Raw genomic sequence first — 115,343 nt, 5'->3', positions numbered from 1 at the left:
CTATCATTGGGCCGCAGGTCTCTTCGGCGGCATCGCGGCGGGTCTTGCCGTCGGAGCATTGAACGGTTTCACCGTGACCGTCATGCGCATCCAGCCTTTTATCGCGACGCTCGCAACAATGCTGGCGGCCTATGGCACCGGCTTGCTGCTTGCGGGAAACCAGTCCGTCTCCGTTTCCTACGACAGCGGCTTCACGGCGATAGGCCAGGACGACTTCCTTGGCTTTCCGATTCCCGCCTGGATCGCCCTTCTCGTCTATGTTGCCGGCTGGCTGGTGCTCGAACGCCTGCCCGTCGGCCGCCATGTGCTGGCGATCGGCGACGGCGAAGCGACGGCCGCATTGATGGGCCTCAAGGTGAGGCGGACGCTCGCCGCCGTCTATGTCGGCTCCGGCGCGCTGGCGGGGCTCGCAGGCGTCATCCTCGCCTCGCAGTTCGGTGCCGGCCAACCGACCGAGGGAGTCGGCTGGGAACTCTTCGCGATCGCCTCCGTAGTCGTCGGGGGTACGCTTCTGACAGGCGGTTCGGGCTCTGTCGGGGCGACCCTTGCGGGCGCCCTTCTGCTCGCGATGGTGTTCAATATCCTGAATTTCGAGAACGGCCTCGGGTGGATTTCCCTTTCGGCCTATTGGCAATCCGTCATCCGCGGCGGCTTCCTGCTGATCGTCGTCGTCCTTCAGGCGCGATTGATGTCACGCCGAACAGGCGAGGAACGCGTCTGACATGCGGCCATGGCGAAGCCCGCGACAATGCGAAGCAAGAGGAGATGTGATGACTACGACAGCAACACATGAAAACCGGTCGTGCTACGACTTCAGCGCGTCCGTCGAAGCCTTGCAACGGGAGGGCATTACCGGACTGAAGAGTGCCTTCTCGCGCGAGTGGGCCGAAACCATGCGTGAGGACATGATGACGGCCTTCTGGTCGGCCATTCAGCGGCCGGGTGGCGCCGTCGGCCGTGGCCCGCGCCGCTGGTACGTCGAGATCCATCCGCAGGATTTTTCCGGCTTCGTCGACCTCGTCACCCATCCGTGGGTGGCCGGCATGTGCGAGGCGGTGCTCGGTCCCGACTACCAGATCGTCGAGATCGGCTTCGACGTGCCGTTCCAGGGGGCGAAGTACCAGCCCTGGCACCGCGACTTTCCCTCGCCGCCCGAAACCTATGTCGAGCGCCGCATCACCTCGCTTGCCTTCAATCTCACCGGCGTGGACGTGACGGAGGACATGGGCCCGTTCGAGATCGCCCCCGGCACCCAGTGGCTCGACGGCAGGGAGTGGAAGCATGAAATGTTCCCGCCCAAGGAGAGGTGGCCTGAGTTTCAGGAGCTCGCGACGCGCAAGTATCCGAAGCTGGGGGATGTTTCGTGCCGCTCCGCGCTCACCATCCATCGGGGTACGGAACATGCTTCGCCGATCGCCCGTCCGGTCATGGTCCTCGGCGTCGACGCGCCCGGCGCCGGCCACGCCGAACTGCACGAGATGATGGTGACACAGGATTACTTTGATGCCCTGCCCGTTCTGGTGAAGCAGCACCTCGTCTGCAGAGTCGTCGAGGAACTGATTCCCGTCACGCAGAAGCACGACATCGAAGGTCTGGTGATGGGCTCGACACCGACCTGAAGGTCCCACAGCTCGCTTTCGCCGGAATTCAAAGCGCAACCGTCGCCAGGCCCGGCAGGACTTTGTCCAGGGTCAGCGGGAACTCGCGAACCCTTACTCCGGTGGCGTTATAGACCGCGTTGGCGATCGCCGCGCCGGCCCCGCAAACGCCGAGCTCTCCGAGGCCCTTTGCGCCGAAAGGGTTGGCCTTGTCATCGTTCTCCTCCATGAACACGACATCGAGGTCGGGAACGTCGCTATTGACCGGAACGTGGTACTCGGCAAGGTCATGATTGACGAAACATCCGTGGCGGTGGTCAAGGACGGATTCCTCCATCAAGGCTGCGCCGAGACCCCAGATCATACCTCCGAGTATCTGTGAACGCGCCGTCTTCGTGTTGAGAATACGGCCTGCGCCGATCACGGCGAGCAAGCGCCTCGCACGAACCTCTCCCGTGTCGCAGTCGACGCTCACCTCGGCGAAATGCGCGCCATACGAATGCTGCGAGAATGCGCGGTAGCTCTCGGTGCTCGCACCGGCCTCGACCGAGCCCGTGGCGTCGAGCCCTTCGGGTGCGACGCGTCGCATGAATTCCGGCAACGCTTCCGTCCGTTCGCCGAAGCGGATCGCTCCTGCGACCATCCTGACGTCGTCAGTCCCGGAATTCTGGTCGGATGCACCATCTTGCGCGCGCAGCGCGGCCACGATCTTGCGTTTCAGCGCCTCGCACGCACGCAAGAGGGCCGTCCCGGCACTTGCCGCTCCCCAGGAACCGCCGGAACCTGCGGTCAAGGGAAAGCGGCTATCCCCAAGCTCGATCGTGACTGCCGCAATCGGAACGCCGAGAGCATCGGCGGCTATCTGCGTGAGGATGGTGTAGGTCCCCGTACCGATATCGGTCATGTCGAGGCGAGCGGTCACTCGCCCCTCCGCATCGATCCGAACCGAAGCCGCCGCGGCCCCGATGTAGTTCGGCCGGATCGCGGCCGCCATGCCGAGGCCAACCAACTTCCGGCCTTCGCGCAGGCTGCCCGGTTCCGACCTGCGCCGCTCCCAACTGAAGCGCCGCGCGCCCTCCTGCATGCATGCCACGAGGTTACGCGTGGAAAACGGCACCCCGCGCTCGGGATCGAGATCGGGCTCGTTGCGGATCCTGAGCTCGATCGGGTCAAGACCCAGCCGCTCGGCCAACTCGTCCATGGCGCATTCCAGCGCGAGCATGCCTGGCGCCTCGCCGGGAGATCGCATCCACTCGCCTCTGTTGAGGTCGACTGGAACGAGCCGGTGGCGGGTCAGGCGACTGGGTGCGGCATAGAGCGAACGGGCGAAGACCGCCGTCTGCTCGCAGAATTCCTCGACGCGAGAGGTTGCCGACCAGACATCGTGTCCGAGAGCAAGCAGTTTTCCGTCGGGGCTCGCGCCCAATCGAACGTTCTGGAGCATTTCCGCACGGTGCCCGGCATTGGCGAACATCTGCTGGCGCGTCAGGGCGACCTTGACGGGTCTTCCGAGAATGCGCGCGGCCAGAGCCGCGAGCACCGAATCGGCATGGACAATGAGTTTGGAGCCGAAACCACCGCCGATGTAACGGCTGATCACGCGCACGCGCTCGAGAGGAATGCCGAGCGTGGCGGCGAGACCGGCACGAAAGTTCGAGAGGGTCTGGGCCGAGGTATGGATCGTCACGTCGTCGCCCTGCCAGATCGCCAACGTCGCATGGGGCTCCATCGGATTGTGGTGCTGATAGGGCGTACGGTAGGTCATGTCGATCCGCACCGCCGCCTCGGCAAAGGCCGCATCGAAATCGCCCACTGCACTATCCGTATCAAAGCCTGCATTGGTCCGCTGCGGTGCGTAGGCCGCTCCGCGGCGCTCTTCGAGGCCGAAGTCGCCGGCTGCTTCTTCGTAGCGCACCTTGATGAGGGCCGCAGCGGCGCGTGCGGCCTCGAAGGTCTCGCCGACCACAAGAGCGATGGGCTCGTCATAGTGGCGAACGCGGTCGTCGCGGAGCACGGGTCGCGCACGGGTGAAAACATCGCGCACGGCCGGCGTGACGGCTGGACCAAATTCCGGTTGGGGCGGTGCATTCAGATGCGTCATCACGTGAAGGACGCCCGGCGTTCGTTCGGCCTGGCCGGTTTCGATTTCCAGAATGCGGCCTTTGGCGATGCCCGCACCCAGCACAAAACCGAAAGCCGGAGGCGGTCCCTCCGCAACTTCGTAGGCATAGGTGGCGGTGCCGGTAACCTTGACCGGTCCATCGACGCGGTCGATGTGTTTGCCTATGAAGCTGCCGCCACCGCTTGTGGTATTTCGCTGCGCCTTATCCGTCATAGTTTCCACCAGTTTGCTCGGATCATGCTTGTTCGGCCAGGGAGGCGAGCGTGTAACGCACCGTCCGCTTGCCCAAGGGAATCTTGAAGTCGTTGCCGCCATACCCGGCGGCTCCCGCCAGGGCGGCCTCCGCGGCGTCCGTCAGCACATGGTCCGATAGTGCCGCACCCGCGAGCCTGCTCTCGGTTTCCAGGGCCCGCCAGGGTTTCGGCGCAACGCCGCCCAAGGCGACACGAGCGGTTCGCACCCGATTGCCGGAAACCTCGATGATCGCTGCAACGGAAACGAGGGCGAACGCGTAGGAGGCGCGGTCGCGCACCTTACGATACGCCTGCCGGCCCGCCGGTGGTGGCGGCAGTGTGATGCCGGTGATCATTTCGCCGTGGGCAAGCATGGTCTCCTGGTGCGGCGTCGTGCCAGGCAGCCGGTAGAGATCTCCGATCGGGATCGAACGCGTTTCACCTCCCGGTGAGACGGTTTCGACTGCAGCGTCGAGCACCGCCATGGCGACCGCCATGTCTGAGGGATGCACGGCAATGCACGCCTGGCTCGTTCCGATGACCGCATGCATCCGGTTGAAGCCCTCGAGTGCGGCGCAACCGGTGCCCGGTTCTCGTTTGTTGCAAGGCATGTTGCGGTCGTAAAAATAGGGGCATCGCGTACGCTGGAGAAGGTTGCCGGCTGTCGAAGCCTTGTTTCGTATCTGGGCGGAGGCGCCCGCCAGCAGCGCCTGAGACAGAACGGGGTAGCGTGCCCTGACGATCGGATCGGCGGCGAGATCGCTGTTGCGGACCTGAGCGCCGATATGCAATCCGCCCTTCTCGGTCGGCTCGATACGGTCGAGTTCCAAACGGCCGATGTCGACGAGATGATCCGGGCGCTCGATACCCAGCTTCATCAGATCCAGGAGATTGGTGCCGCCGGCGATGAAACGTGCCGCCGGCCGACCCGCCACAGCCGCAACGGCTGTCTCCACTGTGTTGGCCCGCTGATAGGAGAAGGGCTGCATGCTTCAAGACCTCTCTGCCGCATCGCGAATGGCGGCTACGATGTTGGGGTAAGCGGCGCAACGGCAGAGATTGCCGCTCATGCGCTCGCGAATTTCGGCATCGGTGAGATTGTGGGAGGCGGCCGCAACATCGGCGGTTGCGTGGCTCGGCCAACCTTCGCTGGCCTCACGCAGCATTCCGACTGCGGAGCATATCTGTCCGGGTGTGCAATAGCCGCACTGAAAACCATCGTGTTCGATGAATGCCGCTTGCATCGGGTGAAGTTCGTCCTCACCTGCAAGCCCCTCGATCGTGGTGATCTCATCGCCCTCATGCATCGCGGCGAGCGTCAGACAGGCATTGATCCGGCGTCCGTTCACAAGAACGGTGCAGGCTCCGCATTGACCATGGTCGCAACCCTTTTTCGAACCGGTGAGATCGAGATGGTTGCGCAAGGTGTCGAGCAGCGTGGTCCGCGGATCCACTTCCACCGCGACGTCATTGGAATTGATGTTGAGCAGCACCGGCAGCGTGGACGCCGGGCCTGCTGACGGTGCGCCAGCAGCACCGGTTGCAGCGGCGCGCCCGGCGGGCAGGCCGGCGATGAGGAGCAGGGTCGTGGCTGCACCGCCCTCGAGCACCGCCCTTCGCGTCGGTCCATTGTCCTTTTGCGTTTCGTCCATGAGTCATCTCCGGATTCGACTGCGAGGTGGATTCCCGCCGCCTGGAACGCGCCGAGCGGCGCGCATCGACAGGAGACAACATGGCCTCCCGCGCCTGCCATTTCTTTCAGGAAATCGGCGGGGTTATCAGGATTCCGGAATAACTTTCGACCGATAGGCGTGCGGGGTGACACCTCGCAGGCGCTTGAATGTCGTGGTGAAGTGGCTCTGGCTCGAGAAACCGCAGCTCAACGCGATCGCGCTCAGCGTCGTGCCGGTCTCGCACAGGAGCACTTCCGAGCGCCGGATGCGTTCCTCGAGCACATAGGCGTAAGGCGCGAAGCCGGTCGTGACTTTGAAGCGACGCGCAAAAGAATCCGAGGCAACACCGGCGACATCGGCCAAATCGCCGAGGGAAATGTCGCCGTCCAAGTGTGCGTCTATATAGTCACGGACCCGTTTGACGACGCGGCTGCCGAGGGAGCCATGGCGGGGAACCGGTACGGGCTCATCAGCGAAGCCACGTATCCGCAAAGTGACGAGTGCAATCAGATGTTCCATATAGGCCGAGTCGGGGATATGGCCGCTGGATATCTCGCTGCTCAACGATTGCAACAGCGCGCTGATCACATTGTCGCTCTTGTTTATCAGGACTGGCAAATCCTGCAGGTGATCGCTGGCGGGAGAGATAGACCGGGGTTTGATCCACAGGGCGGAATAGGTAAGGTCGACGTCGCGATAGGCACCGAGGCGTTCCACCCCCGCGGGCACGAACGTTATCGCACCAGATCGGTCCCGCCCCTCATAAACCATCTTTCCATCGGATCGGATGGAGGTCTGCGATGTGGCGCCTTCCTCCGTCAGGACGAGTACGTGATGCGGCGCCGTCCAGCGAAGTTCGGCTTCCCGGCACGCCCACCGCCGACGATCGAAAACGACCGAGGAACCGGCCCAGCAAGCTGTCGTGGGCTGCGCCGGCTGCTCTCCGGCAGTCCGAATTCGCCCACTACCGAAAAGCGGCCTGAAAGACATATCTATCGTCCTGTGTTCCACCGAACCAAAACCGCGCCGGCGCCCCATGCGCCAGGGTCCTCACCTTCTCGCCCGCACGAACTCTCCAGCATCCACGCCGGTTGCGCTACCAAACCATGTTCAAAGTGTCGTGTAGTGGCTCCCACCAGCCAGGACCAACGGGAACTGCCGGGACATTCCTCGCTTGGTGCGCCCGTTTGCATCTGGCTGTCGCAACGTCTTTCGGTGAGATGCGTTATCTTTTGGCAAGTCTGTCCGACTGGACCCGAACTGCCCGCAAACGAGCGAAGAAAACGCGATGGCGAAGAGTGTTTCCGTAGCTGAGGAAAAGGATGCTCCAGAACGCCTACTGACGCCGCGGCGGTCGCGGACATTGGCAATCCTTGTCGCGCTCGCCGTGGGATTGGTCGTCTGCTACTTCCTCGCCGTGCCCTTCCTGCCCGCTCTGACATGGGCGCTCGTGCTCACTGTGATGTTCCAGCCGCTGCATCGTCGGATCGAAAAACGTTTCCGCTACCCGGAAGCCGCCGCCGCGGCGACCGTGGCGATCGCCGTCTTCGTCGTCGCGGTTCCGCTCACCTTCATGGCGGAACGGCTGGTGAACGAGGCTGCCAAGGGGGCACAGATCGTCGAGGAAGCGGTGAGGTCGGGTACCTGGAGCGATGCGCTCGCCAACCATCCACGCCTTGCGCCGATCGTCGTCTGGATCGAAACGCAGCTCGATCTGGCCGGGATCGCAGGCAGCGCGACCACTTGGCTTACCAACTTCAGCGCCTCATTCGTGCGTGGGTCCGTTGCCCAGATCGTCGACGCGATCCTGACATTCTATTTTCTGTTCTATTTCCTGCGTGACGGCCAGCAGGCACTGGGCGCGCTGAAGGAATATTCCCCTCTCAGCTCGCAGGAGATGAACCGGCTGTTCACGCGGGTAAACGAAACGGTGCAGGCCGTCGTCTTCGGCACGGTGGCCGTTGCTGCCGTACAGGGCGCGATGGGCGGCCTGATGTTCTGGTTGCTCGGTCTGCCCGCGCCCGTAGTCTGGGGCCTCGCCATGGGCTTGCTCGCCGTCGTGCCGGTGCTCGGCGCCTTCATCGTCTGGCTTCCGGCCGCGCTGTCGCTGGCCCTGGGCGGCGAGTGGGGAAAGGCGCTTATACTCGTCGCCTGGGGCGCCGGAGTGGTCGCGACCATCGACAATCTCCTCTACCCCATTTTCGTGGGAGATCGCCTGAAGCTCCACACGCTGACGGCCTTCATGAGCATGATCGGAGGCATAATCGTATTCGGGTCAGCTGGGCTGGTGATCGGCCCGGTAGCCTTCACGGTAACGCTGCTGCTCATGGATATCTGGCGCCGGCACAATTCGAACCCCGAGGTTTGAGGCGCCGCCGGACAGGATCCAAACCCCACGGCACACGACCGTGGGACGACGATAATGACCCGCCTGAAGAATCAGGCGGGCAGCTTCATCAGGCAAGCTGTCAGGCGAGGATCACCACGATTTCCAGCGACGAGGGTTCGACGATGACGATCCGACCGTCGGCGAGGATGAAGAACAGATAACCTTCATATCTCGGCACGATCTTCACGATGCGGGTCGGAAGCGGCTTCAGCTTGACCTTGACGGTTTCCGGTACTGCCACTCCGACGGATACATCGAAGTCGACGTCGATCGGCTCGACGTTCTCTTCCTTGATGATCTGCGTAATTTCGGTTTTCTGCTCTACCGTTACGTCGACATCTCCAGAAGAGCCGGAGGTCTGACCCTGCTCGGTCGACTGGGACTGGCCTTGAGCGGGCTCCTCGGTTTCGCCCTGCGCGGGCTGCTGTTCGGAGTCCTGCTGCTCGGTCTGCGTGTCGGTCCCCGTCTCCCCGCTTTGCGAGCCGCCTTGATCCTGCTGCGTGCCTGTTTCGCGCTGCTGGTCCTGCTGCTGGTCAGGCTGCTTCTGTTGATCTTGCTGATCCTGCTGCTGGCCCTGGTCGGCCGGTTGCTGCTGATCGGCCGGCTGCTGCTGCTGATCGGCGGGCTGTTGCTGATCTGCCGGCTGCTGCTGCTGATCGGCGGGCTGTTGCTGATCTGCCGGCTGTTGCTGGTCCTGGCCCGTCTGCCCGTCCTGCTGTGTCGCACCCCCTTGAGCATCAGGCTGCTGATCCTGTTGCGCGCCGCCCTGCGGACATTCCGTCCCGGCTGGGCAATCGGTGGACTGCCCCTGTGCCGGCTGTTCCGTCTGTGCAAAGACCGGGGTGGACGCAACCCCGAGGCTCAAAGCGAGCGCACTCTTGATAAGGATACCCTTCATCGGATGTTCTCCATTCGAACGTCCCTTCGAGTAGCCAACCGCGGATTGACAGGATTGTTCCCTGGCAACCCGCCTGTGCGTAGAAGTGGGATGACGAAAGGGTGTGCGCACTTCCCGACGGAAAGACGCTACACACTTTGCCTTGAAAGCACTCTAAGCCTGGATACCGCCCGCCCCGGCCCCACCGGATCGGACCGGTCCTTCGAACAGTCCCAAATCGTCGCGGCTGAACGCAGCAAGCGTCCATTCCACAGGATCGGCTGCGTCTCGCGGGTGATAAACCAGCCGGTCCGGACTTTCGATCCGGCGCATCGCCTCATGGTCGATCACCCCGGATCTTGCTGCCTCAGCCGCCCGTTCACGGTCACCTTCGAACGCGTCGTCGACGAGTTCGTGCGTGAGCATTATCCCTTTGCGGGGGAGACCAAGGCCACGCTCGCGGGTCAACATGACCACGGCGACGCCGAGCTCTTCGGCCACTTCCTGCTCGACGATTACTTCGAACACTGACATTGGACCCTCCATCGATGTCCGGCGGCGGCGCCGCAACCGCAAAGGCGTCGTCGCTACCCGTCGTCAGGCATGTGGGAATCGACGCCAAGGGTTTGAAGATTGTTGCGAACCTCCAGGACCCCGGGCACGGCCTCCACCGCTGCCACGAGCCGGCGCGCCATCGCCAAGGTTTCGACAGCACCCTCCAGGGTTACGATGCCTTTGTCGGCGCGCACGTCGATACTGTTGGGCTCGGCTTCACCGCTTTGGCTAAGCAGATCCGTGATCACCGCTTCCAGTTCGTCGCTGTCGATGCGGTCAGGCGGCAGAGGACGACCATTGTTCGCGGAATTTTCCTCAAGACCGTCAGCGCCGGCCTCATCCACGATGAAGCCCTTCCCGCGGTCCTCATCGAAATTCGCGCCGGTAGCGCCATAGCTTCTGTTTTCGGGGCTGCTCGATGTACTGCCGCTGCCATCCGCGTAGGGCCATCCTTCGCGAAGATCGCGCTCCTCATAGTCGCGATAGTCCTCGTCGCGCGAGAGCGCCTTATCCTTACGGGGCACTTTCATTGCGATCTCCTTTCATTTTGCAGAGGTCAAACAAAACCGGCAGGCTTTTGTTCAATCCGGCTTGCGGTGACATGACCCATTGGCGGGTGCGATCACTGGTAACCAACCCCGGTTCTCGTTGTTCCGCTCCGGGTCAGACGCCACGACAGACCGACCGTGATGGCACGGTCGACGAGCCGAGGCCTGAACAGAATTAGGAAGGAGAGCTGAACTCGATCTGATTGGCTACGCGCAGGCGCCGTTGCAGGGCCGTCGGGGACACGCAGCCTCAGGCTCCCGTGCCATTCCCCAGCTGCACCGAAGCCTTCTTTATGGTTTCTTCGCCGTGCCCCGCCGCGGGCCGGCGCCGCCGGGCGGAGCCTTGACCTTATCGGGCCCTTTTCTTCCAATGCTCGCGACGCCCCCGGCCGGTCCACCGACGGGCTGCATTCCACCGGGCTGCAGGTCCGAGGCAACACCCGAATGACCCTCCGCGTCGATTTCCCGAGCGGCTTCGTGCCAGTACCGCTCATGGTCTCCGTCACGTCTTCCGTCATTTTCCCACAGCTCATAGGCCCGTGCGCGGATGCGCTTGTCCCGTTCATTGTCGGTGGTCATTGGCTGAGCCTCCTGAGCGAAATGCAGGTTAGTGCCGATCCACCGGCTTCGCACTCCCGTCGCGAGCATAGGCGCGTACCTCCGGCGGCGGAAGCCAAGATCGACCATCCGTGGTTTGTCGGCAAATATATTCGCCTTCATCAAGGGGAACAATCGATGGGCGTCGATTGAGACCCGTCGAGGCGGGTCTCGATCGACGTTTGCTGATCACCAATTCCACGTCTGGCGGCCGTACCAATCGTCTATGTCGCGCCTTACACGGTCCTTCTCGATTCCGTAACGCTCCTGGATCTTTCCTTCGAGCTGCTCGCGGCTGCCGGAGATCTGGTCCAGGTCGTCGTCGGTGAGCTTGCCCCACTGCTCCTTGACCTTGCCTTTGACCTGCTTCCAGTTACCTTCCACACGATTCCAGTCCATGAGTAATCCTCCTGGTTCAATTGTATCGAAGATGGAACTCATGAGAACGCATTTGGTTCATCGAGCCGGCGGCGATCGTGCTTTCCGGGAGACCGGCCGTCGGCCGTGACGTTACAGACACAAAGTTGTGTTACCCAGGGAACTCGACCTTGCGAGGCTTCTCTGCTTCTATCATGCGAGGACTGTTTCCAATCTATCCAAAGCGGGGCGGACGATGGTTTACGATCGGGATAAGAAGCGCATGCGTCGCCGTCACGTGCTCCGGTTTTTCGCAGCACTGGCTCTGCCCGCCTTCCTGCTCGGCTCTGCCATCGCGGCGGTGGAATGGGCTGCGCCCGATCCGCCCGCGCGTGCCGACGCCCAAAAGGCGGCAGCCCGGCAGTAAAGGCGCAGGAGGGAACATCTACCCGCCTCGTGTGTTGAGCGCTCCGAACAGGAGCGAACATGAAGAAGCACATCAAGGCGATCGCTTCAGCGCTGAAGGACCGGCACGCGGTCCTGTTTGTGGGGGCGGGCGTGTCGATGAGCGTCGGATTGCCGTCCTGGAAAACGCTGGTCGATCATATTCTGTGCGAGCTGCGCCTGGACAATTCCGTCATGCACGCTCCCGACATCTCCTATCATACGATCGCCGAATGCTATCGCCTTGAATACGGAAACATTACCTCGCTGTGCGAATGGATGCGGCAAAATTGGCGCGTCTCGCGGGAGCGCATCGAACGCTCGGAGCTGCATCGGTTGATCGTCGAGCTCGACTTTCCGGTGATCTACACGACTAACTACGACAGCAATCTGGAGATCGCCTACGACGTCCACGGGAAATGCTATGCTAAGATCAGCCACGTGCGCGACATCGCCTCCGCGCCCGCGGGAGTTACGCGGATCATCAAGTATCATGGCGACTTCGACGATGAAGACACGCTCATCTTGACCGAAACCGACTATTTCAACCGGCTGTCCTTCGATTCTCCGCTGGACGTCCGCTTTCGCAGCGATGCACTTGAGGCGACCGTGCTGTTCATCGGCTACAGCATGTCGGACCCGAACATCCGCCTGCTTCTCCACCGCATCTGGAGCACCTGGCGGAGATCCGGAGACGAAAAGGACCGGCCGCCTTCCTACGTTTTCATGTACCGGCCGAATCCCGTGCAGGAAGCGGTGCTCAGAAACTGGGGCGTAACCGTTATCGCCGGCGAGGGCGCCGATCCGCAGCAGGCTCTTCTGGCTTTCATCCAAGGCCTTCGCGCCGAACTCGGCGCCTAGAGCAACTGTGTGCGGTTTACCGTCCGCGTCCCACTCTAACTGGTTTCACTCGAAATGCGCTCCACAAGCCGCCTTACGATTCGCTCCACGGAATCCTGCCAGGCAGGCATGGCCCGGCCGAAGGCTGCGGTAAATTTGGCGCTTGACAGCGAGGAGTTAAGAGGGCGGCTTGCAGGTGTCGGAAACGCCCCCGTCGTGATCTCCCGAACATGCGCCCAGGGGCCGCCTTCGGCACGGCTCGCCGAAAGAGCATGCCGCGCGAAATCGGCGCGGTTTACGGCGCCCGTGCCAGCGAGGTGATAGAGGCCAAAGGCGGCGTCCTCATCGGATTTCGTCAGCCGCGCGGAAATGTCGAGGATGGCATCCGCAAGGTCGATGGCCGACGAGGGATTTCCCCGTTGATCCGCTACGACCGCGATATCCTCGCGGTCCTCCGCGAGCCGCAGGATGGTCTTGACGAAGTTCTTCCCGAAGGAGCTGTAGACCCAGCCCGTGCGAAGGATGAGATGGCGGGGGGTTGCCTCGGCAACGGCGGTTTCTCCGGCAAGCTTGGATGCGCCGTAGACGCTGAGCGGAGCCGGTGTGTCGCTCTCTGCGTAGCTCCCCTGTTTGCTCCCGTCGAAGACATAGTCCGTCGAGATATGGATGATCGGCACTTCGAGGCATGCGGCCGCCTCAGCGACCGCGCCAGCCCCGAACGCGTTGGTCGCGAAGGCCGTCTCCGGCTCGCTTTCGGCCTGGTCGACGGCCGTATAGGCTGCCGCCGAGACGACGAGGTCCGGCCGGCACCGCTCGATCGCCGGCAGGATCGTTGCCGGCTCCGTGAGATCGAGATGCGGCCGCCCGATCGTAAGGACTTCCACGCCCGGCCAACGACCAGACCGTTCCACCAGGCTGAGGGCCAACTGCCCCTCGCAGCCGGTCACGGCAATCCTCACGCGACGCTCCGATGCTGCTCGCCGATGCGGGCGCCGGAATAGCGCTCGCGCCGGATCGGCTCCCACCACCACCTGTTTGCGAGGAACCAGTCGACAGTCTCGCTCAGTCCGCCCTCGAAGCTCCGCTTCGGCCTCCAGCCAAGCTCACGCTCGGCCTTCGAGGGGTCGATCGCATAGCGCCGGTCGTGACCGGGCCGGTCCGGAACAAGGGTGATGAGGTCCCGATAGCTATGACCGCCTTTTCGCGGCGACCGGACGTCGAGCAGATCGCAGATGCTTTCCATGACCGACAGATTGTTGCGCTCGGCACGGGCGCCGATATTGTAGCTCTCCCCCGGCCTGCCCCGGCTGACGACCAGTTCCAGCGCAGTCGCATGATCGTCGACGTGGAGCCAGTCGCGCACATTCGCTCCCGAGCCGTAGAGCGGCAACGGCTTCTCCTCGATCGCGTTGATGATCGTCAGGGGGATCAGCTTCTCGGGAAAATGGAACGGGCCGTAATTGTTGGAGCAGTTCGAAACGACCACCGGAAGGCCGTAGGTGTGGTGCCACGCACGTGCGAAATGATCAGCTGCCGCTTTCGAGGCCGCGTAGGGGGACGAAGGTGCGTAGCGCGTCTCCTCGGAAAAAATCCCGCGGTTGAACGGAAGGTCGCCGAAGACTTCGTCGGTCGAGACATGGTGAAACCGGAAGCGCTCTCGCTCCTCGGTGCCGAGCCCCGACCAGTAGGCCAGTGCGGCGTTGAGCAATCGCACCGTGCCGAGGACATTCGTCTCCATAAACGGGTCGGGGCTCTCGATCGAGCGATCGACATGGCTCTCGGCAGCAAGATGCATGATCGCATCGATCCGCTCCCGGCGCATGATCTGCAGCAGAACCTGTTCGTCGCGGATATCGGCCCGGTAGAAGGCATAGTGCGGATCGCTTTCCACCGCCCGTAACGACGCAAGGCTGCCGGCATAGGTCAGCTTATCGACATTGACGACGCGCTCGGCCCCGCTTCGGACCAGATGCCGGCAAACCGCCGATCCAATGAAACCCGCGCCACCCGTTACCAAAACTCGCATGGTTTCTCCCCTCATGCGGTGAACTCGAAAACAATGGATTCGTGGAGCAATGGTGCGTTCCTGTCCTTCGCGGACAGTTGCAGACGGTCGGTAGCGGCAGGCCAGCCTATGCCGATCTCGGGATCGTCGTAGCGGATCGACCGCTCATGCTCGGCGCTGTAATGCTCGCTCACCTTGTAGAGGACTTCCGTTTCCGGCTCGAGCGTGACGAGGCCGTGGGCGAAGCCGACAGGCACCAGAACCTGGTTCCATTTCTCGGCCGAGAGTTCGAGACCGACCCATTTCGCGAAGGTCGGCGAACCTTTGCGAATGTCGACCACGACATCGAACACCCTGCCTCGAACAACGCGAACGAGCTTTGCTTGCGCCTTGGGCGGAAGCTGATAGTGCAGGCCGCGCAGCGTGCCCGCAGCCGCGGAATAGGAATGGTTGTCCTGTACGAAGGTGTCCGTGACGCCGTTGGCGGCGAGGGTCTCGGCATTGTAGGTCTCCGAAAAGAAGCCCCGCTCGTCGCCGAGCCTGTGCGGGACGATCTCCAGAACCCCGTCGAGGCCCAGGGGCCTTACATCAAGCATCCGAGAGCTCCCTGACCCGTCTCCGGAGATAGATCGCATAGTCGTTTTTGCCGAGCAGGTCGGCACGCTCGAGCACCTGATCCGCCGAAACGTAGCCGAGCTCGAAGGCGATTTCTTCCGGGCACATGATCTTGACGCCCTGCCGGTGCTCGATCGTGCGTACGAAGGAAGCGGCATCGTGCAGGCTGTCGTGCGTTCCCGTATCGAGCCAGGCATAGCCCCGCCCGAGGCGGCAGACGTGAAGGTCGCCGCGCTCCAGATAGGCCCGGTTCACATCGGTGATTTCCAGTTCGCCACGTGCTGAAGGTTTGATTGAAGAAGCGATGTCAAGCACACTGTTTTCATAGAAATAAAGGCCTGTCACCGCCCAGCTGGATTTCGCCCGCTCCGGTTTCTCCTCGATCGTCACGGCCCGTCCGGTCTCTCCGTCGAAACTGACGACGCCGTAGCGCTCGGGATCATCCACACGATAGGCGAAGATCGTGGCACCGCTCGACCGGGCCGCGGCATCGCCGCAAAGCTCGGGCAGGCCGGCACCGTAGAAAATATTGTCTCCGAGGATAAGCGCCACCGAGCTGTTGGCGACGAAATCCCGGCCGATGATGAAGGCTTCGGCGAGCCCGTTCGGCTCCGGCTGCTCGGCATAGGAGATCGCGAGGCCGAACTGGCTGCCGTCCCCCAGCAGCTCCTCGAACAGCGGCCGGTCCCTGGGCATGGTGATCACCAGTATCTCGCGAATACCGGCCAGCATCAGCATGCCGAGCGGGTAATAGATCATCGGCTTGTCATGGACAGGGAGCAGTTGCTTCGAAACCGAGATCGTCACCGGGTACAGCCTGGTTCCCCGGCCGCCCGCAAGGATGATGCCCTTCATGCGCCCACTCCGGTCGAGGCCATCATCTTGCTTGCGCTCCTGCGCCCTCGCCTGGTCCGATCGCCGCGGCGCCAACGGGACTGAGCTTGCCGCAGCGCCATAGGCTATAGGAAGGCTCGGTGTCCCAGTCGTAATAGTATGCAGCCGTCAGCCGGCCTGCCTCGGTCAGTTCGCCGAAGGTCGCGCGCATGACATGGATCGCCTCCCCTCGCGATCGATCGTCCACCGGGCAGGAGCGCGCCTTGTTTGCGATCCCCCATTCGGTGACCCAGCAGGACTTGCCGGTTCCCGCGGTCCGGCAGAAATTGAGAATGCTTCTGACTCGCGCTGCAATAGCTGGCGCGGCTTTCCTTCCGGGGTAGATGTGGATGCCATAGGCATCGACCAGAGTGTCGATGCCGCGTTGACGAAGGAGCGCGACGAATTCGCCGGGATCGAGCCTTTCCATTCCGCGCCTGTCGGCTTCTGCGGCGCTCATATCCGACAGACCGGCGGAAATGACGGCCGCGTCGCGGCTGTGTACGGTTTTGCGCAGCTCCGATCGGCTGATCTCCAGCGCCTTGACGTAGTTGTCGAGGCCGCGTTCAAACCTTGTCCGCTCCCGTAGCTCGGCGATGCTGCGCGGTGACCGGGCGCCCGGCTCTCGATAGACGGCAAGATCGCCGTTGTAGCCGGCATAGTTGATTTCATTTCCCGGCTCGATCGCTACAAGACGCACGCCGAGGGCATCGATGCGTTGAAGCGCTTGCCGCAACTCCCTGCGATACCGAACAAGATCCAAATCCGACAGTCGATAGACGTCCCAGATACGGCCATGGCCCGTTCTCGGTCTTAGGTTCTGGGGATAGTAACTTTTGTTTCCCAGCTGAATCTCGAGAAGGATGCGCAGCCCCAGGCGATGGGCGATTGCCAGCGCCTCTATGCTCTTGTCCACCGGACGCGAAAGCGAAAGACGGACATCCGTCGCGCCGCTGGCGGCGATGTCCGTCAGTATTCTCTCCTGGTCGCCCCGGGGCAGCCAGGCGAGATTCATCCGATTGACGCCAATGCGAGCCGCCGAAGTTTCATCGGCATGCGCGGGTGCGGAAAGCGTCAGCAAGGCGCCGAGGAGCAATGCTGCTGCTCCTCGCTTCGCTGAAGTCCCGGGCCGCAAACCGCTGCGCACTTTCCCCGGAATTGCTCTAGAGCCCGACATGCGCCAGAGCATTGCGGAAATTGGTCTCACAGGCCGAGTACCGGTCGATGACAGCCTGCGAATCGATCTTGGAAAGGAAGCTGGCAAGATAGGCCTTCCTGTCCGGCTCCCGGTTCCAGACTGCCGCCTCCATGTAGGGGAAGCCGATGAATTCCAGCATTTCCCGCATGCGATCGTCGACCGCGATCATGAGCGACGGCACGCCCGCCTGCATGCCAATGATGCAGCCGTGAAAACGGCGCCCGAAGCAGAGATCGCGCGCGGAGACCCAGCTTCGCCATTGATTGGTGTCGAAGAACACCAGAAGCTCGTGTTTGCGCTGCCATTTCTCCGAATGCTTGTAGGCGGTCTGGCCGGTGATGCGCCCGCTTGCTCGGTCGTAAACGGGCAAGTCGTCGTCCACGGGAAGGGAAAGATTGTAGGCGACCACCTCGTCCTGGACGACGTAGCTCGCGACGCTTTCCGGTTTCAGCAGCGCGTGGGCGTCGACGATCGTATCGGCCACGCTTCCGAGATAGCCTCCGAAGGCGATCTTCTGGGAGGAAGCGAGATCCGGATTGGCGAGCGCGGCGAGCGAACGCTTCATCTCGGCCGGCGCGAAGAAGAGCGAGGGGCAACCCGTCGGCTTGACGAACTTCATCCCCTGCTCTCTCAGGAACTCGGCCGTGAAATAACCGCGCGTGAGGAAGAAGCTCTCTTTGTTTCTCAGCACTTCCAGGAACTTGAGCGTGCCGGCAGGCAGGTTTTCCTTGAGCCCTTCCCTCCGCTGGATACCGATCCCCATGATCGCCACCGGCATCTTCAGTTTCTCGAATACTTCCGCTTCGAGATCCGCCGAGTAGCCCGGGCGCAGGAGGTTGGCCGAAGCGAAGACGCAGATGTCGAATTCCTCGTTGAGGCTTTCATAAGCCTCGTCGGAATTCCTGTTGTTGACGAGATGCCAGAAAGGCAAATAGGTGACGTCATGCCCGCGCAGGGCATGGGCCGCGCCCTCGCCGATCAGATAGTTGCCGGTATTGGCGATCTTCTTGACCTGATCGATCAGTTCCTTCTTGGTTCTGACCTCGTCGAAATAGGGCCTGTGCCGAACCTCCGCGCCGGACACGCCCGAGACGGTTCGCTGCAGATAGGACGGGATTCCCGTAAGCAAGATACGCATCGATTACACCTGAGATTAGAGCCTGCAAACGCTCGCGTAAATTTATTGTCCGATCCCGATCTCCCGGAGAGCCGAGCGGAACGTGCGCTCGCGATCGGAATATCTGTCGACCAGTTCGGAAGCATTGAGCCCGGCCAGGTGGTCGGCGACGAATTCGGCCCGGTTTTCCGCCTTGTCGACCTCGACTGCGTCGATCGCCGGCAGGCCCGTGTAGCCGAGCATTTCCCGCATCCGGTCGTCCACCGCCACCATCAGGCTCGGCACGGCCGCCTGCATCGCGATGATCGAGCCGTGAAAACGCCGGCCGAAATTGAAATCCATGGAAGACGCCCAGGCACGCCACTGGTTCGTATCGAAGAAGGTCCGCACGTCGAAGGGCGTTTTCAGCCTTTCGGTGCCCGGATAGCTCAGTTCCCCGAGCATCGTGCCGGAGGCGGAGTCGTAGACGCGGCCGTCGCCGTTCGCTTCGACGTTCATGTCGAAATGCAGGAACTCGTCCTGGATGACGTATTGGGGTCGCGAACCCTCCGGCGCCAGCGCCGCGGCGTCGACGATGCAATCGTGGTTGGCACCCAGATAGCCGGAGAAGATGGTCCGCGCCTTGCCGACCGGTACATTGGGCAGCTTCTTCAGCGAGGCGCGCATGTTGTGCGGCATCAGATAGATGGAAGGGCAGCCCGTCGGCTGCACATAGGAGAAGCCCTGGTCCTTCAGGAAGCCGGCGGTTTCGAACCCGCGCGTCAGGAAATAGTGCTCACGCTCCTTGAGAACGTCCAGAAGCCGCTTCGTACCTTCCGGCAGGCTGTTTTCAAGGTCTCGGCGGTTCTGCAGGCCGATACCGAGCATGACGATCGGCATCTTGAGCTTGCCAAGCACTTCCGCTTCTGCATCCGCAGACAGGCCCTTGCGGAGAAGGTTCGCGCAGGTGAAGACGCAGATGTCGAAATTGGCGTTGAACTCGTCGAGTCCGACGCCGTTCTGGCTGCAATTATAGAGGTGCCAGAACGGGACCTGCTTCGCATGCGGGGCAATCGCGCGCAGCGCCCCCTCGCCGATCAGGTAATTTCCCGTATTGCTGATATTGCGAAGCTCCTGGAGAAACTCCTCCTTCGTCTCGGGCTGTTTCTGTCGCTCCGAATAGGAGACGGACAATCCCTGGGCGCCGTTGGCGAGGCGTGTGTAATGACCAGGAATTCCCGTCACGAGGATCCGTGGACGCATGCAATCGACCCTTCTTCTTGAAACCGGCGGGGCCTCAGCCCACGGCCGCAACTCCGGGATTGGATGCTTCGCGCCCACGGATAACCGTTGCGCGCGAAAGCGACGAATTGTTCACGGAACGGTCGCACCAGCCGAGGAACTCGGAGAAGGAGGACGTCCATGAGCGCCGAGCCGCCGTTCTCAGGCACCCCTCCATGAGGGGCGCGAGCATCTGACGGTTGTGGGCCACCTCCTCGATGGCCTTTGCCATGTCCCGGACCACCTGCGGATCGGCGGCGGCCTCGATGAGGATGCCGTCCTCGCCGTCGGTTATGAGTTCGTCGACGGCACCGACCGACGTCGCGATCGGGACGCAGCCGAGCTGCTGCGCCTCGGCGATCATCAAGGGAGCGCCCTCCCAGCGCGACGGCATCAGAAGGACATCCGCCCAACCGAGTGCCTTGATCAGATCCTTGCTTGCGAAGACCGGCGGGCGCACCTCGACGCCGAGGTCCTTCAGGCGATCCGTCCACGACAAGGTGGCATCCGCGAGGATTTCCCCGCCGATCGCCCGGGCATCGAAGGGCACGCGCGAAGCCCGCAATTCGGCGAACGCCGCAGCGAGGCGGTCGATCCCCTTCTGCTGATCGAGCCGGCCCATATAGAGGACCCGAAGCCGATCGTCCTTGCGTTCGATGCGCCTGACCGACAGCACCTCCGCGAGCACCTTGGGCGGCACGGAGAAGCTCGCGCCGTTGGGGACGGCGAAGATCTTTTCATAGGGAACGCCGAAGCTGTGCAGATAGATCTTGAGTTGCTCCGAGCAGGTCAGGAAGGCATCGTAGCAATGCTCGTGGGCTATCGCCGCGAAGGGCTGGCCGGCGGGCCTTTTGAAGCCGGTATCGTCGACCACGTGAAGGTAGCAGGCCGTGCGCGTTCCCTCCGAGCGCAACCGTGCGATAAGCGGATGCACCGCCATGACGTGATTGTTGATCACGAGGTCGAAGCCGGAAAGCTGACCCTTGAGCGCGGCCCAATCGACGTCGTGGCCCTCGGCGATGAAGTCCTGCCCCAGGAAAGAGCCGGAGCCGCCCCAGGCGGGAATGCCCTGGTCCCAGAAGTGAATATAGTCGAAGCTCTGATCGAACTCGTCGATCACATCCATCCTGGATGTGCCGAGCACGAAGAGATGGGTCTCGTAGCCGGCGGCCTTCAGCTCGCGCGAGGCCGCATATACGACCTTCTCGGCGCCGCCGAAGGATGCATTCGGAACAAGCAGGGCTGCGGTCTTCCTGCCCCCCTCGCTATGACCGAGCGGCAACACGGGCGAGCCACCGATCTCGTGGCGAAGAGCCTTGTGGAGGTCGGAATAGGGAACGAGCCGTGCCGGACGCCAGGTCCAGCGTTTGCCGGCAGTCCGCCGCAACGGACTGGTCGCGATGGCATTGACGCAGTTGATCATCACCTGCTGGGGCGTGATGAGCGAACGGCGCGGCAGGCTTCTCGGGAAAGGGAAGCGGACTTTCAGAACTGCCGATGTCGGCCATACCTGCTGGTTGCCGATGGAGGCAAACCAGTCCAGCGCTTTGTTATGAATGACGTCGCGCACGAGCGAAGTGGACAGGAAGATGAGGTCGGCCGGCGCGTTGTGCTGGGCGCCCGCCTCCAGCAAGACCGGCTCGATCTTGCGCTGCGCCGCATCGTTGCCAAGCTGGACGAAGACCACGTTCGCCTTCTCGCTCAGGCGCTCCAGGTGCGAGAGCACGTTTGGCAGCATCCGGGAGCGCAGCAGCAGGTCGAGCGTGGCGCCGCTTCCGGCGATCAGGAAGGGCGGGAAATGAACGTTGTCCGGTTCGCCGATGCTCGCCCAGAATGCTGGAATGATATCGTCGAGACGAAGCCGCTTGGCCGTTTTGGTCGGATCCGTGAAGAACGAAATGGCGGCATCTTCCGTCCGTGCGAAAAGATAGCGCGGGCATTCCTCGTGCTCGAAATCGACCAGCATTGGCCGCTGGAATAGCGCACGGTGGCGCTTTCTGAGGAAGCTCACCGAGGCGGCGCGATCGCGATTCGCCTCCTTGAAGCGGCTTTCCGCCCTCAGCCGGTATTCGAAGGTCGTGTCGTGGCACGGCGCCCCCACGAAGCCCTGCTCGATGCAGGACAGCCAGAATTCCCAATCCTCGAAACCGTTTTGCCTGTCGTCGTCGAAGCGTACACCCGCCCGGAACACGTCAATCGAGATCATCGAGCCGGTGTCGCAAATATTGTCCGTGACGCAGTGCAGGAGCCGCGAGTAGCGATTGCCGTAATGAGCGCGCCAGCTCACCGAGAACGTGTCGATATTGGTATAGATCCAGCCGCAGCCGCTGGCGTGCAATTGCCGGTAGAGAGTCTCGATGGTCCCGGGCAAGACGCGATTGTCGGCGTCGAGAAAATAGACGGCCTCGGCTTCCGGCAGATTCGCGAGCACGTAGTCGATCGCGCGATTGCGCGCCCCGCCCGGCCCGGCATTGGCCCCGAAAAGCACATGAACCGCAGGATGGGCCGCCGCATAGAGCAGCAATTGATCGAATGTCTCCTGCCGCGGATCACCATCGACGGACACCACGACTGCCACCCTGCACCCGGCAAGCTTCGAAGCGAGCACGGACTCGATCGCCTCCAGGACGAGGGCCGCATGGCCGTAAAGCGGCATTGCCACCACGATCAGGTCCGAGTTTTCCCTATTTCCGGACATTGGACGCCCCTGCGGACTGCTTTACCAATCGGAAGCCGGAGACCTTGAGCCAGGAGAAATCCACCGTATCCGTCACCGCTCGGCTGAGGATCATGAGGTCCATCGGCTCACGCACGGGCTTGTCCAATTGAAAGTTCACGTTGACCGCCTGCTCGGCGGTGACCTCGCGCCAGCCGCTGAAGAAAGCCGACGGCTTGGCAGCTCCCTTGCGTGCGAGCTCCGCCACTTCCGAGCGCGCATTGGAGTTCGCCGGAGCGAGCAGGAAGCTCACGGCCGCGGGTGCGCCCTTCGGGTGATCGATGATCGCGCTTGCGGAGAAGGAGATGGTGCCGGGTTCCACGGCGCGGCCGATCGTGCCGGCGGAGATTCCGCTCGGCAGCGGGTGGCAAACGACCGCATTCTCGTGTTCGAGGAAGCGGACGGTCTGGAACTCGGGAACGACCGGCGTGACCGATACGTCGACGATCTGGCTCAGCAATTCGACCGCCAGGCGATAGTCCTCGATGAAATGGCCCTCGAGCAAGGCGGTCGGAGCGATCATGTTCGGCATGCGCGTCGGTTTGACGCCGGGCAGTCCCGTAAAGACGCGGAACGCCAGGGGCCGGAGATCGAGATCCGGATGCGGGGTTTCCGATCTGGCCGTGTACCGCTCGCTCGCGATCGGATAGCCGAGTGAAAGCCCTACAGTCTCCGTGCCTGTCGTGGAGATTCTGAGCCGCAGCGTTCTCGCTGCGCCGCCGCAAGCGCGTGGCAGGGCGAGGAAATTCCAGTTTGCCGCGAGCTGCGCATAGGGGACGGTCCATTCGGCCACGCCCTCGCCGTTCTCGACATAGCCCAGCATGACGACCAGCTCGCCGCCGTCCTTGGGCACGGAATGAAGGTGCAGCGCGATCCCCGCCACGCCAAGACTGGAGACCGGAAGAAGCTGCTCGACACATCCGGTCGCAAGGAGCTGCCCGATGCCCTCGTCCTTCGGGTCGGCATAAGGATCATGGGCGAATATCTCCGCGACCGGCTCCCAGTTGCGGACCTGGAAGGCATCCTCCAGCGCGCGGTAATTTTCGAGCAGCGTTTCCCGCTCACGCCGGAGAATGGCGAGCTCGGCGGTTACCGACGACGTGAAGCGGGAGAGCCGACCCACTCCACCCTCCACCAGCGACTGCACGAGCGCCAGGCTCTCCGCCTTACCGCCCACGTCGATCCGCTGAAGCGGTATTTCGGGAATGGTGCCGAGGGCATTGATCGACGCGAGCCCCTCCCGCAGATCGGCTTCACCCTTATCCGAGAAGGCAAGCGCGATCAGAGGAAAGGCGTTCTGCAGGGGGGATCGTGAAGCTGCATCCGGGTCGAGAAAATGCACCAGATGCTCGATGTCGCTCCCTTCGAAATTTTCCCGGTCCAGACCGGACGCCACAACGAGCCTTCGCTTCGCCGGCGACTGCCTCAAGTTAGAAGACATCAACTCTTGCACGCAGCGACCCCAGAATAAATCGATTTATCCAGAAGATGAAATTGATGGCCTGGAAATATTCTTGCCCCAGAACCTCACGGAGAAAACCATATCCGTGGATTCCGCAGTGCACAACAATAGATTCTTGGGGTTTTACCCGGTATTTATACTTCAAAAATTGAAGCAATATTCAGACAAACTGCGTTTCTTTCGCTCGCGCAGCATCTCGACCGGTGAGGTTGCCGATCAGCGTCAACTGACGTGCGAGGCAGTCGTCCAACCGGAACCTCTGCTCGACCGTTCTGCGCGCGGCGCCGCGCAGTTCGCGAAAGTTGTCCGGGCGGTTCAATGCCCCGACGATCGTCTCGGCGAGCGCATCCGTATCGAAGAACGGAACGAGAAGACCGTTGCGGCCGGAGCGGATGACTTCCTGAACCGGCGCCGTATCGGAACCGATGACAAGAGCGCCGCAGGCCATTGCCTCCAGCACCGACCAGGAAAGCACGAATGGATAGGTGAGGTAGAGATGCGCCGCCGATATCTGAAAGAGCTGACGCAGCACGGAGTGCGGCACGACACCGGGGAAGATCAGCCTTTCGCGCGGCATATCCAGAGACGCAAGCAGATGCTCCTTCCACGATCCCCCGCCAGGGGGCGGCGCGCCGTAACTTACCCCATCGCCGCCGACGAAGACGAACAGCGCGTCCGGATGCCGCCGGACGACCTTCGCCGCCGCCTCCAGCGCCTGGGGAAAGCCCCGGTAGGGCTCGAGGTCCCGTGCCACGAAAGTGACGACGGGATCGCCGGCCTTGAGGACGCGCCCGTCCGGCAGCTTCAGCGAAGCCGCCGGGTCGGGGCGGAAACGGCGCGTGTCCACCCCCTCATGGCAGACGGCGATTCGTTGCCGAGCGTCGGCCGGATAGAGGCTCTTCTGCCAATTGGTCGGGCTGATACCGCCATCCATCGCCTCCAGCGACAGCAGCTGCGCGATGTTGCGGAGGCGCAAGCGTTTGCGCGTCTCCGGGTCGGGGCGGTCGTCCGGCGCGAAGCCGACATCCGCCCCATCCGACCGATAGAAAAACTCGCAATAGCCGAGTGCCGGCACGCGCGGCAGGACATCCTTCACGAACATCATGCTGCCCCAGCCTATATGGCCGAGAACGACGTCGGGGGTCTGTCCAAGGCGGCCCATCGCCTCGAAGGTTTCCGCTACCCTGTGCCCGATCCGCACATGATGGTCGGGAACGGCAAGATGGCGCGCTATGTGGGGATTCGGTTGCGGACCGGGTTCCGCCCGATGCCGGACGACCCGGACGGAAGGTATCCGCTGGTCCACGGTCTCCGTCACGAGCGTCACCTCGTTCCCCGCCTCAGCCATATGTCTTGCCAGGGCGGCGAACTGGCCGAACCCACGGCGGTGTACGAATGCTACATGCATCTTCATAAGCCACTTGTCAGTGATCGATCACACCTGCAGCGCCGCGCGTCCGAGCGGACGCGCAAAGCTCGTTGCAACACTTGGATTTCCTGCATGTTACCGCCCTTGCTCGGTTGCGCTTTGAGGAACATGCAGTGATGGAGCGTCAGATGCCGTAGCGTGCGGCATTCCCCCAGACGAGTTCGAGGCGGTGCAGTGTCTGGAAAGCGGTCTCCAGATTCCGCCGGTCCTGATCGCCATGGCTGAGGGCGCGTTCGTAGCCCTTGGCGGCCTGTCGCAGGCCGGTGCAAAGCTGCCTGCCTTTCTCTGAAAGCCGGATGCGGGCCGAACGCTTGTCACGCTGCGATGCGATCCGGTCGATGTAGTCGCCGTCGGCAAGCTGCTTCAGATAATAGGAAATGTTCGAACCCACATAGTGGCCCCGGTCCAGAAGCTCTCCCACCGAGAGCTCCGCCTCGCCTATGGCCAGAAGAACCATCGCCTGCGCGGGACCGATATCTTCGACCCCGAGTTTCGTCAGTTCCGCACGCAACAGGCCGGAAAACCGGCGGCTTGCGCGCTCCATCACCCGAGCCAGCTCGAAATAGGTGACGAGCGAATCATCTCCGTCACGATCGTCTACAGAGGTATCGAGGCCTTTCCGCTGCGTTTCATTCGCGGGAAGGATTGCAACAGTGTCTCCAAAGTCTGCGAACGGATAGAGTATCCTGTGGTTCATCCCTCTCTCCATTGGGAACGTACTTCCAATTCCGGAATTTACTTCAAAACTTGAAGTAAATTTCACAGCACCCCTGCCCCGAAATTGCGTGCTCTTGAGCTGACGATGTTTATTGTGTCACACTTATCGCAACAATACTGTGATTTGAGTGAATCTGGACCAGCTCGCCCCATGAAACCCGCGAATGCGCTAATTAGAAGATCGCCACATGCGTGATACTGTTCGAAATCCTTTGATTAGCAAGGGCCCCAATCGGCCAACACCGGCGCAAAACGGAACAATCGCGCCGAAGCTCCTGGTTCTGCGGGCCCGGCGTGTGTTCGTGGTGACGCTTCTTTATGCAGCCCTGCTCAGCGCCTGCATCAACCTCCTCCAGCTCACAATGCCCCTCTATATGATGCAGGTGCATGACAGGGTGTTGAACAGCCAGAGCATGGATACGCTCGTCATGCTGACGATTCTCGCCATGGGTGCGCTGATCGTTCTGGGCGTGCTCGACTACATTCGCGCCCTCACCTTTCAGGCCATGGGCAGCGCCGTGGTCCGCTGGCTGAACCTGCCGGTCCTGACCGCCGCCGTCCAGGCCTCGGCCGATCAGGGACTTGCGCGCGCAACGCAGTCCCTGCGCGACCTTACCGAGCTGCGTGGCTTCCTCACCTCTTCGGCGGTGAGCGCCCCCCTCGACGCCGCCTGGTCGCCCATCTTTCTGGGCGTTCTATTCCTGCTGCACCCCCTCTTCGGGCTGATCGGTGCGATCTCCGTCGTCGTACTCGTCTGTTGCGGCCTTCTCAACGACCTTCTGACGCGCCAGCTCATGAAAGAGGCAAGCCAGGCTAATATTGAGGCAGTGTCAAAAATCGGTGCGACATTACGTCACGCCGAGGCCATCGAAGCCATGGGAATGCTGCCGGCGCTCGCCCACAAATGGCGCGCCGCGCAACTGCACGCGCTCAGCGTGCTGGAGGCCAGCGGGATCAGAAGCAGGGCGATGGCCTCGATCACCCGCTCGCTGCGCTTCGCCATCCAGGTGGCGTCGCTGGGCACGGGTGCCCTGCTGGTGATGAGGCAGGAGATCTCGCCGGGCGCAATGATGGCGACCACCATTCTCGTGGGCCGCCTTCTGCTGCCGTTCGATTCCGTCATCGAGAACTGGCGCCAATGGGTGTTGGCGATCGCAAGCTGGCGTCGCGTCGAAACGGCACTGAAGGAAGACCTGGCCGTTCGCCAGACCATGCCGACGCCGCGCTCCGAAGGCGACCTCGTCGTCGACAAGCTGGTCTACGCGGTACCGGGCATCGACGTACCGATCATCAAGGGCATCAACTTCTCGCTCTCACCCGGCGAGGTGCTTGGAATCGTCGGCCCTTCCGCGGCGGGCAAGTCCACGCTGGCGCGGCTTCTGGTCGGCATTCTGAAGCCCACTGCCGGCGGCGTCTTCCTCGACGGCAACAACGTCTACCTCTGGGAACGGAGCTCTTTCGGACAGATCGCGGGTTATCTGCCGCAATCGGTTTCCCTTCTCGAAGGAACCATCCGTGAAAATATCGCCCGGATGGCGGAGAGCGACCCCTACAAGGTGCTCGAGGCGGCGCGACTCGCCGACGTCCACGACATGATCGGACGACTGCCGCTCGGATATGATACGCCGGTGGGCGATGGTCATCTGACGCTTTCCGGCGGGCAAAGGCAGCGCATCGCGCTGGCGCGCTGCCTTTACGGCCGACCACGCCTGCTCGTCCTCGACGAGCCCAACGCCAATCTCGATGCCCTCGGCGAGCGCGCCCTCATCCGCGCGATCGACGAGGCGCGCAGCGACGGCGCCATTATCATCCTGATTGCCCACCGGCCGGCCATCATGCAGGTGGCCGATAAGCTGCTCGTGCTGGAAGGCGGCCGCATCAGCCAGTTCGGCCCGCGAACGGATGTCGTGGCGACCATGATGCCCGGCGAAACAAGACGCGAAGGTACCGCTTCATGAACAAGGAAAAGATCCTGCCGGTTCGCCTGGACCTGCAGCCGCCCGTGAAGGCTGAGAGCCCGGAACGCCGCCTGCCGATGGCCGCGCCGGCTCGTCTCTCCGCGCCAATGCCGGCGCCGGACCTTTCGGAAGACAACACGCATTCGCCGATTCGACGCCTCGTCATCGCCGGGTTGACGACGATCCTCGTCGCTTTCGGCGGTTTCTTCGGCTGGGCGTTCTCGACGGAGCTCAGCAGTGCTTCGGTCACCAGCGGAACGATCGTCGTCGATTCGAAGCGCAAGACGGTCAGCCATTTCGAGGGCGGCGTGCTCGGCCGGATCCTGGTTCAGGAGGGAGATCATGTGGCGCCCGGCCAGCCGCTGATGAAGCTCGAGGATACGCGCGCCCGCTCCGACCTGGAGGCGCTGCAAAGCCGCCGTGTCGGCCTGATCGCAAAACTGGCGCGGCTGCGGGCCGAGCGGGCGGGATTGCAGGCGGTGAGCTTCCCGGCCGATCTTGTCTCCAAGGGCGAGGCTGCCGCTGATGCGGTAACGGCGGAAAACGCGTTTTTCGAGAAGCGGAGCGAGGCCAAGCAGGGCCGTCTGGCAATCCAGCGAAAGACGATCGAGGAATATTCGGAGAAGGCGAAGTCTCTCGCGGCCCAGCTTCAGGCGACCGACAGGCAGATCGAGCTGATGAACGAGCAGCGGACCGCCATAGCGACCCTTGTCGAAAAAGCCTTCGCCCAGCGCTCGAAACTCATCGAGATCGACGCACGGCTCAGCGAACTCGCCGCGACCCGCGGCGAACTCGCCGGCGACAAGGCCCAGGCGGAAAAGGCGATGGCGGGGGCCGAGCTTGCGCTCATCGGGATCGAATCCGATTTCCAGTCGGAGATCGCCGGAGAGATCACCACGGCGCGCCTCGAACTTGCGGAAGTCGAGCAGCGCATCACCGCCGCCGAGGACGTGCTTCGCCGCCTGGAAATCCGTGCCCCCCAGGCCGGTATCGTCGCCAACATTCAGCTGCGGACGCCGGGCAGTGCCGTCACGCCCGGTCAGCCGCTTCTCGACATCGTCCCCGCGGACGAACCGCTGCTTGTCGAGATGCATGTCAGCACACGTGACATCGACAGCATAACGATCGGCTCCAGTACGCAAATCCGCCTGACGGCCTATAACCAGCGCTCGCACCTGCCCCTGGCGGGCAAGGTAACCTATATCGCGGCGGACCAATCGGTGGATGAGAAGTCCAACGTCGCCTATTTCGTCGCACGGGCAGAGGTGGCGCCTGAATCGCTCGCCGCCAACCCGGACATCCGCCTCTATCCCGGCATGCCCGCGGAAGTGCTGATCGTGCACAAATCGCGTTCGGCAATCGACTACCTCGTCGCCCCGGTCTCCGACAGTTTCAACCGGGCGTTTCGGGAGGACTGATCTGTCTAACGCTTGATATCTCCTGCCGTCGCAAATTACTTTAAATTTTGAAGTGCTTTGTCTGCATTCTCGTCAGAATTACTCCTAAAATTATATTGTGCCAATATTGGCACATGGCCGAGTTATGTTTACGACGCCGTCTTTCCTCCGAATTATCGTCGTTTTAATTTACACATCTGTGTTGTGTTCGTAATTATTGCAGTGCACACTCCGGCACGCAATCCTCGGCTCCGTGCCGATGACGCATGCATCAAACCACGAAGAGGAGAAGCAGATGGCCACTTTGGAAGGCGGCGCATACGACGACGCCCTTTTTGGCTCCCGCTTTGACGATTTCATTCGCGCCCATGGCGGTGATGATTTCGTCAACGGAGGCAATGGGGACGACATCATCTTCGGCGACGACGGTGACGACTTGCTGTTCGGCGGCAACGGAAACGACACCGTGTTCGGCGGCGAAGGCACCGACGTTCTCTATGGCGAAAATGGCAATGACATCCTGGTCGGCGGATCGGGTGACGATCTGATCTACGGCGATAACGGCAACGACATTCTCCTTGGGGGCGCCGGCAGCGACTTCCTCCTCGGAGGCAGAGGCGACGACGTGCTGCTCGGCGGCGCCGGCAACGACGTCATCGACGGCGGTGCAGGGTCCGACCTTCTTGCCGGCGGTCAGGGCAGCGATATCTTCGTTTTCGACGGCGGCGGCGGCAACGACGTCATCCTCGACTTTACGCCCGGCGAAGACGTCCTGCAGATATCCAAGGGCATCAACGGCCTCGACGTCACCGCGCCCGAGGATCTCGCTTCGCGTATCACTCAGGTCGGCGGCAATGTCGTCATCGACCTCGGCCATGGCGACACGCTGACCCTGGTCAATGCCGACGCCGAAGACATTCAGGCCCACCCCGAGAACTATTTCACTGTCCACTGATAGTTTGAGACGCGGGACGCGGCTGGAAAACCGCAGGCGGCTTTTCATCATCCCGCATTGGCTTCGAACGGTGCGCCCTGCCCTCCTCCCGTGGGGCGCACCATCCAAGAATTAGTCAGAGGAGTGGCGTGTGACGTTTGACGACCGTACGCGGAGCGCCAGCGGCATTTTCGAGGACGCGAAGGCCTTTCGGCTCGGTTCCGACGTGGCTGTATTGATCTCCGACGTTCGCGCCAGGTTGCCGGCCGCAGCCAAACACACGCTCGTCATGCCGGAGCAACCCGTCCCGCTCGTCAGCACGATGCTTCCTCTTGCGGAGGGTGGACAGCGCGTGCTTTGGGCCATGCGCCCGGGCGACGAAGCGCGCCGCGGACAGATTTACATCGAAAGCGACTTCGTTCAGACGATCGTGCTCCGGCCCGTCGGTGAACTTCCGCCCCTCGACGTGGAGGACCTGTTCTCCGCACTCACGCCGGAGGGCTGCGTCAAGTTCCTGAACAATCTGCTCACCGTTTGGCGAAGCGCGTTCCGTCTGTCCCGGGACCCGTTCTTCATCGGCCTCGTCGAGGATGCGCTTCAGGCGCTGACATCGCGGCCGGCCCCCGCCAAGATTGCATGCCCGATCAACCAGGGGCGATACCTGATCGAAACCGCGATAAGCCCCGACTTCGGCGAGATCAGCGCTATCTATGCCCTTGGGGCCAACGCCATCCTGCCACTGGCGTCGCCGGCGCTGATCGGCGCCCAACGCGAGCATAATCTTCGTCCTTGCCATTTCATCGTCGAGTCTCCCCGATACCCCCAGTCTTTCGTGCTTGTCGGCAAAAGGGGCGTTGCCGTGCGCGAGCTCTCCTCCGGCAACCCTCATTGCGCCAACCTCCAGGCCTGGTGGGCAGAACGAGGCGATACACCGGAGCTGCGCGAATACGTCGTCCGCTGGCTCTCGACGACACCCGAGGGTGGACTTGCGACAGCCGTCGACCTCCAGCTGCGGTCACCGCTCCCTGAAAGGCGGATCGGCAGATCTGCAATGCATCCTTCAGCGGAGGTGGACCTCGCATTGACGCTTTCCGGCGGTCTGCTTGCCGGGGGGTGGACCCATGATCCGACAGCCACTCTTGCCGGCATCGACTACGTCAAGGAGGACGGCACGACGATACCGCTCGACGGCAACTGGTACGAGTTTGCCGCCTGGGCACGCGGAGCGGACGAAAAATCGCGAGCCGACGTGACCGGCTTCGTCGCCTGGCTGCCGTCGAACGATCCGCCGGGCGCCCTGCTCCAGCCGCGGTTCCAGATGCGGCTGGCATCCGGTGCTGTGAAACCGCTCGTGCCGAAGCCGCAACCCTTCGACGCTTCGGCACAGCGCAACCGCATACTGCGCGCAGTCCCGCCGCAGCACGCGATCGACCAGGCGTTCCGGACGATCCTTGCCCCCGCCCTGCAGGACGTGGAACAGAGGTTGGGAAGAGCTTCCAAGGTCGACTACACCAAGGATTACGACCTGCCCGAGAAGACGCCGTTGGTCTCGATCGTCGTGCCGCTTTACCGTGTTCTCGACTTCCTGCGGTTCCAGCTCTCCGGCATGGCGACCGATCGCTGGCTCGCAAGCAATGCGGAGATCATCTACGTTCTGGATTCTCCGGAGATTCAGGACGAGACGGAGCATCTGCTTGGCGGACTGCATCTCCTCCACGGGTTGCCGATGAAGCTTGTTGTGATGAACCGCAACAGCGGCTACGCGCGGGCGTGCAATGCCGGCGCGCGCTTTGCCCGCGGCTCGGTCGTCGTCATGCTGAACTCGGACGTCGTTCCGTCCGTACCCGGCTGGCTGCAGAAGCTCATCCGGCCGCTCATGGAACAGAGGAGCCTCGGCGCGATCGGCCCGAAGCTGATCTTCGAGGACGGGTCGCTCCAGCACGCGGGCCTCTACTTCGCTCGCGACCAGCGCGGCATATGGCTCAACCATCATTTCCACAAGGGCATGCCCGGCGACTACGGGGCGGCTCAACTTGCCCGCAGCGTGCCCGGCATTACCGGTGCGTGCCTGGTGACGCGCCGGGAAATCTACGAGCTCGTGGATGGATACACGGAGGATTATGTGATCGGCGATTATGAGGACAGCGATTTGTGCTTGAAAATCCGCCGGTGCGGCTATGACATCGCCTACGAGCCGTCGGCGTGTCTCTATCATTTCGAGCGCCGCTCGATCCGCCGCAGCGAAGACTATATGCGCGGGGTCGCCAGCCAGTACAATTCCTGGCTGCACACCGAACGCTGGAACGACGACATCACCGAATTGATGAAAACCGATCTCGGCGGCCGCGACCAGATGCCGGCTCTCTTCGGCATCGGCGCGGCAACGAGGACCGCCGCATGAGCGAGACTGCGCTGCGCCAGGAAAACACAGCTGCCACGGAACTGCCCGCCCGCGACGAACGCGTGGAGGCCCTGCTCGGGAGCATTCTTCGAAACCGCTTCCTTCCCGAACCTGATCCCAACAGCGTCTTCGTCGGCGACGGTTCCTTCAGGGCGGTGGGCGTCGAATTCCTCGGCCACTTCATCCGGCTGGGGGGACTGCGTCCGGAAAGCCGCGTTCTCGATATCGGCTGCGGCATCGGCCGCATGGCTGTCCCGCTCACCCAGTATCTGGATTTCGAGAAGGGGCGCTACAGCGGGATAGATCCGGTCGACGGCGGCATCGGCTGGTGCCGCCGTTTCATCACCTCGGTCTATCCGAATTTCGCCTTCCAGCGTGTCGATATTGCCCATGAGCTTTATAATCGGAGCGGAAAAATCAGCGGCAATGCGCTGAAACTGCCCTATGCCGACGGTCACTTCGATTTTGTGATCATGACGTCGATCGTGACGCATCTGCCGCCGGACGAAGTCCTCGTCTATCTGCGAGAGGTCGGAAGGCTTCTGAAACCCGGCGGCCGCCTCTTCATGACCGCATTCGTGGTCGATCACGTCGCAGCGGCCAACGAAAACGGCCGGCGCGACGCGCGGCTTTCCTTCGCCCGCGACGGCGACGGGCCATGCTGGTACGTCCCCGACATGCCACGCCTTGCCGCCGTCGGTTTCGACGACGGCTTTCTTGACGCCGCCCTCGACCGGGCCGGTCTCGCAATCACCCTGAAGGCGCTCGGCGCCTGGCGCGGTAAGGAGGCGGAGCACTACCAGGACATCTTCGTCGCCGAACGTCGAGGAGGCGGCGCGTGAGCATGCGCGTGCTCGTAGCGGCTCACAACCATCCGGCCCTCCATCCGGGAGGCACGGAGATTTTCGCACACGACCTGTTCGGCGCCTACAAGCGCGCAGGCTGCGAAGCGCTCTTTCTCGGAGCCACGAACCAAATCCACCGCCAGGCGCGGCCAGGCACGAGCTTTCAAGGCATCGGGCCTGCAGGGGACGAGTTGCTGTTGTGGTCCGGACATTTCGATCGCTTCTTCATGAGCCAGATCGATCTCTACGGCGTCGTTCCCGATATTGCGGAGCTGCTGCGCGACTTCAGGCCGGACGTCGTCCATATCCACCATCTGCTCCTGCTCGGCGCGGAGTTTCCGCATATCGTTCGTCGAACGCTGCCGCAGTGCCGGATCGTCATGACGCTGCACGACTATTATCCCATCTGTCACCATGACGGGCTGATGGTGAAAACGAGCGGCAAGGAACTTTGCCACGGGGCGAGCCCCGACGGATGCCATGCCTGCTTCAAGGACATCGCGCTCGACCGTTTCACCTTGCGCGAACGCCATCTGAAATCCCTCTTGAGCGACGTGGACCGGTTCGTATCACCGAGCCGGTTCCTCAAGCAGCGCTTCGTCGAGTGGGGGCTGGCGGAGGACAGGATCAGCGTCATTCCCAACGGACTGCCACCCCGCGGCGCGCCGGCAGCGGCCCGCCGGATCGGTTCGGATCGTCCGGTCTTCGGCTATTTCGGCAATCTCAACCCCTGGAAAGGCGTGGCGGTACTGCTCCAGGCGGCACGGCAGCTCATTTCCGAGGGGCTGGAGTTCGAGTTGCGCGTCCACGGCGGCGCACCCTTCCAGAGCGAGAGTTTCGTCGACGAGATCACGCGCCTGTTCCGGGAAACGGCACCGACCGTGCAGCAGCGCGGGCCCTACCGGCGTGAGGACGTCGCCGACCTCGTCGCAGCGGTGGATTGCACGATCGTACCCTCGATCTGGTGGGAAAATGCGCCGCTGGTCATCCAGGAGGCGCAGGCCCTCGGACGGCCGGTCATAGCCGGCAATATCGGCGGCATGGCCGAGATGATCGAGGACGGGGCAAACGGCCTCACCGTTGCGCCCAACGATCCCCGGGCGCTCGCCTCTGCCATGCGCCGCCTCGCGCAAGACGGCGCCTTGGCGCGTCGGCTTTCCGCGCATGCGCGGGAACCGGAGAACATCGACACCACCGCACGACGCTATCTCGAATTGATCGAAGCGATCGAACCGTCACGTATCGAAGCGGCATAAAGGGGAAATCGATGGCTGCTGTTGCCGAGAAATCAAATGCCGCACCGGATCAGGACAATACGATGCCGATGACCGGTCGGGTCGACGCGATCGACCAGGGGCGCATCTTCGGCTGGGCGTTCGATCCGGCAGCACCCGACAAGCGCCTCACCATCCGCGTCTATCTGGAGGGCAACGTCATTGCCCAGGCGGTCGCCGACCGCAATCGCCCCGATCTCAAGCGCAACGGCATCGGCGACGGCGGCTATGCCTTCGAAATCGCGCTTCCCGAGGCGGCAGCCTCGCGCACCACCGATCTCAAGGTGACGGCCCTGGACGCACGCGGCACCGAACAGCAGCTGCGCGTTCCGCGGCCCGACGAACAGGCGGCCGAAGCCCTCATCGCCGCGCCGCTCGCCAAGGTTCTCGACAAGCTCGACGTCCTCATGGCGGCTCAGCGGCAATTGCAGGTCTCGCAGCGATCTCTCCAGCGCACGCATAATGACGAGGGCGGCGAAGGCGGGGCCTTGGGGCCTGCCGCCGCCGCCGAGATCGGGCAGCGCCTGAACGATCTCGATGTTCATTTGATGCGGCTCGATGGCGTGGTTGCAGCGATGGAGAAGAACCTCGGAGCCTTGCAGAAGCGGTCGAATGGAGAGTTGAAACCGCTGCTGCTCCTGCTGTTCGTTCTCGCGGGCTTTGCCGCCGGCGCTGCCCTCTCGGTTTTCGCCGGGGCATGAGGAGTACCATGGCCGGAGCAGAACAGGCGCTTCCTCAAACGTCTCAAACAGCCGCGAGGATCATGCGCGGTGGGAGGGTTGTCGCCTGCCCGATCGACGATACGCTGCTGCTCGTCATAGGCGCGGGCGCGCCCGTCGCCGGCCAGGTGCCGGCGCAGATCAACGACGACCCCGCCACCGCGACGAGTGCCTCCATCATCGGTTGGCGCCTGGCTTCGCAGTCGCCAACCGCCACGCACGGGTTCGCGGCGCTCCTGCCCATCAATGACGCCGGCCGTCCGCTTACCACGCTCCGCCTGGGTCAGGAGGGCAGCCCCAGGCGCTATATCTTCGGCCCCCGCACGCTTGCTGTTCGCGAAAGCGTGATGGTCCTCGCGGAGCTTGCCGGCGCCCAACTGGCCGAGGTGCTGGACCCGCTTGTGGATGCGATGATGCAGATGTCCACCGGTCGGCGTAGGCTTGCGGCAATAGTTGCCCTGATACAGGCCCGAAAGGGTAGCGACGGCTTCCTCGAATTCGTCGGCGAGACCCACGAGGGAGCGATCTTCCTCAGAGGCTGGGCCCGCGCCGCCCATCCGGACAACGCTCGCGTGATCGTGTGCGGCGAAAATCCTGTCGTTGCCGACTGTGGCATCGCGACCTTCTCCCGGCAGGATATTCCGCAAGGCGGCGCAGGCTTCATCGGTCTGCTGGCGGCAAGCGAACCGCTTCGCGCACGAGACATCGAGGGGCTCGCCTATCGCGGGCGCGGGGGCTGGCGCTATGCTTCGGTTCATGAGCACCGGCTGATCGGCGGTCCCACGGAGACGCCCGGGCATATCCGCTCCGTGCTGCTTCAGACGCACAGCACCCCTGCCGTTCTGCTCCGGCTGCGTTCGGCCGCCAACAGCTTCGAGGGGCGCGAGACGATCTCCACTCTTCCCGTTCCCGTGCGTCTGGGAGTGGACAATATCTTTCAGGCGAACAGCGGCGCCTTTCTGATCTCCGGCTGGCTGCTCGACCCTGATGAGCATGTCCAGAGCGTCCGGTTGCGCCGTGGACAAAGCGAGATGCGGCTCGACGATCGCTGGACGCGGCTCGAGCGCTCGGATGTGACGGATGCCTTTACCGAAGAGCCGTTGTTCAAAAGCATGCTCGACCGAGAAACCCACCCGCATGGTTTCATCGTGTTTGCCGGCGGACTGGGGACAGATGGTGTGGCCCCGCTGCACCTGGAGTTGACGCTCAAGGATTCCCGCCGGGCTTTTCTGCCGCTGACACCCGCGCGGCTTCCGCCGCGTCAGGCGGCGCTCCGCCAGATCAAGTCCATCGATCCCGAAAACTGGGGCCTGACGGAAATCGTCGATCGACAGATCGTGCCCTTCCTGTGCGCGTCGGAGAGCCCCTCGCCCGGCATCAAGGCTATCCTCGATGCCGGTGCGTTCGACGAGGCTCCGGGGCCGCCGATCATCGTCGCTGCCGGCCAAGCAGAAGAAAAGGAGCTTGCCCCTTTTCTCGGCCTTCTGGCGCTCGATCCCGAAACACGGCATGCGCCGATCGCGCTCGTGCTGCACTCCGAATGCTTTCGCCGTCAGGCCGGCCGGATCAGGCAGCTCGCGCAGTTCTATCGGCTTCCGCTCAGGCTGATGTCGGCGGAAACGGACGATGTCTACGATCTCCTGGAAGCCGGCATTCGCGCGCTTTCGAGCGAGACGGTGGTTCTGCTCGCCGGCTCGCTACTGCCCCGCAGGAGCGGCTGGTACGGCAGGCTGGTTTCCGCCTTCGAGGAAAGTGGCGGGATCATTTCGCCCACGCTCGCCTATGAGGACCATTCCGTTCGATGGGCTGGCTCCTGGGCCGACGCGCAGTCCGAAAATTCGCTTTCGGGCCGTTATGCCGGTTATCCGTTGAGCGCGGTGACGGGTCTCAAGCTCACCCGGATCGCGGCGGCCTCTTTCGAATGCTGCATCATGCCGCGCGAGGCTTTCCTCGTCGCCGGAGGCTTTGCCGGCAGCTATCTCGGATCCCGGCAAAAGGGGCAGGATCTCGGCTTGAGGCTCAGCCGTTCGGGGATCGAATCCTGGTGGCTGCCCTCGGTGCAGATGCTGGGCTCGGACGAGCCGTTCTCCACCGGCAGCGCCTCCGCGGCTCCTCTCGTCGAGCGGATCGACGAAAGACTGTTTTCGGCCCGATGGGCTCCGCAGCCGCAGGGCGAAGGCAATCGCATCAAGGAGGCTTCCGCATGAGCGAGCGGCTCCGTGTTCTCGTCGTTTCGCATGGACATCCGGCGATGTCGCTAGGCGGGGCGGAGATAGCGTCCCACAGCCTGCACAAGGGCCTGAACACGCTGCCGGGCGTCGAGTCGATCTATCTCGCCCGCGTCGGCCATCCGGTCCCTCGCCACGGCGCCTCAGCACTGATGAGTCTGCGTCTTGCAGTGGACGAAGTGCTCTTCCATGCGGATGATTACGATCACTTCTTCCTGTCCAACGGGGATACGGAGGCGATCCGCCGCGACCTCCTGCGCTTCGTCGGCGATCTGTCGCCTCATGTCGTTCACTTTCATCACCTGATCGGCCTCGGAATGGAGGCGCTTTACGCTCTACGCGAAGCGCTGCCGGAGGCGGTAATCATCGTCACCTTCCATGAGTATCTGTCGCTCTGCCACAATCACGGGCAGATGGTGAAGCGACCATCCGCCCAGCTCTGCAACAGTTCGTCGCCGATCAGTTGCCATGGCTGCTTTCCCGATATCCCGGTTTCCCGTTTCCTGAGGCGCGAGGAGTTTCTGCGCGGCATGCTCGGCCTTGCCGATGCCTTCATCTCCCCGAGCATGTTCCTGGCAAACCGCTATGTCGAATGGGGCATCGACGCGGAAAAGCTCTCCGTGATCGACAACGGCATCGTCATGGGCGAGGCCGCACCGGTACGTGATCTGCCGGTCCCGTCCGCCCGACGGAACCGTTTCGCCTATTTCGGGCAGATGACACCCTTCAAGGGCATCGACGTGCTGGTCGACGCGGTCTCGCGCGTGCCGGAAGAAATCTGGGGCGAGGACTCCTGCCTGATGATCTTCGGCGGTAATCTCGAGCGCCAGCCGACCGAGTTCCAGGAGCGCCTGAAGAAGCTCATCGACGACGCCGGGCGCCGGGTGCGTTTTTATGGCGCCTATCAGAATGCCGATATGCCGAGGCTGATGCGCTCGGTCGACTGGGTCGTGCTGCCTTCGATCTGGTGGGAAAACTCGCCCGTCGTCATCCAGGAGGCCCTGCACCACCGCAGGCCCATCATCTGTTCCGACATCGGCGGCATGGCCGAGAAAGTGCAGGACGGAAGGGACGGGCTCCACTTCCGTACCGGCAGCGTCCAGGATCTCGCCGACCGGCTGTCGGAAGTGCTGGGCAACCCCGACGCATGGGACCGGCTGCACGCAACGCTGCGGCGTCCGACCGGCCACGGGGAATCGGCCCGCGCGCATGCCGATCTCTATCGTCGGCTGCTGGAGGACAGGCGGAGCTCTCTTGGTGCCGGGCAATATGAAGCGGCGGCACAGGCCTTGGTCTAGCCGCTTGCGGCTCCACTCAAATTGACAGCTGCTCGGGAATTCCCATGCTCGTTTACGCCGACGAAAACCTGGAAGTGATCCATCTGCGAGGATCGTCGCCCTATCTTCTCGTCACCTTCAACGAGATGGAGATGCAGGCGAACGGCAGCCGCTTCTGGGGTCAGCGGTTCTGCGAGAAAGCCGGCATCGCCGCACTCGGCTTCATCAGCCGGCGGCCGAACTGGTTTCCGGCGGCAAGCGTGGTCGCGGCGGTCGATGCTGCTGCGCCGATCCTTGCTGAAGCGCCGGAACGGATTCTCTACGGCCATTCGCAAGGCGGCTATGCGGCGCTGCGCTATCGCCGGCGTTTTGGCGCAAGCGTCGCCGTTGCTTTTTGCCCGCAGATCTCGATCGATCCGAAGACAGTACCATTCGACAACCGCTTCGTCCGCCACTTCGCTCCGGGGCTCCACACGAACATGGCAATCGCCCCCGACCAGGCGGCCGGGCGCGCCTATCTGTTCTACGACCCCTTTCATGCCGTCGATCGCCGGCACGCGGAGCGGATCGCGGCGATACAGAGCCAGACGCATCTCATCCCCGTGCATATGACCGGTCACGGCACCGTTCGGGCCTTCACCGGGACGGCGCGCGCGCTTTCGCTCATCGAGGCTTGCCGCGCGGACGACCGCGCCGGTTTGCGCGCACTCGCCCGCTCGGCGCGGATCGGCGCCCCGATGCGCCCCTATCAGATCGCCATTGCGGCGATTGCTCGCCACCCTGCCTGGGCCGACCTGTGTCTTCGACGCTTCGGAGAAGGCTTTTCACCTGTGGAGCGTGTAAACTTTCTTTACCATCGGGCCAACCGCCACATCCGCGACGGCGCACTCGAGATCGCTCGCGACATGCTCGCCGAGGCTGTGGCGCTCCAGCCAGGCAATCTCGGCTTTGCCCGCCGCCTCGAGGAACTCGAAGGCCGCATCGCCCGCACGCGCGCCTCAACACGGGATAAGGAAACCTCAGCACCTCTCTTCTCCCGCGCCGTGACATAGCTGGGCTTGTCTCGCCTCGTTGCGACATTCTTCGCCGCCAATAGACAGCCTTCGCCATATAGATCCATTGCAACCTGAGCGTGGTGCCGGTTAACCGGTACGCACGTTTCAATGGAGGAGAGGAAATCGATGGCGGGAGAACTGGAATTCATGAGCCGGGAGGTCGTTTCGGGCCGCCTGTCGAGGCGCGATTTTCTCGGGCGCGCGGCAGCGCTCGGCGTAACGCTCGCCTCGGCCCAGGTGCTGCTCGGCAATGCCGCGCGGGCGAGCGGCCCGGCCAAGGGCGGCATATTGCGGGCCGGGCTCGTCGGCGGCGAATCCACGAACAGCCTCGATCCGGCGACCTGGGCGAGCCAGGTGCCCTACACATTTGGCCGCTGCTGGGGAGAGCAGTTGCTCGAAGTTTCGCCAGCAGGCGAGATTGAGTATCGGCTGGCTGAAGCCTACGAAGCGTCGAAGGACGCGAAGACCTGGGCGTTCACGATCCGCAAGGGCGTGACCTTCCATAACGGCAAGGAACTGACGCCTGCCGATGTCGTCGCAACGTTCGAGCGTCATGCCGACAAGAACTCGAAATCGGCTGCCCTGCCCTTCGTCCAGGAATTCGAGACCATCAAGGCAGATGGCGACAAGGTCGTCATTACGCTGCGCCAGCCGAACGCCGATATGCCGTTCATCGTCAGCGATTATCATCTGATGATCCAGCCGAACGGCGGCAAGGACGACCCGACTGCCGGCATCGGTACCGGGCCCTACAAAGTCGTCGTCAACGAACCGGGCGTAAAGCATGTCGGCGAGCTGCAGGACGGTTACTGGGGAGCGGCCGAGCGCGGTCATGCCGACCAGATCGAAATCACCGTCATCAATGACGCAACGGCGCGCACCGCCTCGCTCCAGTCCGGCGGCGTGCACATCATCAATCGCATCGAACCGAAGATCGTCGCGCTCGTCAAACGCATTCCAGGGGTCACGATCCGCAACGTTCCCGGGAAGGGCCACTATGTCCTGATCGCCCACTGCAACACGGCGCCCTTCGACAACAACGACCTGCGGCTTGCGCTGAAATACGCGGTGGACCGCGAGGAAATGGTCGCAAAGATACTCGCCGGCTACGGCACGGTCGGCAACGATACGCCGATGATCAAGGGCTACCCGCTGTTCGACGACGATATCGAGCAGCGCGTCTTCGATCCGGACAAGGCGAAGTTCCACTTCAAGAAGTCGGGCCATGACGGTTCGATCCTGCTGCGTACCTCCGACGTCGCCTTCCCCGGGGCAGTCGACGCCGCGCAGCTTTTCCAGGCAAGCGCCGCGAAGTGCGGCATCGATGTCGAGCTGAAGCGCGAGCCCGGAGACGGCTACTGGTCCGACGTCTGGAACAAGCAGCCCTTCAGCATGTCCTACTGGACCGGCCGGCCGACGCAGGACCAGGTCTATTCGATCGCCTATCTTTCAAAGGCGGAATGGAACGACACCCGCTTCTTCCGCGAGGATTTCGACAAGCTGATCTTTGCGGCGCGCGGCGAGCTGGACGAGGCGAAGCGCAAGGTTCTCTATCGCGAGGCGGCAATGATCCTGCGCGATGAGGGTGGTGTGATCGCGCCGATGTTCAACAACTATATCGATGCCACCAGCGACAAGGTCGGCGGCTGGGTCGACGATCCGAACGGCGAACTCATGGGCGGACATGCGCTGACCAAGTGCTGGCTCGCCGCCTGAACGTGATCCTTGAAGCAGCCGGCGGCCGATGGCCGTCGGCCTCGCATCGCGCCGGCTCTCAACCTTTGAAACTACAGACTTGCGGACGGAAAACGTCAGCCAGTTTTCCTGGAAGTGCTCTAGCCGCGGCGGCGATGCAGCGAAAGCCATCCGTCCTCGACGAGGCGAGCCTCGACGTCGGTGTAATGCGACAGCATGATATGCGGCATCTCGGCCGCAGCCGAATGCGCCCCGGTGATGACGGCAACCTCGGCGCCCGCGGATTTGCCGGCGAGAACACCCGCAGGCGCGTCCTCGAAAACGAGGCAATCTTCGGCACGCACCCCGAGTCTCTCTGCCGCGAGCAGATAGCCCTGCGGGTCGGGCTTCCCGAGCGAGACATCCTCACCGGTCACCATGTGGCGCGGCACCGGAATACCGGCCGCCTCGAGCCGGCGCGCGGCGAGTTCGAGCGGCGCCGACGTAACGATCGCCCACCTTTCCGGCGGCAATGTCTTCAGGAAGGTGACGGCCCCCGGAATTTCGACAATCCCCTCGACATCGGCGATCTCCGCCTCGGCAAGAATGCGCGCCTCCTGTTCCGGATCGACCGGCAGGCCCAGCGCGCGGATCGTATCGACGGCTCGCACGCCATGGACGACCTTCATGAGCGCCACGGGGTCTATTCCGTTGCGGAGTGCCCAGGATCCCCAGACCCTTTCAACGACTGCCATCGAGTTGAGTAGCGTGCCGTCCATGTCGAATAGGAGGGCGGCGAAATTCTTCGTGAAGATTGCGGAAGAGGACGTGTCCAAACCGTGTCCCTTGGGTTTCGAGTTCACATGCCTTGCAGGTCGGCACAACTATAGCCTGACGCGGCGTTGCACAATGCTAAAGCAATTGCTTTCCGCACGCTTATCGCACTGCCCCGGTTGCAGGAACCTGTGACCTACCGAAGGGGAGTAGGATTAAATCGTGTTGCGTGTTATACAGGCTCGAAACGAGAGCGGCCGATATGCGTACAACCCAATCCCTCAGCATTACCCTGCCGATCGAAATGGCCGAAATGGTCAAAGCGAAGGTGACATCGGGTGAATATGCCACTGAAAGCGAAGTGATCCGCGACGGTTTGCGTACACTGGCTGCGCGGGACGCTGCGGTGGAACGCTGGCTGCGCGAGGAAGTCGCTGCCGCCTACGACGCCCATAAAGCCGACCCGACACGCGCTGTCCCACTTGAGGACGGTATGGCACAGGTCCGATCGCGCGTCGCCAAGGGCAAGAGTCGGGCTTGAATGAGGCATTATACCGTTCGCCTGTCACCTGAAGCGCAGACCGATCTGGTGCACATCTATAGGCATGTCGTCGAACGGTCTGGCTCAACCGATACGGCAGACCGATACATTGAGCGCATCAGCGGGTTCCTCTCGTCCTTCGATGTATTTCCGGAACGCGGAACCATCCGCGATGAAATGCGCCCAGGGCTGCGTATTATTGGGTTCGAGGGGAGCACGAGTGTGGCATTCGTCGTTGAGGATGCCGATGTGGTCATTCTACGTGTTCTAGCGGGGGGCCGTGAGTTCAGGGTGAATGATTAACGCACTCACACGCGGGTATGTCGTCGTGAAGCGGTCTAAGGCCGTTGAGGTTGTGCTCGTCACAGCGATCCAGCAGCGCCGCGTCTGCGGCGCGGGAAGCGTTCTTTCAGCCCAAGGACTTGGGCTGGCTGGATTCCTGTGACAAGCACAGGAATGAGGAAATGAAACAAGTCGCGGCGGGTAGCCCGAATCTAAACAGGCCCTTAGCTGTATCCATCCGTAACCAGAAAATCGATCGGGCCTCCCGCCCTGTCGTCATCGAAAACGGCGCAGGAGAGCATGCCGCCGAAGACGGCGCCGGAATCGACATTGGTCCTGTTCCCGACGGTGCGCGGATTGCTTCGGCTCGGCGTGTGTCCGTGGCAGACATGCTTGCCCCAATAGGTGCCGGAGTAGTTCGGATCGGTGCGGATCCAGAGGAGGATGTCGTCGCCCTGTTCTTCGAGCGGAATGGTCTCGTCGACACCGGCATGGACGAAAATGCGCTGCTGATCGACGACGAGCGACGGCAGTTCCGCCATCCAGACCAGATGGCTCAACGGAATGGCGCCGCTATAGGAAGCCATCGTCTCCTCTCCCCCGTTCGTCAGCCATAGGGACATCTCGGCCTGGCCCTTGCGTGCCGCCAGCAGCATGGCCTCGTGATTGCCCTTGAGCGTGATCCATTCCCAGCCCGGCCTGTGCGGCCCGGCCATGATCCGCTCCACGACGCCGCGGCTGTCCGGGCCGCGATCGACGAGGTCGCCGAGGAAGACCACCCGGCCGCCGGCGACGACGGATTCTATGCTGGCAAGCAAGGTTTCGAGTTGTGCGAGGCAACCGTGAATGTCACCGACGGCGAAGGTGAAACGCCGGCTATTCATGAATCGCTTCTCCTTTGCTCGTCCAAGACGGCGCGCTCCTTTCGTCGCTGATATGAATCGGCCATCTGAAGCCGCCCAGGGTCCGAGAGCTTTAGCGCATCGCCCGGACAATCGGAACCGATATTCGGAAAGCCCGATGCGTGGCAGGAACAGTGAGCGCGGACAGGCGCACGACGGCTTTGTCCACCTGGCCCCGGTGCTTGTCAGAGGGACCCGGCAGCTCCGCGTCTGCAGCGCGGAAGAATCGTTTCAGCCCAAGGACTTGGGGCTGACTGGATTCCTGTGACGGGCACAGGAACGAGGGCCCCAGGGAGATCTGCCCAAGGACTACCGGTGCGACGATCCCTTCGGAATCGCCGAACTGGTGATCGAGACGGGATCGCTTGCGGGAAACGTATCTTCGAGACCCTCTTCCAACTGCTCTTCCATGGCGTCCCGGTCATGCGCCTGCCGGGCATTCGCAAGCGCTCCCTCGGGGACCGAAGGAGACCGTCTCGTGCCGGTAATGGCAAGAAGCGTTTCATCCGCCTCGATGGCCGCGGCGAGTATCTCCTTTGCCTGGGAAACGGCATTCAGCCTGTTGAGGCTACCGTCGGCGTTCTGCGGGCAGGAGACGGAGACGACCTCCCCGTTGGTGCCGACGAACTCGACGGTGAAACCCGCCTTGCCGCCGCGCTCGGGATAGACCTGAATTCCGGCGATCTGCATCTGATTCTCCTCTGATGGACGCCCCGCCGGCTGCGGATGCGAGATCGGCCTGCAGTCTACCAGATTTGGCGAAGGTCGACAGCTTGCCGGTGCGAGAGGCATATCGGAAAATCACAGAAGGCCGGGCGCCCACCTCGCTTCCTGCGACCCGCCGGCGCTTGATGCGGGTTCGCCATTCTGGGCCGCGTGATATCCCGGCACCGGCCGGTTCTCTTTGCCTGCGGGCCGCGTGCAGGCGGCAAAAGCGTCGAGATCGCGGTTATAGATTCTCGTCTCGACGTCCATCATGCCGAGCACCGTGTGAAACAGGTTGTCGTGCGATTTGGGCTGGTCGGCGTCCTTGGCAAGACAGCCGGCATCGACGCCCATCGCAGCCTGGTACGGCTTCGAAAACCAGGCGATGAACGGCACCTGGGTCTGCTCCTTCGGGGCGATCACATAAGGCGCGCCGTGGAGGTAGAGGCCGTTCTCCCCAAGCGATTCGCCGTGATCCGACATATAGATCATCGCGCCGGCAATGCGGTCCTGATGCTTTTCGAGGAGCCGCGCGACGCTGGCGAGGATGTGGTTGGTGTAGAGGATCGTATTGTCGTAGGCATTGACCAGTTCCGCGGTCGAGCAACGCATGAGTTCCGGCGTTCGGCAGTCGGGCGTGAAGCGGCGGAACGCCTCGGGATAGCGAAGGTAGTATGAGGGGCCGTGGCTGCCGAGCTGATGCAGCACGATGACGCTGTTCGACGTCGCTGCGCCGAGTTTCCGGTCGAGATCGCCGAGGAGGATCTCGTCAAGGCATTCGCCGTTGGTGCAAAGCGGGCTGTTCTTGCGGCCGGTCTGGCTTGCGAAGCTGATGAGATCGGCAATCCCCTTGCTGCCGGTATTGTTGTCCCACCAGCTCACCGAGACACCGGCATGCGTCAGCACATTGACGAGATTTTCGGTCGAGCGCGCTTTCCAGTCGCTGTACTGGCTGCGCGGATAGACCGAAAACATGCAGGGAAGCGAGACGGCGGTCGCCGTGCCGCAACTCGTCGTGTTGCGGTAGTTGACGACCCCGAGTGCCTGCAATTCCGGATTCGTCTCGCGTTCGTAGCCGTTGAGCGAAAAGTTCATGGCACGCGCCGTCTCGCCCGCAACGACGACGACGACGACCGGTTTCCCCACGGCGGCAACGCGCGCGCCCTGATGCGCGTCGGTTCCAAGAGGGTGTACGACCAGATTGCGCTCCCGATAGGTCGAAAGGCCGTAGCGCACGGCGGCAATCAGCGGTCCGGACGGATTGAACCTTTTCATGAGGTCCGTATGTTCGCGCAGCGCGTAGGCCACCGTCGCGAAGTTGGAATAGACGAGGCCTGCGCCGACGAGGAGCGATACGGAGACGAAGGCGAAATTGACCGCGGCCTTCCGCAGGAACCGGCGGTGGCGTACCCTGACCCAGGCGATCAGGATCGAAGGGAGGACGGCGTAGACGAGGAGATGCCGCGCAAGGCTGAATGTCAGCAGGTGGCTGGCTTCGGCCCGTGTCGTAACGGCGGCATTGCCGATCATGTCCCGGTCTATGACGATGCCGAAGGTGTCGGCAAAATACGCGGCCGTCGCCGACACCAGGATGAGAATAACCAGCGCCGGCTTCATCAGGTACTTGACCGAGAGAGGCGTCAAGATCGCGAAGAGGACGAGGTAGAGTGCCGCTGCGAAGGCAAGCAGGCTCATCCGGGCGTGATCGAAATAGACGTTGGCATGAGCCCAGAACGAGTTGTTGGTCGCCAGCAGCAGATAGAGAGCGACGATCGCGCTCAGGCTTATACTGCCAATCTCGGGCCGGGGAATCCGCGGGATCTTCAAGCTCTCACCTCCAAAGCCGCGCCCCTTGCAGGCATGGTGCGGCGTGACCTTCATGTTCCCTGCACCGTTTGCGATCCAGGGGAGCATGCCCAGTAGCCCGGACGAGCTGTCGGAAAGCTGTCGGCATCGCCGGTACGAGCGGCGTCCCCGCGCCCGGCGGATTTCGCAAGTTGGCACCCCGGGAAAAACGTCCTATGGTCCCCCGTCACCGGCGCCAGAAGACTCAGGCTGCGATCTGCATGCGTTTACTCCTCGTCGAGGACAGTCCTCGCCTTACCGAACTCATCAGCGAGACCATGCATGACGCGGGTTGGCGGCTCGACGGCGTTTCGACTTTGCGCGATGCCGAGGCCGCCATTGCCGCGCGCGATCACGATCTGGTTCTCCTCGATCTCGGCCTTCCGGACGGCGACGGCCTGCAGCTCCTGCAATGGATCCGGCGGGAGCATGTCGGCCTGCCGGTGCTGATCATCACCGCACGCGGATCGGTCGACGAGCGTATCGCCGGGCTCGACGCCGGCGCCGACGATTATCTCGTCAAGCCGTTTCACCATCGCGAACTTCTGTCCCGCTGCAGGGCAATGCTCAGGCGAAATCCCAATGCGATACAGCCGGTCCTCGAGGCCGGTGCCCTGCGCTATGATCCTGCAACGGCGGAGCTTACCTGCGAGGGCGCCGTTCTGCCTCTTCCTCCGCGCGAGCGTTCGCTGATCGAAATCCTGTTGCGCGAGGTCGGGCGTGTCGTCCCGAAGCGCAGGCTCGAAACGGCTCTTTCCGAATACGGCCAGGAACTGAGCTCGAATGCGCTGGAACTCGCCGTCTCCAGGGTGCGCAAGCGACTGCAGTCGGCGGAAACCGGCGTGCAGATCGAAACCGTGCGCGGCATCGGTTATCTGCTTCGGACGGTTTGATGAAGAGCTGGAACCCGTCGCTCATCGGCATCGTCGCCCGCCGCGTCATCGCCTTCTCACTGCTCGCCATGATCCTGCAGGTCGGCGTCGTCTTCGCCGACTACTGGTTCGACGATGACGAGCTCAGCGTTCTGATGCTGCAGGAGGAGACAGACACCCTGTCGACCGCAATCGCGAAGCAGGACGGGGAACTGACATTCAAGCTCGGTCACGAGCTGAAAGAGCGTTACCTGGAACGCGATGGACCGGGTGCTATCTATGTGAGGGTGCGCACCGCTTCCGGCTCGGTGCTCTTCACCAATTGCTCGGCCGAATGTTCGGAGCATTTTCTTCCGCTCGCCGTCAACGCACCGACTTTCTGGAAACGGCTGATCGCACCCGGCAAACCCTTTAGCGTTGCCGGCGGCCAATCGTTCGAGCGTTATGGAGAGATCGTGCTCGTAGAGCTGGCCGTCCTGAAGGACCCCAACGGCTTCATGTACAGCGTTTTGCTGCGCGAGATGTTCGATTCCATGATCGTGCCCATGACGCTGATGTTCTGCCTCGTGATCGGGGCCACGATCTGGTCGATCCGCAGTGCGCTCAAACCGGTGGCAGCTGCGGTGCGGGCGGCCGATGCGATCGATCCGCGTGACGGCAATGCTCGCCTCCCCTCGTCGCGCATGCCAGAGGAGATCGAGCGCCTTGTCGCGGCCGTCAACCGTCTCCTGGCGCGCGTTGCAGATCTCATCCAGGCGCAGAAGGTCTTTTCCTCCTCGATCGCCCACGAGATCCGCACACCGGTTTCGATCGCCAAGATGGAGTTGAGCCGCATCGACGATCCGCGCGCCCGCAATGCGGAGCGCGATCTCGATGCGCTGACCCACATTCTCGAACAATTGACCTCGCTTGCCCGGGCCGACTCTGTGGACCCCTCGGCCTTTCAGCGCGCCGACCTCTCGGCGATCGGGGCGGAGGTCGCGCAGACGACTGCGCCATTTGTTTTCGACAACGGCAAGTCCATCGAATTCGTAGACCACGGCACACCGCCCGTAAGCGTGATTGCGCCGCTCATCGAGAACATGCTCCGCAACCTGATCGAAAACGCGGTGAAGCATAATCCGCCCAATACGCGCATAGTGCTCGCCTGCGGTCCCGGACCTCTGGTGTCTGTCGAGGACAACGGCAGGGGCCTCGTCGATCTGCCGGAGCACAATGACGATCTCGGCTACGTCAAGCGCTCCGGCCAGCTTGGGCTCGGCCTCAAGATCGTTCACCGTATCGGCGAGCTTCACAAAGCGAGGATCGCGGTCGATACGGTTCCCGGCGGAGGGACGAAAATCACCATCGATTTCGCCGCGGCTGCTTAAGGCCTGTTGAGATCGGATACCCGCGACGACTTATGTTGACTTCCTCATTCCTGTGCTCGTCACGGGAATCCAGCCAGACCGAGTAATTGGGCTGAAAGAACGCTTCCCGCGCCGCAGACGCGGGCTGCTCTCTGGCGTTGCAAGACAGTCACTTCATTTCATTCGATCGATTGACTTAGTCGATTGATTGGCGCATCATCGATGCATGATCAAGAATGGAATCCGCCCCACTGTGCTCCGAGCCGACCGCGGCGACGCGACGCGGGAAAAGCTGCTCAACACGGCCATCGACGTCTTCGGACGCTATGGCTTCGATGGCGCGTCCACGCGAAAGCTCGCCGATGCAGCGGGCGTCAATCTCCAGGCGATTCCCTATTATTTCGGCGGCAAGGAAGGGCTCTATGTAGCCGCCGCCGAGCACCTTGCGTCGATGATCGGCGGCCATGTCGGCGACCTGCGGAGCATGATCGTCTCCCGCCTTGCCGAACTCGACGCCGCAGGCGCTGCGATGACGCCGATGGAGGCGCGGCATTTCCTGACCCAGATGGTCCAGAGGATGATCGCTCTCTTCGTCAGCAAGGAATCGGAAAGCTGGGCACGCTTCATCATTCGCGAGCAGATGGAGCCGACCGAAGCATTCAAACGCATCTACGGCAGCATCATGGGGCCGATGATCGACATGGCGAGCCGCCTGATCGGCGCGATCATCGAGGACGACCCGGCTTCGGAGCACATTCGTCTGAGAACTCTCTCCTTCGTCGGAAGCATTCTGGTGTTTCGAATGGCGCATGCGGCCGTCTATGCCCAGCTCGAATGGGAGTCTGCCGGACCGAAAGAGATCGAGACATTGCACCGCCATGCCGCCGAACTCGTGGCGGTCCTCGGTGCCGAGAGGGACCGCCGGTCATGAGGAAGGTCGCCATACTCGTTGCAGTCGTCGCCGCAGCTCTCGCCGGTGCCTGGTGGTTCGACCTGCCGGCGCGCCTCGGTTTTGCGGGTGAGCCGCGGCAGGCGGTGCTCTACGGCAATGTGGACATTCGGCAGGTGTCGCTTGGCTTTCGGGTGAGCGGGCGGATCGCTGAGTTGCGCGTCGACGAGGGCGATAGCGTGAAGGCAGGCGACGTGATCGCGAGGCTCGACGCCGAGCCGTTCCGCCAGGCGCTCGGTGCCGCCGAAGCGGACGCCGAGGCTGCCCGGGCGACGCTGGCAAAGCTAAAGGCCGGGGCCCGCGCAGCCGAAATCGCCCAGGCGAGCGCCACGCATGAAGAACGCCTTGCGGAGCTTGAGAATGCGAAGCTCGCCTATGAACGCGCAAAGCAGCTGCGTCCGAACGGCACGATCTCGCAGGCGGAGCTCGACCAGGCAAACGCCAGCCGCGCAGCGGCAGATGCACGCGCAAGGTCGGCCCGCGAGGCTTTGGTGCTTCTCGAAGAGGGAAACCGCGCAGAGGACATAGCGGCAGCGGCGGCCCAGGCGAATGCCGCGACGGCAAAGGCCGAGAGCGCCCGCATCTCGCTCGATGACACCCAACTTGCCGCCCCGAGCGACGGCGTCATCATATCCCGCGTGCGTGAAACCGGTGCGATCGTCTCGCCCGCCGATATCGTCTACGTGCTTTCGCTGACGGAACCGGTCTGGGTCCGCGCCTATGTCGCGGAGCCCGACCTCGGCCGTGTACATCCGGGAATGAAGGTGACGATCACCTCCGACACCGCGCCCGATCGCAACTATGAGGGAACCGTCGGCTTCATATCCCCCGTCGCCGAGTTCACGCCTAAATCGGTTGAGACACCCGAGCTCAGAACCGATCTCGTCTACAGGCTGCGCATCGTGATCGCCGATCCGGGCAAGGATCTTCGCCAGGGCATGCCGGTCACCGTGCACCTGCCGGAAGCGAAGGAGGCTTCCTGATGCCCGCCCGCGCAACGGAGCCCGGCACGACCCCGTTCGTTCGGCTGAACGCCGTCACCAAGCGGTTCGGTACCGCGCCCCCGGCGCTAGACGCGGTTGCGGGTGAAATCTTCGGCGGATGGGTAACCGGTCTCGTCGGTCCGGATGGCGCAGGCAAAACGACGCTGATCCGGCTGATGACCGGCCTGATGCTGCCGGATGCAGGCACCATAGAAGTGCTCGGCTACGATACCCGGAGGGATCCCGCCAGTATCCAGGCGGCAATCGGCTATATGCCGCAGCGCTTCGGCCTCTATGAAGACCTGTCGGTCCAGGAGAATCTCGACCTCTACGCCGATCTGCGCGGCCTGCCGAAGACCGAGCGCAGCCGGACCTTCGGTGAGTTGCTCGACTTCACCGATCTTGCCCGCTTCACCACGCGGCTTGCCGGCAAGCTCTCCGGCGGCATGAAACAGAAGCTCGGCCTCGCCTGCGCGCTCCTGCGCAAGCCGCGGCTCCTGCTTCTCGACGAGCCCGGCGTCGGCGTCGATCCGATTTCGCGGCGCGACCTCTGGAAGATGGTCGGAAATCTGAGGGCGGAGGGCATCGCCGTCGTCTGGTCGACCGCCTATCTCGAAGAGGCGGAAGCCTGCGACCATGTTTTCCTGCTCAATCAGGGGAGGCTCATGTTTTCCGGCCCGCCGGCGGAGATGACCGGCCGCGTCGAGGACCGCGTCTTTCGCCTCTCCGGCATCCGCGGCCGCCGCCGCGAAGCGCTTGCGCGCCTCCTCGAAGAGCAAGGCGTGGTCGACGGCGTGATCCAGGGCGAAGCCATACGTCTCGTCATGAAGCAGGGTCTTTCACCGCCGCGCGGCGACACGGCCGATGCCGCTCACGCAGCGATCACCCCGCCCCGCTTCGAGGACGCTTTCGTCGATATGCTCGGCGGAGGTCCCGGCGGCCGGTCGAGGCTTGCGGAAACACAGCGCGAGTTCGCCGAAGACGCCGGCAGACCCGTGATCGAGGCGCGGGGTCTGACGAAACGCTTCGGCGACTTTACCGCCGCCGACAACATCACCTTCGATATTCCACGCGGCGAGATTTTCGGCCTCCTCGGCCCCAACGGCGCCGGCAAGTCGACGACGTTCAAAATGCTTTGCGGCCTCCTGAAGCCGACCGCCGGCGAAGGCCGCGTCGCCGGCTTCGACCTCAGGCGCAACGCCCCCGAGGCGCGCAATCGGCTGGGTTACATGGCGCAGAAATTCTCTCTCTACGGTGATTTGAGCGTCATCCAGAACTTCAATTTCTTTGCCGGCGTCTACGGGCTGTCCGGCGCGAGAAAACGCGAACGCATCGCTCTGATGAGCGAAATCTTCGACTTCCGCACGATCCTCGAGATGTCGGCCAAGGACCTGCCGCTCGGTCTCAAGCAGCGTCTGGCGCTTGCCTGTGCCGTGCTCCATGAACCGGAAGTGCTTTTCCTGGACGAACCGACCTCCGGCGTCGATCCAATCACCCGTCGCGAGTTCTGGACCCATATCAACGGCCTTGTCGAAAAGGGCGTGACCGTGCTCGTCACCACGCATTTCATGGATGAGGCGGAATATTGCGACCGCATTTCACTCATCTATCGCGGCCGCTCGATCGCACTCGGCTCGCCGGACGACATGAAGGCCCGTGTCGCAAGCAAGGATCTCCCCGACCCGACCATGGAGGACGCGTTCATCGCGCTCGTTCAAGGCTCCGAGGCGAAGGAGGCTGCATGAACGCCGAGAGGAAAATGGCGAAAGCGTACGAACCCGCGGGCCGGGCCCGGCGTTTTGCCGCCCTGGTGCGCAAGGAAACCTATCAGGTCGTACGCGATCCGAGCAGTATCCTGATCGCCTTCGTCCTGCCATTGGTCCTGCTCTTCCTCTTCGGTTATGGCGTGTCGCTCGATACGACGCGCACGCGCGTCGCCCTCGTGGTCGAGGAGGCGACCCCGCTCACGCGCGATCTCGCTGCCAGCTTCGAGGCATCGCGCTACTTTTCCGTCGTCACCGGACGCGACCGCAGGGAATTTGAGGACGACCTTGTCCTCGGACGGGTGCGCGGCATCCTCGTGATCCCCGCCGGCTTTGCCGCCGACCACGCGGCGGGGCGCCATCCGTCGGTCCAGGTGATCGTCGACGGCTCCGATCCGAACACCGCCAATTTCGTGCAGAACTATGCACAGGGTGCTGTTGCCAATTGGGAGCGCCAGCGCTTGAGCGAGGGCCGGAGCCCGCCTCCGGCGATCTCCGCCGAACAGCGCTTCTGGTTCAACCCGCAGCTGACAAGCCGCAACTTCCTGGTTCCGGGCTCGATCGCGATCGTGATGACGCTGGTCGGCACGCTGCTCACCTCGCTCGTCGTCGCCCGCGAATGGGAGCGCGGCACGATGGAGGCGATGATGGCGACGCCCGTCTCCGCCGCCGAGCTGCTCGCCGGCAAGCTGCTGCCCTACTTCGTCCTCGGCCTTACGTCGACGACGCTTTGCGTGCTTGTGGCGGTCTTTCTTTTCGATGTCCCCTTCCGGGGATCGGTGGCGGCGCTCTACGCCCTTTCGGCCACCTTCCTGATGCCGGCGCTCGGACAAGGGCTGCTGATCTCGGCCGCGACGAAGAACCAGTTTCTCGCTTCGCAGCTCGCGCTGATCTCGGCCTTCCTCCCGGCCTTCCTGCTGTCCGGCTTCCTCTTCGAGATCAATTCCATGCCCACCGTCATCCAATGGGTCACCTATGCCGTCCCGGCGCGCTACCTCATTCCCAGTCTGCAGACAGTGTTTCTCGCCGGCGATATCTGGCCGATGTTCGCACGCGCCATCACGGTGATGTTCCTGATCGGCTGCATGTTCTTCGCGCTGGCGGCGCGCAGCACCAGAAAGAGGATCGGCTGACATGTGGTGGACGCGGCTGAAAGCCCTGATCGTCAAGGAGCTGCTCGCGGTCCTGCGCGATCCGAAGGGCCGCACCGTTTTGATCGGCCCGCCGATCATCCAGCTCCTGGTCTTCTCCTATGCGGCGACGCTCGAGGTGACTGACGTCGATCTCATGGTGCTCAACCGTGACAACGGGCAATGGAGCCAGGAACTCGTGCAGCAGATCGGCGGCTCTCCGACCTTTCGCTCGATAGAGCTCGCGAGCAGCCCTCACGAGGTCCGCCTCGCGATCGATACCCAGCGAGTCCTGGCCGCACTGGAGATCGGCCCCACCTTCTCCGGCGATATCGAGGCGGGGAGACCGGCGGAAGTGCAGATGATCCTCGACGGCCGGCGTTCCAACGCGTCGCAGATCGTCTCCGGCTATCTCGGCCGAATCGTCGGCGCCGTCGCGGCCGAAACGCCGGCGGGCAGGCGTGCGGCCTCCGAGACGATCCGGGTCGAGGTCCGCAACTGGTTCAATCCGAACCTCACCTACCAATGGTTCATGGTGCCGAACCTGGTCGCGAGCATCGCTCTCCTGATCGGGCTTATCGTCACGGCGCTGTCGGTCGCGCGCGAGCGGGAGCTCGGCACTTTCGACCAGCTCATCGTGTCACCGTTGCGCACCCATGAGATCCTGCTCGGCAAGCTCATCCCGCCGATGATGATCGGCCTCTTCCACATCACCATCTATATCCTTGCCGCGGTCTTCATCTTCGGCGTGCCGCTGCGCGGCTCTCTGTTCCTGCTCTATGGGAGCGCCATCTTCTATCTCGCCGCCGTCGTCGGCCTCGGTCTCTTCATCTCGGCGCTGTCCATGACGCAGCAGCAGGCAATCCTCGGGGCCTTCCTCTTCATGGTCCCGGCTATGCTGCTATCCGGCTTCGCGACGCCGATCGAAAACATGCCCTCCTGGCTGCAGCCAGTGACGCTTATCAATCCGCTGCGCTATTTCCTGGTGATCGTGAAAGGTGTGTTTCTAAAGGACATTCCCCTTGCCGAAGTCGTCCACCAGACGCTGCCGCTTTGCCTGATCGCGATCGTCACCCTCTCCTCCGCCGCGTGGCTGTTCCGCAGGCGGCTCGAATGAAGACTAAACAAGCCGGATAGGACCGGGGTAGCGGCTGACGACTTCATCGGACGTGACGAGCGTAAGTCCTTCGACGAGAGACTGCGCGATGAGAATGCGGTCGAATGGGTCCTTGTGGATCAGGGGGAGTTGATCAAGTGCCACCGCATGGGTGCCGTCGACCCGCAGTTCCCGGTAACCATTGTCCAGCAAACCTCGACGCAGGAGCCGTGGATCGGCATCGAAGTCCATCCGCCCCAAGCCACGCTTGATCGCGATCTCCCACACGCTCGCCGCACTGAAGTAAAGCGTATTCTCGGAGCTTTCGATAAGAGCGCGGGCCTCTTTCGACAAGCGGCCGGGTACACCGGCCGCCCAGAGGAGAATGTGCGTATCAAAAAGAATATTCATGCGCCAAAAAGATCTGCAACCTCGTCACGGCCCATCTGATCGAAGTCGTCCGGTACCGTAAACTGACCCGCCATGAAGCCGATCCGCTGCACTTTCGCATCGGAAGGCTGATCGATCGGGATCACCTTCACCATCGGCTTTCCCGCTTTTGCAATGATAAAGGGCTGCCCCTGCGCCGCCTTCTCGATCAGTCGCGATAGGTGGGTTTTCGCTTCGTGAATGTTGACGGTTTCCATCGGGGTCCTCGTAATCGAACTTAGTTCACTGAACTTAGTTCAATCCCCGTCTCTTTTCAAGGTACCGCGCCGCCAGCCCTTATGCTGTCAGCCTTTAACGAACGCTTCGATGGCGGCGATCTCGTTCTGGCGGATGTCGTGGCCGCCGGAATGCCACTCGAATTCCACCTTCGCCTTCTGCTTCGTGAAGTAGTCCCCGAGCGCCCGTGTCAGCGGGGCCGGGCAGATCGGGTCGCGTTCTCCGGCCGTAATCAGGATCTTGCGGCCGGCGAGCGCGGGATTGTCCTCCGGACGGAACGGGATCAGCGGATGCATGAGCACGGCCTTGTCGAAGAGGCCCTCTTCGATCAGTACATTCGCGAGAATGTTGGCACCGTTGGAATAGCCGAGACCGACAATCTCCGAGGCGTCGTGTTCGCCAGCGAGCGCCTTCACGAAACCCGCCATCTTCTCCGTCGCACGCGCGAGGTCCGCCATGTCGTAAACGCCCTCGCCCGTTCGCCGGAAGAAGCGGGCGGCCCCGTGTTCCGATACGTCGCCCCGCGGCGAAACAACGGTGGCCTCCGGCAGGAGCTGCGCCCCGAAGCCGAAAAATTGGTTCTCGTCGCCGCCCGTCCCGTGAAGTACGAAAAGGATCGGACCGCCGGGCCTGCCGGATTTCAATGTGTGCACATAGCCATGATCGACCATCGATTTCTCCTTTGTGCGCGCGTGGTGGCGAACACTTATTCTATCTAAAGACGTGCGCTCCTTCCTGCGCCAGCGGAAGGAGCGCACAGGTGCCGCTAGGCGTCCAGCTTCTGCAAATGGCTTTCGAGAACCGGGCGCAGATGCTTGTGCTGCTGCGGCAGCTTCAGCGCCTCTCCCAGATGCGCGATGTCCTCGTCCCGGTCGAAACCGGGCTCGTTCGTGGCGATCTCGAAGAGAACGCCGCCCGGCGTGCGGAAATAAATCGCCCAGAAGTAGTCCCGGTCGATCACCGGCGTCACGTGGTAGCCGGTGTCCATCAGCGCCTTGCGCACCTCCAACTGCTTCTCGCGGTTGTCGACGGCGAATGCGACGTGGTGAACCGAGCCGGCACCCTGTGCGGCGCGGCTGATGTTTGGCAGCGTCTCCAGATCGACGAGGCTCGCGCCGTTGCCGCCGGGCACGATCAGCCTGGTTACGCCGTCCTTGCGGTCGAGTTCCTCGTAACCCATGAACTTCAGCAGTTCCGCAGTCGCGCCTTCGTCGCGTAGCCGCATGGCGACCGAGTGGAAGCCGCGAATGGCGTGATCCGAGGAGATGCCGCCTTCGGTCCAGGGCGTACGCGGGTCATCCTCGACCTCGACGAGAGCGAAGCCGTCGCCGTCCGGACCGGCAAAGTTCAGGCGCTTTTCGCCAAAGCTTTCCGTCTGCTTGAGACCGCTCGCACCGAGTGTCGCCAGGCGCTCCTGCCAGAAGCCGAGCGAGCCCCGCGGGATTGAAAAGACGGTAGTCCCGACCTCTCCGGTGCCCGCGCGGCCGCGCGGCATCTGCGGAAAGGGAAAATAGGTCATCACCGTGCCGGGGGTGCCGGTCTCGTCGCCATAGTAGAGATGGTAGACGTCCGGCGAGTCGAAGTTCACCGTCTTCTTGACGCGGCGCAGGCCGAGCGTGTCGGTGAAGAACCGGTTGTTCGTGCGGGCGTCGTTCGCCATCGACGTTACGTGATGCAGGCCTTTGATCTGGTCAAGCATGATCCGCTTTCCTTTCTGCCCGCGCTTTGCGGGGTGCGTTGATGTCGGTTAGATGCTCTCTGGACGCCGAGAGCGAAAGACCGTTGCGAAAGAACGGATTGTCAATGGGGTGTTGACACGACAGGATGACCGTTAACAATTACGACCACAGACCGGAGAGGACTGCCTGCATGGCAGCTTGCCACGCGTCAGAGCGCCATTTAGCATCGCGGCGGCCGGCAACATTCGATCCTGCGGCCAACACCGCGAGCGGGAGGAGGAGCCCGGCCATCCCGTGAAATACCGTCTCGTTCTTGCCCTCCTTCTCCTGCCGGCAGCCGCAGGATTGATCGCCGTCCAGGGAACCGCCGTCGCCACGCGCAGCTATATGCAGGAGGCTTCCTCGCAGGCGAACACGGCTCTGCGGCTGGCGGTTGCGGCCCTTAGCGGTCACCTGAACCGCTATCAGGCCCTGCCCGCGCTGATCGCCGACCATGATGACGTCAAGGAACTGGTCACGCGTCCGCGCGACCGGCGGCTGCGCGGGGCCGTCAATTCGTATCTCAAGGAGATCAACGGACTCCTCAAGTCTTCCGACATCTACGTCATCACACCGGACGGCAACACGATCGCCGCCAGCAATTACGATGGACCGACGAGCTTTGTCGGCGAGAATTTCAGTTACCGCCCCTATTTTCAGGACGCACTCAAGGGGAACCAGTCCCGCTTCTATGCTCTCGGCACGACATCGCTGAAGCGCGGTTACTATTTCGGTGCGCCGGTCCGCGTCGGAGGGGACATCCGCGGCGTGATCGTGTTCAAGGTGGATATCGAAACCATCGAAGCCTCCTGGCAGGGTGGCGAATACCGGATCTTCGTCTCCGACCCCGAAGGCATCATCTTCATGAGCGGCAATCCTGCATGGCTCTATGCCGGGATCCTACCGCTGACGCCTGACCGGCTTGCCCGGACGGAGGGGTCGCGGCGCTATGCGGACGCCACGCTCCGCCCCCTGCCGGTCGTACAAAGCGAGCTTTCCGGACATCGATTGCTAAAGGTGTCCGAGGGCAGCGAGCGGGAATATCTGGCCCTCTCGCATTATATGCCGGAGGCGGATTGGACCGTGAACGTTCTTACGGACACGGCATCCGTGCGGACCCAGGCCCTGACCACGGTTGCAGCCGTCATGCTGCTCCTTTGCCTCGCCGGCCTGGCGATCGCGATCATCATCCAACGGCGCGCAAGGCTCAGGGAACGCATTCTGATGCAGGAGCAGGCGCAGGAGGAACTCGAGCGCCGCGTCGAGGAGCGCACGGCGGATCTTGCACGCGTCAATTCGCAGATCGAAGCGGAGATCGCCGAACGGCGGCTCACCGAGCAGCAGTTGCGCCAGACCCAGGCCGATCTCATCCAGGCGGGCAAACTCGCCGGCCTCGGGCAGATGTCCGCTGCCCTGTCTCACGAATTCAACCAGCCCCTCGCCGCCGCCAAGACCTATGCCGACAGCGCCGCGCTGCTCATCGAGCGTGGCCGCACGGCCGAGGCGAGCGACAATGTCCGGCGGATTTCGGGCTTGATCGACCGTATGGCCTCGATCAGCCGTCACCTGCGCAATTTTGCGCGAAAACCCAATGAAAAGCTCGGCCCGGTCCGTCTCGACGAGGTGATGCGCGACACGCTGGAAATCGTGGCAGTCCGGTTGAAAGCGGCAGACGCCGAAATGGATACCGATCTCGGCGATGAGCTGGCGGTCCTCGCCGGTTCGGTCCGCTTGCAGCAGGTGCTCGTCAACGTGATCTCGAACGCCGCCGACGCCGTCGAAGGACTTGACGATCGCAAGCTTTCCGTGCGCGCCTGGCGCGAAGGCGGCAGGGTCGTGCTGACGGTGCGCGATCGCGGCGCGGGCGTTGCTCCGGCAGTTGCGGAACGCATCTTCGATCCGTTCTACACGACCAAGGGCGTGGGAAGAGGCCTCGGCCTCGGCCTGTCCATTTCCTACAACATCATCAAGGATTTCGGAGGAAGCCTCACCGTGTCGAACCATCCGGAGGGTGGCGCGGTGTTTCGTATCGAGCTTGCCGTTGCCGGAGAAACCGGGCGGGAGGCAGCTGAATGAGCGAAACCCGCATCCTGCTCGTCGACGATGAAGAGGAACTGCGTCGCTCCAGCGCTCAGGCGCTGGAACTCGCCGGCTTCCGGGTGGATACGTTTGCCAGCGCCGAGCATGCGCTCGAACGCATCGCCTTCAGCTTCCACGGCGTCGTCATCAGCGATATCCGCATGCCAGGAATGGACGGAATGACCTTTCTGCAGCGCATCCGCGAGATCGATGCCGAACTGCCGGTGATCCTGGTGACCGGACACGGCGATGTGCAGCTGGCGGTCCGGGCGATGCGCGAGGGCGCCTATGATTTCGTCGAAAAGCCCTTCACCGCCCAGATGCTTGCCGGCACCATTCGCCGCGCGCTCGATTGGCGTGGTCTCGTGCTCGAGAACCGCCGCCTGCGGGCCGTTGCGGGCAAACGCGACGACATAGAACAGCGGCTGCCCGGGCGAAGCCAGGCAATGGTCGACCTGCGCTACCGCATCAGGGCGATCGGCGCCTCCGACGCCGATACGCTGATCATCGGCGAAACGGGAGTTGGAAAAGAAGTCGTCGCCCGCGCGCTCCACGATTTGAGCAGCCGCGCGAGCGGCCCGTTCATCGCCATCAATTGCGCCGCTCTTCCCGAAAACCTGATCGAAAGCGAGCTCTTCGGGCACGAACCGGGCGCATTCCCCGGAGCGCTCAGGCCGCGCTACGGCAAATTCGAGCATGGCCGCGGCGGCACCATCCTGCTCGACGAGATCGGCTCCATGCCTTACGATCTCCAGGCGAAATTCCTTCGCGTGCTGCAGGAGCGGGTCATAACCCGCCTGGGTTCGAACGAGACCGTACCGCTCGATGTTCGTTTCATCGCGACTAGCAAGGTCGACCTGGAACGCGAGGTAGCAAGCGGCCGCTTTCGTGCCGACCTGCTTTACCGGTTGAACGTCGCAACCTTGAGAGTGCCGACGCTTTCGCAGCGCCGTTCCGATATCTCCCTGCTCTTCATGCAGCTCGTCCGCGAATCCGCCGCTCGCTACGGCCGGGACGACATCGTCGTCTCGCCCGCGCTCGCTTCGGAAATGGCCGCACGCGAGTGGCCCGGCAACGTGCGCGAGTTGCGCAATGCCGCGGAGCGTCTGGTCCTCGGGCTCGAAGCCGAACGCGAAGAAGTGCTTGCATCGGCGAACGGCCGGCGCCTGGCCGACAAGGTGGCCGCCTTCGAAAAGAGCGTCATCGCCAGCGCTCTCGCGGCCCATGGCGGCGCGTTGAAGCCCGTCTACGAGTCGCTCGGCATTTCACGCAAGACGCTCTACGAGAAGATGCAGAAGTTCGGGCTCGACAAGAAGGCGTTATCGGAGGAGCGGTAGTGCTCCCCCGCACGCGGGGTGAGGGGATGCCCTGAAAAAGTGCGGTCATGTTGACGAAGTCGGCCCATATAGTCCCTTCTCCCCGCCTGCGGGGAGAAGGTCGCGGCGGCGGGATGAGGGCAATCCGGCACGAGATTGCCTGCCTCACACGTTGAACGCGGCTCCGATCAGCGTCTTGGTATAGGGCTCCCTCGGCGCATCGAAGATCGCGTCCGTTTCCCCCTCTTCGACGATCCGGCCGTTCTTCATCACGATCACATAGTCGGACATCGCCTTCACCACCGAAAGATCGTGGCTGATGAAGATGTAGGAGAGACCGTGCTTTTCCTGCAGATCGCGGAGGAGGTCGATCACCTGCCCCTGCACCGACCGGTCGAGGGCCGAAGTCGGCTCGTCGAGAATGACGACCTTCGGCTTCAGGATGATCGCGCGGGCGATCGCGATGCGCTGGCGCTGTCCGCCGGAGAATTCATGCGGATAGCGGTTGCGCGAGGCGGGGTCGAGGCCGACTTCCTTCAGCGCTGCGATGGCCCTGCGGTCGCGGTCGGCACGGCTCAGGTCGGGCTCATGCACATGGAGGCCTTCGGTGATGATCTCGCCCACGGTCCGGCGTGGCGAGAGCGACCCGTAAGGGTCCTGAAAGACGAGCTGCAGCTGGCGGCGCAGCGGTCGCATCGCGCCGCGGTCGAAGCCGGAAATGTCGGTCGAGCCGAAACGGTAGTAGCCGCTGCTCGGCAGAAGCCTCAGCAGCGCCCGGCCGAGCGTCGACTTCCCGGAGCCGGATTCGCCGACGATCCCGATCGTCTGGCCCTGCCTGAGCCTCAGATTGACGCCGTCGACTGCACGGAAAGCGGCCGAGGCTCCGCGGAAGAGGCCGCCAGGGATCGTATAGTCCACCGCGACATTGCGACCCTCCAGGATGATCGGGGCATTGTCGGAAGGCGGAGGCTTGCGCCCGCTCGGTTCGGCCTCCAGCAGCATCCTGGTATAGTCCGCCTTCGGCCGCTCGAAGATATCGGCCGTCACCCCCTGCTCCACGACCTCGCCGCGGCGCATGACCGCGACCCGGTCGGCGAAGTACTTGACGATGCCGAGGTCGTGGGTGATCAGAACGATCGCCATGCCGAAGCGCCTTTGCAGCGATTTGAGCAGATCGAGGATCTGGGCCTGGATGGTCACGTCCAGGGCGGTCGTCGGCTCGTCGGCGATCAGGATGTCCGGCTCGTTGGCAAGCGCCATGGCGATCATGACGCGCTGGCGCTGGCCGCCGGAAAGCTCGTGCGGATAGCTGTCGATGCGCCGCCCCGGTTCGGGAATGCCGACGAGCTCCAGGAGCTCGAGGACGCGCCTGCGCGCCTCCTTGAAGCTGCCGCCCCGGTGATGGACGATCGGCTCGGCGATCTGGCGGCCGATCGTGTAAAGCGGGTCGAGCGAAGTCATCGGCTCCTGGAAGATCATGGTGATCTTCGAGCCGCGCACCTTGTTCAGTGCCTTCGGTGCAAGGCCCACGAGTTCCTGGCCGCGATAGCGCGCCGAACCCGTCACCGTCCCGTTCTTGGCGAGCAGACCCATGATGCCCATCATGGTCTGGCTCTTGCCCGAACCGGATTCGCCGACGACCGCGAGCGTCTCGCCGGAACGGACGTCGAGATCGATGCCCTTGACCGCTTCGACGGTGCCGTCAGGGGTGGAAAAGTCGACCTTCAGGCCGCGCACAGCGAGAATGGAGTCCTTCATCTCTGTCATGTCAGCGGTCCTTCGGGTCGAGCGCATCGCGCAGGCCGTCGCCGACGAAATTCAGCGAGAACAGCGTCACGACGAAGAAGATGGCGGGGAAGATCAAGAGCCAAGGCGCCGACTGTATGTTGTTCGCACCTTCCGAGATCAGCGCACCCCAGCTCGTAAGCGGCGCCTGCACGCCCAGTCCGAGGAACGACAGGAAACTCTCGAGCAGGATGACCTTCGGCACGACGACGGTGACGAAGACGATGACCGGACCGATCGTATTCGGGATGATGTGCCGGCGGATGATCTGCCAGTCGGTCAGACCCAGCGCCTGCGCCGCTCCGACGAACTCACGCCGCTTGAGCGCCAGCGTCTGGCCGCGCACGATGCGGGCCATATCCAGCCATTCGACAGCCCCGATCACCAGGAAGATCAGGATGAAGCTGCGGCCGAAGAAGACGACGAGCACCACGACCAGGAAAACGAAGGGCAGCGAATAGAGGATCTCGACCAGGCGCATCATGACGTTATCGACGCGCCCGCCGATATAGCCCGATGTCGCCCCGTATACGACGCCGATGCCGAGCGAAACGAGACTCGCCAGCAGGCCGACGGCGATGGAGATCTGGCCGCCCAGCATCACCCGGACAAGCAGGTCGCGGCCATTGGAATCGGTGCCGAAGGGGAAATATTCCCGAGCCACCTCGCCCTCGACCTTCAGGGTACGGCCGTCGTTCTCCGTCGCGACCACCTCGGTGTTCTCGAACTCGTTCGCCCGGTCGAAATAGCGTGTGGCGCGAGGATCGATAGGCTCGTCCGAAGTCACCGTGGCGGTGAAGGTCTGGCCTTCGACGTTGAATTCCGTGAGCGTGACGCGTGCACGCGTCGCCACGCCCTCCATCACGTCCTGAAGTGTCGAGGTGTCCGGACGCGGCTCGAGGCTGGGGCCGATCGTGACATAGGACGGAAAGACCTGATCGTAGCTGTGAGGCGAAAAAAGCGGCCCGACGAAGGAAAAGAGCGCGATGAGCACCAGCATGACGCAACCGGCCATCGCCGGGCGGTTGCGGCGGAAGCGCAGCGTTGCGAGCTGAAAGAGGCTTCGGCCTTTGGTGTCGGGCATCGATGCCGGGATCTGAGCGATATCAGTCATGGCGAACCCTCGGATCGAGCAGGCCGTAGAGAATATCGACCAGAAGATTGAAGAGGATGACGAAGATGGCGATGAGGATCACGGTGCCCATTACCAGCGTATAGTCGCGGTTGATCGCTCCGAGCACGAAGTAGCGCCCGACGCCCGGTATAGTGAAGATCGTTTCCACCACGGCCGAGCCCGTAAGGAGGGCGGCGGCGCAAGGAGCAAGATAGGAGACGACCGGCAGCATGGCACCGCGCATGGCGTGCGTCACGACCACGGCGCGGGACGGCAGGCCATAGGCTTTCGCGGTGCGGATATGATCCGTATTGAGGGCCTCGATCATCGAGCCGCGCGTGAGCCTGGCGAAAACCGCAAGCTGGGGAAGCGCGAGCGCGATCATCGGCAGGATGAGAAAGCGGAGAGAACCGTCGCCCCAGCCGCCGGCGGGCAGCCACGCGAGCACGATCGCAAAGATCAGCGTCAGCACGGGACCGACGACGAAGTTCGGCACGGTGACCCCGATCGTGGAAACCGACATGACCGCGAAATCCAGGAAGCTGTTCTGCCGCAAGGCGGCGATCGTTCCCGTTATGACGCCGCCGACGACCGCGAGCAACAGCGCGTAAAAGCCGAGCTCCATCGAATAGGGCAGTCCCTTGCCGATCAGCTGCGCGACATTGTTGTCGTGGTAAATGTAGCTCGGACCGAAGTCGCCCGTCACGGCATTGCCGAGATAGGTGGCGTATTGGCGCCAGAGCGGCTGATCGAGGTGATAGGTCCTCATCAGGTTCTCCATCGTGGAGGGCGGGAGAGGACGCTCGAGGTTGAAGGGCCCACCGGGGGCAAAACGCATCAGAAAGAAGGATATGGTGACGACGATGAACAGCGTCGGCACCGCACTCGCCAGCCGGCGAAGGATGAAGGAGATCATTGACTTTGCTCCGGAGGCGACGCGCGGGTGCCCGCGCGTCGCCTCAGTTCGTTATTCGGCGATGCTCAGGAACTTGCTCAGATGCGCATTCGGCGCATTGTCCTGCCAGCCCTTGACCCGCTCCGAAACGAGCCAGAGGTCCGCCTGGGTCAGGAACGGCGCTATCGGCTGCTCCTTCATCAGCAGAGTTTCAGCCTCGTGCATGATCTTCGATCGTGCCGCCGGATCCTGTTCCTCATAGGACTTCTTCATCAGCGCATCGAATTCGGCGTTTTCGAAATGGCCGTAGTTGAAGGTCTTGTTGGTGCTGAGGCTCAGTGCCAGGAAGTTCTCGGCATCGGCGTAATCGGCGACCCAGCCGGCACGCGCGACGTTGAACTTGCCGCCCTCCTGCAGGTAGGCATAGTGCGACGACACGTCGAGATTCACCAGCGAGACCTTGGCGCCGAAGGTGTTCTTCCACATGTCGGCGACCGCCGTCGCGACACGCTCATGGTTGGGATTGGTGTTGTAGCGGATTTCGATGTTGAGCGGCTTGCCGCCCTCGCCGTAACCGGCTTCCTTCATCAACTCGATCGCCTTGTCCTCGCGGTCGAGTTGCGACATGTCGGCAAAGTCGGCCTTGGCGGGATCGCCGTAGCTCTCGATGCCCGGCGGGACCATCGAATAGGACGGCAGCTGCGAACCGCTGTAGATTTCCTTGGCAAGGAAGTCGCGGTCGACCGCCATCGAAAGTGCCCGGCGGACGCGGACATCGCTATAGGGCTCCTGGCGGGTGTCGAAAGCGTAGTAGTAGGTGGCAAGCGTCGGGGAAACGTGCACCTGCTCTCCATAGGACGTGCGCAGGCGCTCGATCTGGTCGGCGGAGAAGTTGTAGGCGAGATCCATTTCCTTCGCTTCGAAACGACGGACAGAGGCCGCCTGATCGTCGATCGGATAGAAGATCACCTTGTCGAGCTTGACATTGGCGGCATCCCAATAATTGGTGTTCTTCTCCACCGTCAGGCTGTCGTTCGGCACATGCGCCGTCAGCTTGAATGCGCCATTCGAAACCATCACACCCGGTTTGACGAAGTCCGCGCCGTTCTTTTCGACGCTCGCCTTGCTGACCGGAAGCGCCGTCTGGTGTGCGAGCAGTTCCAGGAAGAAGGGCGTCGGCCGTTCGAGGGTAACCTCCAGGGTCTTTTCGTCGACGGCCTTTACGCCGAGCTGGTCGACCGGCACTTCGCCCTTGTTCACCTTTTCGGCGTTCTTGATCGGGAAGAGGATGTTGGCGTATTCGGCCGCGGTCTTCGGATCCTCCACGCGGCGGAAGGAGAAGGCGAAATCCTCTGCAGTCACCGGCGATCCGTCCGACCACTTGGCATCGGCACGCAGTTTGAACGTGTAGACGGTACCGTCGTCCGAAAGCTCCCAGGTTTCGGCGGCGCCCGGAACGATCTTGCCCGCGGCATCGTAGATCGTCAGGCCTTCATAGAGGTCCTTGAGGATGAACTCCTCGATGTTGATGGAGGTGTGGGCCTGGTCGAGCGTCTGGGGTTCGCCGGCATTGCCGCGGTGCAGTACCGCCTCGGCGAGCGCAGGGCTTGCCCCGATGAGCAGCGAGCCTATGAGTGCAGCGGCCCTGAGATTGAGTTTCAGTGAAGCCATTTTTCTTCTCCTTCCCCTCGTTTTGGGTTCATTGATCGCAGGAGAGAAGTGCAAATTTTCAGCGAACGCAAGCGATCTGCCCGGAAAATTGCAGCCTTCTCTTTAAAACGCGAACGCCGATAATCGCTGAGGTTGTATAGGCGTTTGCGACGAATTTCCTCCCTTTCACGACGCAGGTCTGCCGACCGGCCCCGGCGCGCGGAGATCCACCTGTAACGTTGTAGATCGTTTCGGCATGTTGCGCTTCGTTACGGAAGAATGCTCCGAAAGAGCAGTCATGCAACCTTCTTGAATTGTAGCGGCACTTTACGTAATATGCATAAAAAATTGCCCCGATCGCTGCAATCTTTTTGCACATCGGCTCCCCCTCATGCGGACGCCGAACGCCGCCACGTTCCGGACCGAACCTGCCGCCGGCCGCGAAAACCCGCGGCTGCTCTGCGGGCACAACTGAGATTGGCAACACCACCAGAGGGCGAAAGTAGCGATTTCTGGCAGGGGGATTTCTCATCCACAGCAATTTGGTCTGACGCACGTCCATCAAGCGACCGGCAACACCGCCGGCCCGGTTGCCAAACGCCCCGCATGAATTATTGTGCGCTTGAACTGGCGCCTGGAGTGGCGCGGAGCATCAGGGAGTTAAGAATGGCATTGATCACATTGCGGCAACTGCTCGATCACGCGGCAGAGAACAATTACGCACTGCCGGCCTTCAATGTGAACAATCTCGAATATATCCAGGCCGTCATGAGGGCCGCGGATGCGACCGACTCTCCTGTCATCCTGCAGGCAAGCCGCGGCGCGCGGGCCTATGCCGGCGATGCGTTTCTGCGCCATCTGATCCTCGGCGCTGCCGAAGAATATCCGCATATCCCCGTCTGCCTCCACCTCGACCATGGCGACCAGCCGTCGACCTGTATCTCGGCGATTACCAACGGCTTCACCTCCGTGATGATGGACGGCTCGCTGGAGAAGGACGGCAAGACCGTCGCGAGCTACGAATATAATGTCGCCGTCACCGCGGAAGTCGTGAAGATCGCCCATGCTGCCGGCGTTTCCGTCGAAGGGGAACTCGGCTGCCTCGGTAATCTGGAAACGGGTGCCGGCGACAAGGAGGACGGCCATGGATTTGAAGGCAAGCTCTCACGCGAGGAACTGCTGACCGATCCCGAGCAGGCCCTCGACTTCGTCTCGAAGACCGGCGTCGACGCTCTTGCGGTCGCCATCGGCACCAGCCACGGCGCCTACAAGTTCACCCGTGAACCCGACGGCGAGATCCTCTCGATCGAGACTATCGCCAAGATCAACAAGCGTCTGCCGAACACCCACCTCGTCATGCACGGTTCCTCGAGCGTCCCCGCCGATCTCCAGGAACTCTTCAACGCCTATGGCGGCAAGATGAAGAAGACCTGGGGCGTTCCGGTGTCCGAGATTCAGAAGGCCATTCCGCTCGGCGTGCGCAAGGTCAATATCGACACGGACCTCCGCCTCGCCTTCACCGGCGAGATCCGCAAGCACCATATCGAACATCCGGATAATTTCGATCCGCGCAACTATCTGAAGCCGGCAATTGCCCACATGACCGAGGTCTGCAAGGAGCGCTTCGAGGCCTTCCACGCCGCCGGCCAGGCATCGAAGATCCGGGTGCTGCGGTTGCCGGAGATGGCCAAGCGCTACGCCGCCGCATAATTTTCGGATCAGAGCCCCCCATCCGCCTTCCGGCCCCTTCTCCCCGTCCAAACGGGGAGGTCGCGGCAGCGGGTAGGGGTCACGCCTCAGCGCCCGCAACCAGGGCGCCAATGGACAAGCGGCCGGGGTCTTCGCGCGCCCTGCATCCGGCAGTCTGCGCGCGCGCCGCAAACCTCTACCCTCCGCCCCCCGTGCCGGTCTCATGCTCATAGAGCTGGTCCATGCTGAGCGACGCGACGTCCGCCAGTGCGGCCTGGCCCTTGACTCGCCCGGAGCCGAGGACCACGACGTCGTCGCAGAACGAGATCGTGCTCCGGTGATGGCTGATCACGATCGTCGTGCGCCTGCCGGCCCTCGATCTCAGCGTCTCGACGATCGCCGCCTCCGACAGGCCGTCGACCGCGTTCGTAGCCTCGTCGAGGATCAGGATCGCCGGATCGCGCACCAGCGCTCTGGCAAGCGCGATGCGCTGGCGTTGGCCTGCCGAGAGGCTTGCACCTCTGTAGCCGACGAGCGTCTCATAGCCCTGCGGCAGCTGCTCGATGAAGGCGTGCGCTTCGGCAAGCTTCGCGGCGCGTTCCGCTTCTGCAGGTGTGGCGCTTTGACCGTAGGTGATGTTTTCCAGGATGGTGCCGTCCACCAGTTCGAGGTCCTGGCTGGCGACCGCGATCTGGCGGCGCCACTGAACGGGATCGATCTCGTCGAGCGGCACGCCATCGACGAGGATGCGTCCTTCATCCGGCTCGACGAAACGGCAGAGGAGATTGACGATCGTCGTCTTTCCGGCGCCGGAACGGCCGATGATCGCGGTGGAACGGCCGCTGCGGATTTCGAAGCTTGCGGAATGCAGCACCAGGGGACGCACCTCGGAACCGGGATACCGGAAGGTCACCCGGTCGAATTTCATGCCCTCGTGCAGGCCGTCGACCGGGGCATTGCCCTGAGGAGGCTTCGGCTTGTCGGAGGAGTCGAGAAGCCATCGCACCTCTTCGAGCGATCCGCTCCAGCCCTGAATCTGGCTCCAGGACATCTGCAGGGCGCGCATATGCGGCTGCAGTCGATATAGCAGCACGACGAAGGCGACGATCACCGGAAAGCTGACGCCGACGGACCAGGCGCTTACCACAACGGCCAGAAACAACGCCGAGTGGAGCACCTCGGTCAGCGGCGGCAGCGCCCCCTGTCGTGACTGGAGGGCAAAGCCGGCACGGCGAACGGCGTCGGACGCGGAATCGAATGCATCCTTCTCGCGCCTTTCCTGGCCGAACGCGCGGATCAGCCTTCCGGCATGAACGAGATGCAGCATTCTGGCGGCAAGCTCGCTGTTGAAGGAGGTCACATGGCGGCTTGGGCCCTTGAGCGTCGCGGAGAGCGCTGCATGAGCAAGCTGGACAAGGACGAGGCCGAGCGCCACGAAAAGCGTCATCTGCCAGGACATGAGCAAGAGAAAGGCGAGCAGAATGACGGCCGCCGAGCCGTGCACGATAGACGAAAGGACCGTCTGGATCGCGTCGGACGCGCGCCACGACTCGTTGGAGATGATGTTGAGCAGCCGGCCGGGACTTTGCTGCATGAAGAACGGATATCCAATCCGCAGGAGCTGATCCGAAAGCGCGCTGCGGATGGCGTGGCTGGCCTTGCCGTAGATGAAGGTCGTGAGCAGCGTGTTGGCGAAGGCGAGGGTATTCTTGAGCACGATCAGCGCGAGCACGGCGGCCGCAATGACCAGCAGGCGTTCGCCATCTCCCAAGCCCTCTCCTACCGCCTGAAAGTAAGCGGATATGCCGCTCAAGCCGTTGGCCTGTCCATCTCCTGCGATGATGCCCAGCATCGGAATGATGAGGCCGATGCCGGCGCCTTCGAGCGCGGCGCTGGCGAGGCCGAGAATGACGACGGCCGGCAGCAGGCGCATTTGCCGCCCCAGCGCGCCGCGCAGGACCTCCAGTCCCGGCAATAGGAATCTACGCATTTGCGGTCCTCACCTGAGCTTCGGTGCTGCTTGTTCGGGCTGGCGCCGTTCGGTCGGCTGCGCCGCGTTTGCCATAGCGATCCGCGCGAAGCGCGCGGCGCCGACAATGTTCATCGAAACGATCGGCCAATGCGACAGTTGCAGCTTCGGGTCGAAGCGGGCGCCTCCGAAAACTTCGCCGCATGCGGACCTGACGGTCCAGCCGAAATGCTTGAGGAGCCAGGGCGCGCCGAGCAGGTGCTTCAGACAGAGCCCGCCATTGCCGAGGCTGTAATTACGATGCAGTTCTTCGATCGCCGCACGAAGGCGGCGGCCGTGATGATGATGGACTACCATGTCCGGCACGTATTCGACCGGAATGCCGAGCCGAAATGCCCGGACCAGGTAATCCGTATCTTCCGCGGCCTTCAGCGGCGCGCCTGCGCCGAAGCGCTCGTCGAAAGGACCGATGCGTGCCGCGACGTCGCGATGCATGGTCATGTTGCAGCCGAGCACGAAGCCGCCGGGGTGGACTTCGCGGGTCAGACGTGCCGCGACTTTCGACCGCTTGATGGTGAACGGCAGGTCGGCAGGATCGCCGAGTTCCACGCGTCCTCCGCGGATGACCCGCGCATCGCCACTGGCGTAGTGCCGTTGGAGGTCGGCGAGATAGTTCCTGTCCACCTCGCAGTCGTCGTCGATGAAGACGAGAATCCGGCCCCGCGCGCGCGCCATCCCTGTATTGCGTGCCGCGGCGAGACCCGGGCGAGGCTCGGTGGCGAGCGTGATCGGCATTGTCGAGGCTGCTGCCATGCGTGCGAGTTCTTCCGGGGTGCCGTCCGTGGAGCCGTTGTCGACGACGACGAGTTCGCTCCTGTTCGCCGCATGGGCATGGCATGCGGCCTCGATCGATCGGATCGAGGCGCCAAGCGCCCGGACGCGGTTGCGCGTGCAGACGATGAAGCTGACGAACGGCTCCGACGCTTCGAGCAATGAAGCGGCCACCGAGTGCCGAGCAGCCTGTGCTCTTGGATGTTTCTGCGCTTTTGCAGGCTGTTCGACGGCCATGTCAGGTCCAGCCATGTCCGGAAAGCACGCTCGCGGCGGGCACCGACTGCAGGTGGCGCGCGAGCCGATCCACCCGCTTGCTCGCGGCGAGCGAAATCCGGCTGCACCAGGGTGCGCGAGCGGCCGCAAGCAGCCCGTATCGCTCGCGGCGGCGGATGAGGCCCCATTTCCCGGTCCGCGTCAGGAACTCATGGGTCAGTCGCGGCTGCTCCTCGTCGGCAATGAGCTGGTAGAGGAAGTAGAAGAAGCAAAGGGCGCCGTCCTCATAGGCACGCCGAACCTCGCCCGGCTGGGCCGAAATCTCGCCCTCTAGCGCCAGGACCCAGTAGGCAAGACGTGCCACCGTCTCGCTCGTCACCGCGGCGCCGATTGCTTCGAGGGCTGCGGATTCTCCGAGAAGGGCATCCCGCGCGAGGTTCTCGGCGACGATGGTCAAATGGGTCCGGCGCATCTGCCGCTTGTGCTTGCTGGTCACGCTATCCTCATGGATGCGATAGGCGACCAGTGCCTCGTCGATCATGTGGACTGGGAAACGATCCGCGATCCGCCTGAAGAGATCGAAATCTTCCGCATGCACATAGTTCGGGTCGTAGCGGAGCATCTCTTCCGGGATGACGTTACGATTATAGACAACGGTCGAATGCATGAAGATGGTGAAGAACATCGACAGGATTCGCAGGCTTCCCGGGCGGTATATGGGATTGGGCTTGCCGCGGATGATCCGATTGCCGATCAGCATGTCGATGCCCGTGCCGGAAAGGGCGAGCCGGGGCTCTGCGGAAAACAATGCGACCTGACGCGACAGGCGCGACGGATAGGCGATGTCGTCGGCATCCATTCGCGCGACAAGCTCGCCCTTTACAAGCGCGAGGCCTTCATTCAGTGTCGCTATGAGGCCGCGGTTCTCGCGGGAAATGATGGAAACGCGAGAATCGCTCTTGCGATAGCGTTCGAGAATGTCCCGCGACCGATCCGTCGACCCGTCGTCGATCGCGATTACCTCCAGACGCTCGTAGTCCTGGCGCAACACGCTCTCGATAGCTGCGGCGATGTACGGCTCCGCATTGTAGACAGGCAGGACGATGGAGACGAGGGGCGTCGGCATGGTTCGGCTCGTGAGCTTATCGAAGGTTCTGGGGCTGCAGGGCTTCGTCACGACCGGCGCCAGGGATAGCGACTGCCGCCCCGGCTCCGCCGTCGGAACGAATATAGGGAAAGTGCCGCTTCAGCCCGTTGAGCGGCTTTTCGAAGAACAGCCAGGAAACCGAGGCGAGCATCAGGGTCAGTGAACTTGCAACGACGAACCGCCCTGCCCCCTGATCCGAGACATTGACCGGGATGAAAGGCTGCGCTTGAACGACCAGGGCCAGCACGACCGCGTGGAAAAGATAGACGCCATAGCTGATCCGGCCGAGCGCCGCCAAAGGCGAAAGCGCGACGAGCCGACCGGCAAGCCCGCCGATCCCCTTCGAACAGCCGCCGACCAGCATGGCGAGCGGCAGGAGCGGGAGGACCTCCAGGCCAATCCAGGCGAACCACGCGACGACCGGTGTCATGGCGACCGGCTTCGACCACACGAGGACGAGCGAAGCGAGCGAAAGCGGCATCCAGCTCAGTTTTGCCCATGCCGGCCAACCGACTCGCCAGGATGGGCGGGCGGCGAGCAGCGCGCCCACGGCCAGCGCATCCATCGACGCCGGCGGCAAAAGGTCCCGCGCGAGTGATGGAGTACCGGTGAGCGGCCAGTAAAAGCGGTAGGCGAGCGAGCAAACGATTACGCCGATGCAAACCCCGGCAACCGACCGGCGCGGCACGAGCAGCACGATCAGTGGCCATACGAGGTAGAACTGCTCCTCGATGCTCAGGCTCCACGTATGACAGAGAACCCACGGCGACCATTCGTTCTGCAGCGCGTACCAGAAATTGGACAGATAGAGGGCGTGCCACGCCATGACCTCCTTCGATCGTTCCAGATCAAGAAAAAAAACGGCGGCGAGGACGGCGAAGTAAGGGGGGAAGATGCGAAGTGCGCGGCGCGCGTAGAAGGATTTGAGTGCCGTCGCCGGCTCGAAACGGGCAGCGTCGCGCGCATCGAGCAGCAGGCGGGTTATCAGGAAGCCGCTCAATACGAAAAACAGCCGAACGCCGAGATGGCCCCAATGGGATCCATCGGCTGCGAAGAAATGCGCGTAGAGCACCATTGTGACAGCTACGGCTCTCAGGCCGTCCAGCTGCTGGTCGCGCACCATCTGCATCAACACTCCCTCTCCGTTCGAGCTTTCTTCCGTCGATTCGCGAACAGGTGCATCGTCTGCAATCAGGTTCGTTGATCGCTTGGCGATGGAAGCAAGCGGTCGGGCAGGCTAAAGAACTGTTCGAGGCTGAACGGGGGAATCGGGCCAAACTTTGTTCCGCCCTTCATCAACATAGCCGGCCGATTCCCAAGACGCCGGGAGTGTGTCTTGGGCGCAATATTTAGCGTCGGCGCGATTGAATAGGCGTTGGTTGGCAGCGGCCCGACTCATTACGTCGGAATACATCTGTCAGCACATAAACATCTGAATTATTTTCACGCTGTAAGTGCCGATGTTTTCTATCAAAACGTCGGCGGCGTGTTGATCCACAACAACACGGTTTCGCCGTCGTGCCTGTTCGACCAGGCATGGCGGCGGCGGCTCTCGAAATAAAGGGAGTCGCCCGGGTGGAGATCGTAGAACTGATCCGAATCCAGCACGAACTCCACATGTCCGGAGAGGACGTAGACGAATTCCTCCCCCTCATGCCGGTAGGCGCCCTCGCTCGAGGCGCCTGGTGCCAGAACGAAGCGATGGCAATCCATCTGGTTCTTGCCTTCGGCCAGCAACTGCACCGTCACCCCCGGTGTCGTGCGCGGCCAATTGCGCCATTCGCCGGCCCGCACGAGCGCCCGCGCTCTTGTCTCCCCTTCGCCGGAGAGGCTCGATACGGTGGTTCCGAAATATTCGGCGAGGTTGTGCAGAACGGCGACGGAGACGCCCTGCGACGTCCGCTCCAGGGTCGAGAGCACGGATGCGGCGATGCCTATGTCGCCGGCCACCTGCTCCAGCGTCTTGCCTGCGGCATGTCTCAGACTGCGCAGCTTCCGCCCGACCTGCAGGTCGCCATTGTCGTCGGTGGGCGTGGCGGAGCCATTTTCGTCTTCGGTAAAGGCGCTTTCAGCCTCCAGAGCCTCCCTGATCGCTGCGGGGTTGAGGCCGCGTTCGGAGCGGAACCAGGAAATGCGCTTCAGCCGGGCGAGATCGGCATCGGTATATTGTCTATGCCCCGTCACCGAACGCTCCGGCACGACGAGACCTTGCGTTTCCCAAAGCCTGAGCGTCGAGGCGGACACGCCCGCTAGCCTTGCCGCCTCGGCAACCTTGTAGCGAATGGTGCCAATACCGCCCATCAATTCATATCCTCATCACCGTGCCGGATCCGTGCCGCCGATCGCTGGCGGCTATCTAGCCGCGAGCGCGGCGGCTGCACAAGAAGCGCCCATCAATCCGGGTGTTGTCTCGATCAGCAAATTTGATTTGCAATCCATCCTGAAAAATGTACCTCTTCCTGAGAAAAGTTGCAGAAAAAATGCAATATATTCCCTCTCGACCAGGACGACAACGATGACGAGCCTCACAGATCGCAAGAATGCAGCCATCTCCCGCGGTGTCGGAATGACCACGCAGGTCTATGCCGAGCGCGCGGAAAACGCGGAGATCTTCGACAAGGAAGGCAACCGCTACATCGACTTTGCCGCCGGCATCGCCGTGGTCAATACCGGCCACCGCCACCCGAAGGTGATCGCTGCCGTCAAGGCGCAGCTCGATCGCTTCACCCACACCTGCCACCAGGTGGTGCCCTACGAAAACTACGTGCATCTGGCGGAGCGCCTGAACGCGATCGTGCCGGGCGACTTCGCGAAAAAGACCATCTTCGTCACGACCGGCGCGGAAGCCGTCGAGAACGCCGTCAAGATCGCGCGCGCCGCGACGGGCCGCCAGGCGGTTGTCGCCTTCGGGGGCGGTTTCCACGGCCGCACCTTCATGGGCATGGCGCTGACGGGCAAGGTCGTTCCGTACAAGGTCGGTTTCGGCGCGATGCCGGCAGACGTCTTTCACGCCCCCTTCCCGATCGAGCTTCACGGCGTGACTGTCGAGCAGTCGCTTTCGGCGCTGAAGAAGCTCTTCGCGGCCGATGTCGATCCGGCCCGTGTCGCGGCGATCATCATCGAGCCGGTTCAGGGAGAAGGCGGCTTCTATCCGGTCCCGACCGCCTTCATGAAGGCGCTTCGCGAGATCTGCGACCAGCACGGCATCCTGCTGATCGCCGACGAGGTGCAGACCGGCTTTGCCCGCACCGGCAAGCTCTTCGCCATGGAACATCACGGCGTCGCGCCGGATCTGACGACGATGGCGAAGAGCCTCGCCGGCGGCTTCCCGCTTGCGGCCGTCACCGGCCGAGCCGAGATCATGGACGCGCCCGGGCCGGGCGGCCTCGGCGGCACCTATGGCGGCAATCCGCTCGGCATCGCCGCCGCGCATGCGGTCCTCGACGTGATTGTTGAGGAGAACCTCTGCGAGCGGGCGAACCAGCTCGGCAACCGGTTGAAGCAGCGCCTTGCGGCGATCCGCGAGAAAGCACCGGAAATCGTCGACATCCGCGGACCCGGCTTCATGAACGCCGTCGAATTCAACGACGTGAGGACGAACCTGCCGAGCGCCGAATTCGCAAACAAGGTCCGCCTCCTTGCCCTCGAAAAGGGGCTGATCCTGCTGACCTGCGGCGTCCATGGCAATGTCATCCGCTTCCTGGCGCCGATAACGATCCAGGACGAGGTCTTCGCAGAAGCCCTCGACATTATCGAGGCATCGATCCTCGAAGCACGCGGTTGACGGCTGCCGGACCGGCCGCTATCGCGGTCGCCCATGCCGGGGCGCACGATCCGCGCCCTCACAAGGAATAGAAGCGAAGCCTGCGGTCGCCGCAGGCATCGCGGGAGGACGCCCCATGGCCCTGACACCCGCACTCACCAGACTCATCCGGCGACCGAAGGTCTTAGCCTCCCTCGGCGAAGTCACGCCGTCTTCCGGACAGCCGGCCGGCCCCACCTTCGATGTTTCCAACCCATCGACCGGCGAACTGCTCGCGACGCTTCCGGACATGGGAATCGATGACGCACGCGCGGCTATCGACGCGGCCGCCCTCGCCCAGCCTCTGTGGGCCGGCAAGCCGGCCAAGGATCGCAGCATCATCCTGCGCCGCTGGCACGACCTGCTCGTCGAGCATGCCGACGACCTCGCCTCTATCCTGACTGCCGAAATGGGCAAGCCCGTCGGCGAGGCAAAGGGCGAAGTGCTGCACGCCGCATCCTACGTCGAATGGTACGCGGAGGAAGCCAAGCGCGTCTACGGAGAGACCTTCCCGGCACCCGCCAACGATCGGCGTATGCTCGTGATCAAGCAGCCGGTCGGCGTGGTCGGCACGATCACGCCCTGGAATTTCCCGGCTTCGATGGTCGCGCGCAAGATTTCCCCGGCGCTTGCCGCCGGCTGCACCATCGTCCTGAAGCCCGCCGAACAGACGCCGCTGGTAGCCGGCGCGATGTTCGCGCTTGCCGAGAAGGCGGGCTTTCCCGAAGGCGTACTCAATCTTCTCTACGCCTCCGAAGGCGCCCCGATCGGGCGCGAACTCTGCAGCAATCCCAAGGTTCGCAAGATCAGCTTCACCGGATCGACAGAGGTCGGAAGGCTCCTGATGCGGCAATGCTCCGACCAGATCAAGAAGGTAAGCCTCGAGCTCGGCGGCAACGCCCCGTTCATCGTCTTCGACGACGCCGATATCGACGAGGCGGTGGACGGCGCGCTCCAGGCGAAATTCCGCAATGCCGGCCAGACCTGCGTTTCGGCGAACCGCATCTATGTGCAATCCGCGGTGCATGACGCGTTTGCCGACAAGTTCGTCACGCGCGTGCGCGAACTCACGGTCGGTGACGGTTTTGCTCCCGACGTCGCCATCGGTCCGATGATCGACGTCCACGCGATCGACAAGATCGAAGCGCATGTGGCCGACGCGGTGGCCAAGGGAGCGCAAGTGCGCTCGGGCGGCAGCCGGATCGGAACGACCGGCACCTTCTTCGAACCGACGGTGCTTACCGGCATCTCGCACGACATGCGCATCGCGCAGGAAGAGACATTCGGGCCGATCGCCCCGATCATCCGCTTCGAGACTGCCGAGCAGGTGGTGGCCGAGGCGAACGATACGATCTACGGTCTCGCTGCCTATTTCTACGCCGAGAACCTCAAGCGGGTCTGGCATGTCGCCGAGGCTCTGGAATACGGCATGGTCGGCATCAATACGGGCCGCATGTCTTCTGAGGCCGCTCCCTTCGGCGGCATCAAGCAATCCGGCATCGGCCGGGAAGGCTCCCGCCACGGCCTCGAGGACTATCTCGAGATGAAATATCTCTGCATGGGCAACATCTGACCGGGCGCCTGCCGACCGCCGGGACGCCCCCCGAGACGCCCCCTCTGGCCTGCCGGCCATCTCCCCCACAAGGGGGGAGACGATTTGCGGCACGGTTCACGCTTCAGCCGAAGCATGCCACATGTAGAGGCGTTCCGTATTGGGAGGGGAACTGTCGGAACAACAACATTTCGGGCCGGCTCTTCAAGGAGCACGGATGATCGCAAGCGTATGGCGGGCGATCATCAGTTCCTCGTCGGTAGGCATGACGTGGAGCGCGACGCGGCTTCCTGCCTTCGAGATGACCGAGGCATCTGCATCGTTTGCGGCCGGATCGAGCCGCGCGCCGAGCCAGGCCAGGCCTTCGGAAATACGGGCCCGGATCGGCGCGGCGTTTTCGCCGATGCCGCCCGTAAAGACAAAAGCATCGAGGCCCCCCAAGGCTGCGGCCAGCATGCCGGCGTTGAGCGCGCAGCGGTGCACGAAATGGTCTATCGCGAAGGAAGCACGCGGGTCCTCGCTCTCCAGAAGCTCGCGCATGTCGTTCGATATGGCGGAGAGACCTTTCAGGCCGGACTGGTGGTAGAGGAGGTCCGACACAGCTTGTGCACTCATGTCCCGGAGCAGGTGGAGAACGACGCCGGGATCCAATTGGCCCGGCCGCGTGCCCATCGGCAGCCCGTCAAGTGCGGTAAAGCCCATCGTCGTTTCGACGCTGCGTCCGTCGTTCAGCGCGCACATCGACGCGCCGCTGCCGAGATGGGCGACGATCACCCGGCCGCGGGCGACCTCCGGCGCCACCTCGCGCAGTCGACCGGCGATATATTCATAGGAAATCCCATGAAAGCCATAGCGCCGCACACCCTGCTCATAGAAGGCGCGCGGCAGGGCATAGCAATCGGTATGCTCGGCGCGCCCTCGATGGAAGGCCGTGTCGAAACAGGCGACCTGCGGCACATCGGGTTTGATTTCCATAGCGAGCCGGATCGGCGCGAGATTGTTGGGCTGGTGCAGCGGTGCGAGGTCCTGATAGCTTGACAGACGGTCGAGCACCGTCGTGTCGATCAGCACCGGCCGGACGTAATCCGGACCGCCATGCACCACCCTATGGCCGATCGCCCAGAGGTCGAAACCGCGAAGCGTCGCCAGCCAGTCGCGTGCGACCGACAGGGCCGCGGGAAGGTCGCGAACATCGGTCCTGTCCAAGCTCCGATCGATGAGCTCGGTGCCGTCGGCTGCCGTCGCCTTCAGGCGCGGCCGGGTTCCGATGCCGTCCAGTTTCGCACGAACCTGCCGCTCGAGCCCCGCCGTGGCGATCCCGAATATCTGGAACTTCAGGCTGGACGAGCCGGCATTGATGACGAGCAGCGCTTCCATCTGACAGGAGCTTCGCACCGAAGCGGGGCTGCCGCAAGACGACCCTTGAAATTCAGGCCGCGGCTTGCCAATTGGGAGCAAACGTCAACGAGGTCCGAAAACGCAATGAGTGAAGTCGAAACGTCCGTAGAGAAACATGTCTTCGAAGCCGACGTGGCGAAGCTGCTGCACCTGATGGTGCACTCCGTCTATTCCGATAAGAACGTCTTTCTCCGCGAGCTGATTTCGAACGCGGCCGACGCCTGCGAAAAGCTGCGCTACGAAGCGATCGTCGCCCCGGAGCTCCTCGGCAGCGATCCCGCCTCGCGCATCACTCTGACGCTCGACGAGGAGAATGCCCGTCTGGTCATCGAGGACAACGGCATCGGCATGGGCCGCGACGAGCTTGTCGAATCGCTGGGCACGATTGCGCGCTCCGGCACGCGTGCCTTCATGGAGCGGATTGAAGCCGCGCAGAACAAGGACGGCGCCCAGCTCATCGGCCAGTTCGGTGTCGGCTTCTATTCGGCCTTCATGGTCGCCGACAACGTCGATGTCGTTTCCCGCCGCGCCGGCACCGACAAGGCCTGGCACTGGGCATCCGACGGCAAGGGCAGCTACACGGTTTCGGCGGTCAATCTCGCGGACGCGCCGTCGCGTGGTACGCGCATTACGCTGCATCTGATGGACGACGCCAAGACCTACACCTCGCGCTGGACGGTCGAGCGCATCATCAAGGAGCAGTCCGGTCACGTGCCCGTTCCGATCTCGATCGTCGAGAAGCCCGGTGCAGAACCGGCACAGGTAGCAGACGGCACGGCGCTCTGGACGAAGCAGAAAAGCGAGATCAGCAAGGACGATTATACCGATTTCTACCGCGGCGTTGCCGGGCAGTACGACGATCCGGCGCTGACGGTTCATTTCCGCGCCGAGGGGCGCCACGAATATACCGCGCTTGCCTTCGTGCCCGGCTCGAAGCCGTTCGATCTTTTCGACCCCGATCGCAAGGGCCGGATGAAGCTCTACGTCAAGCGCGTCTTCATCACCGATGAGGCGGAACTGCTGCCGCGCTACCTGCGCTTCGTGCGCGGCCTCGTCGACACGGCGGACCTGCCGCTCAACGTCTCGCGGGAAATGATTCAGGAAAGTCCTCTTCTCGCAAATATCCGCAAGGGGCTGACGAACCGCGTCCTGACCGGCATCGAAAAGCTTGCGGAAAGCGATCCCGAGGCCTTCGCCAAGATCTGGGAAAACTTCGGCAGCGTGATCAAGGAGGGCATTTACGAAGATTTCGAGCGGCGGGGCCAACTCCTGGCGCTGTCGCGCTTCCGCACGACCGCGGATGACGACAAGCCGCGCGGTTTGAGCGATTACGTCAAGGAGATGAAGGACGGCCAGTCGGCCATCTACTACCTGACCGGCGACAACCTCGCCCAGCTGAAGGCGTCGCCCCAGCTCGAAGGTTTCCGCGCCCGCGGCATCGAGGTGCTGCTCCTGACGTGCCCGGTCGACAGCTTCTGGGTGACGACCGCTCCCGATTTCGAAGGAAAGCCGTTCAAGTCGATCACCCAGGGTGCGGCCGATCTCGCCGCCATCGCCAAAAAGGACGATGCGGCCGCCGCTTCGACGGAAGCGGGCGCCGCCGTCACCGAGTTCGTGGCATTCGCGAGGGAGACGCTCGGCGACGTGGTTTCGGACGTCCGCACCTCCGACCGCCTCACGGAAAGCGCCGTCTGCCTTGTTGCGCCCGAACAGGGGCCTGACCTTCAGCTCCAAAAAATGCTCCAAGGCGCCGGACGCATGGAGGGCGCTCCCAAGCCAGTCCTCGAGATCAATCCCGACCATAACCTGATCACCGCGCTTGCCGCCTGCTCCACGGAGGACAAGGGCTTCCGGGAGGACGCGGTCAGACTTCTCCTCGACCAGGCCCGCGTCCTCGACGGCGACAAGCCCGAAAACCCCCGCGCCTTTGCAGAGCGGCTTTCCCGCGTGTTCGATCGGGCCTTGAAGGTTTAGGCTCAAGAGAAAGGCTCCTTCGTCCCGCAGGCGGGGCGAAGGAGATTGATGCCGGCCTGACTTACCGGTCTTTCGACAAGACCATTCCGATCTCCGCCAGCACCTCATCCGTATGTTCCCCGAGCCGGGGCACGCCGCGCTCGAGCGAAAGCGTTGCACCGGAGAAGCGGATCGGCGTGCGGACGCCCGGCGACGTTCCTGCCGCCGCGCCGGTGTGGGGTGTCTCCACCCGCATCTGCCGGTGGACGACCTGCGGGTCGGCGAAAACGTCGGCGACGGAGTTGATCGGGCCACCGGGTACGCCTGCGGCTTCGAGCCGGGCGAGCAACGTATCCCGCTCGAACTTCGCCGTTTCCGCCGCGAGCTCCGGTGTCAGGCTCTCGCGGTGCTGCACGCGGTCTGCATTCGTATGATAGCGGGCATCCGAGGCGAGATCCGGCCGGCCTAGGAGTTCGCAGAATTTCACGAATTGGCGGTCGTTGCCGACTGCGACGATCAGATGCCCGTCGGCGGTCGGAAACACCTGATAGGGTGCGATATTCGGATGGGCATTGCCGAGCCGCCGCGGTGCCTTGCCGGAAACGAGAAAGTTCAGCGCCTGATTGGCGAGCACGCCCGTCATGCAGTCGAGCAGCGCCATGTCGATCTGCTGGCCCTCGCCCGTGCGTTCCCGCTGTGCCAGGGCCGCCTGCACCGCGATAACACCATAGAGCCCGGTGAAAATATCTGCGAAGGCAACGCCGATCTTTTGCGGTTCACGGTCCGGCTCGCCCGTCAGGTCCATGATGCCGCTCATGCCCTGGACGATGTAGTCGTAGCCGGCGCGGTGAGCATAGGGCCCGTCCTGCCCGAAGCCGGTGACCGAGCAATAGATGAGCCGCGGATTGACTTTCCTGAGGCTTTCATAATCGAGACCGTATTTGGCGAGGCCGCCGACCTTGAAGTTCTCGAGCAAGACGTCGGATTGCGCGGCAAGCCGGCGCACCGCCTCCTGCCCCTCTGCGGTCGTAAAGTCGAGAACGACAGACCTCTTGCCGCGGTTGCACGCGTGAAAATAGGCAGCATCCAACCTTTCCTCGTCTTCGCCTTTCACGAAGGGAGGTCCCCAGGTCCGGGTGTCGTCTCCGGCCGGGCTCTCGACCTTGATGACGTCGGCGCCGAGATCGGCAAGGGTCTGCCCGATCCAGGGGCCCGCCAGTATGCGGGCAAGTTCGAGCACGCGGATGCCCTTGAGCGGCGCTTCCATGGCGGCGCCGCTCAGAAGAAGGCCTGCAGCCCGGTCTGGGCGCGGCCGAGGATCAGGGCATGCACGTCGTGCGTGCCCTCATAGGTGTTGACGGTCTCGAGGTTCATCATGTGGCGCATGACCTGATATTCCTCGGAAATGCCGTTGCCGCCATGCATGTCGCGGGCCATGCGCGCAATATCGAGTGCCTTGCCGCAATTGTTGCGCTTGACGATCGAGATCATCTCCGGGGCCATGCGGCCCTCGTCCATCAGCCGTCCGACCCTGAGCGAGCCCTGCAGCCCGAGCGCGATCTCGGTCTGCATGTCGGCGAGCTTCTTCTGGAAAAGCTGGGTCTGGGCGAGCGGTCGGTTGAACTGCTTGCGGTCGAGACCGTACTGACGGGCCGCATGCCAGCAGAATTCGGCCGCGCCGAGCGCGCCCCAGGAAATTCCGTAGCGAGCACGGTTGAGGCAGCCGAATGGTCCCTTCAGCCCCTCGACATTCGGCAGCAGCGCGTCGTCTGCGACCTCGACATTGTCGAGAACGATTTCGCCGGTGATCGATGCGCGCAGCGAGAGCTTGCCTGCGATCTTCGGTGCGGAAAGGCCTTTCGCGCCTTTTTCCAGCACGAAGCCCCGGATGGCATTGTCATGCGCTTCCGACTTCGCCCAGACGACGAAGACATCGGCGAGCGGCGCATTGGAGATCCACATCTTGGAGCCGACGAGACGGTAGCCGCCTTCGGTCTTGATCGCCCGGGTCTTCATGCCCGCCGGATCGGAGCCGGCGTCCGGCTCAGTCAGCCCGAAGCAGCCGATCCACTCGCCGCTGATAAGCTTCGGAAGGAACTTCCGCTTCTGCTCTTCCGAGCCGTAGGCGAAAATCGGATAGATGACGAGCGACGATTGCACGCTCATCATCGAGCGATAGCCGGAATCGACGCGCTCCACCTCGCGTGCGACGAGACCGTAAGCGACGTAGGACGCGCCGACACCGCCATAGGTGTCGGGAACGGTCACGCCGAGCAGGCCGAGGTCGCCCATCTCGCGGAAAATCGCCGGGTCCGTCGTCTCCTCGCGGTAAGCTTCGATCACGCGCGGCTGCAGCTTTTCCTGGGCATAGGCGCGCGCCGTGTCGCGGATCATCCGCTCGTCTTCGCTCAGTTGATCCTCGAGGAGGAACGGATCGTCCCACTGGAATTGGCTTTTGCCGGCCATCTCTATCTCCCGTCGCATTGTCGCGCCTGTGTTATGACAAGCCGGGTCAAGGCTTTCAAACGAAATTGAGACACTGGCTCATGCGCCTGCTGCATGATTCATCTGATCGGCGCCGTGGCGATTGGCCTTGTGCAAGCGACCATTCTTCTGAATATGCATAAAGTACATTATCGCTCCGCCGGCCACCATGACCAACAACCGCCTCGAACGTTTCGCCCACAATCTCGATTGGAACCTGTTGCGCACCTTCGTCGTGGTCGTCGAGGAAGGCAGCATCACGGCGGCCGCAAACCGGCTGCTCCTGCAGCAGCCCGCCGTCAGCATGGCCCTCAAACGGCTCGAGCAGACCATCGGGCAGAAACTGATCGACCGCCGCCCGGGGCGTTTCGATCTGACGGAAGCAGGTGAGAAACTGCACCTCCAGTGCCGCGATATCTTCGCCGCCGTCATTCGCCTGCCGCATGTTCTGGAAACGGCGGGCGAGGAGATCACCGGTCATCTCAACATCCATGCGGTGAGCCACGCCCACAATCCCGCCTGGGACCGAAAACTCGGCAGCTTCTTTCGCATGCATCCGAAGGTGACGATATCGATGACGGTGGCGACGACCGTCGACGTGTTGAGCGCCGTCGAGCGCAACATTGCAACGATGGGCCTCTGCGACGGCATCATACCGGAGGGCTTGAACAAGAGCTTCCACATACGCGAGCGCTACGCGCTCTACTGCGGCCGCGGCCACCGGCTTTTCGGCGTCGAGGGCGTTGATTTCCACGATCTGCGCGGCGATCCTTACATCGCCTTCATAGCCGATGTACTCGGCGGTCAGCACATGAATTCCGTGACCGCAGTCCGCGCCGTAGGCTCCTTCGGCCAGCAGGTTCGGGGCGTCTCCTGCAATGTCGAGGAGGTCATGCGGCTGATCGCCGCCGATGTCGGCATCGGCATGCTGCCCGATCATATCGCCCGCGAGGCCGTCGCGGCGGGAGATTTGTGGCAGTTGCCCCCCTATCGCGACCTGCCGACGACCGACGTGTTCCGCATTTCCAATCCGAACTCCATCCTCAATCCGGCCGAAGCCGCCTTTCTCGCCCACGTCGCCGACACCGAAGCGCTGGATCATTGCGACCATCAGCAGGATTGATAGCGACATTTACCACTATAAATTTGAGCGGCACCCGCACCGCCCCTATTCTCCGCCGTCAAGTTGCGGGAGCGGTATATGGCAAACTACGACGTCGTGATTATCGGGGGCGGGATCGCCGGCTTGTCGCTCGCCTATTTCCTGAGCCCGCATCGTTCCGTCGCCGTCCTGGAACGGGAGGAGGCGCTCGGCTATCACAGCACCGGCCGCTCGGCCGCCGAGTTCGTGCTCAGATACAACGCGCCGGAGATCTGCAAACTCGCGACGATATCGAAAGCCTTTTTCGATCGGCCGCCGGAAGGCTTCAGCGACGTGCCGCTGTTAAGGCAACGCGGCGGCGTGATGATCGCTGGTGCCGGGAAACTCGATCGATTTGAAAAGCTGCTCGGCGAAGAACGCGAATTCACGCCTGAAATCGAACGGCTCACGAAGGACGAGGCGCTTGCCCGCGTTCCGATCCTCAATCCCGACTATGTCGCAGCCGCCTTCCACGACCCGAATTTCTGGGACATCGAGATCGAGAACCTGCTCCAGGGCTACGTCAAGGGCGCCCGCCGCAACGGCTGCGACATCCTCGAGCGCCATGAAATCCTCGCCGCTCGGCATCATGGATCGGGCTGGCTGCTGGGCACGGCGGCCGGTGAGATCGGAGCCAGGATCGTCGTCAACGCGGCCGGGGCCTGGGTGGACCCGGTTGCAGCGGTCTTCGGCGTAATGCCGAGCGGCATCGTCCCGCATCGGCGCACCGCCATCACCGTTGACCTTCCGGCAGGCGTCGATGCAGCAAAGCATCCTGAAATCAACGAGATAGATGAAGATTTTTACATGAAGCCCGAGGGTGGGAGGCTGCTCGCCTCGCCCGCCGACGCGACGCCGTGCGAAGCATCGGACGTACAGCCGGAGGAGATCGACGTCGCCTGGGCCGCACACTACGTCGAAGAGGCGACAACGGTCCCGGTAAGAAGAATCGTCAAGAGCTGGGCGGGTCTGCGCAGCTTTTCCCCTGACCGACTGCCGGTCATCGGTTTTGCGCCAGGCTGTCCGGATTTCTTCTGGCTGGCCGGCCAGGGAGGCTATGGAATTCTCACCTCGCCTGCGCTGGGCGCTCTGGCGGCTGCCCTTCTGAGCGACACCGCACCGCCCGCAGCCTTCCGGGCCGAAGGACTCGATCCCCGACAGTTCGACCCGCGTCGCCTGCCGAGCTGAAGCAATTTTGCGAGCCGGACCGCAATCGCGACAAATTCCAAAACCACAAGCCACAACTCCATTTATCGTCGTCGAGCAGCCGCCACGCGACTGAGGAGCCGTTCCTGACATCGATCAGGCTGCCCACGTTTCGCATCGTTTGCGAAGTGCCGATCCTTTCGGTGTTCAAGCTCTCAACGAAATCACCCCGGAAAGGCGCACAGCGAGGAAGGTTCGCCGCGCCTACTGTGCAACGCCCACAAAAGATCCGCGTCTGCGCGCACAATGTTGAACTCCGTTAAATCCGAGCTCTTAGGCGGCGCCATGGACGAAGAACCGGGGGCGATCAGCCGCTGATCGGACAATGGAAACGTGTGGCAGTTCAATTTTCGATTGACAGCCACCGCTTATCCAATATTCTTTTATAAGAACACATATAACATAATAGTAGAACAAGGGGAACTTCAACGTGAAAAAGGTGACTGCACTTCTGCTGGGAACTGCACTGACAATCCTTCCTTCCGGCCTTTTCGCTCAGGAAAAGGGCGGCATCGTCAATGTCGCCACGATCGGTGAGCCGCCGACGCTTGATCCGATGTCATCGACGGCCGATCTCGTCGGTATCGTTACGCAGCATATTTTCGAGACCCTCTACACATTCGACAAGAACTGGAACGTCACGCCGCTTCTGGCCGATAGCCTGCCGGACATCAGCGCCGACGGTAAAACCTACACAATCAAGCTGCGTACCGGCATCAAATTCCACGATGATACGGACATGACATCCGAGGATGTTGTCGCCTCTCTTGCCCGCTGGGAAAAGATTGCTTCGCGCGGCAAGCAGGCAGCAGGCTTCATTGCTTCCATCGAAGCTGCCGATCCGGCAACGGTGAAGATCACCCTGACGCAGCCCTACGCGCCGCTGGCGTCCCTGCTCGCCTTCAACAACTCGGCAGCCATCATCATCCCGTCGGAAAAGCAGGATGACGTGATGAAGGACTTCATCGGTACAGGTCCCTACATGCTCAAGGAGCGCAAGGCCGACCAATATATCCAGCTGACCCGTTTCGAGGGCTACAAATCCCGGGCCGGCGAGAGCGATGGCTACGGCGGCGCTCGACACCAGTATCTCGACGAAATCCGCTTTGTCCCCGTTCCTGATCCCAACACGCGTGTCGAAGCGGCAGTATCCGGCCAGTATGACTATGTGGATTCCATCCCGGTCGAATCTTTCGACAAGGTCAAGGCTTCGGCCTCGACGCAGCCGATCATGCTCAAGCCATTCGGCTATCCGGTCTTTGTCTTCAATACGGCCGAGGGGCTGAACAAGGACGTCGCCGTGCGCAAGGCCATCCGCCAGGCGCTCAGCATGGAAGACATGATGGCTGCGGCCTTCGGCAGCCCGGACTTCTTTTCCCTCGATGGCGCGATCTACCCGGAGGCCTATTCCTGGCATACCGAAGCCGGCACTGACGGAGCCTACAATGTGGCGGACCCGGAAGGCGCGGCGGCAGCGCTGAAGTCCGCCGGTTACAATGGCGAGCCACTGCGGATTCTCACCAGCCGCCAATATGAATTTCATTACAAGATGGCCCAGGTCGCGGCGGAATATCTCAAGCTTGCCGGCTTTACCGTCGATATGCAGGTGGTCGACTGGGCAACGCTGACGCAGCGCCGGGCCGATCCCAAGCTTTGGGACGTCTATATCACCCACAGCCCGTTCCTGCCGGAGCCGGCTCTGATCGGCTCGCTTTCGACCAGTTCGCCGGGCTGGTGGAACACCCCCGCCCGCAAGGCAGCCGTGGATGCATTCACTTCTGAGGTCGATCCAAACAGGCGTGTTGCGCTCTTCGCCGATGTCCAAAAGGCGATCTATGACGACGCGGCCTTCATGAAGATCGGTAATTTCAACGCGGTGGCTGCCAAGTCGACAAAACTGGAAGGCGTCGATCCGGCCCCTTGGCCATTTTTCTGGAACGCGTCGATTACGAAATGATCATTCCTCAGTCGGAGACATCGGCTCGCTCGAGCCGGTGTCCTTTGCAGACCTGCGCGCTCTCCGGAGCATGAGGATCAGGCTTTCATGATACGGTATATTCTCCAGCGCCTCTTCGGCATGATCGTCGTGATGTTCCTTGTCGTCACGATCGTCTTCGTGATCGTACGGGTGACGCCCGGCGATCCGGCAGCGGTCATGCTCGGGCCGGACGCCAGCGCCCAGGATATTGCGGAGCTGCGCATGCGGCTGGGCCTCGACCGTTCGCTGGGCGTTCAATACATCTATTATATGGGGCAGCTGCTGAAGGGCGATCTCGGCCAATCGATCTTCCTCAACATGCCGGTCGCATCGGCCCTGCTCGAGCGGGCCGAGCCGACCTTTTTCCTTACGTTGTTCTCGCTCCTCATCGCCAGCGCCATCGCCTTGCCGATCGGGATCTATGCGGCCTATCGGCGTGGTTCGCTCTTCGACCAGGCAGCAACAGCGCTGGCGATGCTGGCTGCCAGCATTCCGAGCTTCTGGCTTGGCCTGATCATGATGCAGGTCTTTGCCGTCCGTCTCGATCTGTTCCCCGTGTCGGGCTACGGCGGACCGGGATCGACGTTTGCTGAGCGGATGTATCATCTGACGCTGCCGGCGTTTGCGCTCGGCATCGTCTCCTCGGCGCTGGTCCTGCGCTTCACCCGCGCCTCGATGCTCGATGTGCTCGGAGATGACTATATCCGGACTGCCCGCGCCAAGGGTCTGATCGAGCGGCGTGTCATCCTCAAGCATGCGTTGAAGAATGCGCTGGTTCCGATCCTCACGGTGATCGGCCTGACTGCGGCGGTTCTCGTCTCAGGCGCCGTCGTGACCGAGACCGTGTTCGGCCTGCCCGGCGTCGGCAACCTGGTGGTATCCGCCGTGCTCAGGCGCGATTATCCGGTCATCCAGGGGGCGTTGCTGGTCATTGCCGCACTCTATGTCCTGATCAATTTTGCCATCGACATGCTCTACCTGCTGGTCGATCCGAGGGTGCGTTACTGATGACAGCAATCGTCTCGAAACCGGCGCTCAGTGAGCGCAACAAATTCATCCGGCGCCTGCTGAAGCGCAAGACCGTGGCCTTCGGACTGATCGTTCTGACGATCTTCGTGCTGCTTGCCATCTTTGCCCCGCTGATCGCGCCTTATGCGCCGTCAAAACTGTCCATCGTCAACCGGTTGAAACCGCCGGGCGGCACGTTCATCTTCGGTACCGATGAGTTCGGCCGCGACGTGTTTTCGCGGACCATCTATTCGGCGCGGCTGTCATTATTGGTCGGCGCCGCCGTCGTGACATTGTCCGCGATCATCGGTGTGACGCTCGGGCTGATCGCCGGATTCTTCAAGCAATTCGATGCGCCGATCGCCCGGCTGATCGACGCGATGATGGCCTTTCCAGACATTCTTCTTGCCATCGCGCTTGTGGCCGCGCTGGGGCCATCGCTGACCACCGTCATCATCGCGCTCAGCATCGTCTACGCACCGCGCCTGGCGCGTATCGTTCGTGCGTCGACCCTGGTGATCCGCGAGCTCCCCTATATCGAGGCCGCCCGGGCGCTTGGCATTTCGACGCGCCACATCATTACGCGGCATGTGCTGCGCAACCTGCTGTCGCCGATCCTGGTGCAGGGGACATTTCTCTTTGCCAGCGCCATGCTGGCCGAAGCGGGACTTTCGTTTCTCGGGCTTGGCGTCAGCCCGGAAATCCCGACCTGGGGCACGATGATCTCCGCCGGCCGGCAATATATCGGCCAAGCCGACTGGATGACGCTGTTTCCTGGCTTCGCCATCATTCTCTCCGTGCTGTCGCTGCAGATGGTTGGCGACGGATTGCGCGATCTTCTCGATCCAAGGCTTCGAAAGGACTTATGAAACATGTCTTATCGATATGAGGCGAAGGGGCCTGTGCTCCTCGCCAATGTCAAACCCATTGCCTTCGGCGCCAGCACACCAAACGGCCCGATCGATATCCTGATCAATGCTGACGGCCGCATTGCCGAAGTCGGCCCGTCGCTTGCCGTATCCACCGAGGTGCAGCGCATCGATGGCAACGGCGCGTGGATCTCGCCCGGCTGGATCGATCTGCACGTGCACATCTGGCACGGCGGCACGGATATTTCCCTGCGCCCGTCCGAATGCGGCGCGGAGCGTGGCGTCACGACCCTGGTGGATGCCGGCTCCGCGGGCGAAGCCAATTTCCATGGTTTTCGCGAATATATCATCGAGCCGTCGCGCGAGCGTATCAAGGCTTTCATCAATCTCGGCTCCATCGGTCTTGTCGCCTGCAACCGCGTGCCGGAACTCAGAAGCATTCAGGACATCAATCTTGACCGCATTCTTGAGGTCTACGCCGAAAACAGCGAGCATATCGTCGGCATCAAGGTCCGAGCGAGCCACGTCATCACCGGATCCTGGGGCGTGACGCCGGTCAAGCTCGGAAAGAAAATCGCCAAGATCCTCAAGATACCGATGATGGTGCATGTCGGTGAACCTCCGGCGCTCTATGACGAAGTGCTGGAAATCCTCGGCCCCGGCGACATCGTCACCCATTGTTTCAACGGCAAGGCTGGCTCGAGCATCATGGAAGACGAGGATCTGTTCGATCTCGCCGAGCGATGTGCCGGCGACGGTATCCGGCTGGATATCGGCCATGGCGGGGCGTCCTTCTCGTTCAAGGTTGCCGAGGCGGCAATCAAGCGGGGCCTTCTGCCATTCTCTATCTCGACCGATCTGCACGACCACTCGATGAACTTCCCGGTCTGGGATCTGGCGACGACCATGTCAAAACTGCTGGTGGTCGGCATGCCGTTCGACAAGGTGGTGGAGGCAGTTACGCAGGCGCCGGCGTCCGTTATCAAGCTGCCGATGGAAAACCGCCTCGCCGTTGGCGAGCGGGCCGACTTCACCGTTTTCGATCTGGTCGATGCCGATATCGAGGCGACCGATTCGAATGGTGACGTCTCGGTGCTCACCCGCATTTTCGAACCGCGCTATGCCATCATCGGCGCGGAAGCTGTGTCAGCCAGCCGCTATATCCCGCGCGCGCGAAAACTCGTGCGTCACAGCCACGGCTATTCATACCGTTAAGCCGGGGCCACTCTCATTTTTACAGGACACAGGAGTTCGCGTGAACAGTTCCACGGCAACCGCCGCCGACAGGACGGGTTCGCCTGCCGAGCGGCTGACGTCGCTCGGCATCGTGTTGCCGCCCCCCCCGCCGCCGATAGCCAATTTCGTGACGCATGTGCGCGAAGGCGATCTGATCTACCTTTCCGGCCAGGGCCCGCGTGAGGCCGATGGCTTCATGCATACCGGCAAGGTGGGACCGGGCGGCGTCGATGTCGCCGATGCCTATAGCCACGCGCGACTCACAGGCATCAACCTGCTGGCCGTCCTGCAGGAGGCACTGGGAGACCTTTCCCGGGTACGGCGCGTCGTCAAGCTGCTCGGCATGGTCAATGCGACACCAGACTTCGAGGATCATCCCGGCGTCATCAATGGGTGCTCGGATCTTTTCGTCGAGGTCTTCGGCGATGCCGGGCAGCACGCCCGGTCCGCGGTCGGCTTCGGGTCGTTGCCCGGCAATATCACCGTCGAGATCGAAGCGATCGTCGCCCTGCACGGTTAAGAAAAAGCATGTCAGTGACCGCGCCAGCCCATCAGTTTTTCGATCCTGTCCGCGGAAGCGCGCGCATGCGAAGTGTAATGCGTTTCGTCGGAAAAGGCCTTCTGCTCCGGCAGAACGATCGAGATGGTCGCGACGCACCGGCCATCGCGGTCGCAGATCGGCGACGCGATGCAGGCAACGGCATAGTCGGATTCGCCCGCCTGAATGGAAAGTCGCGCCTTCATCGCATCCACGGCCGCGGCAGACAGCTTGGCCGGCTCGACATCGGCGCGTCCGGTCGGCGAGGAGCGGGCGCATCGCCTGAAGAGCTCGAGCCGTTCATCGTCCGGCAGATGACCCACCAGAAGCCGGCCGGACGCGGTCCAGTTCAGCGGCACACGGGTTCCAACGCGCGAGGCGACCTGGAAATGGCTTGGACCTTCCGCCATCGCAAGCACCAGCATATGGTCGCCGTCACGGCCACAAAGCTGGACGGTTTCACCGACCTGGCGACAGAGATCGTGCATTTCATGGGTGGCGACACTCATGAAATCCAGCGAGCGGGCATAGGCAAGACCGAAGTGGTAAAGCCGCGCTCCAAGCCAGATCAAGCCATCGGCACCGCGCGTCAAAAGGTTCTTTTCCACCAGATCATCGACAATCACGTAGACCGTGGAAAGCGGCGCGCCAATTGCCTTGGCAATAGCATAGGCACTACAGGGCGCGCCGGTCTCGTAGAGGTGATCAAGAACCTGCAGGGCCCGGTCTATGCCGCTGACCCGAGAGCGCTTTCCGCTTTTCACGCTGTCCTCATCGATCACGGAAATGGGGTGGATTTTGGCGTTCAAGACACGAACTCACATGATGATTTTGGACTGTTATTACATTGTAATGGCATAGCTGTCGATGATTGGAAGGCAATCCCCTCCGTTTTCGGCCGCAATAATTTCGGAGAGCACAATGCCCAGTGAAGACATTCGCACATCCCTCGGACTGCGTCCGGTCATCAATGTTTCAGGCACGATGACAAGCCTGGGGGCATCGATCGTGGTTCCGGAAGCGATTGCCGCTATGACATCCATCCTGCCGCAATTCGTCGAGATGAATGACCTGCAGCGAAAAGCAAGTGCCGTGATCGCGCGGCTGACCGGCGGCGAAGCCGGTTTCGTGACGGCATCGTGCGCGGCAGGCATCACTCTTGCCGTTGCCGGAACCATCACCGGCAGCGACCTGCTCGCCATCGAGAAACTGCCCAGCGTCAGCACAGAAAAAAATGAGGTCCTTGTGCAGATGGGCCATATCGTCAGTTACGGCGCGCCGGTCGATCAGTCCATTCGTCTGGCGGGCGCCAAGACCGTGATGATCGGGCAAGCGACCTCGACCCATCGGTACCACATGGAGAACGCGATCACGGAAAAGACGGCTGCGGCCCTTTACGTCGTCTCGCATCACGTCGTGGACTACGGCCTGTTGAAGCTGACGGAATTCGTGGAAATCGCCCACGCGAAATCAGTGCCCGTCATCGTTGATGCGGCATCGGAATACGATCTGCGTTGCTTTCTCGAGCAGGGAGCGGACATCGTGCTTTATTCCGGTCACAAATTTCTGGGCGGCCCGACTTCCGGCATCGTGGCTGGCAGGAAGGACCTCGTGCGCAACGCCTTCCTGCAGAATATGGGGATTGGGCGGGGCATGAAAGTCGGCAAGGAGAGCGTCTTCGGCCTCATGGCGGCCCTGGAAGCCTGGGAAAAGCGCGATCATGACGGTATCCGCGCCCGCGAGACCAGCTATCTCCATCTCTGGCGCGACACGTTGGAGAACCGACCAGGCGTCACAGCGCTGATCGAGCCCGATCCGACCGGCAATCCACTCGAGAGGCTGCGGGTGATCGTGAGCGCGCACGAAGCCCATATCACGGCGTGGGATCTTGCCGATGCGCTGGCGCGCGGTACGCCGCCTGTCATCGTCCGCGACCACGAGGTCGAGCATCACTATTTCTACCTCGATCCCTGCAACCTGCATCCGGGTCAGGAGACCATCGTTGCCAACCGTCTGGCCGAGGAACTCGACAAGGCCAGCGCCTCGAACGACATCATCGCCACACCGCTGGAAAACCGCAGCAAGCACCGTTTCGATGGCGCACTGCGCTGGCCGGATTGAACCCGACGGCTGAAACCGAAGAAGGATCCCGACATGGCAACCCTCCCCGCCCTACAAACAGAACCCGTGCCGCCGATCCTGTCCGTGGAGAACCTGACGACGTCGTTCATCGTCGACGGGGAGTGGAGGTCCGTTGTGCGGGATATGTCGTTCACGGTGGCCCCTGGCGAGACCGTGGCGATCGTCGGAGAATCCGGCTCCGGCAAGAGCGTCACCTCGCTGTCGATCATGCGACTGCTCCCGGCCGATACCAGCCGTATCGCGGGAAGGGTCGTGCTCGACGGCCGCGATATTCTGCAACTGCCTGAGACCACGATGCGGCAGGTGCGCGGAAACGATGTTGCGATGATCTTTCAGGAGCCTATGACAAGCCTCAATCCGCTCTTCACTATCGGCGACCAGATCTCCGAAGCGCTTCTCTGCCACTCGCAGATGAGCAAGCGGGATGCCAGGGCCGAGACCATCCGGTTGTTGGAAAAGGTGCGCATTCCATCCGCCGCCTCCCGTTTCGATGAATATCCGCACCGGTTTTCGGGTGGTATGCGCCAGCGCGTAATGATTGCCATGGCACTTGCCTCACGACCAAAGCTGCTGATTGCCGACGAGCCGACGACAGCACTTGACGTCACCATCCAGGGACAGATCCTCGATCTCATCAAAACGCTGCAGGAGGAAGAGGGAACCTCCGTGCTCTTCATCACGCACGATATGGGCGTCGTTGCCGAAATTGCCGACCGGACGGTGGTAATGTACCGCGGCGAGCAGGTGGAATCAGGCCCAACGAGCGATATCTTCTTCCGCGCCAAACACCCGTATACGCGTGCGCTTCTGTCCGCCGTTCCTGTCCTTGGCTCGATGGGCGGCAGGGATCGGCCCATGCGCTTTCCTGTCGCCGATACGGCGACCGGGCTCTCCGATATTCCGGTCGAGACGGCAGATACGGTTGCACTCGGGAAACGCCCGGTGCTCGAAGTCAGGAACCTCACTAAGCATTTCGATATCCATTCCGGCCTGTTCAGCCGCTTGAGTGGCCGCGTCCATGCGGTCGAAAACGTTTCCTTCGACCTCCATGCCGGAGAGACTCTATCTCTGGTCGGTGAATCCGGTTGCGGCAAGTCGACGACCGGTCGTGCGATTATGCGCCTGATCGAGCCGCAGGCCGGCTCCGTTCTGGTGGATGGAACCGAGATCTTGACGCTTGATGCAAGCGGAATGCGCGAGATGCGCAAGACCGTCCAGATGATCTTCCAGGATCCCTTCGCGAGCCTCAACCCACGCATGCGGATAGGTGCTGCAATCGCCGAACCCTATCTCGAACACGAGATGGGAACCGCCAAACAGGCACGTGATCTGGTGGCCGATCTCCTGGTCAAGGTCGGACTGACAGCCGACATGGCTTCGCGCTACCCGCATGAGTTTTCCGGAGGCCAGCGTCAGCGCATCTGTATCGCCCGGGCGCTGGCGCTCGATCCGAAGGTGATCGTCGCCGACGAGAGCGTCTCGGCTCTCGACGTTTCGATCAAGGCGCAGGTGATCAATCTGCTGCTGGATTTGCAACAGAGCCTCAATCTTGCTTTCCTCTTCATTTCCCACGATATGGCCGTCGTCGAGCGCGTCAGCCATCGCGTTGCAGTCATGTACCTTGGTGAAATCGTTGAGGTGGGCCCTCGCGCTGCGGTCTTCGGCAATCCGCAGCACGCTTATACGAAGAAACTGATTTCCGCGGTGCCGATCCCCGACCCGGATCGCCGCCGGGGAAAGGGCCAAATCGGCAATGAGGAGATAAAAAGCCCGATCCGTCCGGTCGATTACAAGACTGTACCAATCCAGTACCACGAGGTTTCGCCAGGGCACTTCGTCGCCGCGTGATCTCAACGCGTTGATTGGGCCTCTCCTCGCATCAGGCTGTTTCCCGAGGCTTCGTCTATGACGTGCCCAGCTCGGAGTTCGAATGAGGACCTTTGGTGCACGTCGGAAAGCTACGGCTTCGGCACCGACCATTCCGCACTTCCGCTGCCGTTCGATCCGCGGCTGGAAGCCGACCTGCGCTGCTGGCTGCGGGGGTGACGGGTGTCACCTGTCACGATGACTTCGGCCGGTGCGTTCGAGGTTGATGAACCGCACCTGTGCACTGTTACAGAACGTACACGAAACTGACACTGCGCCTTCATGTAGCGCGGATATGGCAGGGTCATACCGATGACCGGTCTCCCCGAAAGAGGAACTGCTGCCCATGTTTCAGTTGAAGAACGTAACCCGCCAGTTCGGCAAGAAGACAGCCGTCAGCTCGGTTACCTTCGACATTCCGCAGGGCCAGATGGTTGGCATTATCGGCCGCTCCGGCGCCGGCAAGTCGACACTCCTGCGCATGATAAACCGTCTGGTGGACCCCTCCTCCGGCTCGATCGAATTCGCGGGCGTACAGGTCTCCTCGATCAAGGGGGCGGCCCTGCGCGAGTGGCAGCGCGACTGCGCCATGATCTTCCAGCAGTTCAATCTGGTGCCTCGCCTCGACGTGCTGACCAATGTTCTCCTCGGGCGGCTCAACCATCGATCCACCGTACTGAGCGTCCTCAACATGTTCAGCCGCGAAGAGCGCATCATGGCGATCGGTGCACTGGAGCGGCTGGGGATCGAACAGACCGCCCTTCAGCCGGCCGGCACGCTCTCGGGTGGACAGCAGCAGCGCGTCGCAATCGCCCGCGCGCTGATGCAGCAGCCGAAGATGCTGCTCGCCGATGAGCCGATCGCGTCGCTCGACCCGCTCAACGCCAAGATCGTGATGGACGCGCTGCGCGACATCAACGAGCGCGACGGCATCACCGTGATCACCAACCTGCATACGCTCGATACCGCGCGGAACTATTGCGAGCGGATTATCGGCATGGCGCATGGACGAGTCGTCTTCGACGGACAGCCGAAGGATCTGACCGCCGCCGCGGTCGCGGCGATCTATGGCGCGGAAACGGCGATCGAAGAGTCGATGACCTCGACCAGCATCAACATCCCCGCGGAAGCACCGCAGGAAACAGCATCGGCCGGCTTGAAGCCGCTGGCACTGGCCGGCCCTTAAGGTCCGCCGCGATCGAATGCCCGCGTCAAGGGCGCCTTTTCGAAACCGAGAAAGACCCGGCGCGTCCGGGAAACGGGAGAACGAACCCAATGCTTAAAAAAGCTCTTCTGAGCGCGGTCGCGCTTTTCGCCCTCGTCGGCCACGCACAGGCCGAAGACCTGAAGGAATTCCGCGTCGGCATCATCGGCGGCGAAAACGAAGCCGACCGCCTGCGCAACTACCAGTGCCTCGTCGATCAGCTCCCGGCAGCCATCGGCGTCGAGAAGGTCTCCCTCTTTCCGGCGGCCGACTATGACGGCGTGATCCAGGGCCTCCTCGGCGGCACGCTCGATTACGCCGAACTCGGCGCCTCCGGCTATGCCAAGATCTATCTCGCCAAGGCTGACGCCGTCGAGCCGATCCTGACGACCGTGCAGACCGACGGCTCCACGGGCTATCATTCGATCATGGTCGCCCGCAAGGACTCCGGCATCACAAAGCTCGAAGACCTGAAGGGCAAGAAGCTCGGCTTCGCCGATCCGGACTCGACCTCGGGCTATCTCGTTCCCCTCGTCACGCTGCCGGAAGCGATCGGCGCGCCGATCAAGGAATATTTCGGTGAGACCGGCTTCGGCGGCGGCCACGAGAACCTCGTGCTTGAAGTCGTTAAGGGCACCTTCGATGCCGGCACGACCTTCGGCTCTGGCGTCGGCGAGTTCAAGGACGGCTACACCTCGGGCAACCTGCGCAAGATGGTCGACAAGGGTATCGTCGACATGAACGATCTCGTCGAACTGTGGAAGTCGCCGCTGATCCCGAACGGCCCGATCGTCGTGCGTACCGCATTGAACGACGACATGAAGGCCAAGTTCAAGCAATTCATGATGGATCTGCCGAAGACCGACGCCGCCTGCTTCTCCGCCATCCAGGGCGGCGACTTCACCGGTTTCGTCGAGGTCAATAGCGATTTCTACAAGCCGATCATCGATGCCCGCAAGGCGACGATCGGCGGCTGATCGCCGAACGCGTCATCCTGCGCCGGCCGCCAAGCCGCGGCCGGCGTTCGACTATCGGGCAGCTGCAGCCGCCCGCTCCCGGATCGTCTCGATCAAGCGATCCTACTCTTGGAAACGACGCACTTCCTCTTCCCGGAAGCGCTCTAGAGGCCGGCCCCTGGCCGGAAACCCCGATGGCCACTTCCGTGTCAACACGACACCTCAGCGAGAACGGCGCCCTTATCGAGCGTCACTGGCAGGAGCTCAACAATCGCCGGCGTCTCTATACCTGGCTCGGTCTCGCATTTCTCGCGTTGACGCTTGTCGGTTCGCTCTGGTTCGCGAACGAGTCGAACGCGGGCAAGTTCTTCGACCGGCTGCCGCACTTCTTCGATTTCGTCGGCCATCTCATGCCGCGCGATCCAATAGAGATCGTTCGCGCCCTCTTCGATCTGCCTTCGCCCTATGACGACGGCAGCTTCAAATACAATTACCCGGATGGGCGCCTCTACGTGACGGAGAGCATCTACATCCCGGAATATGTTCACAAGATGCTGGAGACCGTGAACATCGCCATCTTTTCGACTGTTATCGGCGTCTTCTTCGGCTTCATCCTGTGCTTCCTCGCCGCGCGAAATCTGATGCCCAATCCCTGGATCAGGGGCATCGTACGCCGGCTGATGGAAATCCTGCGCGCCTTTCCGGAAGTCGTCATCGCCGGCTTTTTCCTGGCAATCCTTTCGCTTGGGCCTATTCCCGCCATCGCTGCGGTCTCGATCCACACGATCGGCGCGCTCGGCAAGCTGTTCTTCGAAGTGGTCGAGAATGCCGACATGAAACCGGAGGAAGGTCTGCGTGCCGTCGGCGCCAACTGGATCGAGCGGGTCTGGTTCGGCATGGTCCCCCAGGTGCTGCCCAACTTCACCAGCTATTTTCTGCTCCGGCTCGAAATCAACGTGCGCGCCTCGACGATCATCGGTGCCGTCGGCGGGGGCGGCATCGGCGAACTCCTGCGCCTGTCGATCGGCCAGGGCCATGAAGCAAAGACGCTCGCGATCGTCCTCCTGCTCTTCGCGACGATCTTCGCAGTCGATCAGTTCTCTGCCTGGCTTCGCCGCCGCCTCGTCGGCGACCAGGCCTTTCAGCTCGCGCAATAGGACCGCATCATGATTGCCTCGACCAACCTCGACGCGCGCGAAATGGAAGCTATCGCAGCGCGCCATCCGCATCTTCTGCAGTCGTCGGCCGCCAAGCGGCGCAGCAAGGCACTGATAACGGCGGGCGTCGTTCTTTACATGATCTTCAGCTGGTGGTTCTTCTCGATCGGGCACGTGCTCGCCAATGCCAATTGGGGAATTGCCGGCATCTACCTTGCCGACTGGGTGTCCTACGAAGTCCGGCCGGAGATCGCCGTCGCGCCCGATGGAGCGATGAGCATCTCATACGGACGCAATTCGCCGCTTGGAGACAATCCGAGCCCGGAATGGGTCACGCTCGAAAAAGAGACGGTCACGCGCACCGTTGAAACGTCGACGGCCCCGACGCAGGCCCCGAAGCCGAAGAGCGCCTCCTCTTTCAGCTTTATGGCGCCGAGCGCGGCGCGCGGCGGCGATACGAACGAGACGCCGCAGAAAGATCTCGCCACGACCCGCACCGAAGAAGTCGTCACGCACGCCGTGGTGAACTTCGATAGCTCGACGCGTATCGACGTCGCCGAAAAGCTGGTCACAGTGACACATTCCGGCGAGACGCTCCTGCTTCAGGTCGACGGCGCGGAGACTGTAACGCCGGAGGGACTCCTTCCCTCCTGGGCGCTCCAGAAGCGGCCGGGCGAGAAGGTGACGCTGTCCTTCGGCGCCACCGGCTGGGCAGAGGTGGAGGGCGACGAGGTCTCCATCCGCAACCGCTTCTTCGGCTGGGCGAATTTCCTCTTCGACACCAACTCGCCCTTCTTCGGGAAGTCCTACAGCGACGTCGCCTCCTTGATCGTCTCCGGAGAACGGATCGATCCGGCGCGCTCAAACCTCTCGCTTGCCTGGAACAACGTCCTCTACAATGCGGAATGGCAGCATCTGGATGTTTGGACCAAGCTCCTGCAGACGATCGTCATGGCTTTCGTCGGAACGCTCTTCGCCTCCTTCATCGCCTTCCCGCTTTGCTTCCTCGCGGCGCGCAACATCACGCCGAGCCGCCTCACCAATCAGTTCGTGAAGCGCTTCTTCGACTTCCTGCGGTCGGTCGACATGTTCATTTGGGCGCTGTTCTTCACCCGCGCCTTCGGGCCCGGACCGCTCGCGGGCATCTCGGCGATCTTCTTCACCGACACGGGCACGCTCGGCAAGCTCTACTCCGAAGCCCTCGAGAACATCGACGACAAGCAGCGTGAGGGCGTCAAGTCGGTCGGCGCCGCGCCGGTCGCCGTGCAGCGCTTCGGCGTGCTCCCGCAGGTCCTGCCGGTCTTTGCCAGCCAGGCTCTCTACTTCTGGGAGTCGAACACGCGTTCGGCCACCATTATCGGCGCCGTCGGCGCCGGCGGGATCGGCCTGAAGCTGTGGGAGGCGATGCGCACAAATTCGGATTGGGAAAATGTCGCCTATATGGTGCTGCTGATCTTGATGGTCGTCTTCGTTTTCGACAGCATCTCCAATCTTTGCCGATCGCGTCTCATGGGCCGCACACACTAACGCGCGTTGAGATTCATTTCGAGTTTTTGACGGCTGCTGCGAGATGGATGATGCCGTTGAAGCTCTGGTCGGTCTTGTCGGCGCGCATGGCGATGCGCTTGAAAACATGCAGCAGATCAAAGTGCTACAGCTACCGTTGCGCTTCTCATAAGATGCGCGGCGCTGTGGGACACTTTTCGGGGGATTGCATCCTCTCCATCCTCATGTGCTCGTCACAGGGATCCAGCAGCGCCGCGTCTGCGGCGCGGAAGAGCCTTTCCAGCCCAAGGACTTGGTCTGGCTGGATTCCTGTGACAAGCACAGGAATGAGGAACCGGGGATGATGAGGAAAAGTGTGTGCGGTTTTTCCTCCGCTCATGATTTCAGGTTGATCCGACCTAAAATCATCATGGTCTAGAAACGGACCGGTCGATTCGGATAATGATGACTGATTCCGATCACTGGCGCGGGAGCAGGCGAAGCTGCAAACAAATCCATCCCGCCCCGAACCGATTTGCGTTCTGGGCCGATGTCATCATGATGTTGTCATGCAAATCGGCTAGCTGCGCATTTCATCCCGGAAACCGTCGACTCGGGGCAACTGCGTCGAAGCGACTGATGAAGAAAGTGTGAATTCGTGCGCTATGCAATCTACTTCGCGCCGCCGTCCGATGACCGGCTGTCGCAGACCGCTTCCCGTTGGCTGGGACGCGACGCGTTCACCGGCGGCGCCCTGGACTGCCCGGAAAATCCGGCAGTAGGACGTGAAGAGCAGATGGCATTGACGACCGAGCCCCGCCGTTACGGCTTCCACGGGACCCTGAAAGCACCGTTCGAGCTTACCTCCGGCCGCGGTGAAGCCGACTTGATCGCGGCTTTCGACGAGTTCGCCGCGGAGATCGAGCCGTTCGAAGTGCCGGAGATCGCCTTGCATCAGATCGGCCCCTTCTTCGCGCTCGTCTCGGCCGACCCTTGCCCGCCTCTGCAGCGCCTTGCGGAGCAGGCGGTTCGTCGTTTCGAGCCATTCCGGGCGCCGCTTTCGGAAGCCGATCTCGCCCGCCGCAATCCGGACAGGCTTACGCAGCGTCAGCGCGAGTACCTGGCGGCATGGGGCTACCCATACGTCTTCGAGGAGTTCCAGTTCCATCTGACGCTGACTGGGCCGGTGCCGGAAGACATGCAGCGGCCCATGAGAAAGGCGCTCGAAACGGTCTTCGCCGAATTCATCGGCAAGCCGCTTGCCGTCTCGACGATTGCCCTTTTCGCCGAAGAGCGCCGCGGCGCTCCTTTCACCGTCCATTCCCTGCTGCCGCTTGGCGGCGCATCCGAACGAAAGATTGCATGACATGCCCAAAGAACAGGTTTTGACCAACGCCCGCATCGTTCTGGAGGACCGGATCCTCGACGGTTCGGTGCTGATCCGCGACGGCAGGATCGCCGACATCTCCGAAGGGGCGAGCGCCACGGGCGAGGATTTCGAGGGTGACTACCTACTGCCCGGGCTCGTCGAACTGCACACCGACCATCTCGAGGCGCACTATTCTCCGCGCCCCGGGGTTCGCTGGCTGAAGATCGCGGCGATCCAGGCTCATGACGCCCAGGTCGTCACCTCCGGCATCACAACTGTCTTCGATTGTCTGCGCCTGGGCTCGGACGAGGACAGCGGCTTTCCGAAGGGCGAGATGCGCAGCATGGCCGATGCGCTCGCCCAGGCCAAGCAGGAGGGCCGTTTGCGGGCCGATCACCTGATCCACCTGCGTTGCGAAGTGTCGACCGCCGACGTGCTGGAGCACTATGAGGATTTCCGGAACGATCCGCAGGTTCGTCTCGTCTCTCTGATGGACCACGCTCCCGGGCAGCGCCAGTTCCAGACCATGGACCAGTACATAATCTACTACAAAGTCAAACGCGGCCTTACCGACGAAGCCTTTGCCGCCTTCATCGACCGCCAGCAAGCACTATCGGCGCGCTATGCGACCCCTCATCGCATCGCGCTCGCGAAAGCCTGCGCCGAGCGGGGGATTACGGTCGCCAGCCATGATGATGCGACGCTCGAGCATGTGGACGAGTCTATCGGCTACGGCATCCGGCTCGCGGAGTTCCCGACGAGCTTCGAGGCGGCCGAAGCCTCCCATCGCGCCGGTCTCAGCGTATTGATGGGGGCGCCCAATATCGTGCGCGGCAAATCGCATTCCGGCAACATCGCCGCGCGCGATCTCGCCGAGCGCGGCGTTCTCGACGTGCTTTCTTCGGATTACGTACCTTTCAGCCTCATCCATGCGCCGTTCATTCTCGCAGATGAGGTCGACTCGATCGACCTCCCCCAGGCCATCGCGATGGTAACGGCGACGCCGGCGCGCACTGTCGGGCTCGAAGATCGCGGCCGGATCGCCGTTGGGCTCCGCGCCGACATCGCGCGCGTCCGCCGGCCGGAGGGAATACCGGTCGTCCGCTCGGTCTGGCGCGAAGGACGGCGTGTCGCATGACCGCCGATCGGGGATCCGGAACGCTCATCGTCGTCGTCGGCCCGAGCGGTGCGGGCAAAGACAGCGTCATGGGCTTTGCCGCCCGCCATTTCGCGCAGCGGCCCGATATTCTCTTCGTCCGGCGGGCGATCACACGCCCCTCGGATGCAGGCGGCGAGGTGCACGAAAGCGTGTCCGACGCCGAATTCGAGGAGATGAGCCGGAGCGGCGCTTTCGCCGTTTCGTGGCAGGCGCATGGCTTGAGCTACGGCATCCCGGCGGAGATCGCCGAAAAGATCGCCAGAGGCATGACCGCGATCGTAAACGGCAGCCGTGCCGCCCTCCCTGCCATTCGCCAGGCGTTCGGTACGATCGCCGTTGCGGTGATCACCGCCGAGCCGCCGGTGCTGGCGAAGCGGCTGGCGGAGCGCGGCCGCGAGAGCGAAGAAGACGTGCTGCGCCGCCTGACGCGGCAGGCACCCGACGTCATCGCCGATCCCGACGTAACGGTCATCGACAACAGCGGCAGGCTTGATGTGGCCGGCCGGCAATTCGTCGCGCTGGTCGAGCGCCACTCGGCCAAGAGCCATCACCCTGCCTGAAGAAGGGGCGAGCGGTTAGATAATCCTTTATCGCGCCTCGCCCTGTGCCAGAGCTTCCTCTGCATCCTCGATCTTCTTGACCATGGGCAGGTCCACTGCGGCGGCGATAATGGAATCGAGGAGGCCGGGAAAGCGGGTGTCGAGATCGTCCCGCCGCAGCGTGATCAACCGGCTGGTGCCGGAGACTTCGGTACGCGTGATGCCCGCCTCGCGCAGCTTGGCCAGATGATAGCTGATATTGGTCTTGGAGCCGAAATCCGTGAAGTTCAGGCACATGGTCGGCCGTCCGTCGCGGCGGGCGAGATAGCCCACGATCGCCAGGCGAGTCGGATCGCCGAGGGCCGCGAGGACATTGGACAGAGTGATCTGGTCGGCGGTGGGATGCGGTAGGGTCATTGGATCAACAATTAGCAGTTTCGGCATATTGACACGGCGAGCCACCAAGTTCAATAGTTCAATATCTTTTGAACAAGCGAGGTCTCCCGATGGACAGGCGCATCATCTGGCTCGCCGTTGGCTCTTTCACGATGAGCACGGTCGGCTTCGTCTTTTCCAGCCTCCTGCCGTCGATCGCTGCCGACACGCACACGACCATTCCCCATGCGGGGCACCTGATCACGCTGTTCTCGCTTTCCTATGCCATCGGTGCGCCGCTGCTTTCGGCCCTGGCCGGCGCGGCGGACCGGCGTCGATTGCTGGTGGCTGCAATGCTCGTCTTCGTCGTCGGCAACTGCATCGCGGCGATGAGCGTCTCCTTCACCACGCTGCTGCTCGCCCAGATCGTGATGGGAATGGCAAGCGGACTGTTTGCCGCCACGGCGCAAGCGACGGCGGTTTCACTGGCCGGACCGGAGCACCGCGCATTGGCGATTTCAATCGTGGTGGGCGGCACCACATTTGCGGTGGCGCTCGGCGCGCCCCTCGGCGCGTTGATTGCCGCCTTCTGGGGATGGCGCGGCACGTTCGGGGCGGTCGCGCTGCTTGGGCTCACCTGCGCTGCCGTGCTCTGGCTGCGCCTGCCGCGGGGCCTCAGCGGAACGAAGCTGACAATGTCCGAGCGCTTCGGCGCCATCGGCCGTCCGGGCGTGGCCTCGTCGCTCATGGTGACGTTTCTCTATCTTACCGGCGGCTTCATAATCATCTCCTATCTCGCGCCGCTGGCGATCGACGGAGCCGGGCTTTCGCAGTTGGCGCTGCCGGGGCTGCTGCTCGCCTTCGGGGTCGGCGCGGTGATCGGCAATCTCTCCAGCGGCTATCTGGCCGACCGGCTCGGCGCCACGCGCGTGGTGACAGCTTCGCTCATCTGCGCGCTCGCGGTCTCGCTGATGATCGCCTTCGGCCTGCACTTCCTCACGCGCGATCTCGCCGGCCTGCTGCTGATCGGCATAATGGTGCCATGGGGGATCGTAGGGTGGGCGTTCCCGCCGGCCCAGGCGAGCCGCATCGTCGGCTTCGCGCCGGAGGTCGCCCATCTGACCCTGTCGCTCAACGCCTCGGCGATCTATCTCGGCATCGCGACCGGCACGGCGATCGGCGGACGGGTGCTCGAGAATACGGCTGCCGCCGATCTCGGCTTCTTCGCGGCGCTGTTTCCGGTGGCTTCGCTGGCCGTCCTATATGCGGGGCTGAGATCCCATCGCCGGCGCCTGGCAACTGCGGCGGCGGAATAGACGCAACATGGTACGCGGGCCCGCCGCGAAACAGCTTCCCGCTTCCGCATAGTCGCCGACGCAGGCCAGCCTCAGTTCTCTCGATAAGCCCCGGACGGAAGTTTCGGGGCTTTTCTGTGCTTCTTTCCGTGCTTCTGGCCGGCAGCTCCCACCGCGTTATCTCACGGATCATATTTCCTACTTGTCATCGCCGGCGTTATGTATATACATTAACAGCGAGGAAAGGGCGGTATAGATGGACGGAAACGACAACCCAAATTCTGCCGGAACCAGTCTCTGGCGCAATGCACGCCTTGCCACACTTCGCGAGGACCTAGGGCCACTCGGGGTCATCGAAAACGGCGTCATCGCCGTGTGCGGCGAGCGGATCGTCTATGCCGGCCCCGAAGCCGGTCTGCCATCGGAGCTTGCGCGCGCCGACCAGGTCTTCGATTGCGAAGGCCGCTGGGTCACCCCGGCGCTGATCGACTGCCACACGCATATCGTTCATGGCGGCAACCGCGCTCGGGAGTTCCAGCTCCGCCTTGAAGGCGCGACCTATGAGGAGATCGCGCGTGCCGGAGGCGGCATCGCTTCGACCGTCGCGGCAACCAATGCCCTTTCCGTCGACGCACTCGTGGAGGCCGCACTTCCACGGCTCGACGCCCTTCTCGCCGAAGGCGTGTCCACCGTCGAGGTCAAGTCGGGCTATGGCCTCAACGTCGAGGCCGAACTCAAGATGCTGCGCGCCGCCCGCCGGCTGGAAAGCCTGCGCCCGGTGCGCATCGTCACCACTTATCTCGCAGCCCATGCGACCCCGCCGGAATATCGCGGACGCAACGGCGACTACATCGCCGAGGTCGTCCTGCCGGGCCTGGTTGCGGCTCACGCCGAAGGGCTAGCTGACGCCGTCGACGGCTTCTGTGAAGGCATAGCCTTTTCGCCGGCGGAGATCGCTTCGGTCTTCGACAAGGCGAAGTCGCTCGGCCTGCCCGTGAAGCTTCACGCCGAACAGCTTTCGGATCTTGGCGGCGCGAAGCTCGCTGCTTCCTATGGCGCTCTGTCGGCCGACCACCTCGAATATCTCGACGCTGCGGGAGCCGCCGCCATGGCAAAGTCCGGCACGGTCGCCGTCCTCCTGCCCGGGGCTTTCTACACCCTCCGGGAAAAGCAGCTTCCGCCTGTCGAAGCACTCCGAGAAAACGGAACGCGCATCGCCATCGCCACCGATTGCAATCCCGGCACCTCGCCGCTGACCTCGCTGCTCCTCACCTTGAATATGTCCGCGACGCTTTTCCGCCTGACGCTGGAGGAATGCCTCGCAGGCGTTACCCGCGAGGCCGCCCGTGCGCTCGGCATCCTCGGAGAGACCGGCACGATTGAATCCGGCAAGTCTGCGGATCTTGCCATCTGGAACATCGATCAGCCGGCGGAATTGATCTACCGCATCGGTTTCAATCCTCTTCGGGAGCGGATCTTCAAGGGTGAAAGGATTCTCCGATGACCGTTATTCTCAGTCCCGGCTCCGTTTCGCTCAGTGACCTCGAAACGATCTACTGGACCGGCGCGCCGGCGCGCCTCGACCCCGCCGTCGATACCGGTATTGCCAAGGCCGCAGCGCGGATCGCCGAGATCGTGGCGGGCAATGCGCCCGTCTACGGCATCAATACCGGCTTCGGCAAACTGGCCTCGATCAAGATCGACAGCGCCGACGTGGCGACGTTGCAGCGCAATCTGATCCTCTCGCATTGCTGCGGCGTGGGCCAGCCGCTCACGGAAAACATCGTGCGCCTGATCATGGCGCTCAAGCTGATCTCGCTCGGCCGCGGCGCCTCCGGCGTGCGGCTGGAGCTTGTCCGGCTGATCGAAGCGATGCTGGACAAGGGCGTGATCCCGCTCATTCCCGAAAAAGGCTCGGTCGGCGCTTCCGGCGACCTGGCGCCGCTTGCCCATATGGCTGCGGTCATGATGGGCCATGGCGAAGCCTTCTTTGCCGGCGAACGCATGAAAGGCGACGCTGCATTGAAGGCGGCGGGGCTCTCGCCGGTAACGCTTGCCGCGAAGGAAGGCCTGGCGCTGATCAACGGCACGCAGGTCTCTACGGCTCTCGCGCTTGCCGGGCTCTTCCGTGCGCACCGCGCCGGCCAGGCCGCTCTCATCACCGGCGCCCTTTCAACCGATGCGGCCATGGGCTCTTCCGCCCCCTTCCATCCGGATATTCACACGCTGCGCGGCCATAAGGGCCAGATCGACACGGCCGCCGCCTTACGGCAGCTGCTGACCGGCTCCCCAATTCGCCAGAGCCATATCGAGGGCGACGAGCGGGTTCAGGATCCCTATTGCATCCGCTGCCAGCCCCAGGTCGACGGCGCCTGCCTCGATCTCCTGCGCTCCGTCGCAGCCACGTTGACGATCGAAGCCAATGCCGTCACCGACAATCCGCTGGTGCTTTCGGACAATTCCGTTGTTTCCGGAGGCAACTTCCATGCCGAGCCGGTCGCATTTGCCGCCGACCAGATCGCGCTCGCGGTGTGCGAAATCGGCGCCATCTCCCAGCGCCGCATCGCCCTTCTGGTCGACCCCGCGCTCAGCTACGGCCTGCCGGCCTTTCTGGCCAGGAAGCCGGGCCTCAACTCCGGACTGATGATCGCCGAGGTCACTTCGGCGGCACTGATGTCGGAAAACAAGCAGCTTTCCCATCCGGCCTCCGTCGACTCGACGCCGACCTCGGCGAACCAGGAGGACCACGTGTCCATGGCCTGCCACGGTGCGCGCCGGCTGCTCCAGATGACGGAAAACCTCTTTTCGATCATCGGCATCGAGGCGCTCGCCGCGGTGCAGGGCATCGAATTCCGCGCCCCGCTCACCACCAGCCCGGAACTTCAGAAGGCCGCCGCAGCCGTGCGCCGCGTCTCCTTTAGTATCGAGGAAGACCGCTACATGGCCGACGACCTCAAGGCCGCGGGCGATCTCGTCGCGTCGGGCCGGCTGGCTGCCGCCGTCTCCGCGGGCATTCTTCCGAAACTGGAGAACTGACATGGCCGTCTTCGAAGTCCGGCAGGGCAGCTCGCCCGTCATCCTGGGCTTTCCGCACACGGGCACCGACGTGCCTGCCTCCATCCGGGAACGCCTCAACGACAACGGCCGCGTCCTCGCCGACACGGACTGGCACATCCACGATCTCTACGAAGGCCTTCTGCCGGACGCGACGACGGTTCGCGCGACCTTTCACCGCTACGTCATAGACGCCAATCGCGACCCTGCAGGCGTCAGCCTCTATCCCGGCCAGAACACCACCGGGCTCGTGCCCGAAACCGATTTCGACGGTCAACCTATCTGGAAGGAAGGCGAAGGACCGACGGAGGCCGACATCGCGGAGCGCCTGCGCGTGTTCCATGCGCCCTATCACGCGGCGCTCGCCGCAGAGATCGCCCGTGTCAAGGCGATCCACGGCGTGGCGGTGCTCTACGATTGCCATTCTATCCGCTCGCATATTCCCTTCCTCTTCGAAGGCCGCCTGCCGGACTTCAATATCGGCACCGATACGGGAAAGACCTGCGCTCCTGAAATTGAGCAGGTGACCGCAGAAATCGCAGCCGCGGCAGAAGGTTACAGCCATATTCTCAATGGTCGCTTCAAGGGTGGCTGGACGACCCGTCACTATGGCCGCCCGGAACAGGGCGTGCACGCGATCCAGATGGAACTGGCGCAATCGACGCATCTGGCGACGGAAGCGCCGCCCTTCGCTTTGGACAAAGCGAAAGCCGACAGGCTTCGCCGTCCGCTGAAGACCATTCTGGAACGCATCGAAACAGTCGCTAACGAGCTCAAAAGGACAGGGAGCGAGGCATGAACATGAACAATCCGCGCCACAATATTCGCGAAGTACGCAGCCCGCGCGGCACCGAGATCAGCGCCAAGAGCTGGCTGACGGAAGCGCCGCTTCGCATGCTGATGAACAATCTGGACCCTGATGTCGCCGAAAACCCGCACGAACTCGTCGTCTATGGCGGCATCGGCCGCGCAGCCCGAACCTGGGCCGATTTCGACCGCATCGTCGCGTCTCTGAAGGACCTCAACGAAGACGAGACCCTCCTCGTCCAGTCCGGCAAGCCGGTCGGCGTCTTCCGCACGCACAAGGATGCTCCGCGCGTGCTGATCGCCAACTCCAATCTCGTGCCGCACTGGGCGAACTGGGATCATTTCAACGAGCTGGATAAGAAGGGTCTCGCCATGTACGGCCAGATGACCGCCGGCTCGTGGATCTATATCGGTACGCAAGGCATCGTGCAGGGCACCTATGAGACCTTCGTCGAGGCCGGCCGCCAGCATTATGGCGGCAACCTGAAAGGCAAGTGGATCCTGACGGGCGGTCTCGGCGGCATGGGTGGAGCCCAGCCGCTTGCGGCCGTCATGGCCGGCGCCTGCTGCCTTGCCGTCGAATGCAACCCCGACTCGATCGATTTCCGCCTGCGCACGCGCTACCTCGACGAGAAGGCCGAGACGCTCGAAGAAGCCATGGAAATGATCGAACGCTGGACCAAGGCCGGCGAGGCGAAATCGGTCGGCCTTTTGGGGAATGCGGCGGAAATCCTCCCGGAAATGGTCCGTCGCGGCATCCGCCCCGACATGGTCACGGATCAGACCTCGGCCCACGACCCGATCAACGGCTATCTGCCCAAGGGCTGGACGATGGCCGAATGGAAAGCCAAGCGCGAGAGCGACCCGAAGGGGGTCGAAAAGGCCGCCCGCGCCTCGATGCGCGACCATGTCGAGGCGATGCTCGCCTTCTGGGATTCCGGCGTCCCGACCCTCGACTACGGCAACAACATCCGCCAGGTGGCCAAGGACGAAGGCCTCGAGCGCGCCTTCGATTTCCCCGGCTTCGTGCCGGCCTATATCCGTCCGCTGTTCTGCAGGGGCATCGGCCCGTTCCGTTGGGCGGCGCTCTCCGGCGATCCGGAAGACATCTACAAGACCGACCGGAAGGTGAAGGAGCTGCTGCCGGACAACAAGCATCTGCACAACTGGCTCGACATGGCGCGCGAGCGCATCGCTTTCCAAGGCCTGCCCGCACGCATCTGCTGGGTCGGCCTCGGCGATCGTCACCGCCTCGGCCTCGCCTTCAACGAAATGGTGCGCAGCGGCGAACTGAAGGCCCCCATCGTCATCGGCCGCGACCATCTCGACTCCGGCTCGGTCGCCTCGCCGAACCGCGAGACCGAGGCGATGAAGGACGGGTCCGACGCCGTCTCCGACTGGCCGCTCCTGAACGCGCTGCTCAACACCGCCTCAGGCGCAACCTGGGTGTCGCTGCATCATGGCGGTGGCGTCGGCATGGGCTTCTCGCAGCATTCCGGCATGGTGATCTGCTGCGACGGTACGGACGATGCGGCGCGCCGCGTCGAGCGCGTCCTGTGGAACGACCCGGCAACGGGCGTCATGCGCCACGCCGATGCGGGCTATGACATTGCGCTCGACTGTGCTCGTGAAAAAGGCCTGCGCCTGCCGGGCATATTGGGCGAGTAAAAAGCGGACAGGTCGCCACGGCATCCTTCTGCCGCGTCTTCTTCAGGACGCAGACGCTTTTCCTCGGCCGTCGCCGTCGAGGAAAAGCAACAGCGAGAGGCCGGCGACGCCCGCAAGGGGGAACGTCTTGATGAAACCCGCCCGAAGATCAGGGCGGGCTTACTATCTCAGGTCCAGCGGGCTGACAGGCTGGCGCTGGGGTCAAACTCGAAATCGCGGTCGAAGGGGAAGATCGGCCGCTGCCGGCGCAGGCTTTCCAGCTTCTCGATATCCTGATTGACGACGCCGTTCGTCAGCGCCATCAGGTTCGGATTGGCGATCGGCGCAAGCTCCGGCGAGAGATAACCGGACTTGACGACGAGCAGCCGCACGGTCTTCGGATCGAGACCGAGGAGGGCAAAGTCCTCGATGTTATGATAGGGGCGGCGCCGCGCCGACAATACGACCACTATGCCCCCGACCTGAACCACCGCCTGCCGCTCGGCAACCGGTCCCGGATCATTCAGATGCACCACTTTGGCCTCGACCTCTGCGGACGGGCTGGACGGGTCGAGACTGCCGCCGATCCGCAACGCCAGCGTCCCACCCGCGCCGGTCGCGAAACAGGCATCGACGGCCGGCCTATCGGCGATGCCGGCGATCAACGCATCGCGCCAGCCGCGCTCGAGAAGCGCGACCAGCACATCCGCCCGGTCGCCGACGCCGCCACCCGTGGGGTTGTCGCCGGAATCGGCGAGGATTACCGGCGCCGTGGTCGCCCGCTCGGCGATGTCGAGCATGTCGGCAAGCGAGCCGGTGAGCGATCCGAAACGAAAATTGTCCCTCTGGTGCCAATAGTTTGCAGCGATTTCCTCAGCCGCCTTCGAAGCGGCGGCCTTGTCCGAGCCGGTGACGACGGCGCAGGCGGTCGCTCTCGGTTCATCGGCCCAGACGTAGCCCACCATCAGATTGGCGTCGAGGATGCCGGGCCGCCTGTCGAATTCAGGCAGGACGCGATAGAGGCTCGCCGCCGGCTCGTCCTCCGTCGAAGTGCGTTCTCCGGGAAGGAGAAGCGGAACAGGTGCCCAGGCGACACCGGGCCGCTTCCCGGAACGAAGCGTTTCCACCAGCATCGACCATGCCCGCACCATGGTCTCGCGCGTATCGATATGCGGCGCGGTCCGGTAGGCCGCGAAGATATCGACCTGATCGATGATCCGCTGACTGACATTGCCATGGAGATCGTAGCTCACGGCAAGCGGGCAATCGGCGCCGATGACGGCGCGGGCGGCGGTGATCCAGTCGCCCTCGGCGTCGTCCATCCCATCGACCTTGATCGCGCCGTGCATGGCGAGATAGAGCCCGTCGAGAGGGAGCGCCGCTTTCAGGCGCTCCAGGAACTCGGTCTTGAAGGCGTCATAGGCCGGGCGCGAAACCGGTCCGCCGGGGACGGCCCGCGCATGCAGGAGCGGAAAGTGGCTTATCCCTTGGGCGCTGAGGAAGCCGAAATAATCCGACCGCAAGAGGTCCTCTCCCCTCAACACCCGGAAATCTTCGGCCGTCATCAGGACGGGCGAATAGGTGCTGCATTCCGTATGGATTCCACCGACCGCGATCCGCATGGCTCAACTCACAGAATGGGGCTCAATGGCGCGATCGCTGCAAAGCGCAGCCAATCCTTCTTGTCCTTCGGGGTCCAGGCGGCCTCGGCGATTGCCGGCAGCCTTGGAAAAACGAGGCGGTTGAAATATCCGCGCGACAGGAAATGCTCGGACCAGATGCAGGCCTGGACTCCCTTCATCCGGCTCTTCAGCTCTTCCGGGAACTCTCCTTCCGCCTCGTAGGCATAGGTGTGCGCCGGCGTCGCCGTGCCGGCCCAGCTCGCGCCGGGTTCCTGCCAGGCATCCGCCTGGGCCATGTCGAGATAATAGGCCTGGCCAGGGGTCATGACGACGTCGTAGCCTTCGCGCGCGAGCTCGATCCCGACTTTCGGGTTCTCCCAGGCCATCAGCAGCGTGCCCTCGGTTCCGACGCCGCCGCCATGCGCGACCTCATTCCAGCCGACGAGTTTGCGCCCGCGCGCCGTCAGCATCTGCTTCACCCTCTTGAGGAAATAGGACTGCAGCGCGAAGGTGCCGGAAATCCCTTCCTGCTCCATGAGTTTTCGCGCCAGCGGTGACGCGAGCCACGAGCCGTCGGCCACCTCGTCGCCACCGATATGGATATATCGGCTGGGGAAGAGCTCGACCATTTCGTCGAACACCTTCTCGAGGAATTCGTAGGTGAGCGGGATGGCCGGGTTGAGGGCATTGTTCGGGTAGCCCTGGACCGAGTGGTAGCTTTCCGGCGCCTCCTGACCGTCGGAGAGTTCGGGAAGCGCCACGAGCGCGGCAGTGCTGTGGCCGGGTATGTCGATCTCCGGGACGACTTCGATGCTGAGTGCCGTGGCATGCGCGACGATCGCCTTCACGTCCGCGTGGCTATAGAAGCCGCCGACCGGTTCGGCGCCGTTGCCGAGTTGAGGCAGCATGGGCTCGTCCGGGCCGCGCATGACGCCGAGTGTCGTCAGCGTCGGATAGGCCTTGATCTCCAGCCGCCAGGCTTCGTCGTCGGTCAGGTGCCAGTGGAAGATGTTGAGCTTGAACCAGGCGAGAATATCGATGAGGCGCAGGATGTCGGCGGTGGGGTAGAATTGCCGCGAGACGTCGAGATGACAGCCGCGCCAGCCATAGCGTGGCCGATCCGCGATTGCGCCGGCGGCGGGAAACCTGAATTCGCCTCCGTGGTTTCGCGCGCCGTCGATCAACTGCGCAAGCGTCGTCAGGGCATATTGCCTGCCGGCCGCCGCTCCATATTCAAGCCGTATCTCCCGCTCGGAAAAGGCAAGCCTGTAGGCCTCGCCTTCGAGCTCCGCTTTCTTCGTGAAGACGATCGGCCGCCCTTGCGAGGATGGCGCGAGACTGAAGGGAGCGTGTCCGGCCGAAAACAGCCTATGGAAGAGCGCGAGAACGTTGGAAACGGCATCGATCTCGCCCGCATTGCTGCCCGCTGCGGGATAGAGGACGTCGGGGACCGCGTCCCCGGGCGCCGCGTCGATCTCGGCAGGCCAGGGCTGCAGTGCGAAAGGAAGTTCGAGCCAGCCTTCCGGAAGACGCACCGGCGGCGGTTCGCTCATGGCGCCTTCGAGACGCAGATCGGAGACCGCCACAGGAACATGTCTGCCATCGGCGAGCGTCAGATAGGCCGATTTCGCCCCGTCGGTGCAATGCTTCGCCTCGCGGTGCAGACCGCTGACGGTGAACGTCCAGTGTTCGCCATGGGCGAGCGTCAGTCCGTCGGGTGGCGCGAATTCATGGAAATTGGCGTTGCGGCGCAGGAAAATCGCGTTTTCGCAGGCGGCCCCGTCGATGACGCGGGTGAGCGAAGTGTAAACCAGCCGGAAGGCACTGAGCGGCCCGCCCGAGAGATTGAAGAGGCTGAAGGTGAAGCGCCCGAACGGGCCGCCATCCGGTTGCCAGGCAGATTCAAGGCGATAGAGAACCGGCAGCATGAACATCCTCCCAAGCTGGGTTTGTCAGTAATGGATCGATTGCGAGAAGGTCCGCGCGACTTCCGCCTGTCCTGCGGTCAACCCGCAGTCGACCGGCAGGCAGATGCCGGAAATCGCTCCGGCGGCGGGGCTGGCAAGGAAATGCACCGCTTCGGCGACGTCCTTCGGCTCGACGATACGCTGCAAGGGATACCAGCGCTTCGCCTCCTCGAAGACCTGCGCATTGGCGGCCGCGCGTGCCTCCCAGGCCTGCGTGCGCACCGTCGCCGGCGCCACCGCATTCGCGCGGATGCCGAACTTGCCGTATTCGACGGCGATCAGTCGCGTCAGGTGCAGAAGGCCCGCCTTGGCGGCGCTATAGGCCGGATGGCCGAAGACATTCATGCCGTTCACGGAGGCGATGTTGACGACCGAGCCCCCGCTCTCTTTCAGCATTTCCTCGACCGCCCGGAAACAGAGAAAGGCCGCTTCGAGGTTGAGTGCGTTGTCCATGCGCCAGATGTCCTGCGTGGTGTCGTGCAGGCTGACCGCGCGGGCCGCCCCCGCATTGTTCACGAGGGTGCGCACGGTACCGACGGATGCGGCAGCCTCCGCCATTGCGGCCACGCTTGCGGCGTCCGTCACATCGCAGGAAATGGCCAGGAAGCGCTCCGTTCCGCCGAGATCAAGCGCCGTCCTCTTTACCGCCTCACTGTTGATGTCGGCCAGGAGAACGGTATCGTGTCCGTCGCCCAGGCGCGCGGCAATGGCGCGGCCGATGTCGCCGGCAGCTCCTGTGACGATCGCTACGGATTTCGGCATGGGCGTTCCTTCTGACACGTCAGTCTCCGAGAAGCTGTCGGTCGTCGCCATCCCTGTGCACCACCAGCTGCTGCTTGATGCGCCTGAGCGTCACCGTCGCCTGCGGCTGGACGCGATAGGCGACAAGGCTCGCGACGATATCGAGCACTGCGATATATGCGATACGGGTGGAGGTCGGACGATAGATGTTGTTTCCTTCCGGCAGGTCGACCGGCACGGTGATATCGGCGGCCTGCGCGACCGGACTGCCGCTCTGGGTAAGGGCGATCGTCGGCACCTCGGCCTCGCGCGCAAGCGTGAAGGCGCGCACCATCTCCGCATTGCGTCCCGAAAAGGAGGAACCGACAATGACGTCGGCCGGCCGCGCGGCCGCCGCCATCATCATCTGCATGCTGTGATCGGAACTCGCGGTGATGCGCAATCCCAATCGGAAAAGACGGTTCTGGAACTCCCCGGCGATCATCGATGAGTTGCCGCCGGAGCCGAAGGCATAGATCATTTCCGCTTGCGCGAGCCGGTCGGCTGCGCGCTCGATCGCTGCAAGGTCGAGCGAACGGTGCAGCAGAAAGAGCGCATTCTGCGCCTTGGTGATGATGTCCTGCGCCACATCGCCGGGCTCCTGGCTCTTCGGCTCGGGCTTCAGGTAGCGCATGCCGACATAGGGGGTGCGTGCCAGCTGCACCTTGAAATCGGAAAAGCTCTCGCAGCCGAGGCGTCGGCAGAATCGCGTGACCGTCGGCGGCGAAACGTCGGCCTTGCCGGCAAGCTCGATGATGGAAGCGTTCACCGCAAACTCGAAATCATTGAGCAGGATATCGGCGATGCGGTTTTCCGATTGGGATAACCGCCCCTTCTCCTCCTGCAGTGTCGCGAAAATATCCATCGAACGGCGCCCTTCCCTGTTCAGGCGTCCTTCGGCTTGTAGGCGACGCAATCGATCTCCACCTTGCAATCGACCATCATGGAGGACTGTACGCAGGCGCGCGCCGGCGGATGAGCTCCGAAATATTCTTGATAGATCCGGTTGAAGCTCCAGAAATCGCGCGGATCGTCCAGCCAGACGCCAACTCTCACCACGTGCTCGACACCGTAACCGGCCTCTTTCAAGATGGCCAGAAG

General features: G+C 62.8%; 101 protein-coding genes (2 of these 101 only partly in view). 53 read left to right on the top strand and 48 right to left on the bottom strand.

The window, feature by feature from the left end; genetic code table 11:
• On the top strand, positions 1-721 hold the 3' portion of the coding sequence (locus CN933_RS23700) for an ABC transporter permease (protein WP_180980794.1). 272 nt of this gene lie to the left of the window's left edge; only the last 721 of its 993 coding nucleotides appear in the window; its start codon lies beyond the left edge, outside the window; it ends in the stop codon at positions 719-721.
• 49 nt (positions 722-770) lie between these two features.
• A complete protein-coding gene (locus CN933_RS23695; RefSeq protein ID WP_102762580.1) occupies positions 771-1,619 on the top strand; it encodes a phytanoyl-CoA dioxygenase family protein in 849 nt (282 codons plus the stop codon).
• A 28-nt stretch (positions 1,620-1,647) separates the two neighbouring features.
• On the opposite strand, the gene CN933_RS23690 is transcribed toward CN933_RS23695, so the two are convergent.
• The 4 genes from CN933_RS23690 to CN933_RS23675 form a co-directional block, all read right to left on the bottom strand.
• Positions 1,648-3,933 (bottom strand): xanthine dehydrogenase family protein molybdopterin-binding subunit, encoded by a 2,286-nt coding sequence (locus tag CN933_RS23690; protein WP_102762579.1) that lies wholly within the window; start codon positions 3,931-3,933, stop codon positions 1,648-1,650.
• Positions 3,934-3,955: 22 nt separating this feature from the next.
• Positions 3,956-4,942: an FAD binding domain-containing protein gene (locus CN933_RS23685; RefSeq protein ID WP_102762578.1), complete on the bottom strand. Its 987-nt coding sequence runs from the start codon at positions 4,940-4,942 to the stop codon at positions 3,956-3,958.
• A 3-nt stretch (positions 4,943-4,945) separates the two neighbouring features.
• Entirely contained in the window at positions 4,946-5,605 is a 660-nt protein-coding gene (locus CN933_RS23680) for a 2Fe-2S iron-sulfur cluster-binding protein (RefSeq protein ID WP_102762577.1), read from the bottom strand.
• Positions 5,606-5,731: 126 nt separating this feature from the next.
• Positions 5,732-6,616 carry an AraC family transcriptional regulator gene (locus tag CN933_RS23675; protein ID WP_102762576.1) on the bottom strand — a complete coding sequence of 295 codons (885 nt, stop codon included), beginning with the start codon at positions 6,614-6,616 and terminating at the stop codon, positions 5,732-5,734.
• 298 nt (positions 6,617-6,914) lie between these two features.
• On the opposite strand from CN933_RS23675, the gene CN933_RS23670 reads away from it, so the two are divergent.
• The gene (locus CN933_RS23670; RefSeq protein ID WP_102762575.1) at positions 6,915-7,994 is read left to right on the top strand and encodes an AI-2E family transporter; all 1,080 of its coding nucleotides are present in this window, start codon (positions 6,915-6,917) and stop codon (positions 7,992-7,994) included.
• A gap of 100 nt (positions 7,995-8,094) precedes the next feature.
• Here CN933_RS23670 and CN933_RS23665 read toward each other — a convergent pair whose 3' ends face one another.
• From CN933_RS23665 to CN933_RS23650, 4 genes are all read right to left on the bottom strand, one after another.
• Positions 8,095-8,913 carry a DUF1236 domain-containing protein gene (locus CN933_RS23665; RefSeq protein WP_102762574.1) on the bottom strand — a complete coding sequence of 273 codons (819 nt, stop codon included), beginning with the start codon at positions 8,911-8,913 and terminating at the stop codon, positions 8,095-8,097.
• A 153-nt stretch (positions 8,914-9,066) separates the two neighbouring features.
• Positions 9,067-9,426 carry a hypothetical protein gene (locus CN933_RS23660; RefSeq protein ID WP_018098839.1) on the bottom strand — a complete coding sequence of 120 codons (360 nt, stop codon included), beginning with the start codon at positions 9,424-9,426 and terminating at the stop codon, positions 9,067-9,069.
• A gap of 53 nt (positions 9,427-9,479) precedes the next feature.
• Positions 9,480-9,977, bottom strand: a complete 498-nt coding sequence (locus tag CN933_RS23655; protein WP_102762573.1) for a BON domain-containing protein — start codon at positions 9,975-9,977, stop codon at positions 9,480-9,482.
• Between the two features lie 309 nt (positions 9,978-10,286).
• Entirely contained in the window at positions 10,287-10,523 is a 237-nt protein-coding gene (locus CN933_RS23650) for a DUF2934 domain-containing protein (protein WP_245425146.1), read from the bottom strand.
• Between CN933_RS23650 and CN933_RS31980 the strand changes: the two genes are divergently transcribed.
• On the top strand, positions 10,440-10,745 hold the full coding sequence (locus CN933_RS31980) for a hypothetical protein (RefSeq protein ID WP_234704995.1): 306 nt from the start codon (positions 10,440-10,442) through the stop codon (positions 10,743-10,745). The genes CN933_RS23650 and CN933_RS31980 overlap by 84 nt on opposite strands.
• Positions 10,746-10,781: 36 nt before the next feature.
• Here CN933_RS31980 and CN933_RS23645 read toward each other — a convergent pair whose 3' ends face one another.
• Entirely contained in the window at positions 10,782-10,991 is a 210-nt protein-coding gene (locus CN933_RS23645) for a CsbD family protein (protein ID WP_003528984.1), read from the bottom strand.
• Positions 10,992-11,232: 241 nt separating this feature from the next.
• Between CN933_RS23645 and CN933_RS23640 the strand changes: the two genes are divergently transcribed.
• Both CN933_RS23640 and CN933_RS23635 read left to right on the top strand, forming a co-directional pair.
• Positions 11,233-11,376, top strand: a complete 144-nt coding sequence (locus CN933_RS23640; RefSeq protein ID WP_164866850.1) for a hypothetical protein — start codon at positions 11,233-11,235, stop codon at positions 11,374-11,376.
• 59 nt (positions 11,377-11,435) lie between these two features.
• On the top strand, positions 11,436-12,254 hold the full coding sequence (locus tag CN933_RS23635) for an SIR2 family NAD-dependent protein deacylase (protein WP_102762572.1): 819 nt from the start codon (positions 11,436-11,438) through the stop codon (positions 12,252-12,254).
• Between the two features lie 35 nt (positions 12,255-12,289).
• On the opposite strand, the gene rfbD is transcribed toward CN933_RS23635, so the two are convergent.
• The 11 genes from rfbD to CN933_RS23580 all read right to left on the bottom strand — a co-directional run bounded on the left by rfbD (position 12,290) and on the right by CN933_RS23580 (position 25,605).
• Positions 12,290-13,192, bottom strand: coding sequence for a dTDP-4-dehydrorhamnose reductase (gene rfbD / locus CN933_RS23630; protein ID WP_018098844.1), 903 nt, complete (start codon positions 13,190-13,192; stop codon positions 12,290-12,292).
• Entirely contained in the window at positions 13,189-14,259 is a 1,071-nt protein-coding gene (gene rfbB, locus CN933_RS23625) for a dTDP-glucose 4,6-dehydratase (protein WP_102762571.1), read from the bottom strand. Before rfbB ends, rfbD begins: the two co-directional genes overlap by 4 nt.
• Positions 14,260-14,270: 11 nt before the next feature.
• Positions 14,271-14,834, bottom strand: a complete 564-nt coding sequence (gene rfbC / locus CN933_RS23620; RefSeq protein WP_018098846.1) for a dTDP-4-dehydrorhamnose 3,5-epimerase — start codon at positions 14,832-14,834, stop codon at positions 14,271-14,273.
• Positions 14,827-15,708, bottom strand: a complete 882-nt coding sequence (gene rfbA, locus CN933_RS23615) for a glucose-1-phosphate thymidylyltransferase RfbA (protein ID WP_018098847.1) — start codon at positions 15,706-15,708, stop codon at positions 14,827-14,829. The genes rfbC and rfbA overlap by 8 nt, the downstream gene beginning before the upstream one ends.
• A 22-nt stretch (positions 15,709-15,730) precedes the next feature.
• Positions 15,731-16,822: a glycoside hydrolase gene (locus tag CN933_RS23610; protein WP_164866856.1), complete on the bottom strand. Its 1,092-nt coding sequence runs from the start codon at positions 16,820-16,822 to the stop codon at positions 15,731-15,733.
• 67 nt (positions 16,823-16,889) lie between these two features.
• Complete coding sequence (gene wgaE / locus CN933_RS23605) at positions 16,890-18,062, bottom strand: galactoglucan pyruvyltransferase (RefSeq protein WP_102762570.1); 1,173 nt, start codon at positions 18,060-18,062, stop codon at positions 16,890-16,892.
• Between the two features lie 42 nt (positions 18,063-18,104).
• Positions 18,105-19,283, bottom strand: coding sequence for a polysaccharide pyruvyl transferase family protein (locus tag CN933_RS23600; protein ID WP_003529003.1), 1,179 nt, complete (start codon positions 19,281-19,283; stop codon positions 18,105-18,107).
• 34 nt (positions 19,284-19,317) lie between these two features.
• The gene (locus tag CN933_RS23595; RefSeq protein WP_102762569.1) at positions 19,318-21,999 is read right to left on the bottom strand and encodes a glycosyltransferase; all 2,682 of its coding nucleotides are present in this window, start codon (positions 21,997-21,999) and stop codon (positions 19,318-19,320) included.
• The gene (locus CN933_RS23590; protein WP_102762568.1) at positions 21,986-23,458 is read right to left on the bottom strand and encodes a DUF6212 domain-containing protein; all 1,473 of its coding nucleotides are present in this window, start codon (positions 23,456-23,458) and stop codon (positions 21,986-21,988) included. Before CN933_RS23590 ends, CN933_RS23595 begins: the two co-directional genes overlap by 14 nt.
• Positions 23,459-23,639: 181 nt before the next feature.
• Positions 23,640-24,893 carry a glycosyltransferase family 4 protein gene (locus tag CN933_RS23585; protein WP_102762567.1) on the bottom strand — a complete coding sequence of 418 codons (1,254 nt, stop codon included), beginning with the start codon at positions 24,891-24,893 and terminating at the stop codon, positions 23,640-23,642.
• A 139-nt stretch (positions 24,894-25,032) separates the two neighbouring features.
• A complete protein-coding gene (locus CN933_RS23580; protein WP_018098853.1) occupies positions 25,033-25,605 on the bottom strand; it encodes a MarR family transcriptional regulator in 573 nt (190 codons plus the stop codon).
• Between the two features lie 208 nt (positions 25,606-25,813).
• Here CN933_RS23580 and CN933_RS23575 point away from each other — a divergent pair, with 208 nt between their 5' ends.
• From CN933_RS23575 to CN933_RS23525, 11 genes are all read left to right on the top strand, one after another.
• Positions 25,814-27,583: a type I secretion system permease/ATPase gene (locus tag CN933_RS23575; RefSeq protein WP_102762566.1), complete on the top strand. Its 1,770-nt coding sequence runs from the start codon at positions 25,814-25,816 to the stop codon at positions 27,581-27,583.
• Positions 27,580-29,001, top strand: coding sequence for an HlyD family type I secretion periplasmic adaptor subunit (locus CN933_RS23570; protein ID WP_102762565.1), 1,422 nt, complete (start codon positions 27,580-27,582; stop codon positions 28,999-29,001). The genes CN933_RS23575 and CN933_RS23570 overlap by 4 nt, the downstream gene beginning before the upstream one ends.
• A 274-nt stretch (positions 29,002-29,275) precedes the next feature.
• A complete protein-coding gene (locus CN933_RS23565) occupies positions 29,276-29,935 on the top strand; it encodes a calcium-binding protein (protein WP_018098856.1) in 660 nt (219 codons plus the stop codon).
• A 130-nt stretch (positions 29,936-30,065) separates the two neighbouring features.
• A complete protein-coding gene (locus CN933_RS23560) occupies positions 30,066-32,315 on the top strand; it encodes a glycosyltransferase family 2 protein (protein ID WP_102762564.1) in 2,250 nt (749 codons plus the stop codon).
• Positions 32,312-33,157 carry a class I SAM-dependent methyltransferase gene (locus tag CN933_RS23555; RefSeq protein ID WP_102762563.1) on the top strand — a complete coding sequence of 282 codons (846 nt, stop codon included), beginning with the start codon at positions 32,312-32,314 and terminating at the stop codon, positions 33,155-33,157. Before CN933_RS23560 ends, CN933_RS23555 begins: the two co-directional genes overlap by 4 nt.
• Positions 33,154-34,416 (top strand): glycosyltransferase family 4 protein, encoded by a 1,263-nt coding sequence (locus tag CN933_RS23550; RefSeq protein WP_018098859.1) that lies wholly within the window; start codon positions 33,154-33,156, stop codon positions 34,414-34,416. Before CN933_RS23555 ends, CN933_RS23550 begins: the two co-directional genes overlap by 4 nt.
• Positions 34,417-34,427: 11 nt before the next feature.
• Positions 34,428-35,135 carry a hypothetical protein gene (locus CN933_RS23545; protein WP_102762562.1) on the top strand — a complete coding sequence of 236 codons (708 nt, stop codon included), beginning with the start codon at positions 34,428-34,430 and terminating at the stop codon, positions 35,133-35,135.
• A gap of 8 nt (positions 35,136-35,143) precedes the next feature.
• The gene (locus CN933_RS23540; protein WP_102762561.1) at positions 35,144-37,360 is read left to right on the top strand and encodes a hypothetical protein; all 2,217 of its coding nucleotides are present in this window, start codon (positions 35,144-35,146) and stop codon (positions 37,358-37,360) included.
• Entirely contained in the window at positions 37,357-38,679 is a 1,323-nt protein-coding gene (locus CN933_RS23535) for a glycosyltransferase family 4 protein (RefSeq protein ID WP_102762560.1), read from the top strand. Before CN933_RS23540 ends, CN933_RS23535 begins: the two co-directional genes overlap by 4 nt.
• A 44-nt stretch (positions 38,680-38,723) precedes the next feature.
• Complete coding sequence (locus CN933_RS23530; protein WP_102762559.1) at positions 38,724-39,710, top strand: hypothetical protein; 987 nt, start codon at positions 38,724-38,726, stop codon at positions 39,708-39,710.
• A gap of 129 nt (positions 39,711-39,839) precedes the next feature.
• On the top strand, positions 39,840-41,429 hold the full coding sequence (locus tag CN933_RS23525) for an ABC transporter substrate-binding protein (protein WP_164866860.1): 1,590 nt from the start codon (positions 39,840-39,842) through the stop codon (positions 41,427-41,429).
• Positions 41,430-41,548: 119 nt separating this feature from the next.
• On the opposite strand, the gene CN933_RS23520 is transcribed toward CN933_RS23525, so the two are convergent.
• Positions 41,549-42,223, bottom strand: a complete 675-nt coding sequence (locus CN933_RS23520; RefSeq protein WP_102762557.1) for an HAD family hydrolase — start codon at positions 42,221-42,223, stop codon at positions 41,549-41,551.
• 200 nt (positions 42,224-42,423) lie between these two features.
• Between CN933_RS23520 and CN933_RS23515 the strand changes: the two genes are divergently transcribed.
• Complete coding sequence (locus tag CN933_RS23515; RefSeq protein ID WP_018098866.1) at positions 42,424-42,702, top strand: ribbon-helix-helix domain-containing protein; 279 nt, start codon at positions 42,424-42,426, stop codon at positions 42,700-42,702.
• Complete coding sequence (locus CN933_RS23510; protein WP_102762556.1) at positions 42,703-43,005, top strand: type II toxin-antitoxin system RelE/ParE family toxin; 303 nt, start codon at positions 42,703-42,705, stop codon at positions 43,003-43,005.
• A 203-nt stretch (positions 43,006-43,208) separates the two neighbouring features.
• Here the strand turns inward: CN933_RS23510 and CN933_RS23505 are convergent, their stop codons facing one another.
• The 3 genes from CN933_RS23505 to CN933_RS23490 form a co-directional block, all read right to left on the bottom strand.
• Positions 43,209-43,868, bottom strand: a complete 660-nt coding sequence (locus tag CN933_RS23505; protein WP_102762555.1) for a metallophosphoesterase family protein — start codon at positions 43,866-43,868, stop codon at positions 43,209-43,211.
• A gap of 327 nt (positions 43,869-44,195) precedes the next feature.
• Positions 44,196-44,576 (bottom strand): hypothetical protein, encoded by a 381-nt coding sequence (locus CN933_RS23495; protein WP_102762554.1) that lies wholly within the window; start codon positions 44,574-44,576, stop codon positions 44,196-44,198.
• A 111-nt stretch (positions 44,577-44,687) separates the two neighbouring features.
• On the bottom strand, positions 44,688-46,418 hold the full coding sequence (locus CN933_RS23490) for a phosphoethanolamine transferase (RefSeq protein WP_102762631.1): 1,731 nt from the start codon (positions 46,416-46,418) through the stop codon (positions 44,688-44,690).
• 239 nt (positions 46,419-46,657) lie between these two features.
• On the opposite strand from CN933_RS23490, the gene CN933_RS23485 reads away from it, so the two are divergent.
• The 7 genes from CN933_RS23485 to CN933_RS23455 all read left to right on the top strand — a co-directional run bounded on the left by CN933_RS23485 (position 46,658) and on the right by CN933_RS23455 (position 54,599).
• A complete protein-coding gene (locus CN933_RS23485; protein WP_102762630.1) occupies positions 46,658-47,329 on the top strand; it encodes a response regulator in 672 nt (223 codons plus the stop codon).
• Complete coding sequence (locus CN933_RS23480; RefSeq protein WP_018098441.1) at positions 47,329-48,678, top strand: sensor histidine kinase; 1,350 nt, start codon at positions 47,329-47,331, stop codon at positions 48,676-48,678. Before CN933_RS23485 ends, CN933_RS23480 begins: the two co-directional genes overlap by 1 nt.
• Before the next feature lie 205 nt (positions 48,679-48,883).
• Positions 48,884-49,588 carry a CerR family C-terminal domain-containing protein gene (locus CN933_RS23475; RefSeq protein ID WP_102762553.1) on the top strand — a complete coding sequence of 235 codons (705 nt, stop codon included), beginning with the start codon at positions 48,884-48,886 and terminating at the stop codon, positions 49,586-49,588.
• On the top strand, positions 49,585-50,589 hold the full coding sequence (gene hlyD / locus CN933_RS23470) for a secretion protein HlyD (RefSeq protein WP_102762552.1): 1,005 nt from the start codon (positions 49,585-49,587) through the stop codon (positions 50,587-50,589). Before CN933_RS23475 ends, hlyD begins: the two co-directional genes overlap by 4 nt.
• On the top strand, positions 50,589-52,334 hold the full coding sequence (locus tag CN933_RS23465) for an ATP-binding cassette domain-containing protein (protein WP_102762551.1): 1,746 nt from the start codon (positions 50,589-50,591) through the stop codon (positions 52,332-52,334). The genes hlyD and CN933_RS23465 overlap by 1 nt, the downstream gene beginning before the upstream one ends.
• Complete coding sequence (locus tag CN933_RS23460; protein ID WP_102762550.1) at positions 52,331-53,485, top strand: ABC transporter permease; 1,155 nt, start codon at positions 52,331-52,333, stop codon at positions 53,483-53,485. The genes CN933_RS23465 and CN933_RS23460 overlap by 4 nt, the downstream gene beginning before the upstream one ends.
• A 1-nt stretch (position 53,486) precedes the next feature.
• Entirely contained in the window at positions 53,487-54,599 is a 1,113-nt protein-coding gene (locus CN933_RS23455; protein WP_102762549.1) for an ABC transporter permease, read from the top strand.
• A 3-nt stretch (positions 54,600-54,602) separates the two neighbouring features.
• Here the strand turns inward: CN933_RS23455 and CN933_RS23450 are convergent, their stop codons facing one another.
• The 4 genes from CN933_RS23450 to CN933_RS23435 form a co-directional block, all read right to left on the bottom strand.
• Positions 54,603-54,989, bottom strand: coding sequence for a type II toxin-antitoxin system VapC family toxin (locus CN933_RS23450; protein ID WP_100670199.1), 387 nt, complete (start codon positions 54,987-54,989; stop codon positions 54,603-54,605).
• The gene (locus CN933_RS23445) at positions 54,986-55,225 is read right to left on the bottom strand and encodes a type II toxin-antitoxin system Phd/YefM family antitoxin (protein WP_100670198.1); all 240 of its coding nucleotides are present in this window, start codon (positions 55,223-55,225) and stop codon (positions 54,986-54,988) included. The genes CN933_RS23450 and CN933_RS23445 overlap by 4 nt, the downstream gene beginning before the upstream one ends.
• An 87-nt stretch (positions 55,226-55,312) precedes the next feature.
• Positions 55,313-55,915 carry an alpha/beta hydrolase gene (locus CN933_RS23440; protein WP_018098433.1) on the bottom strand — a complete coding sequence of 201 codons (603 nt, stop codon included), beginning with the start codon at positions 55,913-55,915 and terminating at the stop codon, positions 55,313-55,315.
• 95 nt (positions 55,916-56,010) lie between these two features.
• Positions 56,011-56,943 carry a VOC family protein gene (locus CN933_RS23435; RefSeq protein ID WP_102762548.1) on the bottom strand — a complete coding sequence of 311 codons (933 nt, stop codon included), beginning with the start codon at positions 56,941-56,943 and terminating at the stop codon, positions 56,011-56,013.
• A gap of 274 nt (positions 56,944-57,217) precedes the next feature.
• Here CN933_RS23435 and CN933_RS23430 point away from each other — a divergent pair, with 274 nt between their 5' ends.
• Complete coding sequence (locus CN933_RS23430; protein ID WP_102762547.1) at positions 57,218-59,038, top strand: sensor histidine kinase; 1,821 nt, start codon at positions 57,218-57,220, stop codon at positions 59,036-59,038.
• The gene (locus CN933_RS23425) at positions 59,035-60,378 is read left to right on the top strand and encodes a sigma-54-dependent transcriptional regulator (RefSeq protein ID WP_100670195.1); all 1,344 of its coding nucleotides are present in this window, start codon (positions 59,035-59,037) and stop codon (positions 60,376-60,378) included. Before CN933_RS23430 ends, CN933_RS23425 begins: the two co-directional genes overlap by 4 nt.
• Positions 60,379-60,522: 144 nt before the next feature.
• Here the strand turns inward: CN933_RS23425 and CN933_RS23420 are convergent, their stop codons facing one another.
• From CN933_RS23420 to CN933_RS31610, 5 genes are read right to left on the bottom strand one after another with little or no spacing between them, the layout of a single operon-like run.
• The gene (locus CN933_RS23420; protein ID WP_100670194.1) at positions 60,523-62,124 is read right to left on the bottom strand and encodes an ABC transporter ATP-binding protein; all 1,602 of its coding nucleotides are present in this window, start codon (positions 62,122-62,124) and stop codon (positions 60,523-60,525) included.
• 1 nt (position 62,125) lies between these two features.
• The gene (locus tag CN933_RS23415) at positions 62,126-63,256 is read right to left on the bottom strand and encodes an ABC transporter permease (RefSeq protein WP_102762546.1); all 1,131 of its coding nucleotides are present in this window, start codon (positions 63,254-63,256) and stop codon (positions 62,126-62,128) included.
• On the bottom strand, positions 63,249-64,172 hold the full coding sequence (gene oppB / locus CN933_RS23410) for an oligopeptide ABC transporter permease OppB (protein WP_003529067.1): 924 nt from the start codon (positions 64,170-64,172) through the stop codon (positions 63,249-63,251). The genes CN933_RS23415 and oppB overlap by 8 nt, the downstream gene beginning before the upstream one ends.
• Positions 64,173-64,223: 51 nt before the next feature.
• Positions 64,224-65,822: a peptide ABC transporter substrate-binding protein gene (locus tag CN933_RS23405; RefSeq protein ID WP_100670192.1), complete on the bottom strand. Its 1,599-nt coding sequence runs from the start codon at positions 65,820-65,822 to the stop codon at positions 64,224-64,226.
• Between the two features lie 58 nt (positions 65,823-65,880).
• Positions 65,881-66,180 (bottom strand): hypothetical protein, encoded by a 300-nt coding sequence (locus CN933_RS31610; RefSeq protein ID WP_180980793.1) that lies wholly within the window; start codon positions 66,178-66,180, stop codon positions 65,881-65,883.
• 287 nt (positions 66,181-66,467) lie between these two features.
• On the opposite strand from CN933_RS31610, the gene fba reads away from it, so the two are divergent.
• Entirely contained in the window at positions 66,468-67,511 is a 1,044-nt protein-coding gene (gene fba / locus CN933_RS23395; RefSeq protein ID WP_018098425.1) for a class II fructose-bisphosphate aldolase, read from the top strand.
• 175 nt (positions 67,512-67,686) lie between these two features.
• Here the strand turns inward: fba and CN933_RS23390 are convergent, their stop codons facing one another.
• The 5 genes from CN933_RS23390 to CN933_RS23370 all read right to left on the bottom strand — a co-directional run bounded on the left by CN933_RS23390 (position 67,687) and on the right by CN933_RS23370 (position 73,954).
• The gene (locus CN933_RS23390; protein ID WP_102762545.1) at positions 67,687-69,480 is read right to left on the bottom strand and encodes an ABC transporter ATP-binding protein; all 1,794 of its coding nucleotides are present in this window, start codon (positions 69,478-69,480) and stop codon (positions 67,687-67,689) included.
• A gap of 9 nt (positions 69,481-69,489) precedes the next feature.
• Complete coding sequence (locus CN933_RS23385) at positions 69,490-70,527, bottom strand: glycosyltransferase family 2 protein (RefSeq protein ID WP_102762544.1); 1,038 nt, start codon at positions 70,525-70,527, stop codon at positions 69,490-69,492.
• Between the two features lies 1 nt (position 70,528).
• Complete coding sequence (locus CN933_RS23380; protein WP_102762543.1) at positions 70,529-71,632, bottom strand: glycosyltransferase family 2 protein; 1,104 nt, start codon at positions 71,630-71,632, stop codon at positions 70,529-70,531.
• Positions 71,633-71,648: 16 nt separating this feature from the next.
• Positions 71,649-72,782: an acyltransferase family protein gene (locus tag CN933_RS23375; protein ID WP_102762542.1), complete on the bottom strand. Its 1,134-nt coding sequence runs from the start codon at positions 72,780-72,782 to the stop codon at positions 71,649-71,651.
• 341 nt (positions 72,783-73,123) lie between these two features.
• Complete coding sequence (locus tag CN933_RS23370) at positions 73,124-73,954, bottom strand: MerR family transcriptional regulator (protein ID WP_018098420.1); 831 nt, start codon at positions 73,952-73,954, stop codon at positions 73,124-73,126.
• Positions 73,955-74,168: 214 nt separating this feature from the next.
• On the opposite strand from CN933_RS23370, the gene CN933_RS23365 reads away from it, so the two are divergent.
• Positions 74,169-75,437: a 4-aminobutyrate--2-oxoglutarate transaminase gene (locus tag CN933_RS23365; RefSeq protein ID WP_018098419.1), complete on the top strand. Its 1,269-nt coding sequence runs from the start codon at positions 74,169-74,171 to the stop codon at positions 75,435-75,437.
• Positions 75,438-75,552: 115 nt separating this feature from the next.
• Positions 75,553-77,028 carry an NAD-dependent succinate-semialdehyde dehydrogenase gene (locus tag CN933_RS23360; RefSeq protein WP_018098418.1) on the top strand — a complete coding sequence of 492 codons (1,476 nt, stop codon included), beginning with the start codon at positions 75,553-75,555 and terminating at the stop codon, positions 77,026-77,028.
• Positions 77,029-77,211: 183 nt separating this feature from the next.
• On the opposite strand, the gene CN933_RS23355 is transcribed toward CN933_RS23360, so the two are convergent.
• Complete coding sequence (locus CN933_RS23355; protein ID WP_102762541.1) at positions 77,212-78,384, bottom strand: acetate/propionate family kinase; 1,173 nt, start codon at positions 78,382-78,384, stop codon at positions 77,212-77,214.
• Between the two features lie 105 nt (positions 78,385-78,489).
• Here CN933_RS23355 and htpG point away from each other — a divergent pair, with 105 nt between their 5' ends.
• Positions 78,490-80,379: a molecular chaperone HtpG gene (gene htpG / locus CN933_RS23350; protein WP_102762540.1), complete on the top strand. Its 1,890-nt coding sequence runs from the start codon at positions 78,490-78,492 to the stop codon at positions 80,377-80,379.
• A gap of 61 nt (positions 80,380-80,440) precedes the next feature.
• Here the strand turns inward: htpG and CN933_RS23345 are convergent, their stop codons facing one another.
• Together CN933_RS23345 and CN933_RS23340 are read right to left on the bottom strand one after the other, a co-directional pair.
• The gene (locus CN933_RS23345; RefSeq protein WP_102762539.1) at positions 80,441-81,625 is read right to left on the bottom strand and encodes a CaiB/BaiF CoA transferase family protein; all 1,185 of its coding nucleotides are present in this window, start codon (positions 81,623-81,625) and stop codon (positions 80,441-80,443) included.
• A gap of 11 nt (positions 81,626-81,636) precedes the next feature.
• Complete coding sequence (locus CN933_RS23340; protein WP_018098414.1) at positions 81,637-82,824, bottom strand: acyl-CoA dehydrogenase; 1,188 nt, start codon at positions 82,822-82,824, stop codon at positions 81,637-81,639.
• Between the two features lie 187 nt (positions 82,825-83,011).
• Between CN933_RS23340 and CN933_RS23335 the strand changes: the two genes are divergently transcribed.
• The 7 genes from CN933_RS23335 to CN933_RS23305 all read left to right on the top strand — a co-directional run bounded on the left by CN933_RS23335 (position 83,012) and on the right by CN933_RS23305 (position 90,800).
• The gene (locus CN933_RS23335) at positions 83,012-83,965 is read left to right on the top strand and encodes a LysR family transcriptional regulator (RefSeq protein WP_018098412.1); all 954 of its coding nucleotides are present in this window, start codon (positions 83,012-83,014) and stop codon (positions 83,963-83,965) included.
• Positions 83,966-84,043: 78 nt separating this feature from the next.
• Positions 84,044-85,171 carry an NAD(P)/FAD-dependent oxidoreductase gene (locus CN933_RS23330; RefSeq protein WP_102762538.1) on the top strand — a complete coding sequence of 376 codons (1,128 nt, stop codon included), beginning with the start codon at positions 84,044-84,046 and terminating at the stop codon, positions 85,169-85,171.
• Positions 85,172-85,628: 457 nt separating this feature from the next.
• Positions 85,629-87,146, top strand: a complete 1,518-nt coding sequence (locus CN933_RS23325) for an ABC transporter substrate-binding protein (protein ID WP_379939397.1) — start codon at positions 85,629-85,631, stop codon at positions 87,144-87,146.
• An 87-nt stretch (positions 87,147-87,233) separates the two neighbouring features.
• Complete coding sequence (locus tag CN933_RS23320; protein WP_180980792.1) at positions 87,234-88,175, top strand: ABC transporter permease; 942 nt, start codon at positions 87,234-87,236, stop codon at positions 88,173-88,175.
• Complete coding sequence (locus CN933_RS23315) at positions 88,175-89,044, top strand: ABC transporter permease (RefSeq protein WP_018098408.1); 870 nt, start codon at positions 88,175-88,177, stop codon at positions 89,042-89,044. Before CN933_RS23320 ends, CN933_RS23315 begins: the two co-directional genes overlap by 1 nt.
• 3 nt (positions 89,045-89,047) lie before the next feature.
• Entirely contained in the window at positions 89,048-90,259 is a 1,212-nt protein-coding gene (locus CN933_RS23310; RefSeq protein ID WP_102762536.1) for an amidohydrolase/deacetylase family metallohydrolase, read from the top strand.
• Between the two features lie 40 nt (positions 90,260-90,299).
• Positions 90,300-90,800: a RidA family protein gene (locus tag CN933_RS23305; RefSeq protein ID WP_102762535.1), complete on the top strand. Its 501-nt coding sequence runs from the start codon at positions 90,300-90,302 to the stop codon at positions 90,798-90,800.
• Positions 90,801-90,811: 11 nt separating this feature from the next.
• On the opposite strand, the gene CN933_RS23300 is transcribed toward CN933_RS23305, so the two are convergent.
• Complete coding sequence (locus CN933_RS23300; RefSeq protein ID WP_102762534.1) at positions 90,812-91,627, bottom strand: IclR family transcriptional regulator; 816 nt, start codon at positions 91,625-91,627, stop codon at positions 90,812-90,814.
• Between the two features lie 112 nt (positions 91,628-91,739).
• Between CN933_RS23300 and CN933_RS23295 the strand changes: the two genes are divergently transcribed.
• From CN933_RS23295 to phnN, 9 genes are all read left to right on the top strand, one after another.
• Positions 91,740-92,939 carry an aminotransferase class V-fold PLP-dependent enzyme gene (locus CN933_RS23295; protein ID WP_102762533.1) on the top strand — a complete coding sequence of 400 codons (1,200 nt, stop codon included), beginning with the start codon at positions 91,740-91,742 and terminating at the stop codon, positions 92,937-92,939.
• 33 nt (positions 92,940-92,972) lie between these two features.
• Positions 92,973-94,808, top strand: coding sequence for an ABC transporter ATP-binding protein (locus CN933_RS23290; RefSeq protein ID WP_102762532.1), 1,836 nt, complete (start codon positions 92,973-92,975; stop codon positions 94,806-94,808).
• A 364-nt stretch (positions 94,809-95,172) separates the two neighbouring features.
• On the top strand, positions 95,173-96,012 hold the full coding sequence (phnC, locus tag CN933_RS23285) for a phosphonate ABC transporter ATP-binding protein (RefSeq protein ID WP_102762531.1): 840 nt from the start codon (positions 95,173-95,175) through the stop codon (positions 96,010-96,012).
• 89 nt (positions 96,013-96,101) lie between these two features.
• The gene (gene phnD, locus CN933_RS23280) at positions 96,102-97,007 is read left to right on the top strand and encodes a phosphonate ABC transporter substrate-binding protein (RefSeq protein ID WP_018098401.1); all 906 of its coding nucleotides are present in this window, start codon (positions 96,102-96,104) and stop codon (positions 97,005-97,007) included.
• Between the two features lie 173 nt (positions 97,008-97,180).
• Positions 97,181-98,143: a phosphonate ABC transporter, permease protein PhnE gene (gene phnE / locus CN933_RS23275; RefSeq protein WP_102762530.1), complete on the top strand. Its 963-nt coding sequence runs from the start codon at positions 97,181-97,183 to the stop codon at positions 98,141-98,143.
• A gap of 9 nt (positions 98,144-98,152) precedes the next feature.
• On the top strand, positions 98,153-99,670 hold the full coding sequence (phnE, locus tag CN933_RS23270; protein WP_102762529.1) for a phosphonate ABC transporter, permease protein PhnE: 1,518 nt from the start codon (positions 98,153-98,155) through the stop codon (positions 99,668-99,670).
• Between the two features lie 616 nt (positions 99,671-100,286).
• Entirely contained in the window at positions 100,287-100,994 is a 708-nt protein-coding gene (locus CN933_RS23260; protein ID WP_102762528.1) for a DUF1045 domain-containing protein, read from the top strand.
• Position 100,995: 1 nt separating this feature from the next.
• Positions 100,996-102,135, top strand: a complete 1,140-nt coding sequence (locus CN933_RS23255) for an alpha-D-ribose 1-methylphosphonate 5-triphosphate diphosphatase (RefSeq protein WP_018098396.1) — start codon at positions 100,996-100,998, stop codon at positions 102,133-102,135.
• Positions 102,132-102,716: a phosphonate metabolism protein/1,5-bisphosphokinase (PRPP-forming) PhnN gene (phnN, locus tag CN933_RS23250; protein WP_018098395.1), complete on the top strand. Its 585-nt coding sequence runs from the start codon at positions 102,132-102,134 to the stop codon at positions 102,714-102,716. The genes CN933_RS23255 and phnN overlap by 4 nt, the downstream gene beginning before the upstream one ends.
• A 27-nt stretch (positions 102,717-102,743) precedes the next feature.
• Here phnN and CN933_RS23245 read toward each other — a convergent pair whose 3' ends face one another.
• On the bottom strand, positions 102,744-103,112 hold the full coding sequence (locus CN933_RS23245) for an ArsR/SmtB family transcription factor (RefSeq protein ID WP_018098394.1): 369 nt from the start codon (positions 103,110-103,112) through the stop codon (positions 102,744-102,746).
• Positions 103,113-103,201: 89 nt separating this feature from the next.
• Between CN933_RS23245 and CN933_RS23240 the strand changes: the two genes are divergently transcribed.
• The 5 genes from CN933_RS23240 to hutU all read left to right on the top strand — a co-directional run bounded on the left by CN933_RS23240 (position 103,202) and on the right by hutU (position 109,894).
• Complete coding sequence (locus tag CN933_RS23240; protein WP_102762527.1) at positions 103,202-104,386, top strand: MFS transporter; 1,185 nt, start codon at positions 103,202-103,204, stop codon at positions 104,384-104,386.
• Positions 104,387-104,621: 235 nt separating this feature from the next.
• Positions 104,622-105,869, top strand: coding sequence for an imidazolonepropionase (gene hutI, locus CN933_RS23235; protein ID WP_102762526.1), 1,248 nt, complete (start codon positions 104,622-104,624; stop codon positions 105,867-105,869).
• Positions 105,866-107,401, top strand: a complete 1,536-nt coding sequence (gene hutH / locus CN933_RS23230) for a histidine ammonia-lyase (protein WP_102762525.1) — start codon at positions 105,866-105,868, stop codon at positions 107,399-107,401. Before hutI ends, hutH begins: the two co-directional genes overlap by 4 nt.
• A gap of 1 nt (position 107,402) precedes the next feature.
• Positions 107,403-108,218 (top strand): N-formylglutamate deformylase, encoded by an 816-nt coding sequence (gene hutG, locus CN933_RS23225; RefSeq protein ID WP_018098390.1) that lies wholly within the window; start codon positions 107,403-107,405, stop codon positions 108,216-108,218.
• Between the two features lie 2 nt (positions 108,219-108,220).
• Positions 108,221-109,894: a urocanate hydratase gene (hutU, locus tag CN933_RS23220; protein ID WP_026168967.1), complete on the top strand. Its 1,674-nt coding sequence runs from the start codon at positions 108,221-108,223 to the stop codon at positions 109,892-109,894.
• 167 nt (positions 109,895-110,061) lie between these two features.
• On the opposite strand, the gene CN933_RS23215 is transcribed toward hutU, so the two are convergent.
• The 5 genes in view from CN933_RS23215 to CN933_RS23195 are tightly spaced (at most 24 nt apart) and all read right to left on the bottom strand, a layout consistent with a single transcriptional unit that may run on beyond the window.
• Positions 110,062-111,495: a M81 family metallopeptidase gene (locus tag CN933_RS23215; RefSeq protein ID WP_018098388.1), complete on the bottom strand. Its 1,434-nt coding sequence runs from the start codon at positions 111,493-111,495 to the stop codon at positions 110,062-110,064.
• An 8-nt stretch (positions 111,496-111,503) separates the two neighbouring features.
• A complete protein-coding gene (locus tag CN933_RS23210) occupies positions 111,504-113,423 on the bottom strand; it encodes a beta-N-acetylhexosaminidase (RefSeq protein WP_102762524.1) in 1,920 nt (639 codons plus the stop codon).
• 24 nt (positions 113,424-113,447) lie between these two features.
• Positions 113,448-114,224 (bottom strand): SDR family oxidoreductase, encoded by a 777-nt coding sequence (locus CN933_RS23205; protein ID WP_018098386.1) that lies wholly within the window; start codon positions 114,222-114,224, stop codon positions 113,448-113,450.
• Positions 114,225-114,243: 19 nt separating this feature from the next.
• Complete coding sequence (locus tag CN933_RS23200) at positions 114,244-115,107, bottom strand: MurR/RpiR family transcriptional regulator (protein WP_018098385.1); 864 nt, start codon at positions 115,105-115,107, stop codon at positions 114,244-114,246.
• Between the two features lie 20 nt (positions 115,108-115,127).
• Positions 115,128-115,343, bottom strand: partial view of a RidA family protein gene (locus tag CN933_RS23195; RefSeq protein WP_018098384.1) — the 3' portion only. It continues 174 nt past the right edge of the window; the window shows 216 of its 390 coding nt (coding positions 175-390); the start codon falls outside the window, past its right edge; it ends in the stop codon at positions 115,128-115,130.

It is taken from the genome of Sinorhizobium sp. M4_45, assembly GCF_002885915.1.
GTDB lineage: Bacteria > Pseudomonadota > Alphaproteobacteria > Rhizobiales > Rhizobiaceae > Sinorhizobium > Sinorhizobium meliloti_A.
Note: the sequence above shows the minus strand (reverse complement) of the source record. Positions and strands in the feature narration are given on the sequence as shown.

Bases quoted from the DNA above. Each gene is read 5' to 3' on its own strand.
- CN933_RS23485 (WP_102762630.1), top strand. From the start codon at position 46,658: ATGCGTTTACTCCTCGTCGAGGACAGTCCTCGCCTTACCGAACTCATC.
- CN933_RS23445 (WP_100670198.1), bottom strand. From the start codon at position 55,225: ATGGAAACCGTCAACATTCACGAAGCGAAAACCCACCTATCGCGACTG.
- phnC (WP_102762531.1), top strand. From the start codon at position 95,173: ATGTTTCAGTTGAAGAACGTAACCCGCCAGTTCGGCAAGAAGACAGCC.
- CN933_RS23465 (WP_102762551.1), top strand. From the start codon at position 50,589: ATGCCCGCCCGCGCAACGGAGCCCGGCACGACCCCGTTCGTTCGGCTG.
- CN933_RS23315 (WP_018098408.1), top strand. From the start codon at position 88,175: ATGACAGCAATCGTCTCGAAACCGGCGCTCAGTGAGCGCAACAAATTC.
- CN933_RS23680 (WP_102762577.1), bottom strand. From the start codon at position 5,605: ATGGACGAAACGCAAAAGGACAATGGACCGACGCGAAGGGCGGTGCTC.
- rfbC (WP_018098846.1), bottom strand. From the start codon at position 14,834: ATGCTTGATGTAAGGCCCCTGGGCCTCGACGGGGTTCTGGAGATCGTC.
- CN933_RS23580 (WP_018098853.1), bottom strand. From the start codon at position 25,605: ATGAACCACAGGATACTCTATCCGTTCGCAGACTTTGGAGACACTGTT.
- hlyD (WP_102762552.1), top strand. From the start codon at position 49,585: ATGAGGAAGGTCGCCATACTCGTTGCAGTCGTCGCCGCAGCTCTCGCC.
- CN933_RS23495 (WP_102762554.1), bottom strand. From the start codon at position 44,576: ATGCAGATCGCCGGAATTCAGGTCTATCCCGAGCGCGGCGGCAAGGCG.
- CN933_RS23565 (WP_018098856.1), top strand. From the start codon at position 29,276: ATGGCCACTTTGGAAGGCGGCGCATACGACGACGCCCTTTTTGGCTCC.
- CN933_RS23570 (WP_102762565.1), top strand. From the start codon at position 27,580: ATGAACAAGGAAAAGATCCTGCCGGTTCGCCTGGACCTGCAGCCGCCC.
- CN933_RS23670 (WP_102762575.1), top strand. From the start codon at position 6,915: ATGGCGAAGAGTGTTTCCGTAGCTGAGGAAAAGGATGCTCCAGAACGC.
- CN933_RS23440 (WP_018098433.1), bottom strand. From the start codon at position 55,915: ATGGTCGATCATGGCTATGTGCACACATTGAAATCCGGCAGGCCCGGC.
- CN933_RS23370 (WP_018098420.1), bottom strand. From the start codon at position 73,954: ATGGGCGGTATTGGCACCATTCGCTACAAGGTTGCCGAGGCGGCAAGG.
- CN933_RS23360 (WP_018098418.1), top strand. From the start codon at position 75,553: ATGGCCCTGACACCCGCACTCACCAGACTCATCCGGCGACCGAAGGTC.
- hutH (WP_102762525.1), top strand. From the start codon at position 105,866: ATGACCGTTATTCTCAGTCCCGGCTCCGTTTCGCTCAGTGACCTCGAA.
- CN933_RS23585 (WP_102762567.1), bottom strand. From the start codon at position 24,893: ATGAAGATGCATGTAGCATTCGTACACCGCCGTGGGTTCGGCCAGTTC.
- CN933_RS23665 (WP_102762574.1), bottom strand. From the start codon at position 8,913: ATGAAGGGTATCCTTATCAAGAGTGCGCTCGCTTTGAGCCTCGGGGTT.
- CN933_RS23535 (WP_102762560.1), top strand. From the start codon at position 37,357: ATGAGCGAGCGGCTCCGTGTTCTCGTCGTTTCGCATGGACATCCGGCG.
- CN933_RS23345 (WP_102762539.1), bottom strand. From the start codon at position 81,625: ATGGAAGCGCCGCTCAAGGGCATCCGCGTGCTCGAACTTGCCCGCATA.
- htpG (WP_102762540.1), top strand. From the start codon at position 78,490: ATGAGTGAAGTCGAAACGTCCGTAGAGAAACATGTCTTCGAAGCCGAC.
- CN933_RS23635 (WP_102762572.1), top strand. From the start codon at position 11,436: ATGAAGAAGCACATCAAGGCGATCGCTTCAGCGCTGAAGGACCGGCAC.
- phnE (WP_102762529.1), top strand. From the start codon at position 98,153: ATGATTGCCTCGACCAACCTCGACGCGCGCGAAATGGAAGCTATCGCA.
- CN933_RS31610 (WP_180980793.1), bottom strand. From the start codon at position 66,180: ATGTGCAAAAAGATTGCAGCGATCGGGGCAATTTTTTATGCATATTAC.
- CN933_RS23690 (WP_102762579.1), bottom strand. From the start codon at position 3,933: ATGACGGATAAGGCGCAGCGAAATACCACAAGCGGTGGCGGCAGCTTC.
- CN933_RS23515 (WP_018098866.1), top strand. From the start codon at position 42,424: ATGCGTACAACCCAATCCCTCAGCATTACCCTGCCGATCGAAATGGCC.
- CN933_RS23365 (WP_018098419.1), top strand. From the start codon at position 74,169: ATGACGAGCCTCACAGATCGCAAGAATGCAGCCATCTCCCGCGGTGTC.
- CN933_RS23435 (WP_102762548.1), bottom strand. From the start codon at position 56,943: ATGCTTGACCAGATCAAAGGCCTGCATCACGTAACGTCGATGGCGAAC.
- wgaE (WP_102762570.1), bottom strand. From the start codon at position 18,062: ATGCGTATCTTGCTTACGGGAATCCCGTCCTATCTGCAGCGAACCGTC.
- CN933_RS23480 (WP_018098441.1), top strand. From the start codon at position 47,329: ATGAAGAGCTGGAACCCGTCGCTCATCGGCATCGTCGCCCGCCGCGTC.
- CN933_RS23210 (WP_102762524.1), bottom strand. From the start codon at position 113,423: ATGCTGCCGGTTCTCTATCGCCTTGAATCTGCCTGGCAACCGGATGGC.
- CN933_RS23530 (WP_102762559.1), top strand. From the start codon at position 38,724: ATGCTCGTTTACGCCGACGAAAACCTGGAAGTGATCCATCTGCGAGGA.
- rfbA (WP_018098847.1), bottom strand. From the start codon at position 15,708: ATGAAGGGCATCATCCTTGCGGGCGGCCGGGGAACCAGGCTGTACCCG.
- CN933_RS23340 (WP_018098414.1), bottom strand. From the start codon at position 82,824: ATGGCCGGCAAAAGCCAATTCCAGTGGGACGATCCGTTCCTCCTCGAG.
- CN933_RS23460 (WP_102762550.1), top strand. From the start codon at position 52,331: ATGAACGCCGAGAGGAAAATGGCGAAAGCGTACGAACCCGCGGGCCGG.
- CN933_RS23200 (WP_018098385.1), bottom strand. From the start codon at position 115,107: ATGGATATTTTCGCGACACTGCAGGAGGAGAAGGGGCGGTTATCCCAA.
- fba (WP_018098425.1), top strand. From the start codon at position 66,468: ATGGCATTGATCACATTGCGGCAACTGCTCGATCACGCGGCAGAGAAC.
- CN933_RS23640 (WP_164866850.1), top strand. From the start codon at position 11,233: ATGCGTCGCCGTCACGTGCTCCGGTTTTTCGCAGCACTGGCTCTGCCC.
- CN933_RS23540 (WP_102762561.1), top strand. From the start codon at position 35,144: ATGGCCGGAGCAGAACAGGCGCTTCCTCAAACGTCTCAAACAGCCGCG.
- phnE (WP_102762530.1), top strand. From the start codon at position 97,181: ATGGCCACTTCCGTGTCAACACGACACCTCAGCGAGAACGGCGCCCTT.
- rfbB (WP_102762571.1), bottom strand. From the start codon at position 14,259: ATGCGAGTTTTGGTAACGGGTGGCGCGGGTTTCATTGGATCGGCGGTT.
- CN933_RS23215 (WP_018098388.1), bottom strand. From the start codon at position 111,495: ATGCGGATCGCGGTCGGTGGAATCCATACGGAATGCAGCACCTATTCG.
- CN933_RS23590 (WP_102762568.1), bottom strand. From the start codon at position 23,458: ATGTCTTCTAACTTGAGGCAGTCGCCGGCGAAGCGAAGGCTCGTTGTG.
- CN933_RS23645 (WP_003528984.1), bottom strand. From the start codon at position 10,991: ATGGACTGGAATCGTGTGGAAGGTAACTGGAAGCAGGTCAAAGGCAAG.
- CN933_RS23575 (WP_102762566.1), top strand. From the start codon at position 25,814: ATGCGTGATACTGTTCGAAATCCTTTGATTAGCAAGGGCCCCAATCGG.
- hutI (WP_102762526.1), top strand. From the start codon at position 104,622: ATGGACGGAAACGACAACCCAAATTCTGCCGGAACCAGTCTCTGGCGC.
- CN933_RS23290 (WP_102762532.1), top strand. From the start codon at position 92,973: ATGGCAACCCTCCCCGCCCTACAAACAGAACCCGTGCCGCCGATCCTG.
- CN933_RS31980 (WP_234704995.1), top strand. From the start codon at position 10,440: ATGACCCTCCGCGTCGATTTCCCGAGCGGCTTCGTGCCAGTACCGCTC.
- hutG (WP_018098390.1), top strand. From the start codon at position 107,403: ATGGCCGTCTTCGAAGTCCGGCAGGGCAGCTCGCCCGTCATCCTGGGC.
- CN933_RS23245 (WP_018098394.1), bottom strand. From the start codon at position 103,112: ATGACCCTACCGCATCCCACCGCCGACCAGATCACTCTGTCCAATGTC.
- CN933_RS23595 (WP_102762569.1), bottom strand. From the start codon at position 21,999: ATGTCCGGAAATAGGGAAAACTCGGACCTGATCGTGGTGGCAATGCCG.
- CN933_RS23525 (WP_164866860.1), top strand. From the start codon at position 39,840: ATGGCGGGAGAACTGGAATTCATGAGCCGGGAGGTCGTTTCGGGCCGC.
- CN933_RS23505 (WP_102762555.1), bottom strand. From the start codon at position 43,868: ATGAATAGCCGGCGTTTCACCTTCGCCGTCGGTGACATTCACGGTTGC.
- phnN (WP_018098395.1), top strand. From the start codon at position 102,132: ATGACCGCCGATCGGGGATCCGGAACGCTCATCGTCGTCGTCGGCCCG.
- CN933_RS23685 (WP_102762578.1), bottom strand. From the start codon at position 4,942: ATGCAGCCCTTCTCCTATCAGCGGGCCAACACAGTGGAGACAGCCGTT.
- phnD (WP_018098401.1), top strand. From the start codon at position 96,102: ATGCTTAAAAAAGCTCTTCTGAGCGCGGTCGCGCTTTTCGCCCTCGTC.
- CN933_RS23320 (WP_180980792.1), top strand. From the start codon at position 87,234: ATGATACGGTATATTCTCCAGCGCCTCTTCGGCATGATCGTCGTGATG.
- CN933_RS23660 (WP_018098839.1), bottom strand. From the start codon at position 9,426: ATGTCAGTGTTCGAAGTAATCGTCGAGCAGGAAGTGGCCGAAGAGCTC.
- CN933_RS23390 (WP_102762545.1), bottom strand. From the start codon at position 69,480: ATGCGTAGATTCCTATTGCCGGGACTGGAGGTCCTGCGCGGCGCGCTG.
- CN933_RS23455 (WP_102762549.1), top strand. From the start codon at position 53,487: ATGTGGTGGACGCGGCTGAAAGCCCTGATCGTCAAGGAGCTGCTCGCG.
- CN933_RS23555 (WP_102762563.1), top strand. From the start codon at position 32,312: ATGAGCGAGACTGCGCTGCGCCAGGAAAACACAGCTGCCACGGAACTG.
- CN933_RS23675 (WP_102762576.1), bottom strand. From the start codon at position 6,616: ATGTCTTTCAGGCCGCTTTTCGGTAGTGGGCGAATTCGGACTGCCGGA.
- CN933_RS23425 (WP_100670195.1), top strand. From the start codon at position 59,035: ATGAGCGAAACCCGCATCCTGCTCGTCGACGATGAAGAGGAACTGCGT.
- CN933_RS23375 (WP_102762542.1), bottom strand. From the start codon at position 72,782: ATGCAGATGGTGCGCGACCAGCAGCTGGACGGCCTGAGAGCCGTAGCT.
- CN933_RS23355 (WP_102762541.1), bottom strand. From the start codon at position 78,384: ATGGAAGCGCTGCTCGTCATCAATGCCGGCTCGTCCAGCCTGAAGTTC.
- CN933_RS23330 (WP_102762538.1), top strand. From the start codon at position 84,044: ATGGCAAACTACGACGTCGTGATTATCGGGGGCGGGATCGCCGGCTTG.
- hutU (WP_026168967.1), top strand. From the start codon at position 108,221: ATGAACAATCCGCGCCACAATATTCGCGAAGTACGCAGCCCGCGCGGC.
- CN933_RS23255 (WP_018098396.1), top strand. From the start codon at position 100,996: ATGCCCAAAGAACAGGTTTTGACCAACGCCCGCATCGTTCTGGAGGAC.
- CN933_RS23420 (WP_100670194.1), bottom strand. From the start codon at position 62,124: ATGACAGAGATGAAGGACTCCATTCTCGCTGTGCGCGGCCTGAAGGTC.
- CN933_RS23295 (WP_102762533.1), top strand. From the start codon at position 91,740: ATGCCCAGTGAAGACATTCGCACATCCCTCGGACTGCGTCCGGTCATC.
- CN933_RS23450 (WP_100670199.1), bottom strand. From the start codon at position 54,989: ATGAATATTCTTTTTGATACGCACATTCTCCTCTGGGCGGCCGGTGTA.
- CN933_RS23655 (WP_102762573.1), bottom strand. From the start codon at position 9,977: ATGAAAGTGCCCCGTAAGGATAAGGCGCTCTCGCGCGACGAGGACTAT.
- CN933_RS23600 (WP_003529003.1), bottom strand. From the start codon at position 19,283: ATGCGTCCACGGATCCTCGTGACGGGAATTCCTGGTCATTACACACGC.
- CN933_RS23545 (WP_102762562.1), top strand. From the start codon at position 34,428: ATGGCTGCTGTTGCCGAGAAATCAAATGCCGCACCGGATCAGGACAAT.
- CN933_RS23695 (WP_102762580.1), top strand. From the start codon at position 771: ATGACTACGACAGCAACACATGAAAACCGGTCGTGCTACGACTTCAGC.
- CN933_RS23415 (WP_102762546.1), bottom strand. From the start codon at position 63,256: ATGACTGATATCGCTCAGATCCCGGCATCGATGCCCGACACCAAAGGC.
- CN933_RS23380 (WP_102762543.1), bottom strand. From the start codon at position 71,632: ATGCCGACGCCCCTCGTCTCCATCGTCCTGCCTGTCTACAATGCGGAG.
- CN933_RS23240 (WP_102762527.1), top strand. From the start codon at position 103,202: ATGGACAGGCGCATCATCTGGCTCGCCGTTGGCTCTTTCACGATGAGC.
- CN933_RS23510 (WP_102762556.1), top strand. From the start codon at position 42,703: ATGAGGCATTATACCGTTCGCCTGTCACCTGAAGCGCAGACCGATCTG.
- CN933_RS23310 (WP_102762536.1), top strand. From the start codon at position 89,048: ATGTCTTATCGATATGAGGCGAAGGGGCCTGTGCTCCTCGCCAATGTC.
- CN933_RS23405 (WP_100670192.1), bottom strand. From the start codon at position 65,822: ATGGCTTCACTGAAACTCAATCTCAGGGCCGCTGCACTCATAGGCTCG.
- CN933_RS23385 (WP_102762544.1), bottom strand. From the start codon at position 70,527: ATGGCCGTCGAACAGCCTGCAAAAGCGCAGAAACATCCAAGAGCACAG.
- CN933_RS23335 (WP_018098412.1), top strand. From the start codon at position 83,012: ATGACCAACAACCGCCTCGAACGTTTCGCCCACAATCTCGATTGGAAC.
- CN933_RS23205 (WP_018098386.1), bottom strand. From the start codon at position 114,224: ATGCCGAAATCCGTAGCGATCGTCACAGGAGCTGCCGGCGACATCGGC.
- CN933_RS23475 (WP_102762553.1), top strand. From the start codon at position 48,884: ATGATCAAGAATGGAATCCGCCCCACTGTGCTCCGAGCCGACCGCGGC.
- oppB (WP_003529067.1), bottom strand. From the start codon at position 64,172: ATGATCTCCTTCATCCTTCGCCGGCTGGCGAGTGCGGTGCCGACGCTG.